Here is a 112,272-nt window from a genome sequence, read left to right on the forward strand (position 1 = left end):
GACGCCGGCGAAACCGCGATCGTTCGGGTAGTAGGCGTTCCAGTGCATGAAGGAGATGACCAGCGTCGCCACGAACGGGATCTGGGTGACGATGATCATGAAGACCAGGGCGGGCAGCAGGGGTGCCCGCCTCGCCCAGGCACCCGACTTGGCGAGGGCCTTGCTCGGCTTCTTCGGTTGCTGCGGCGTCGAGGTCACGGCGCCGCTGTCGACTGCGCTACTCACTTCCCGGCCCTCCTGCGGTAATCGGCCGCCACGTCCTGCGCCCGTTCCTGGCCCTTGTTCAGCGCGCTGTCGACCGACATCTTCCCGGCGATCGCGGAGCTGATGTCCTGACTCACCTCGGTGCCGAGGTTGGTGAACTCGGGTATGTCGACGAACTGGATGCCCGGGACCGGGCGTTGCTGGACGCCGGGGTTGTTCGGGTCCGCCGTCTTGATGGCGTTCAGCGTCGGGGTGGCGAACGACTTGGCGACCTTGAGGTACTGCGGGTCGGCATACAGCGAGGTACGGAAGCCCGACGGCACCTGTGACCACCCGAACGTGTCGGCGGCCTCCTTGGCGTAGCCCTTGCCACTCGCCCAGGAGATGAACTTCCACGCCGCGTCCTTCTTGGAGCTCGCCGACTCGATGGACCAGGCCCAGGAGTAGAGCCACCCGGAGTTCTTGGTCTTGACCACCGGCGCCGGTGCGTAACCGATCTTGCCCTTCACCGGACTGCCGTTGGCCTCCAGCGACCCGGCGGCCGAGGTCGCGTCGTACCACATGGCCACCGAGCCCTGCGTCAGGTCGTTCAGGCACTCGGTGAAGCCGGCCTGCGCGGCGCCCGGCTCACCGTGCTTGCGCACGAGATCGACGTAGAAGTTCGTCGCCTCCTTGAATGCCGGTGCGTTGACCTGCGCCTGCCAGTCCTTGGTGAACCAGGTGCCGCCGAAGGTGTTGACCACCGTCGTCAGCGGCGCGAAGACCTGCCCCCAGCCCGGTTGACCACGCAGGCAGATGCCGCGCATCCCCTTGCGGTTGTCGATCTGGGCGGCGATCTTGGCCACCTGCTGCCAGGTCGGCTTGGCCGGCATCGTGATGCCCTTCTTGGCCAGCACGTCCTTGCGGTACATGAGGAAGGACGACTCGCCGTAGAACGGCTCGGCATACACCTTCCCCTTGACACTCAGCGCCGCTCGCATCGAGGGCAGAATGTCCTGCTGATCGAAGCCCGGGTCCTTGGCGAGATAGGAGTCCATCGGTGCGATCCAGCCGCTCTTGGCGTAGATCGGCACCTCGAAGTTCGAGAGCGTCGCGACGTCGTACTGGCCCGCCTGCGAGGAGAACTCCTGGCTGGCCTTGTCACGCAGGTCGTCCTCGGGAAGCACGGTGTAGTTGACCTTGATGCCGGTCTGCTTCGTGAAGTACTTGTTGGTCAGCTTCTGCAGATCGATCATCTGCGGGTTGTTGACCATCAGCACGTTGATGGTGTTGCTGCCGCCACCACCTCCGCCGCCGCCCCACCCGGCGGCCGCGCCGCAGCCGGTCACCGTGGTCATCGCAACGGCTCCGGCAGCGACGGCGACGATCCGTCTCCTGCGAGCAGTCATGCGTCCTCCTGATTGCTCAAATGAGCGCCTTGGTGCGCAGATGAGTAGTAGTGTGGCACAGCCAACACGCCCGTGGGGTTGTTCCGAAGGACGAGTGAGAAATGACGACGCGACCTGACGGCACGGCGAGTCCGACGCCGCTCCAACGCACCGACGGCGACCGTGACCGCGAACTCCTCGCGGCCGTCGCCCGCCGCTTCTATCTGCAGGACGAGTCGAAGGTCGACATCGGCAAGGACCTGGGGCTGTCCCGCTTCAAGGTCGCGCGTCTCCTCGAGACGGCGCGCGCCAGGGGAATCGTCCGGATCGAGATCCTGGGCGAGCCGAGCGTGGACTACGCACTGTCCCAACAGCTTTCGGAAGGTCTCGGGATCGACGGAGCCCTCGTCGTACGCAGTCACGACGGTCAGTCGGCCGGTGAGACCCGGCGGGACCTGGGCGCGGTGGCAGCGGCCGAGCTGACCCGATTGCTGACCGCGAACGATGTGCTGGGCCTGCCCTGGTCCCGCAGTGTTGCGGCCACCGTCGGCGCGCTGCGCAGCCTGCCGCCCGTGCCGATCGTGCAGTTGTCCGGAGCACTGGCCATCCCCGACCTGCACTCACCGGTCGACCTGGTGCGTTCCGCGGCCAACCTCAGCGGCGGCACGGCACACCACTTCTACGCACCGCTCGTCGCGGCGGATCCGGACAGCGCACGCATGCTGCGGCGACAACCGGGCGTCAGCGAAGCGACATCGCACATTCCGGAGGTCACCTTCGCCGTGGTGGGCATCGGCGGCTGGGCCGCCGGCGAGTCCACCCTGTTCGACCTGGCGACCGGCCCCGAGCGCACGGCCATGCGCAAGGCCGGCGCGATCGGCGAGATCAGCGGGGTCTTCATCGATGCGGCCGGCAACTGCGTCGAGGGCGGCCTGGCCGATCGCATCATCACGCTGTCGGACGAGCAGCTGATCGGCATACCGACCGTCATCGGCCTGGTCACCGGTGTCGGCCGCGCACCGGTCGTGCGCGCCGCCATCGCGGGCCGGAAGATCAACCGGCTCGTGGTGGACGCACCGCTTGCGTTGGAGCTGCTGCGGTAGGGCTATCGTTACGAAGCGTGGCACAACACTTTGACGTCGTCGTCCTCGGTGCAGGCCCCGGTGGGTATGTCGCAGCGATCCGCGCGAGCCAACTCGGCCTCAAGACCGCCATCATCGAAAAGCAGTACTGGGGCGGTGTTTGCCTCAACGTCGGCTGCATCCCGTCCAAGGCGCTGCTGCGCAACGCGGAGATCGCGCACATCCTGACCAAGGAGGCCAAGACCTTCGGCATCTCCGGCGATGTCTCGATGGACTTCGGCACGGCCTGGAAGCGCAGCCGCGGCGTCGCGGACGCCAGCGCCAAGGGCGTGCACTACCTGATGAAGAAGAACTCGATCACCGAGATCGAGGGCACCGGCACGTTCACCGACGCACACACCATCCAGGTCGAGCTGACCGCGGGCGGCAGCGACACCGTGACGGCCGACAACGTCATCATCGGCACCGGCGCCCAGACCCGGCTGATCCCGGGCACGCAGCTGTCCGAGCGCGTCGTCACCTACGAGGAGCAGATCCTCACCGAGAACCTCCCGAAGTCGATCATCATCGCCGGCTCCGGTGCGATCGGCGTCGAGTTCGCCTACGTGCTCTCCAACTACGGCGTGGACGTGACGATCGTCGAATTCCTCGACCGGATGGTGCCGACCGAGGACGCCGACGTGTCCAAGGAACTGCTGCGGCACTACAAGAAGCTCGGCGTGAAGGTCATGCTGTCGACCAAGGTCGAGAAGATCGAGGACTCCGGCTCGGGTCCGGTCACGGTGACCGTCTCCCCCGCCGCCGGCGGCGACTCGACGGTGCTCGAGGCCGACAAGGTGCTGCAGGCCATCGGTTTCGCGCCTCGCGTCGAGGGCTACGGTCTGGACGCCACCGGTGTGCAGCTGACCGACCGCGGGGCCATCGCCGTCGACGAGCGCGGACGCACCAATGTCGACGGCGTCTACGCGATCGGTGACGTCACCGGCAAGCTCATGCTGGCGCACACGGCCGAGGCGATGGGAGTCGTCGCCGCCGAGACCATCGCCGGAGCCGAGACCGTCGAGATCGACTTCGACATGATCCCGCGGGCGACCTTCTGCCAGCCGCAGATCGCCTCCTTCGGCTACTCCGAGCAGCAGGCCAAGGACAAGGGGTATGACGTGAAGACCGCGTCGTTCCCGTTCTCCGCCAACGGCAAGGCCCGCGGTATGGCGGAGACCGCCGGCTTCGTGAAGATCGTCGCCGATGCCGCGCACAACGAGTTGCTGGGCGCCCACCTCATCGGCCCCGAGGTCACCGAGCTGCTGCCCGCGCTGACGCTGGCGCAGAAGTGGGACCTGACCGCCGACGAGGTCGCGCGCAACGTCTTCGCTCACCCGACGCTCTCCGAGGCGATGAAGGAAGCCGTCGAGGGCATCGTCGGCCACATGATCAACCTCTGATCGCTGCACCGCACGGCATCAGCCCCGAGAACTCCACCAGCCCGATGAGCACCGACGCACCCCGCAGGACCGCGTTCGTGCTCGGCGGCGGCGGGGTTCTCGGGGCTTCGCACATCGGTGCGCTGCGGGCGCTGGTCCGCCGCGACATCCGGCCGGATCTGGTGCTGGGCACCAGCATCGGGGCGATCAACGGTTCGTTCGTCGCGGCCGACCCGACGTCCGACGGTGTCGAGCGGCTCGTCGAGCTGTGGGGGTCACTCGGCAACGAGCGGCTCCTGCTCGGCACACCGGAGGACCGCGACGGCGGCCGACAGCGGCGGCGCGCGCCGTTCCGCCGGCTGCGGACGCACCTCTACTCCCCCGGTCCGATGCTGCGCATCCTGCGTCGTGAGCTTCCGGTGGGCACCTTCGAGGAACTGCCCGTGCCATTCCAGTGCGTTGCCGCGAGCGTCGAACGCGCTGTCTCCCAATGGTTCTCGACCGGACCACTGCCGGAGGCGATCGCCGCGTCGTGTGCGGTCCCCGGGCTGTTCCCGCCGATGCAGATCGGCGACGAGCATTATTTCGACGGCGGCCTGGTCCACTCGATCCCGGTCGGTCGCGCGGTCACACTCGGCGCGACCGAGATCTACGTGCTGCAGGTCGGTCGGGTCGAGCAGCCACTCAGGCCGCCGCGGTGGCCCTGGCAGGTCGGCCAGGTGACCTTCGAGATCGCCCGCCGGCACCGCTACCTCGAGGAGCTCGCGTCCGCGCCGGACGACGTCACCGTGCACGTGCTGCCCACCGGCGCCGACGACGCACCCGCCGTCTCACTGCTGCACATGAACCGGGCGTTCGTGGAGGCGCGCATCGACCGTTCGTATGACGCCGCCTCCCGCTACCTCGACAGCGCCAACCGGGGCGGCGTGTGAGCATCCCGGTGCCACCGCGGATCGTCCGCCGCACGATCTGTCATCCCATCCAGGTGGTGCTGGCTATCGCGACGCTCCTCGCTCTCGCGGCATGCACCGGCGTCGCCCTCATCCTCCAATCACTCGGGAAGAGAAGGCGTTTCGTACGCGTGCTGATCATGCTCGCGGCGGCTGTCGCAGCCGACCTGTCCGTGGTCGTCGGCGCCTGGCGACTCTGGCTGGTGCATCGCATCGGCCGCCGACCGGCCGACCGCTGGCAGGCGGATCACGTCGACCTCGTCGGGCGCGTCCTGCACCGCGTCGAGCAGACCGCGGAGCGGGTCGCGGGCCTCCGGCTGAACGTCACGGTCGACCCCGCGCTCGTCGACGAACCGGCTCCGCTGCTCGTGCTGGCACGGCATGCCGGCGTCGGCGACTCGCCGTTGATCGCCTACCTGCTCACCTACCGGCTGGGGCGGGTGCCGCGCGTACTGCTCAAGCGCTTCCTGTTGTGGGACGCGGCGATCGATCTGGTGCTCGGTCGGCTCGGCGCACATTTCCTGCCACCGCGCAGGGTCGGCGCGGACGAGCGGGATCGCGGTCTGCGGGACTTCGTCGCCGCCACCGAGCCCGGCGACGCGCTGTTGCTCTTCCCGGAGGGGCGCAACTGGACCCCGCCACGCTGGCGGGCGCAGGTGGCGAAAGCTACTGGGGATGAAGCGGATTGGATGCGGGCGCATCCTGCTGTCCTGCCGCCGCGTTCCGGTGGCGCAGCACGGCTGCTCGCCATACGCCCTGGCCTGCGGTGTGTGCTGGCGGCACAGCGCGGCCTGGAGGGTCTGCATTCGGTGCGCTCCATCTGGTCCAGCGTGCCGCTCCGTCAGCCGGTCGAGGTGACGCTCTCACTGATCCAGCCCCCGTCACCGTCCGCGCTCCAGCCGTGGCTGCTCGACCAGTGGGCGCAGGTCGACGAGTGGACGCGTGAACGTTGGACGCAGGTCACGACCGCTTCGGGGGACGCGACCGCCGCGCCTTCGTCGAGCTAGGGTTGCGCGCCTCGACGCCCGCGATCATCAGGTCGACGCCGTACATGAAGCGCTCGTCCCCGTCGCCGGATATCATCGGCGGCAGGTTGGCGGTCAGCGTCGGATAGCGGTCCTTCGGCAGTGCTTCGAAGAACTGGCGCACCTGGTCCAGCCACTCGCGGCCGGCGGCCTTGGCGGCGCCGGCATCCGCCGCGTTGAACCGCTGCTGCAGCAGGTAGCCCTCGAACGCATCCGCTCCCAGATAGAGAGCCAGCCGGTCCATCAGCCAGGCCGCGTCGTGCGGGGCGACCCCCTGACCGATCATCGCGGTGAGCAACACCTCGACGACGTTCAACGCCTGCGGCCCGGTCGGGATGTCGGCGAAGCTGAGCTTGGCCAGATCCCGATGCCGGCCCAGTAGCTCGTAGGTCCCGATCGCCCACTGTCGGACGACGTCCTGCCATGCCTGGTCGGGGTTCGGGACCTCCAACTCCTGCATCACCAATTCGTATGCCGCAGCGAGCAATTCGTCCTTGCCTGCGACATACGCGTAGAGGCTGGCGGGTCCGGTGCCCAGCTCGGTCGCGATGCGCCGCATGCTGACCGCGTCGACGCCCTCGGCGTCGATGATCTCCACCGCCTTCGCGACGATCGCGTCGCGGCTGAGCGCGGGACGATCGCGGCGTGCGGCCGCCTTGCGGGGCGCGCGCCAGGGTGCGGGTGGGAGGCCGTCCGTCGTCATACGAACACTGTACTTGACACGAACACTGTTCGCGCGTAGAACAGTGTTCGTCGCATCACGAACACTGTTCGTCCACCGCGGAACCGCCGCCGCCACCACATCGTCCGCACCATCCGTTCTCCGAAAGGACGTGCCTCATGACTGTCCAAGCTGCTCCCCCGAAGACCCCGGACCAGCGGCCACCCACCTATCGATGGCGCTGGATCGCGCTGCTGGTCGTGCTGTGCGCCGAGGTGATGGACCTGCTCGACTCGCTGGTCACCAGCATCGCCGGGCCGACCATCACCCACGACCTGGGCGGCGGGGCCACCACGATCCAGTGGCTCTCCGCCGGCTACACCCTCGCCATGGCCGCCGGCCTGCTCATCGGTGGCCGGCTCGGTGACATGTTCGGCCGCAAGCGCATGTTCCTCGTCGGGATGGCCGGTTTCACCCTCTTCTCACTGTTGTGCGCGGCCGCGCAGGACCCGACGATGCTGATCACCAGTCGCGTGCTGCAGGGATTGCTCGGGGCGACACTGCTGCCGCAGGGTCTGGGCATCATCAACGAGATGTTCCCGCCCGAGGAACGCGCGAAGGCATTCGGCGCCTTCGGACCGATCATGGGACTCGGTGCGGTCGGCGGTCCGATCCTCGCCGGCTGGCTGATCGACGCAGACCTGGTCGGGCTGGGCTGGCGCGCGATCTTCGCGATCAACATCCCGATCGGCATCCTCGGGATCGTGGGAGCCGTCCGCTACCTGCCGCGAAATCGTCCTGACCGCGGCCTGGGTCTCGACGTCCCCGGCGTCATACTCGCCGGTGCCGGGATGTTCCTGCTGGTTTACCCACTGGTGCAGGGACGCGAACACGGTTGGCCACTCTGGTGTTTCGCCATGATCGTGCTGGCCGTCATCGCGTTCGTCGCCTTCGGAATCGTCGAGCGCCGCCGGGACCGGTCCGGTCGTTCCACCCTCGTGGTGCCCAGCCTGTTCACCAAGCGCGCCTTCACCGGCGGGCTGATCACCGGACTGGCCTTCTTCAGTGCCCTGATGGGTTCGTCGCTGGTCCTGACGCTCTACCTGCAACTGGGCCTGGACTACACGCCCTTGCAGGCGGGACTGAGCGCGATTCCGCAAGCGCTGGCGATGATGGTCGGCTTCGGCGTCGCCCAACCGCTCGCCGCGAAGCTGGGCCGGACCTTGATGCACGTCGGGTATGTCGTGGTGATCGCCGGACTGATCACGATGATCGCCACGATCGGCTGGTCCGGCGCGTCCATCGACGCGCTGCGCCTGGCCCCGGCGCTGGTCCTCATCGGCCTCGGCATGGGTATGGCGATGACGCCCTTCTTCGACATCGTCCTGAGCGGCGTCGACGACCACGAGTCCGGATCCGCATCCGGCTCGATGACCGCGGTCCAGCAGATCGGTGGCGCGCTCGGCGTGGCGGTGCTGGGCACCATCTTCTTCGGCGACACCGACGGTCGGGCACACTCGCGCACTGATCTCTTCGGGCACGCCACGCAGGTGACCACGTGGGCCGCGATCGGCGCAGTGGTGCTCGCGTTCGGGCTCACCTTCCTGCTGCCTAAGCGCGCCCGGGCCGACCTGCCCACGACGCACTGAGTCGCCGCTCCGGGCGGCCCGCCGCGGTCAGGACCCCGCGGACACGATCGAGAAGGCCAGCCCGTCGATGCGAGCCCTGGTCTCGCCGTCGGTGGCGATGCGCTCACCGACCCGGCGGGCCAGGGCCTGCAGTTCCTGCTGGGTGAGGCCCGGCTGCACGACGAGCACGACGCGGAGCTCACCGGGCGCCTCGCCCGCTTCGCAACGCACATCCGCGACATCCGTCTCGCTGCGGACTGCCTGCGAAATCGCTTGGTGCACATGATCATCCAGGTGTGCCGGCTGCCACGACTGCCGCTGGGCCAGTGCCCAGACCATGCTCGGCCGCAGCACCAACGAGCGGGTGGCGACATCGAGCACCATCACGTCGCACTGCTCCGAGATCGCCGCCTGTGCGGCCAGGTCGGCGCGCACCGGAGAGGGCCGTGCCTCCGGGTCCCAGGCGGCGAGCGCAGCGAGATCGGTGAAGACGGGCAGGGCCCGCTCGCCGCTCGGCGACTCCAGCGTCACCACCGCCATATCGGTACTCTTCTCGACCGGCAGATCGCCGGACTCGTCGACCTCGGCGAGGGCGGCCACGATAGGCACCAGCAACCGGGACTCGGACAAGGCTGCCATCAGCGCGGCCTCGTCCGTCGGTGTCCGCAAAGCTGCGGCGAGAGCCTCGGGAACCGAGCCGTCGTCGTCATCGAAGCCGGTTCCGGCGAGGGACCGACCCGAGAAGGTCTGCCCGGCCGAGTCGGCGTGTGGGAGGTGGCCGTCACTCATGCGGCGCCCTCCGGGCGGCCCGCGAGGTCGAGTGCGTCCGTCAGCTCGAAAGCCCCCTTGTAGAGCGCGGATCCGACGATCGCGCCCTCGACACCGACCGGCACGAGCTCGCGCAGGGCACGGATGTCGTCCAGAGTGGAGACACCGCCCGAGGCAACCACGGGTCGGTCCGTGCGTCGGCACACGTCCTGCAGCAACGCGAGGTTCGGGCCTTGCAGCATGCCGTCCTTGGCGACGTCCGTCACGACATACCGCGCACATCCCTCACGGTCGAGCCGGTCGAGCGTCTCCCAGAGGTCGCCGCCCTCCTGCGTCCAACCACGAGCGGCGAGCGTGGTGCCGCGGACATCGAGGCCCACGGCGATGCGGTCCCCGTGCTCGGCGATCGCGTGCGCGGTCCACTCCGGGTCTTCCAGCGCGGCGGTGCCGAGGTTGACTCGGCGGCACCCCGTGGCCAGGGCGGCGGTCAGCGATGCTTCGTCACGTATGCCGCCCGAGAGCTCGACCTTCAGATCGAGCCGTCCGACGATGCCGCGCAGCAGATCCGCATTGCTGCCGCGCCCGAACGCGGCATCCAGATCGACGAGGTGCAACCATTCGGCGCCCGCGTCCTGCCACGCGAGCGCTGCCGCCAAGGGATCACCGAATTCGCCGCCGGTGCCCGCGACACCCTGCACGAGTTGCACCGCCTGTCCACCGGCCACGTCCACAGCCGGCAGCAACTCCAGGCGCGGAGATTGGTCAACCATCGAAAACTCCTCGTAATGCGTACTTCTCGGGCGGGTCAGATGCTCTGCAACCAGTTGCGCACCAGGTGCGCGCCGGCGTCACCGGACTTCTCCGGGTGGAACTGCGTGCCGGCCAGGACGCCGTCCTCGACGGCTGCGACGAAGGAACCACCGTGCTCGGCCGTGGTCACCTGCGGCGCACCGCCGACCCGGCTCGAAAGAAGCTGTCGGGCGGCATACGAGTGGACGAAGTAGAAGCGCTGGTCGCCCACGCCGTCGAGCAACACCGACCCGGGGGCCGGGGTGACGTGCGACCATCCCATGTGCGGCACGACCGGAGCGTCGAGGCGTTCGACGACGCCCGCGAAGTGACCCAGACCGGGCGGCGGGGGCTGAACGGAGGTCGGTTCGGTCGATCCGTCGAAGAGCACCTGGAATCCGACACACACACCGAGGACCGGGCGTTCCAGTCGCAGCCGTTCGGCGATGATCTCCGCCCCGCCGGCCGCGCGAAGTCCGGTCATGCACGCGTGGAATGCCCCGACCCCGGGCACGTAGAGTCCGTCCGCACGCAGCGCCGCCTGCCGGTCGGCGGTCAACGAGACTTCCGCGCCGACCCGCTCGAGCATCCGCACGACGGAGCGCACGTTGCCGCTCCCGTAGTCGAGCACCACGATCTGTCGGGTCACAGCTGCTCCAACTCGGTTCGGATCTCTTTGTCTTCCTTGGTGACTCGCGCGAAGCGTTCGACGGCTTTCGTCGTCGGCTCCACGAGTACGGCGCCCTCGGCGTCCTTCACCTGACCGCCCAGCAACCGTTCGCCGGGCAACGCCAGGGCGCCCATCAGATCCGCGAGCACGTCGTCGAGCAGCGCGGCCCGGTCGGTCAGGATGTCCCGCAGCGCACGCACCGACTCGGGGACGACTCCGGCAGCCATCGCCATGTCCCCCGGTCGCGCGGCCGGCAGTCCGGGCAGCCCGGACACACCGTCGCCACGCTCCCAGACCAGCCAGCGCGTCATCGCCCGCCAACCGCGCGGATGCACCACGACCACGGCGCGCTCGTCCAGCCGGAAGAACCCGATCGCCGCGCGCATCCGACTCGGGACGCGGCGCGCGAGCAGGAGGCGGACCGCGTCGTCATACGGCTTCCCGGCCTGCGACGGGCCGCCGGGCACGACTGCGGTCCAGCCGGCGAGCGGCACGACGTATGACGGCACGACCCCCTGTCGCAACCAAGCCGTTGCGCTCTTGACGTCCCCGTGCAGCAGCAGCACGCCGGAACGTCGTGCGGAGCCACGAGGCATGCGGTTTACAGCGCTCCCTTGGCGCTCGGGATGCCGTCGACGCGCGGATCCCGCGCGATCGCGGCACGCAGCGCCCGAGCGACGGCCTTGAACTGTGCCTCCACGATGTGGTGCGGGTCTCGGCCGGCGAGCACCCGCACGTGCAGTGCGATCGCCGCATGGTGACCGAAGCTCTCCAGCACGTGCTGGGTGAGCGACCCGGTGTAGGTGCCACCGATGATCGCGTAGACCTGGCCCTCGGGCTCACCGGTGTGGACGACGTAGGGGCGGCCGGCGACATCGACGACCGCGTGGACCAGCGCTTCGTCCAATGGCACTGTGGCGTCACCGAATCGGGAGATCCCGCTCTTGTCGCCGAGCGCCTCGCGCACGGCCTGGCCGAGCACGATCGCGGTGTCCTCCACGGTGTGGTGCGCGTCGACGTCGAGGTCGCCCGTCGCCTTCACCCGCAGGTCGATCAGGCTGTGTTTGGCGAAGCTCTCGAGCATGTGGTCGTAGAAGCGCACCCCGGTCGACACCTCGCTCGCGCCGGTGCCGTCCAGGTCGACCGACAGGTCGATCCGGCTCTCCTTGGTCGCCCGCTCGATGTGCGCGGTGCGGTTGTCAGTCATCGACTTCTCCTCGAATCTTCCAGAGTCTCGATACGCTCGCTCGTCCCTCGCGAGCTACTCGACCCGCGTGTTCGTCACTGCGTTCAATGCTCGCAGCACGGCGTGATTCTCCTCCGGGGTGCCCGCGGTGATGCGCAGGTGATGCGGAATGCCGACATCACGCACCAGCACACCGTGGTCCAGCAGTGCCTGCCAGGTGGCGGCCGCGTCCTCGAAACCGCCGACCAGCACGAAGTTGGCGTCGCTCGGCACCGGGTGCAACCCGAGTTCGGCGCAGCCGGCGACGAGTTCGTCGCGGGTGGTCTTGATGCGGTCGACCATGGCCAGCATCGTCTCGGTGTGCTCCAGTGCCGCGCACGCGACCGCCTGCGTCACCGAGGACAAGTGGTAGGGCAACCGCACCAACCGCAGCAGATCGGTGAATTCCGGTGTCGCCGCAAGGTATCCGAGACGGGCCCCGGCGAACGCGAATGCCTTCGACATCGTCCGGCTCACCACCAGGCGGTCGCGCCCGGGCAGCAGCGACACCGCGCTCGGTGTGCCGGGTCGGGAGAACTCGGTATAGGCCTCGTCGACGACGACGATCGCCCGGTCCGTGGCGTCATACACCCGCTGGACGGTGTCGAGCTCGAGCGCGGTCCCGGTCGGGTTGTTAGGGGAACACAGGAAGATCAGCTCGGGGTCGTGGCGCCGGGTCTGCTCCACGGCCAGGTCGCCGTCGATGTCGAAGGACGTCGGGTCGGCGTCACGCAGGCCGTCGACCCACGCCGTGCCGTTGCGCCCGCTGATCAGTGGGTGCATCGAGTAGGAAGGGGTGAAACCGAGCGCGGTGCGGCCGGCCCCGCCGAACGCCTGCACGATGTGCTGCAGCACTTCGTTCGAGCCGTTGGCCGCCCAGATCTGCTCCGCAGTCACCTGTTCACCGGTGGTGCGTTGCAGGTATGACGCCAAAAGCTCTCGCAACCGGACGAATTCGCGATCCGGGTAGCGGTTGAGCGAAGCGGCGACCGCCGTCACGTCGCGCGTGATCTGGTCGACGACCTCCTGCGGGACGCCGTATGACGACTCGTTGGTGTTGACCGCGACCGGCACGTCGAGCTGTGGAGCGCCATACGGGGTCTGGCCTTGCAGCTCGGGGCGGACCAGCTCCTGCAGCGACGTCATTTCGCTTCGAATCGTGCGGTGACGGCGGCACCGTGCGCCGGCAGGTCCTCGGCGGTCGACAGGGTCACCACCGTGTCGGCGATGTCCGCGAGCGCTTCACGGGAGTAGTCGATGACGTGGATCCCGCGCAGGAACGACTGCACCGACAGGCCGCCGCTGTGACAGGCGCAGCCACCCGTCGGCAGCACGTGGTTGGACCCGGCCGCGTAGTCGCCGAGGCTGACCGGGGCGTAGTCACCGACGAAGATGGCGCCGGCGTTGCGGATCCGGGCGGCCACACCCGCTGCGTCGCGGGTCTGGATCTCCAGGTGCTCGGCGGCGTACGCATCGACCACGCGCACACCCTCGTCGACACCGTCGACCAGGACGATGCCCGACTGGGGCCCGGCGAGGGCAGTGCGGACGCGCTCGACGTGCTTGGTGTTCGCGACCCGTTCCGCCAGCGCCTGCTCGACCGCCGTGGCCAGCTCCTCGCTGTCGGTGACCAGCACCGAAGCGGCGAGTTCGTCGTGCTCGGCCTGGCTGATCAGGTCTGCTGCGACGAGCTGCGCGTCGGCGGTCTCGTCCGCGAGGATCGCGATCTCGGTGGGGCCGGCCTCGGCGTCGATGCCGATGATGCCCAGCAGCAGTCGTTTCGCGGCGGCGACATAGACGTTTCCGGGGCCGGTGACGAGGTTGACCGGCTCGCAGACGGTCTCCCCCGCGCCGTCGAGCACGCCGTAGGCGAACATCGCGACCGCTTGCGCGCCGCCGACGGCGTAGACCTCGTCGACACCTAGCAGTGCGCACGCCGCCAGGATCGTCGGATCGGGGTAACCGACGAAGACCCCGGTGTTGGAGCGCTGCGGCGGGCTGGCGACGGCGAGCGATCCGACACCCGCGATCTGCGCCGGCACGACGTTCATGATCACGCTGCTGGGGTAGACGGCCTGCCCACCGGGCACGTAGAGGCCGACCCGTTCCACCGGCACGTGTCGTTCGGTGACCGTCCCCCCGGGGACCACCTCGGTCACGCTCTCGGTACGCCGCTGCGCCCCGTGCACGATGCGCGCGCGCCGGATCGACTCGTTCAGGGCGTCCCGCAGGGCCGGGTCGAGCTGGTCGAGCGCCGCGGTGATGACGTCGCCCGGCACGCGCAGCGACGCAGGCCGCACGCCGTCGAACTTCTCGTCCAGATCCAGCACGGCCTCGACGCCGCCGCTATGCACCTGCTCGCAGATGGGGCGCACGATGTCGAGTGCGGCTTCCACGTCGAGTTCGGCTCGGGGCAGCGTGTTGCGCAGGGTGCGGGCATCCAGATCGCGCAGCGCCGCACCACGCAGGTCAAGGCGGTTGATCACGGGCGTGATTCTAGTTGCGTCGGATCAGTGCCTCGGCAGCCGTCCGGTTCCCGGACCATCCGGCGATACTGCGGAGATGACTCTGGTGCAGATGCACGGCTGGCACGACGACCTGGTCGTACTGCTCTTCGTCGTCGTCGGCACGTTGCTGTCGGCCGGGATCGTGCGCTGGGGACGCCTCGGTGACGGCGCCGGGCAGCTGACCGCCGGTCTGCGCGCATGCGTCCAGCTGGCCGTGGTCGGGCTGCTGATCGGTGCGGTGCTCGAATCCTGGGCGCTCTCACTGCTGTTCTGCGCCCTGATGCTCGCGGTCGCGTCATACACGAGTGCCCATCGCATCCTCGGTCGCGCCACCTGGTGGACGCTCGTGCCGATCTGCGGCGGTGCGGTGCCCGGTGTGCTCGGGATGCTCGCCACCGGTCTGGTGCCGCTGAAGCCGATCGCCGTCATACCCGTGCTCGGCATCGTCGGTGGCAACTCGATGACGGCAACGTCGTTGTCGGGCAAGCGGATCCACGAAGCGCTGCGCACGCGATACGGCGAATTCGAGGCCGGGCTGTCGATCGGTCTCACCTCCGCCGAGGCTGCCGACGTGGTCGCGCGCGACGACGCGGCGTTGGCCCTGATCCCGGGCATGGACCAGACGCGAACCGTCGGGTTGGTCACCCTGCCCGGAGCGTTCGTCGGTGCGCTCCTCGGCGGCGCGAGTGCCTGGGAGGCAGCTGCCGTGCAGTTGCTGGTGCTCGTGACGCTGCTGGTCGCACAGGCCATCTCGGTGCTGATCACCACCGAGCTGACCATCCATGGCCGGCTCGGTGTGATCGATCGTCAGCAGCGCGTCGGGTCGAGGTCGCGGTCGGCGTCCGGTTCGGTGCCGTAGAAGACGCGTTCGACGACCTCCCGCGCCCGGCGCGCCACCCGCAGGTAGCGCTCGGACAGCTCGTGCCCGGAGCCGACCGGCGACCCGAGGATCCGGGCGATGCCGTCGGCGTCCGCGAGCGAGCCCGGCAACGAGTCGACGGGACGGCCGCGCCAGAGCACCGATGCGTTGCGCAGTCGGGTGGCGAGCGTCCACGACTCCCGCAACGCGGCGGCGTCGCGCACGTCGAGCAGCTGGTGCTGTGCCATCACCTGCAGGGGTGTGGTCGTGCCGGGGTGCCGGAGCTCCGGGATCTCGTGTGCGTGCTCCAACTGCGCCAGTTGCACGGTCCACTCGACGTCGGAGAGACCGCCGCGGCCGAGTTTGAAATGGGTGCGGCGGTCGCCGCCGCGCGGAATGCGCTCGGCCTCCATCCGGGCCTTCAGCATCCGGATGGCGCGCACCGCGGATACGTCGATGCCGCCCTCCGGATAACGCAACGGGTCGATGAGATCGGTGAACTCGCGGGCGAGGTCCTCGTCACCGGCGATCGGTTGCGCGCGAAGCAGCGCCTGCGCCTCCCAGCCCTCGGACCAGCGCTGGTAGTAGGCGGCGTACGACGCGAGCGTCCGGACGATCGGGCCGGCCTTGCCCTCCGGGCGCAGGTCGGCGTCCACCCCGAGCGCCGGGTCGGGGCCGGCGGCACTCAGGCCGTTCGAGAGGAACACCACCACTTCCTCGGCCTGACTCTGCGCGAGTCGGGCGTCGGTGTCGGGCAACGGGTCGTGCACGAACATCACGTCGGCGTCGGAGGAGTAGCCCATCTCCCGACCGCCGAGACGACCCATCCCGATGATCGTGATGCGAGTGGAAACTGTTGTGCCGCTGGTCTTTTCGACATGGCGTATGGCGAGCTCCAGGGTGCCCTGCAGTGTCGCGGCGGCAAGATCGGTCAGCGAGCGCTCGACGCTGTCCAGGTCGAGATTGCCGTTCATGTCGGCGACGGCGATGCGGATGAGTTCGTTCCGGCGCGCCGACCGGATCGCGAGCAGTGCCGCGTCGTCGTCGTCCGGCTGGCGGTCGACCGCACCCCGCATGACGGTGAGCAGCCGGTCCCGCGACAGCGGTTGCAGCGCGTGCTGGGAACCGAAGACCCGCACCGACGACGGGGCGTTCTCGAGCAACTGGCCGACATACCTGCTGCCGGCGAGCGAGCGAGCGAGCGTCTCGGCGGCGCGGCCCTCGTCGCGCAGCATCTTGAGGAACCAGTGCGTCGAGCCGAGCGCGTCGCTCAGCCTCCGGAAGGCGAGCAGTCCCAGATCCGGATCGACCTCCTCGGCGAACCACTGCAGCATGACCGGCAGCAGGGTTCGCTGGATCGCCGCGCGGCGGCTGACTCCGGCGGTGAGCGCTTCCAGGTGCCGCACCGCACCCTTGGCATCGCGGAATCCCAGTGCGGCGAAACGGTCTTCGGCGTTCTCCCGTGTCAGGCGGGCCTCGTCGGAGGGCAGGTTGGCGACCGCGGTCAGCAGCGGCCGGTAGAAAATCCGCTCGTGCAGCCGCCGCACCTTCGCCGCACGCTCGCGCCATTGCTTGACGACGTCGGTCTCCGGGTTCGCGCGCAGGCCGACCGACCGGCCGAGCGCACGCAGTTCGGCGGGGCTGTTCGGGATCAGATGGGTGCGTCGCATCCGCGACAACTGGATGCGGTGCTCCAGCACCCGCAACTGCCGGTAGGCCTGGTCGAGTCCGTGGGCGTCGACCCGCCCGATGTAGCCACCACGCGACAACGACTCCATGGCGGCCAGCGTCCCCCTGTTGCGCAACCGTTCGTCGGTCCGTCCGTGGACCAGTTGCAGCAGCTGCATGCTGAACTCGATGTCCCGCAGTCCCCCGGGCCCCAGCTTCAGCTGCCGGCCGGCCTCGGCCTGCGGCACGTGGTCCTCGACGCGACGCCGCATCGCCTGCACGTCCTCGACGAAGTTGTCGCGGTCGGCCGCCCGCCACACCATCGGCTGTATGGCGTCCAGGTATGCCGCGCCCACCGCCTCGTCGCCGGCGATCGGTCGGGCCTTGAGCAACGCCTGGAACTCCCAGGTCTTGGCCCACCGCTCGTAGTAGGCACGGTGCGACTCCACCGTGCGCACCAGCGGGCCCTGCTTGCCCTCCGGACGCAGCGCCGGATCGACCTCCCAGAGTGCACCCTCGCCGGTCGAGGTCGAGCACGCACGCATCACCTCGACGGCCAGCTTGCCGCCGACCTCCAGAGCGTCCGACTCCGCGACTCCGTCGGCCGGTTCGGCGACGAAGATCACGTCGACGTCGGAGATGTAGTTGAGCTCGCGGCCGCCGCACTTGCCCATGCCGATCACGGTGAGCCGGCAGGTGTCGGAACCCTCGACCGTGTTGCGCGCGATCCGCAGCGCTGCCGCGACCGCGGCTCCGGCGAGTTCGGCGAGCGCCTCGGAGATCTGCGGGAACTGTTCGACGGGGTCACCGGTCAGGTCCACCGCCGCGATCTGCACGAGTTGGCGGTAATAGGCGACGCGCAGCGCGTCATACGCCTCGGTGCCGGTGGTGTCGCCGACCGCGTCCGCCAGCGCACGGTAGAGCTCCGGTCGTTCACGGACCGTCGCATCGACGACGTCACGCCAGTACTCCGGGTGCCGCACCAGGTGATCGGTCAACGCACTGGATGCCCCCAGCAGCGTGACGAGCCGATCCCAGCCCGGCCGGTCATCGGTGAAAAGCGTTGCCAATCGGGCGTTCTCGCCCTCCGGGAGCACCTCACCCAGGCGCACGAGACCGAGCAGTGCCTGGTCCGGCGACGCGGTCTGGGACAGCGACCCGACCCGGTCGGCGACGGTCTCCGGCGACGTCGTGAGTTCGGCGAGCATGCCCTGCGCGCGTTCCGGTTCGGTGAAGCCGGCCCGCGCCAGGGCCGAGCGGGAGACGGATGGGTCCGACGCCCTCACAACCGGCCCAGGTACTGGTCCAGCTCGTACTGCGTCACCTGATCGCGATAGGCGGCCCACTCGGCCCGCTTGTTGCGCAGGAAGAAGTCGAAGACGTGCTCGCCCAGCGTCTCGGCGACCAGCTCGCTGTGCTCCATCAGGTGTATGGCGTGATCGAGCGACGCCGGCAACGGTTCGATCCCCATCGCCCGCAGTTCGCGGTCGGTGAGCGTCCAGACGTTGTCCTCCGCCTCGGGCGGCAGCTCATAGCCCTCGTCGACGCCCTTCATCCCGGCAGCGAGGACCAGCGCGTATGCCAGGTAGGGGTTGGCCGCCGAGTCCAGCGACCGCACCTCGATCCGCGAGCTCTGCCCCTTGGACGGTTTGTACATCGGCACCCGCACCATCGCGCTGCGGTTGTTGTGCCCCCAGCAGACGTACGGCGGCGCCTCGGCGCCACTCCAGATGCGCTTGTAGGAGTTGACCCATTGGTTGGTGACCGCGCTGATCTCGCCGGCGTGCCGGAGGATGCCGGCGATGAATCGCCTTGCGGTCGTGGAGAGTTGGTACGGCGCGCCCGCCTCGAAGAAGGCGTTGCGGTCGCCTTCGAAGAGCGACACGTGGGTGTGCATGCCGGAGCCGGGTGCATCGGCGAGCGGCTTGGGCATGAACGACGCGAAGACGCCCTGCTCGAGCGCGACCTCCTTGATGACCGTCCGGAACGTCATGATGTTGTCCGCGGTGGTCAGCGCATCGGCATATCGCAGGTCGATCTCGTTCTGGCCGGGTCCGCCCTCGTGGTGGGAGAACTCGACGGAGATGCCCATCTGCTCCAGCAGCGAGATCGCCGAGCGGCGGAAGTCGTGTCCGGTGCCATGCGGCACGTGATCGAAGAACCCGGCGTTGTCCACCGGAGTCGGCGGCTGCCCGGGCTTGATGTCCTTCTCGAAGAGATAGAACTCGATCTCCGGGTGCGTGTAGAAGGTCAGCCCCTTGTCGGCGGCCTTGGCCAGCGCCCGCTGCAGCACGTAACGGGGATCGGCCATGCTGGCCGAACCGTCGGGCAACCGGATGTCGCAGAACATGCGCGCGGTCCCGGGGTTCTCACCACGCCACGGGAGCACCTGGAAGGTGTCGGCGTCGGGCACCACGAGCATGTCGGACTCGTAGACACGGGCCAGCCCCTCGATGGCACTGCCGTCGAAGCCGATTCCTTCGGCAAACGCGCCGTCGAGTTCGGCCGGCGCCACGGCCACCGACTTGAGCGTCCCGAGCACGTCGGTGAACCACAGGCGGATGAACCGGATGTCGCGTTCCTCGATGGTGCGGAGCACGTACTCCTGTTGACGATCCATAGAACGAATCCTGCCCTATCGACGGCACTTCACGGCGGCCACCCGACGCAGCGGTCGGCCCGCTCGGGCCCGGAGGTCGGACACAGTACGGCGCCGACCGGGTCGTGCCCCCGGTCGGCGCCGTCGATCTGCGCGGTACGGTCCTACTTGGCGAACTTCACCCGGACCTTCAGCCCGTCGCCCTGCTTGCCCTGCACGATGATCTTCGTGCCGGTGCGGGCGACCTTGACCGATCCCGTCGGATTGTCTTCCGTCCAGTAGGCATCGGACCGGCTGTCGTCGAAGGTGGTCACGGCCACACGTGCCGGAAACTTCAGCTCGGTTCCCTTGCGGTGCAAGGTGAACTTGTCGGTCTTGTCGACGCCGAACGTCGAGTCGTAGGACTGGATCCGGTTGCTGGCGACTTCGCCGGTCTTCCAGGTCACCGCAGTCGGGTGAGCGTCCACCGGCAGCACCAGACCGTGGCCCGGATGTTGTGTGACGTTGTTGTTCTTGTACTCGTTGTCGACATACCAGACCAGCAGACCGTCCTGGTACGGGTAGTGCTCGACCCAGTCCGGCTTGTTCGTGAAGCCGAAGTTGTACGGCCCCTGCTTCAACGTGGTGTCGTAGCCGGCGTAGCGGCGCGACTCGGCCAGGTAGTAGTGAGTGACGGTGCGGGTGTCGGTGCCGGTCATCCGCGTGAATCCGTTCGGCGTCCACGCGGAGGTCGCCGATTCGACGTTGTCGGTCACGGTGGTGTCGTCCTTGGTCACCGTCAAGTCGTCCAGGAAGGCGCCTGCCTGACTCACGCCACCATCGCTCTGGTACAGGAACCGGAAGAAGATCCGCTTGCCGGCGTAGGCCGACAGGTCGAAGTTCAGCGTCGACCATGCCTTCTTCGTCCCTGTCGTCGTCCCGACCGTTGTCCAGTTCGCTCCGCCGTCTGTCGAGACCTGACCGTAGAGGAAGTCGTAGCCGTCCTCGATGTCGTACCAAGCAGCAGCCGACACGGACGCGGATTTGACCCCGTTCAGGTCGATCTCGCGCGTGAGGGAGTTGTTCAGGTTGTCAGCACTGCCGCTCCACCACTCGTACGAACCGGACTTCGGCTCGTTGTAGTTCGTGGTGATCTTCTTGTCCGGCAAGCTCACCGCAAGAGCCTGTGGTTTGGCCCTGTTGTCTTGGTCCGCCGGGCCAAGCCTGGCATCGGTCGGGGTGCCGTACTTCACTGTCTGGACGTCGCTCCAACCCAGTTGCAGCTTGGACCAAGCATCCATATAGCCCGGGGTCGTGCCGATGGCGTCGCCACCGTGGTTCAGCCACGAACCGCTGCTCATCAGGCTCCAGTAGCCGACGGTGTTGTCGCCGGTGTTGGTGGTGTCGTAGAGGTCGGGGAGGCCGAGGTCGTGGCCGAACTCATGGCTGAACACACCCAGCCCCCCGTTCTCCGGTTCGGTCGTGTAGTCGGAGACCCAGATCCCGGTGTCCCCGATCTGCACACCGCCGGCCTTGTTGCCCTGTGGGCCGGTCGTACCGACTCCGGATTGCACCGCCCAGCGGTGCGACCAGATCGCGTCGTCGCCCTGCGCGCCGCCGCCGGCCTCTTCGCCCTCACCGGAGTGCAGTGCTTCATAGTGGTCGATGTAGCCGTCGGGTTCGTTGAAGTCGCCGTCACCGTCGTAGTCGTAACGATCCCAGGTGTCGAACTGCTTCAGCCCGTCCTTGATCTGGGCCTTGGTCCTGCCTGCCTTGATCTGCTTGTTGTACCAAGCGGTCAACGAGTCCTGAATGAACGACCAGCTGCCCTCGGCCTCGGTGGTGCCATCACCCTCGACCGGGTTGTGGCCGTAGCGGGCCTCGTTGTAAGGCACCTTCACCCAGTCGCTCACGGTCGTCGAGACGTCGAAGCGGCCCTGCGACTGGTCCTTGTAGAAGTTCTTGAAGGACTCGCCGGTGCCGTTGAACAACGTGTCGTAGTGCGCCTGGTTGAAGTCGTTCACCCAGTACGTCGAGTTGTTCTTCGCGCGGTCCGGCTCGGGGATAGCGTTGTGCAGCGGCCCCTCAGTCCCTCCGGTCGCTGCCTTGGTCTTCGTGCCGAACTCGGCGAGCGTCGCGAAGATCTTGGTCGACTGATTGGGGTCGTACTGGACGTACTTGCCCTTCTTCGGCTTAGTGCCCTTGCCGCGGCCGTGGGCGCTCTTGGCGGACTCCGGCGCCTGCAGCTCGATGACTTTCTTGCCATCGACCGTCTTGACCTTCGCCTCGCCCTTGACGAGCTTGTCGACTGCTGCCTTGCGCTCCGCGGCCTGCTTCTCCGCGCGCGGGTTGGGCAGGTTGTCCGACCGGTGGGTGAGACCCGGGCCGGCCGAGGGGACTGCCTGCGCATCGGCGGACTGGGTGAGCCCGGCGATGGCGAAGGACGCCGTTGCGGCGAACGCCGTGGTCCCGGCGATCGTCTTGAAGACGCGTCTTGTCACTGTTCCTCCAACTATGAAAGGGACCGCCTCTGACGGGGGTGTGAGGCGAGCCGGGATCAGCCTGACGATTTCTGTGCGAACTCGCGGGCTTTAGCCAGGTTCCTTTAATGTTTCCGTGCATGTCCCTTACCGTCTCTTGAACATTCCGGCCGCCGATAGGGTCGACGTATGACGGATAAAACCTCAGAAGTCAGCGCCCCGTACGGCACCGGCGCACAAGCGGCCCCGCAGCGACGGGTCCGTGTGCCGCATCTGCAGGCCAAGAAGGCCAAGGGCGAGAAGTGGGCCATGCTCACGGCATACGACATGTATGCCGCGGAGATCTTCGACGAGGCGGGCATCCCGGTGCTGCTGGTCGGTGACTCGGCGGGCAACAACGTCTTCGGCTTCGAGACGACCGTGCCGGTGACCGTGGACCATCTGGTCCCCCTGGTCCGCGCGGTCAGCACCGCGACCTCGCACGCGATGGTCGTGGCCGATCTGCCGTTCGGGTCTTATCAGGCCAGCCCGCAGCAGGCGCTGGAGACCGCCACCCGGTTCATGAAGGAGGGTCTGGCGCACGCGGTGAAGCTCGAGGGCGGCAAGCCGATGGTCCCCGAGGTCGAGTTGCTGGTCCGGGCCGGCATACCGGTGATGGGCCACATCGGCTTCACCCCGCAGAGTGAGCACGTGCTCGGCGGCTACCGCGTGCAGGGCCGCGGCGACGGCGCGGAGCGACTGCTCGAGGACGCGCTCGCGCTGCAGGAGGCGGGCTGTTTCGCAGTCGTCATGGAGATGGTCCCGGCGCCGGCCGCGCAGAAGGTCACCGAGGCGCTTTCGATCCCGACCATCGGCATCGGCGCCGGCCCGCACTGCGATGCGCAGGTCCTCGTCTGGCAGGACATGGCCGGGTTGCGCGGCGGCAAGGCACCACGTTTCGTCAAGAAGTACGCCGACCTGCGTGGCGAGCTCGGGCGCGCCGCACAGGATTACGCCCGAGAGGTCGCTTCGGGCGAATTCCCTTCGGCAGCACAGAGTTTCGAGTCCTGACGTTCTCGGTGCCCGCCGCCCTTGGTGGGCACCGAGAACCACATCACCACCGCGGCGATCAGCCCGAACGCACCGGACACGACAATGCCGGCGCTGAGGGCGAGCGCCGCGGTGACCCAGGACAGGATCGCCGGTCCGACCGTCGACCCGGCGTCGGAGAGTTCGCGCCACATGCCGAGGAACTGCGCCCGCCCGACCGATGGCGAGTAGTCCGCGCCGAGCGTCATGACCATGCCGGAACCGATGCCGTTGCCGAAGCCGAGCAGGCACGCGACGACACACAGCATCACCGCCCCGTGAGTCAACGGGATCGCCATCATCGACACGCCCATGACCACCATCGACGGGACCGTCACCCAACGCCGGCCGAAGATGTCCATCACCTTCCCGGCCGGGTAGAAGACCAGCATGTCGATGCCGCCGGAGATGCCGTAGATGACGGACGTCGTCTGCGCGGAGATGCCGAGGTGCTCGGCCCACAACGGTATGACGGCCTGGCGAGTGGCGCGGATCATCGAGACGAGCAGGACGCCCATGCCCACCGTCAGGAACACCCGCTTGTAGTCGACCAGGACGCGGCGGACCGTGGCCGCATCGGGTGGCGTTCCCTCGTCGGGAGCGTGTCGCGGCAGGTCCTTGAGCGTCGCTCCGAGGACACCCGCGAGCGCGAGGGCGGCGACGCACACGGCATACGCGCCGCGCAGGTGCCAGAGTCCCATCGCTGCGGCACCGACGAACGGTCCGATGAACATGCCCACGCGCATCACGCCACCGAGCGTCGACAGCGCCCGCGCCCGGTATTGCGCCGGGATCGCCTCGGTCAGATAGCTCTGCCGGGCAAGCATGAACACCGAGCCGCTGACTCCCATCAGGAACGCGCCGGTTCCGAACAGCAGCAACGTGTTCGCCGCCATGCACAAGGCTGCCGAGATCACACCGACGACCGAGGCCCCGATGATCGCGTGCCGCTCGCCGTACTTGTCGGTGATCATCGAGCTGGGGACGTTGAAGAGCAGCGAGCCGATGTTCAGCAGCGTGACCATCAGCGCCGCGGTGGCGACCGATCCGCCGAGGTCGCGCGCGGAGAGCGGCACCACGGGAAGCATGGCTCCCTCAGCGAGGCCGAAGAGAAGCGACGGAGCGTATGCCGGAATCGCGAGTCGTTTCAGGTCGAAGTCCGGCGTCTCAGTCATTGTTAGCTAGTCTAACGATCTCCGCAGCGGGCCACACCGTCGGGTGCCGGCCCTGCCGTCGCACCTAGAGCGCCGGCAGCTCGAGCGCCCGCCCCTCGGCGAGCCGGGCGAGACCGGCGCGCAGCAGCGGCGACGGATCGGCGGTGAGCTCCGCCCGCAACGCGTGCACCTCCTCCAACGACCGAACCCGTGCCAGCGGCCCGATCCGGCCGCGCCCGCACGCGATCTCGAATTCGTCCTCGTCCTCCACGCCGAACGCCCCGCTGCGGTCGAGATAGGGATCGAGCTCGAGGTCGTCATACGCCCACACGTCGCCGAATCGCATGGGCGGCGTTGCAATGTCGACGTCGATCACATGGTCTGAGCCGGCGACCCAGTGCGCGACGAACCATCGGTCGGCCGGGAGGAGGACGACGCACGATCGGCCGACGCGATCTTGGCCCTGGGCGACCTCGCACGTCTCCTGGTGCCCGTCGGCGTGCACCCCGACAAACGTCGAATGCGCGGGCGTGAACACCCACGTGCCGTACCCGTCCCGCCCGAGGAGGTAACCGCGCCACCGCCCGGACCCTGCGGGCCGCTTCCACTTCTGGATCGTGACGACGGCAGGTGCCGCACGCTCGGAGGACGTGACCTCAGGCATCTGTCGCACTCCTCCTCGTCAGGCAGGGTTCTGCTCACTTCGATCATGGCCCTCTACGCCGTGACGGGTCTCGATACACCTCCCCCGCTACGCTCCTCCGGCACTCGACCAACGAACGGGCGGAACGAAACGGAGCGCCAGCGGAGTACGCGCCGGCGGCAACAGCACCGGGCACCCAAGGTGAGCAACCAAGGGGCCGAGGTGGTCGTCCGACCGAACCTGTGGAACGGAACGGAGCGCTAGCGGAGTGCAGTGGAGGGCGTTCGGACGGGCGGCTGCCTCGGCCCCGCAACCGAGGCGACCGAGGCGACCGAGACCACCGAGACCACCACAACGTCCTAGCCGTGCGTGCCGGAAGACCGTTCGATGAGTCCGTCGAGCGTCGGCAGCGCATCGCCGAGGCCGAACATCTGCATCGCCTTCTGCATGTCCATCGAGCCCATCACGCGCAGCACCGCCGGGTCGTCCTGGATCAATGCGGCTTCCTTCGCGGGCAGGCCGGCGGCCAATGTGTCGACGAGGACGGTGCCGCCGACGATCGGGTGGTCCAGCCATTCGTCGACGGACGACGTCCGCGACAACGGCCGGACCGGCTCGTTGCCGACAAGCGAAATCGTCTGTGCCGCAACGATGTCGTGCGCGTTGTCGCCGATCTCGATGCGGTAGTCACCCGCTGCGACGACCCAGTCGTGGTCATCGACGTCCCAGTAGGCGAATGCCCGGTCGCCCAGGTGGAGCGTCACCTCACGGGACTCCCCCGGGTCCAACACCACGGACTCGAAGGCACGCAACTCCCGCATCGGTCGATGCACGGGTCCGGCTTCGGTCCCGACATACACCTGGACGACGTCGCGGCCCGCTCGTGCTCCGGTGTTGGTTACCGTCAGCGTGGCGATGGCCGTGGCGTTCCCGGTGACGTCGACCGTCAGGTCCGAGACGGCGAAGGTCGTGTAGCTGAGTCCGTGCCCGAACGGATAGCGCACGTCGGTGCCGGTGCTCTCGTATCCGCGGTAACCGACGAAAACGCCCTCGCCGTAACGCACTTGCAGATGGTCGCCGGGGAAGTTCAGGTACGCGGTCGTATGGCGCAGCTCCTTGGGCACGGACTCCGCGAGGTGCCCCGATGGGTTCGCGAGCCCGTAGAGCAGGTCCACGGTGGCAGCCCCGCCGGCCTGCCCCAGCAGGAAGCAGTCGAGGATCGCCTCGACGTTCTCGTGCCACTCCTCGACGGTCACGATGCCACCGTGCGACAACACGACGACGGTGCGCCGCGCGACCGCGGCAACGGCGTTGATCAGTTCGATCTGGACGGGCGGCAACGACAGTCGATCCCGGTCGAAGCCCTCCGACTCCTCGTGATCCGGCAACCCGGCGAAGATGACCGCGACCTCGGCCGCGGATGCCAGGAGCACGGCCTCGTCCCGCAGCAGTCGGGCATCGCCGAACCCGTCGAAGGTGAATCCCGGCGCGAAATCGGCATTTTCGGCAACAGAGTCGATCTCCTCCCAGGCGGAGTCGACCTGCGTCGCGTTGATGTGCGAGCTGCCACCGCCCTGGATCCGCGGGCTGCGTGCGAACTCGCCGATGACCGCGATGCGCTGCGTCGGCCGCAGGGGCAGCACCGCGTCGTCGTTCTTCAGCAGAACCGCGCAGGACCGTGCGGTTTCGCGGGCCACCTGGTGGTGACCGGCGGCGGCGAACGGCTCCGCCTGCGCGGCGACCCAGCGGTGCAGCGCCAGCACCCTCCCGACCGCCCGGTCGAGGTCGGCTTCGGCGAGGCTGCCGTCCGCGACAGCAGCCTCGATCGCATCGAGAACGGTGTCGGACGGTCCGGGCATCTGCAGGTCGAGCCCTGCGGCCACCGACGCCACCGGATCGCAGGTGGCGCCCCAGTCGGAGATCGTCGCCCCGTCATACCCCCACTCATCACGCAGCAATGTCGTGAGCAGCCACGGGTTTTCGGTGGCGTGCAACCCGCCCAGCAGGTTGTATGACGCCATGACCGTCGCCGGCTCCGCACGCTGGACCACCGCTTCGAACGCGGGCAGGTAGATCTCGCGCAGCGTCCTGTCGTCGACGATCACGTCAACGCGCATCCGGTCCGTCTCCTGGTTGTTGGCCGCGAAGTGCTTGACCGAGGCACCGACACCGGCGCCCTGCTGACCCTCGACGTGCGCGACACCCAGCTCGCCGGCCAGCAACGGATCCTCCGAGTAGTACTCGAAGTTCCGACCGCACAACGGCGAACGTTTGATGTTGACCCCTGGACCGAGCACGACATCGACACCGAGCGAACGTGCTTCTCGCGCAATGCTTTCGCCGATCCGGCGGGCGACGTCAGTGGACCAACTGCAGCCCACCGCCACAGCCGGCGGGAAGCAGGTCGCAGGCGACGCCGCGTTGAGACCGAGTTCGTCGCCGATCGCGTGCCGCACACCGTGCGGCCCGTCGGCCACCTGGACACTGCCGATGCCGTGCTCCGGAGCGTCCATCGTGGTCCAGAAGTTCTTGCCGACCAGCAGGCTCGCCTTCACCCGGACCGGGACCGCACTCAGGTCGACGTCCGACGTCTCAGTCATGCGTCGCTCCCGTCAGCGCCCGGTGAGGTGTTCGACCGCGAGCTGGTTGAGCTTCACGAAGCCGTAGTCACGTTCGGCGGCCTGCTGCACGTCGAAGTCGTCCTCGGCAGCCAGGAAGTCGGTGAGCGACTCCCCCGCGGCCAACGTCGGCTCCTGCAGCGCCATGACGCCGGCGTACTCCATGGCCTCGGTGACCCGGGGGTCGGCGCGGAAGGCGCGCGCCTTCTCGGCCAGGTGCAAGTAGGTCGACATGCACGCGCGCGCCGAATCCCACACTCCTGCCATGTTTTCGGTGCGCGACGGCTTGTAGTCGAAATGCCGCGGCCCGGTGTAGCGCGGCGCGTCCGGCTGCCCGGGGAAGCCGTTCTCCAACAGGTCGACCGTGAAGAACGCCGACAGCAGGTCGCCGTGACCGAAGACCAGGTCCTGGTCGTACTTCAGGCCGCGCTGGCCGTTGAGGTCCAGGTGGAAGAGCTTGCCGCTCCACAGCGCCTGCCCGAGCTGGTGGCTGTAGTTGAGGTTGGCCATCTGCTCGTGGCCCGTCTCCGGGTTGAGACCGACGATGTCGCCGTTGTCGAGCTCGGCGATGAACGCCAACGCGTGCCCCACCGTCGGCAGGAAGATGTCGCCGCGTGGCTCGTTCGGCTTGGGCTCCAAGCCGATTCGCAGCGAGTAGTTCTTCTCCTTGATGTATGCCGCGACGGTGTCGATGCCCTCCTTGTAACGCTCGAGGGCGGCGTGGACGTTCTTGCTGCCGTCGTACTCCGCGCCCTCGCGGCCGCCCCACATGACGAACGTCTCGGCGCCGCACTCGGCAGCGATGTCGACGGCCTGCAGGATCTTGCGCAGTCCGAAGCGGCGGACGCCACGGTCGTTGCTGGTCAGTCCACCGTCCTTGAACACCGGGTGGGTGAACGTGTTGGTCGTGACCATCTCGATGGTGATGCCCGACTCGTCGCAGGCCTTCTTCAATTGGTCGATGCGCGACCGCTTGGTGGCCTCGTCCGCGTCGAACGGGAAAACGTCGTTGTCGTGGAAGGTGATGCCCCATACGCCGAGCTCGGCCAGGTGCTTGACGTACTCCCACGGCTCGAGCGGCGCACGCGATGCCGTGCCGAACGGGTCGACGCCGGTCCAGCCGACGGTCCACAAACCGAACGAGAACCTGTCTTCGGGGGTCGGTGTCTGTGCCATGGTACTGCCTGCTTCCTGGTAGTGATCAATCACGCTGTATGGCGTCACAACGCCTGCGGGACAATGGAACTGGGTGTTTCGAGCACACGTCCTTCACCGACTTCGCGGACCTCCCCGTCGATCCGGAAGGCGGCGGTCAGCGGCAGGGCATCGCTCGCCGTACCGACCTCGACACCGAACTCGCCGGGCTCGACGATCCGGGTGCCGGCGCGACCGGTGAAGGAGGTGCGATCCGCATGCACCTCGAACGTGACCCGAGCCGCAGCCGCAGGGGCCAGGTCGACCTTGGCATAACCGGCGAGCCAGTGCGTCGGACGGGTCACCTGTGCGACCGGGTCGGACAGATAGAGCTGGACGACCTCGGCGCCGGCCAGGCAGCCGGTGTTGCGCACGGTGGCACTCACTCGAACGACTCCGTCCGGCGCGATCGACACCGCGGACAGCTCCAGGTCGGTGACCTCGAACGTGGTGTAGCTCAGGCCGTGACCGAACCCGTATGCCGGTTGTGGGTCGAGGTTGGACACGCCGTCATTCGTGACGGCCAGCGGCGGCCCGAGATACGTCCCGGGCTGACCGCCGCGCAGCGCCGGCAGTCCGACCGGCAGCTTCCCACTGGGGTTCACCCGACCCGACAGCACGCCCGCGATCGCCGAGCCGCCCTCTTCGCCGGGCATGAATGCCTGCACGATCGCCGCCGTCCGGTCGACGAATTCGCCCACCGCATAAGGCCGTCCGGTGATCAGCAGCAGGATGACCGGCACCCCACGCTGCTGTGCGGCCGTGAGCACCTCGTCGACGAGCGTGGCCTGCGCGCCCGGCAGCGCCAGGTCGACGACGTCGCATCCCTCGCCCGACGTGCCTCGGCCGAAGAGGCCGGCCAGGTCACCGACGGTGAGGATCACGACATCGCTGTCGCGCACGACCTCGAGGGCTTCCAGGATGCCGGACAGATCGGTGTCGGTGAAGTCGACGCCCTTCGCGTGACGGACTGTCGCCGACGGCAGCTCGGCGGACAACGCGTCCACCAGGGTCTGCAGCTCGATCCCGGCACCGTGCTCCTCGAACCGGGACAGCACGTGATTCGGGAACGTGTAGCAACCCAGGTAGGTGCGCGCCTGCTGCGCCGACGGACCGATGAGTCCGATCCGGCGCGGCTCGTCGGCCAACGGCAGAGTGTCGTTCTCGTTACGTACCAACACGATCGAGCGCTCGGCCATCGTGCGCGCCAGCTCCCGGTTGGCGGGGCTGTCCAGGTCCACGCGCGCTGCATCCTCGGGGGCGGCGGACCATCCCGGGTCGAGCAGACCGAGCGCGACCTTGTGCCGCAGCACCCGGCGCACGGCGGTGTCCAGCACGTCCTCGTCGAGCCATCCGTTGGCGACTGCGTCGGCCAGGCCGAAATACGCACTCGTCTCGGGCAATTCGACGTCCAGGCCAGCCGACAGCGACAGGACCCCGGCTTCGTCCAGCGAGGCCGCGACCCGGTGCATCGACTCCAGGAACGTCACCGCCCAGTAGTCCGAGACCACAGTGCCCGCGAATCCCCAACGCTCACGCAGGATCCCGGTCAACATCCGGTATGACGCAGCCGGTGGCTCGCCGTCCAGGTCGGCATACGAGTTCATGACCGACTCGACACCACCCAGGCGCACCGCCATCTCGAACGGCACGAGGATGACGTCCTCCAGCTCACGCGGCCCGATCGAGACCGGCGCGTGGTTGCGTCCGGCGCGCGAGGCGGCATACGCGGCAAAGTGCTTCAGTGTCGCGACGATGCCCGCCTCCTGCAGCCCGCGGACGTACCCGACACCGAGCGAACCGATGAGATAGGGGTCCTCCCCCATCGTCTCCTCGACCCGGCCCCACCGGTAGTCACGCACGACATCGAGCACCGGAGACAGGCCCTGGTGCACGCCAACTGCCCTCATGTCGTTGCCGATTCGTCGTGCCATCGCCTCGACGAGCTCCGGTTCGAACGACGCGCCCCACGCGATTGCAGCCGGATAACAGGTCGCACCCAGAGTCGTGAACCCGGTCAGACACTCCTCGTGCGCGATCGCCGGTATGCCGAGCCGCTGGTGATCGACGACGAATTGTTGGAACTCGCGCAACTGCTGCGCGCCGGTCGCCGGGTCCACCGGACCGGAGCCGAAGACCCGGGTCAGATGGCCCAGCCCGTCGGCCGCAGTACCCGCGAGATCCCGCCGTCCGTTCTCGAACGCGGACTGCATGGGTGCGACGTCTCCGTCGGACGAGTTCTCCTCCGGCCGGGGCCAGTACGAGCCGAGTTGTGCCGCCTTCTCGGCAACAGTCAGCTCCGCCAGAAGCGCCTCCACCCGCTCGTCGATGTCTCGTGCCGGGTCGGTCCAGAGCGGCGCCGGAACCTGTTCTTCAGTTGTCATTGCTCACTTTCCGAATCCTGCGGTCAGACCGGCAACCAGCTGCCGACGCCCGACGATGTATGCCGCCAGGATCGGCAGGCAGGACAGCACGACGGCGGCCAGCACGGCCGGAATGTCGGATTGGAACTCACCCTGGTAGCTGAACAGTGACAGCGGCAGCGTCTGCACGTTCGTGCTCTGGGTGAGGATCAGCGGGAAGAGGAACCCGTTCCAGCAGTTGAGGGCGTCATAGATCGCCACCGTGGTGATCGCCGGCTTCGACAGCGGCAACACCAGGCTGACGAACGTCCGCCAGTCACTCGCGCCGTCCGCGTGCATCGAGTCGTAGAGCTCACCCGGTATGTCGCGCAGATAGTTGACCAGGATCAGCACGGTGATCGGGATCGCGAACGCGATTCCCGGCAGGATCAGCGCCGGCAGTGTGTCGTACAGATGCAACTGCACGATCAGGTAGTAGACCGGCACAATCGTCGCCTGGATCGGGATCGCGATGCCCAACAGGAAGACCCGCTGCGACAGTCGAGCGATCCGCGACGACCGCCGGACGATCACGTAACTGGCCATCAGCGAGATCGCGACGACCACGGCCACCGTGACGACGGCAACGATGAGGCTGTTGACGAAGTAGCGCAGGAAGTCGTTCTGCAGCACGGTTCGATAGGCGCGCAACGTCGGATTCTTCGGTATGCCAAGGGCGTTCGAACTGTAGTAGTCCGCTTGCGACTTGAGGCTGGTGATCACCACGTAGTAGATCGGACCGATGGTGAGGATCAGCCAGATGAATCCGAGCACGCCGGCCGGCACGTTCGGGCGGCGCAGCGTTGCTGTCCGCGCCATCACGCTCCCTCCATCTGGGACTCCATGCGGTCCGAACCGCTCAGTCGGTTGAGCACCAGCGAGAAGGACAGACCGAGCACGATCAGGATGACGGCGATGACACTCGCAACACCCATGTCATTGCTCTTGAACCCCTCGAGGTACATGTCCACCGGCAGGACCCGGGTCGCATCGCCGGGGCCACCGTTCGTCATCACGTAGATGAGGTCGAAGGCTGTGAGTGTCCCGACGATCATCAGCGTCGTACTCGTCACGATCGTGTACTTCAGCTGCGGCAGGGTGATGCTGAAGAAGCACCGCACCCGCCCCGCACCGTCGAGTTCGGCCGCTTCGTACAGCGTTCGCGGTATCTGTCGCGCGCCCGCCTGGTACAGCAGCGAGTGGAACGGAATGAAGCACCACGAGACGACAGCGATCACCACCCAGAACGCCAACGTCGGCGAGCCAAGCCAATCCTGTTGCAGCAGACCGAAGTGCAGCGCGTTCGACAGGCCGAAGTTCGGGTCCAGCAGACTCTTGAACGCGATACCGATCGCCGTTGCGGAGAAGAGCAACGGCACGAAGTAGAGCACCGCCAGCACACCGCGGTACCGCTGTCGGCCGGCCATGAACACACCGAGCAACAGGCTGATCGGGAACTGCACCACGAACGTCGCGATGCATATCAGGATCGTCAGCCACAGCGCGTGGTAGGTGTCGCTGTCCTGCAGCACCGAGGTCCAGTTGTCGAGTCCGGAGAAGCTCGGCGTACCGAGACCGTTCCAGTCGTAGAAGGACAACACCACGGTGCCGACGAGCGGCACCAGACCGAACAGCGCGAAGAATGCCAGCGCCGGCGCGAGCATCCAGAGGCTCGGACCCTTGCGACTTGCCTTCGGACGGTCCGCCGCCGTGACGACGGTCCCGTCCGAGCTCATTTGATCGTGCCGTTCATCGCCGAGATGAAGTCCTGCGCGGTGGCCTTGCCGAGGAAGAAGGACGACAACTTGGCCAGCACCGTCTGCGCCTGGGAGTCGGACAGCGCCTGGTCCCAGGACAATTGGAAGCTCTTCGCGTTCTTGGTCTGGTTGTAGGTGAAGAGCAGGAAGTCCTTGTCCTTGCTCGCGTCGAGCTTGCTCTCGATGTTCTGCACGGCCGGGATCAGGCCCATGTCGATGAGCTCCTGGCAGGCCTTGTCGTTCAGGTTGTACTTGTCCAGGAACTTCGCCGCCTGGTCCTGGTCCTCCTTCGACGCCTTCGCGGACACCGAGAAGTAGTTGGCGGGGTTGCCATAGACGTTGCTCGCGTCTCCGACACCGCCCTCGACCGACGGGAACGCGAACCAACCCAGGTTGCCCGCCTCCACCCACTTCTTCGCGTCGGTGGTGAACGTCGTGTAGACCCAGTTGCCCTGCAGCAGCATGGCGGCCTTGTCCGTGTAGACCAGGGCGGCATCGGCATTGTTGTCCGCGACGACCGAGCCGAACTTGTTGCCGAAGCCACCGGCGTCGATGAGTTCCTTCAGCTTGGCGAACGCCTTCGCGAACGCTGGGTCGGACCAGGCGCCCTTCTTCTGCTGGAACGCCTTGTTGAAGGGCTCCGGGCCGCCGATGCGGTCCACGAGGAACTCGATCCACATCAGCTCCGGCCACTGGCTCTGGCCGGCGAGCGCGATCGGCAGGATGCCCTTGGCCTTGAATTTCTTCACCGCGTCGAGCAGCTCGCTCCAGGTCTTCGGCACCTCGACACCGGCCTGCTTGAAGAGCTTCTTGTTGTAGTAGATGAGCTCGGGCTGGGAGTTGTTGATCGGCACGGCATACACCTTGCCGTCGACCTTGCCGACCTCGAGCACCGAAGGAATCGCGCGCTTGGTGAGGTTCGGGATCTTGTCCGTGATGTCGACGACGTCCTTGCTCGCGACATAGTCCTTCAAGGTGCCGCCGGCCCACGAGTAGATGAGCGTCGGGCCCTTGCCGGATCCGACCGAGGTACGGATCTTCTGCTTGTACGAGTCGTTCGCGAAGTACTGCACGTTGAACTTGTGATCCGGATTGTCCTTGTTCCAGGCCGCGAAGCTGTCCTTGAATACCTGCTCCGGGCCGCCGGTCAGCGCCCACGCGGAGAGTCCGCCGCCGCCACCGCCACCTCCGCCGGTCCGTCCTCCGCCGCTACCGCAGGCAGTCAGTGCGAACAGGGGCGCGGAGGCAACCGCACCCATCAGAAGCTGACGACGTGACACGGACATGGGATGCTCCTTCAGGGCAGTCCGAAACTTTCGGAAAGTTTTCGGTTCGGGTTAATCTATGTCCGGCCCGGCCACGGGTCAAGCATTTTCAACGAGATCGGGGGCGGCATGACTTCCACACTGCGGGCGGTGGCAGCCGACGCCGGCGTCTCCCTGTCGACCGCGTCGAAGGTCCTCAACGGGCGGCCCGACGTGAGTCCCACAACCCGCGAACGCGTGCTGCGTTCGGCGGCGAACCTCGGCTACAGCGCACCGCGCCGTGCCCGGCAGCGCGACAACTCGGTGCTGATCCTCTTCGACGACCTGATCAGCCCCTACTCGCTCTCGGTGCTCAGCGGCGCGACCGAAGCGGCCGCCCGACTCGGCCAATCACTGATCGTCGAGCGGATGCTCGGCGGCGGCCGCACCGACTGCCTGACCGAGCGGTGGTTCGACTCGGTCGCCGCTCGGGGCATCGGTGCACTCGTCACCGTGACCACTCCACTGACCGACCGCGAGCTGCAGTGGTGCGCCGACGCGGGCATCGCACTCGTCGTCGTGGACCCGATCGGTACGACGACCAAGTCGACCGTCTCGATCTCCGCGACGAACTGGGCCGGCGGGCGGGAGGCCACACGACACCTGCTCGACCTCGGTCATCGCCGCATCGGATTCCTCAACGGACCGCCGAACTCACAGCCCGCCCGGGACCGCCTGCACGGCTACACCAGTGCGCTGACGGACGCCGGGATCGAGTTCGACCCCGACCTCGTGCTCGGTGACGTGTATGCCGTGGAGCCCAGCCTCGCCGCGGCACATCAGTTGCTCGCACTGCCCGACCCGCCGACAGCGATCTTCGCCTCCAGCGATGCCAGTGCGCTCGGTGCGCTTCGTGCCGCCATGGAGCGCGGTATGACGGTCCCCCGCGACCTGTCCGTGGTGGGATTCGACGACACTCTGATGGCACGCTGGGCACCGATCCCGCTGACGACCGTCAACCAGCCACTGGTCGAGATGGGCAAGGTCGCCGTCGAACGGGTCCTCACCCTGGCCGACGATCCCAAGGCGTTCTCGCACCCGTTCCAACTCGAGACGCATCTCATCGTCCGCAAGACGACGGGTCCGCTGCCGCCTCAGACCGCGAGCTGATCTGCTGCCGTCGGCGTGCGCCGCAGGAGCCGAAATGCCAACGCGGCCAGGACGATTGCGCCGACCCCGGATCCGACAGGCACGAAGTAGCCGGCGTGTGCGCCCCAGCGCTCCACGACAGCACCACTGAGCGCCGAGCCGGCCGCGACGCCGATGAGCAGTCCGGTGAAGACGACACCCATCGACTCGTTCACCTGGCCGGGGCGGACCAGCGTCTGCGCGAGCTTCATCGAGGTGATCAACGTGGGCGCGGTGGCGCCTCCCGCGATCAGCAACACGACCGTCAGCGCAATCAGGTTATCCACCAACAGGATCGGCGCCTCCAGGACGCACATCGCGATGGTTCCGAGCAGGAGCGCACGCGACAACGACCCCTTCATCGCCTTGGCGCCATAGACGATCGCGGCGGCGCCGGACCCGATCGCGAAGACCGCGAGAATGAGGCCGGCGAGGTTCTTGTGGCCGTGCTCGGCCGAGAACGCAAGCGTGACAACGTCATTGGCGCCGAGAATGCCGCCGGTGAGGACCATGATCAGAGCGACGACCAGAACCGGAGCATTGCGCGCCACGCTCTGTGACCGAGCATGGTCGATCGGTGTCACGGGCGGCTCGGTGGATCGGGCACTGACGAAGAGGAACGACCCCACGGCATACAGCACGGACGCGGCGATGAAGCCGGCCTCGGGCGTGACCGTGGTCGCCAGCAGGACCGCCACAGCGGGCCCGATGACGAAGGAGAACTCGTCGAGCACCTGCTCCAAGGACATCGCCGTGTGCAGGCGATCCGGTTGCCCTTCCAACAGATACGCCCAGCGGGCCCGACTCATGGCATCCGGCGCCGCGACGATCGCGGCCATCGGATAGGCGACGAACAGGGTCCACGCGGGCGCCCCGGCCATGGACGCGAGCACCAGCACGGCGTCCCAGCAGACACCCCACAGAGCGAGCGGCAGGGTCACCCGGCGCTGGCCGAAGCGATCGACCAACCGACCGACTCCGGCTGCTGTGATCGCCAGCATGACAAGGCCGGCGGCCGAGACACCGCCGGCCAGGGAGTAGGAATCGCGTCGGCCCGCGATCATCGCGACGACGGCGACACCGAACATCGCACCGCCGAGACGTGCGACCAGCGACCCGAAGAGGAAGCGACCGGCCTCGGGCGTTGCCAGCAACGCCCGGTAGGGCTTCAACAACGGTCGACGACCGTTGTGCGCCATACGGTCACCGGCCGACACCGCACCCCGTCATGTGTCGCCGGTCCACTCGCTACTTGTCGCCGTTCCACTCCTTGTCCTCCTCGTCCCAGGCGGCCGTCCGCTCCGCCGCGTGCTGCAGTGCGTTGCGGGCCTCGTCCTCGGTGTCGAACGGCCCCAGCAGGTTGGCCTTCGGGTCGGTCTCGCCGTCCTGCTCGACCTTGCTGCTGTCGACGTTGTACCAGTAGGCCACGGTGCTGCTCCTTCGTCGTTCTCGGCTCTGGGGCCGGAGTGTGTTCTGCTCTCCGATCCAATCACAGGTCGTTCGGCCGACCGTGTCACATTTCGCTGCTCTGATCCGACAGTGCAGTGGGTCGGTGACGACTTCCGCCGCCGAACACACCGCCTGCGAAGGAGCAGACCATGACACTGACCGCCGAGACGGCCGACCAGGCACGTCGCCGCCGCGCGTCGCTGGAGGGCGGCGTCGACTTCACGATGATGTATGTCGCGCACGACGCGTTCAACCGCGACCTGTCACGGCTGCTCATCGCCATACACGACGACGGCCCGAGCCCCGCCGCCGAACACACCTGGCGGGTGTTCGCGCAGCAGCTCCACACGCACCACACCGCCGAGGACCGAGCGCTCTGGCCGCCGTTGCGCAATGCCCTGAAGCACACAGCCGAGCTCACCGTGCTCGACGCCATGGAGCAGGAGCACGCCGAACTCGATCCGCGGATCGTTGCGGTGCAGACCGCGTTCGCGGACGGCGAGATCCCTTCGCTGATCGGCGAATTGGCCGACCTGGCCGAGGGCCTGGCCGCACACATGCGGCACGAGGAGAACACCGCCCTGCCGCTGCTGGACCGGACGCTCGGGCAGGAGGGGTGGGCGGCGTTCGTCGCGCACATCCGACGGGAAAACGGTGGCCTGCGTGGCGGCGCCAGCTACCTCCCGTGGGTCCTGGACGGTGCCTCCGACGAACTCACCGCAGCAGTACTGACGACCTTGCCGCCGCCGGCACGTTGGCTCTATCGGCACCGTTGGGCACCGCGGTACCGGCAGGCTGGAGGCCTGAGGTGACCGCCCCGAAGGACCATCCGAGCGAGGAGATCATGAACGAGCTGTCCTGGCTGACCGACGAGTTCGAACGGCACCGCCCGCAGTTGCGCGCGGTCGCCTACCGGATGCTCGGCTCCGTCACGGATGCCGACGATGCGCTCCAGGACGCGTGGATCCGGCTGAATCGCACCGGTAGCAACGACATCGACAACATCGGCGGCTGGCTGACGACCATCGTCGGGCGGGTCTGCATCGACATGCTCCGCTCCCGCCGCGCGCGTCGCGAGAGCTTGATCGGGACCTGGTTGCCGGAGCCGGTCGTCACCATCGACGACGGACTCGGTCCGGAGCAGGCCGCCCTGCTCGCCGACTCGGTCGGTATGGCGATGCTCGTGGTGCTCGAGAGCCTCGAGCCCACCGAGCGCGTCGCCCTCGTGCTGCACGACACGTTCGCCGTGCCCTACGACCAGATCGCGCCGATCGTCGGGCGCTCCCCCGCCGCGACCCGTCAACTCGCCAGCCGGGCGCGTCGCCGGATCCGTGGCGCGTCCACGACGCCCGATCCGGATCTGGGCCGTCAGCGCGAAATGGTCGATGCGTTCCTCGCGGCGGCCCGTGCCGGAGACTTCGAGTCGTTGCTCGAACTGCTCGATCCGCAGGTGGTGTTCCGGGTCGACAGTGGGCCCGGGAAGCAGTTGGCGCCACCACTGCTCACCGGAGCGACGGACGTGGCCAGGCAGGCCGCGGCGACCGGGCCGCGGTTCGCGACCCTGTGCGAGCCCTGCCTCGTCAACGGAGCCGCGGGCATCATCGCCCGCACGTCCCACGGCGTCATCGCCGTCGTGGGCATGACCGTGATCGACGCACGGATCGTCGAGATCGACCTGATGCTCGATGCCGAACGGCTCGCGACGGTCGACATCCAGGAGCCCGACCGGGCCCCTGCCAAGGACCCAGCAGAAGGCCAGTCATGACAACCCTTGAAACGCGTACGAGCGTTGAATTCTCCTGCGCAGGAACGAAACTCGCAGCATGGCACTACGCCGGCACCAACGGTGCCTGCGTGGTGATGACCGGCGGTCTCGGCGTGACGAAGGAGCCTGGGACCGACCGGTTCGCCCAGGAGTTCCATGCCGCGGGGTTCAGTGTCCTCGCCTTCGATCACCGCGGCATCGGTGCCAGCGCCGGGACGCCACGGCAGGTCCAGACCATGCGCGGTCAGGCGGCCGACTGGGAGGCGGCGATCGCCTTCGCCGCGAAGTTGCCCGAGGTCGAACCGACCCGCATCGCTGCCTGGGGCTTCTCGACCTCGGCCGGGCACACCGTCCGGTTGGCGGCCCGGCACCCAGAGCTCGCGGCCGTGATCGCGCAGTCACCCAATGTCGACGGTCCCACCGCCACCCGCAACGCGGCGCGCTACCAACGACCGGGCGCGATGCTGCGGATGACCGGTCGTGCCGTGCTCGACGCGATCGGTGGCCTCGTCGGCCGACCGGCCCGGCTCGTGGCGTTGGGCGGAGCGCCCGGCGAGGTGGCCTTGCTGACGACACCGGACGGCGCACTCGGGGACGCCGCGCTCAACCCCGGCGGAATCCACCCCGACTGGCTGCAGGCGATCGCCGCCCGGTCGACGTTCGGCGTGATGACCTTCCGTCCCGGCCGAGAGGCCGGACGCATCACCTGTCCGGCGCTGTTCGTGGTGTGCGACGACGACTGCTCGGTGCTGCCCGGGCCCGGCATACGTGCAGCCGAGCAGGCACCGTACGGAGAACTCGTGCGAGTGCCGGGCGGGCACTATGCGCCGTTCCTCGACGAGTACGACGTCGCGGTCCGGGCCGAGATCGAGTTCCTGCGGCGCCACCTCTGCGCCGACTGACCGTGCCGGCTGATCGGCGTGCTCCATAGACTGCTCGCATGTCGATCAGCAGCACCCAGGTACGCCCCGGACGGGTCGGTCCGCAACGGACCGTGCCGGCGTCCATCGCCCGGCCGGAGTATGTCGGCAAGCCCGCGCCCGCACCGTTCACCGGATCCGAGGTGCACGACCCGGAGCTGATCGAGCGCATCCGCGTCTCGGCACGCATCGCGGCGCAGGCCATGCAGGTCGCCGGGGCCGCTGTACGACCGGGAGTCACGACCGACGAGATCGACCGGGTGGGGCACGAATTCATGCTCGACCACGGTGCGTACCCGTCCACCCTCGGCTACCGGGGATTTCCCAAGTCGCTGTGCACCAGCGTCAACGAGATCGTCTGCCACGGCATACCGGACGACCGGCCGCTCGAGGACGGCGACATCGTCAAGATCGACATCACGGCGTACAAGGACGGCGCGCACGGCGACAACTGCGCGACGTTCCTCGTCGGCGACGTCGACGAGGAGTCCCGGCTGCTCGTCGAGCGCACCGAGGAAGCCATGCTGCGCGGCATCAAGGCCGCGATGCCCGGGCGAGCCGTGAACATCATCGGCCGAGTGATCGAGAAGTACGCCAAGCGATTCGGGTATGGCGTGGTCCGTGACTACACCGGACACGGCGTCGGCCCGGTCTTCCACTCCGGACTGGTCATCCCGCACTACGACGCTGCCCCGGCATACGCCGACGTCATCGAGCCGGGTATGACGTTCACCGTCGAGCCGATGCTCAACCTCGGCACGCCGGAGTGGACGATGTGGGACGACGACTGGACCGTCGCAACGAAGGACCTGCGGCGATCCGCGCAGTTCGAGCACACCATCCTGATCACCGACAGCGGTCCGGAGATCCTGACCCTGCCCTAAAGTCTTCCTGCCACAGCATTTCGCGAAGGAGTCTGCACACTCATGACCACGACCTACCCACTGGGCATCGACGTCGGCGGCACGGGCATCAAGGGCGCGCCGGTCGATCTCGAGAAGGGTGCCTTCGCCACGGACCGCGAGCGCATCGACACCCCCAAGGAGTCGACGCCGGATGCCGTCGCGGACGTCATCGAGCAGATCGCCGACAAGTTCGCCGCGGAGACCGACGGACAGCCGATCGGCATCACCCTCCCGTGCGTGGTGACCCACGGAGTGGTGAGAACCGCTGCGAACATTGACAGTTCGTGGATCGGAACGAACGTCGAAGAGCTGCTCAGCAAGCGTCTCGGTCGCCCGGTGACCGTCGTCAACGACGCCGACGCCGCAGGTGTCGGCGAGCTGCACTTCGGCGCCGCGCGCAACACCGACGGCACCGTGCTGGTCTCGACCCTCGGCACCGGCATCGGTTCGGCACTGCTCATCGACGGTGAGTTGCTGCCCAACTCCGAGCTGGGTCATCTGGAGATCGACGGCCATGACGCCGAGACGAAGGCGGCCGAGAGCGCGCACGTCACCGAGGATCTCTCCTGGGAACAGTGGGCGAAGCGGCTGCAGCGCTACTACAGCCACATCGAGGATCTGCTGTGGCCGGACCTGATCGTGGTGGGCGGTGGCATCTCCAAGAAGGCCGACAAGTTCCTGCCGCTGCTCCACCTGCGCGCACCGATCGTGGCCGCGCAACTGCGCAATGCCGCCGGCATCGTCGGTGTCGCCTGGCTGGCCGACCGCGCAGCCCGGGCGAAGTAGGAACGCCGGGCTGTCGAGAGGAACCGTCCCTCCACGCATCGAGCGCAACAACACCCCCGTGGGCAGGCCCACGAGGGCATTGTTGCGTCCACCCAAGGGCGGACGGGTGGCCGATCAGCTGTGGATCGTCGCCTTCTTGCAGTCGAAGCCGACGTCGTACTTTCCGTCGACGCGGCACACTTCGAGCTTGTACGTGTGGTGCTCCGGCAGGTTGTAGTCGGCAAACGCTGCCTTACCGTGGAGACCGTTGCCGTTGTACAAATCGCGCACGATGCTGGTTCCCTTACTGTTCCAGATCCAGGCATGTACCCCGTGGTGGTCGGCCGCCCAATCGTTCACCCACAGCTTGTCGCCGTACGACTGGAACCACGCGCTGCCCTGACCATGGGTGGTCTTGACACCGCCGTCCGCGTGGGCCGCCGGAGCGCTGACTCCGGCGAGCGCCGCCCCCAATGCGCTGGCCGCCAGCACGCCGGCCGCAATCTTGTTGCGTTTCATCGTTCATCCCCCTGAATGTGTCCGTTCTGGATGTGTCGGTTGACGAGGCCGATACTGCCCACGGACCACTTTCCCGCCGCTTCATTCCCGCTATATCCGGTCGCGGAAACAAGATCCTGCTCGAGAGAATCTGCCTCGTGCACACCCAGCACGGTCGCCGCGGTGACATCGATGCTCCGGCTGGGCCGACCGTGCCGCCCGGGCGGAGTAGCCGACCCGGCGCGAAATCAGCTCTCGCTCGACCGGCCGGCCCGCAGGCCGGCGAGCGCGCCCTTCGGGTCACGCAGCGTGGCCTTGGCCGCGGGCAGCCCACGCTTGAGCGCGTGGCGCACCTTCGGCAGAGCGGTGGCGAACGCCGGGTAGAGCGGCGACAACGGCTTGTCCCAGGTGCCGATCAGCAGATTCTCGTGCTTGCTGAACTGCCGCTTGAAATCGGAGATCCCGTCGTTGAGCAGACCGTTGAAGTCATAGCGCGAAACACCTTGTGCCTTCACGTGTTTCATCGCGTGGAACTTCAGGCCGTAGTTGAGCCGGAGCTTCATGCCGCGGGGGGACACTCCGCCATACAGCTCGAATGCCGTGGTGTCGGAGACGACCAGCCAGACGAAGGCGACGACGTCGTCGCCCTCCCAGGCCGCGACGAGTTGGGAGCGCTCCCCCATCAGATCGCGGATGGCGCGGTGATAGCCGTCGTCGTGGACCGCGAAGCCGGCACGCCTGCCGGTCTCCTTGTTGATCGCGAGCACCTGCTCGAGGTCCGCGTCCGTGGTGACGAGGCCGAACCGGACGTTCTCGGCACGGAACGACTTGCGGACGTTCTGCCGGGTGCTGGAGTTGAAGGCCTTCAGGATGTCGTCCTCGTCCGGGGACAGATCGACGACGAGGGTGCGCGGGATGAGTCCGGTGTTGGCGCTGCGCCGGAACCCGGCGTGGGCGACCGGGACCAGCCATTCGGTCGGCGCGGCGTGTTCGATGCGGGCGATCTCGTCGTCGGACACACCCTTGGGCAACGGTGACGCCGGGTCCGCCCAGTCCGGCTCGATCGACAACGCGATGGAGCCGCGCTGCTCCTTCACGTGCGCGGCCAGCGCGGTGAGCACGTCGGCACGGACGGCTTCGGCGGCGACCGGACCCCGCGGGACATAGGCCAGCGACTTGAACGGCGGGGGCAGGCGGCGGTAGAGCACCTGCGCGGCGCCCACCTGCTCGCCTTGTGCGTCCTGCACGAGCAGGCGATCGGCGGTCCACGCGTAGCGGGACTTCAGCTCGCCCCAACCCCACAACTGCAAGGGGTGTCCCCCGGCCGCCAGCACTGCGCGGTCCCAGGTGTCACGGTCATGGCAGGTGGTCACTCGCAGGTTCACGGGCACCAAGTTACCGGCGGACGGCTCAGCGTCGGCGGGCGGCTTTGCGGATCTTGCCCGGCACGTCGGGGCTCACGTCATACCCGCGCTTGGACAGTCGCTTCGCATGACCCGCCTTGCGCAACCGCTCCAGGGTCACCGGACACTTCTTGCAGCGCGGCGAGTCCTTGCAGCACTTCTTCTTCGCGGTCACAACGGGCACGGCGCCGATCATAGGTGAGGCTTACCTATATCGACGAATCGAGCCGGCGAGCTGAGCCGTCAGAGGGTCAGCGTCCCCGAGCCGTGCAGGTCGTGCATCGGCACGCCGCCGTCCCGACCGAACCCGGCGATGTGCCGCAGGTAGATGTCGCGCCCCGGCTCGGTCAGCAGGGCGTCATGGATCGGCAGCACCGCCGTGGGTGCGAGCCGGCGAACGAACTCCACCGTCTCCTTCACGGCGCACCAGGGCGCGTTGACCGGCACACCGAGCAGGTCGATGTCGCCGGGCACCTCGGCGTCGAGGGCGTCGCCGGGATGGAAGAACGATGCCTCGCCGGGCGCGGTCAGGTAGAGGCCGACGTTGCTGATGCGCGGGACGAACTCGGTGATCACAGCATGCTGAGCCCCGACCGGCGTGACGGTCAGGTCACCAAAAGTGACGACCTCGCCGGGCTGGTTGCGGGTCACCGGAATCTCTTCGCGCGCAAGGATTTCCGCACTGTCGGGGTCGGTGTGCAGGCTCGCTCCCGGATTGCGCTGCAGCAGGGCGGGCAACCGCTCCATGTCCACGTGATCCGCATGCTGGTGCGTCACGAGAACGGCGTCCAGATCGGTCACGTCGTCGAAGGTGGAGAAGGTGCCCGGGTCGATCAGCACGCGCTGCCCGCCGGCCTCGATGAGAACGCAGGAATGTCCGAGAAGTGTGAGCTCCATGCCGACACCGTACGACCCGCTCTCGACGCTCCTGCGTATGACGTCACGGCATTTGCCACGTAGCATGGCCGAACGTGAAGTTCCTTGGTGATCGCCCGGCATACGACCTGACCTACAACGACGTCTTCATGGCACCCTCCCGTTCTTCGGTGAGCAGCCGCCTCGACGTGGATCTGACGACACCGGACGGCGTGGGCACGACCATCCCGCTCGTGGTCGCCAACATGACCGCGATCTCCGGTCGCCGGATGGCCGAGACGGTCGCCCGTCGCGGCGCGATCGCCGTCCTGCCGCAGGACATCCCGGAGCACGCGATGCGCGAGACCGTCGCCTATGTGAAGGCCCGGCACACGGTCTTCGAGACGCCGGTGACCGTGCACGCCGACGAGCCGGTGGGCAACGTGCTCGCACTGATCGGCAAGCGCGCGCACCGCACCGCGATCGTCGTCGACGACGCCCACGCACCCATCGGGCTGGTCACCGAGCGTCATTCCCGACAGGTCGACCGTTTCGCGACGGTCGGCGAGGTGATGACCAAGGAGCTCTTCACGGTCAAGGACGGCGACGATCTCGGCTCGGTCTTCGACGCACTCACCGACCACCACTTCGAGCTCGCGCCGGTGGTGCGCGACGGTGGCGAACTGGCCGGTGTGCTCACCCGACAGGGCATCCTGCGGTCGGCGATCTACCAGCCGTCCGTCGACGCCGAGGGACGGCTGCGCATCGGCGTCGCGATCGGCATCAACGGCGATGTGCGCGCCAAGGCCGCGGCTGCGCTGTCGGCCGGCGCGGACGTGCTGGTCGTCGACACCGCCCACGGCCACCAGGACAAGATGATCGACGCTCTCGCCGTGGTGCGCGCGGTCCGCGACGAGCACGCGGCGCAGACCGGCACGCGGATCCCGATCGCGGCCGGGAACGTCGTGACCGCCGACGGTGCGCGTGACTTGGGCACTGCGGGCGCGGACATCATCAAGGTCGGTGTCGGCCCGGGTGCGATGTGTACGACGCGGATGATGACCGGAGTCGGTCGTCCGCAGTTCTCCGCCGTACTCGAATGTGCCGCTGCTGCAACGGAAGTCGGCGCATCAGTGTGGGCGGACGGTGGCGTGAAATATCCGCGCGACGTGGCACTGGCGCTGGCCGCCGGCGCCGGTTCGGTGATGATCGGCTCGTGGTTCGCCGGCACCTGGGAGAGCCCCGGTGACCTCAACACCGCCGCCGACGGTCGACTCTTCAAGGAGTCCTTCGGTATGGCGAGCGCGCGGGCAGTCAGTGGACGCACGCAGGCGCGCAGTGCGTTCGACCGCGCGCGTTCCGCACTTTTCGAGGAGGGCATCTCCTCGTCCCGGATGTTCCTCGATCCCGCCAACCCCGGCGTCGAGGATCTGATCGACTCGATCATCGCCGGCGTCCGCTCCAGCTTCACCTACGCCGGAGCACGCTCCATCGAGGAGTTCCGTGAGCGTGCGTTGGTCGGCGTACAGAGCGCCAGCGGGTATGACGAGGGCCGGCCGCGCGAAACGTCCTGGTGACCCGAGCCGGGTTGGGGGCCCTGCAGAAAGTGCGGTGGAGCGCACCATCTGCCGTCCCGAATCCCGCTGCGCCGCCGACGCCGGCCGCCGCCCTGCAGAAAGTGCGGTGGAGCGCACTATCCGCCGGACCTACGTGCCAGTAGAAACGCGCGAGCACCGCTGAGGTCATCGGTGTTGAGATAGTCCACGCCCGCGTCCAGCAGCGTCGCCCACAGGTTGTCGCGGGCAGGGCCGGGCCGGTCCGGGGTGTCCCACAGGCGGGTCCGCTGTCCCGCCGCATGTGCATCGGCGACGAGATGCACCAACCGGTCCCGCTGCTCCGCCGGCATCGGGCCATCGCCGGCCCAGGAGAACAGCTCCGGCCAGCAGTCGCTGCGCAACGGCATCACGTCAGCGGACACTTCCTCACCCGCTCGGCGCAGCCGACCGTCCACGCCCGTCCAGCGCACGGGTGCGTCATACACCGCCCCGGACAACGTCCCACTGACGACGACGCTCACTGCTCCGCGAGTGAAGTGCCCCTCCCGCCAACAGCTCAGCAGACCGGCGTATTGCGCCAGTAGCGACTCGACGGCCGGCCTGGACCGTCTGGCATCAGTCTTGACGTCCAGCAACAACTGCAACGGTGCCCCGAAATCCTCGTAAACAGAACCGGTTTCGGCGATCATCGCCGCCAGTGGATCGAGGTAGATGCGTCGCAGACTGTGCGTTGGACGCGGCAGGCTGTGCCCAATGAGGACGCGGCCGCGCACCACCCAGACGTCCACTTCGAGGCTGGTGAATCCGGCACACAGTGCGTCCCACAGCGGTTTGCGATGTCGCGAGTCGGCATGCGCGTGCGCGTTGGGCAATGGTGTCGTCCCCGCGACCTGCCGCCAGAGGGAGGCGCGGGCGCGGTGCGTCATACGACCATCATGGCGGAGTGGCCGTCTCAGCAGGCTCCGGCGCCCTTGGCTCCATGGGTCGCCTGCGCGAGCGTGTACTTGTCGCCGTACGCCGATGACAGTTGATCGATGAGGCCGTTGCACGAGAAGCCTTGCAGCTGCAGGTATTGCTTGGCGGACCGTACGGCTTGGGCGTTCCAATCCTTCTGCAGGCTGTCGACGGCGACCGTCGCGTCATGGACGGAGTACTTGTCGCCGTACTCCGAGGACAACTGGTCGATCAGGCCTTGCCGGGAGAACCCGCTGAAGCTCAAGTAGTCCTGCGCCGAAGACACGGCGTTCTGCTGCTGAGCCGTCAGTGCCGCCCCACCGGCGGGCGCGGGCTTCGTCGCGCTCGTTCTGGGTGCGGCCGCCTTCGGTGGAGCAGCCTTGTGTGGAGCAGCCTGTTGGGTGACGACCTTGGTGACGGTCGCTGCCGGCTTGCTCGACGCGCGTGCCGTGACCGTTCGAGTGGCTGTCACGGTCGCGGTCGTCGTCGCGGTTGTCGTAGCCGTCGTTGTCGCGGTCACGGTGGCCCGCACCGCGGACGACTGTCCCGACGACGAGCAACCGGCCAGGCCGACTGTCACAACGGCGACTGCAAGAACGGTGGTGGATCTGAACATGGCGCACTCTCCCCTGGCTACTCCTCCGGATGCTCGACGGACTACGTGAGCACGTCTCAGACATACGCCGGTCGCGTCGGGTATCCCGGGAGAACCCGCACATATTTCATCGCTGCGCGCCGTCCCGACGACATCACGTTTCGCGAGGAGCTCAGCGCTCGTGGCGGCCGCGAGAGGAGCGACGGCCTTGTGGCGTGATGTCGGGATCGATCCGGCGCAACACCTGCCCGGGACTGCGCGGGCAGTCGCACTGCCGACAGCCCATAGTGGTGCTCACGTGCATACCTGCGATGTGACCGCACCGATCACAGACGTCGGGTGGGTGAGCGTGGCCCCGGAACAGCCCCATGGGGCGACGCTAGGAGGACCGCCTGACAGTTGTCTTGGAAGTTGCCGCGCGCGGACCCTGAATTTCGGGCATCGCTGGGAGGCCGGGACCGAGCGCTGCGCATCTCACGTTCGGGAGGTCGACACCGTCTACCGGGTATGGAACTCACCTCGACAGAGAAGACCACGACCACGTACCACGCTCTCGACCGGCAGGAATTGGCTCGGGTGCTGGAGAGCTGCCTCGATCACGCCGGGAACGCCGTACGCCCGTTCATTGATGACGAAGGCGGCTGGCCGTTGCGCTGCTGCCTGACCGACTCCGCTCCCGGCGATCAGCTCGCGATCATCGCGTACTCGCCGTTCGGGTGGAGCAGCCCGTATCGGGAGACCGGACCGGTCGTGGTGCACACCAGCGGTTGTCCCGGCCACGACGGTGGCTTCCCGGAGCAGTTCGAAAGCCGTGATCAGATCGTCCGTGCCTTCGGCGACGCCGACGGGCGGGTGAACACCCAGGTCTACGACCGGCACCGGTTCGTCCGCGCCGGCGACGGGCTCGCTCGGGCGATCGATGAGATCCTCACCGATCCGCGGGTCCGCGAAGTGCACGTGCACAACGTGATGGCACAGTGCTTCAGCTTCGCCGCGACGCGCAGCGAGCGGTAGGTCTGAACGCTGGAGGGATGAGTCGGCCTGTAAGCCGGATTTTGTATGGCGCCACCGCAACCGGTGACACGTGGCGATCATCCATCTACGACGACCGTTGCCGGCCGCCTCCAGCGATCTACCCGCGTGCTCGGGCGGGCCGCCCTCGGACACACGCTGTCTGATCTTGCTCCAGGTGGGGTTTACCTAGCCACGCCAGTCACCTGGCGCGCTGGTGGTCTCTTACACCACCGTTTCACCCTTACCGCCGGCGAACCGGTGGCGGTCTGATTTCTGTGGCACTGTCCCGCGGGTCACCCCGGGTGGCCGTTAGCCACCACCTTGCCCTTCGGAGTCCGGACTTTCCTCGCCCCGATCACTCGGGCCGCGACCGCCCGGCCGACTCATCCGTGGGAGATCGTACCGGGCGACAGCGTCCACCCATGCCAAGCGGGAGTCCTGGCTCCCGCTGGGCATCGGCAACGTCCGCGAATCAGCCCACCTCGATCAGATCCGGCAGCGCGAGTCGTTCCCAGAAATCAGCTGCCTCGTCGCCGGGGCCAACAACGCCGATGTGCTGCAACCACGTCGTCAGAACCATCCCGTGCGTGGCGATGACGACGACGTCACCATCCAGGTTGTCCAGCGCGGCGGCGAAGCGGCCCGCGGCATCCGCCGGTGTCTCCCATCCGTCATGTCGGCGATCCAGCGCACCGGCGACCCACGCCCGCCGCCGATCACGGAACTCGTCGTTGATCGGCTCGAGCGGTCGCCGCACCTCGCCGAACCGGGCATCCACGATGAACTCGGAATCCGTTGCTGCTGTGAGCGTTTCAACTGCCTTGGTTTCATCACTCGTCGCGAACCGAGCACCGACCGGCATACGAGATCGCAGCGCCTGCGCAGCCTCCCGCCCGGCAGCCGACAGCCCCCAATGTTTCGGTGCACGCGACGGATCCACGTGCGGCGCGGCATGTCGTAGCAGCACCACTTTCACGGCCGCGACTCAGACGAGTTCGAACCGCACCCGGCGCTCCTCGATGTTCGCCTCGGTGAGTTTGGCGTGCACCTCGGCGCCCGCTTCGGCGGTGCCGTCGGCCTTCGCCATGACCGCGACGTCCACGAGCTGCAGCGTGACGCCCTTCTCATCGGTGTCGACGACGTATGCCGCGAACGTCTCGCCCACGCGGTGCGCCAGCACCGCCGCCTCGACCGCGTCCGTGCACCCGTGCTCGGCCTGGCTGGCCTTCTGGTCGGTGGTGCGCATGATGTCCGGCAACGTCGGCAACGCCTCCCGCACCCAGTCCGGCACCTGCCCACCCTGGCTCACCGCTTCACACACCACCAGCCCGAACCGGTCCACCAGGCGTCGCAACGGCGCCGTCACGTGCGCGTAGGGCGCAGCCACCGCCGACTGGATCCTGTCCTGCGGCTGCTCACCGTCGAACGGCGTGTACCCGGCGCCACGGAACAGGCTCGTGGCGTCATGGATGAGCGCCAGGTGGGTGGGGTTCGAACGGTCGAGGCCGCGGATGAAGTCGCCATACTGCTGATCGGCCGGCCACTCGACCCCGAGGGCCGTGGCCTGCCGCCGGAACCGGTCGATCTCCTTCTGCTCCGGCTCGGGCATGGTGCGCAGGATCCCGATCTTGGCCCGCAGCATCAGCTCGGCGGCGGCCATCCCGGTCAACAACGAGATCTGCGCGTTCCACTCCTCCGCAGGCAACTGCGGCCGGAAGGTCAGCTCGTAGTTGCCGTCGTCGGTCTTGGTGACCTCCTGCTCGGGCATCGGCAGGTTGGCACCACCCCGCTTGGCCTCCAAGGCGATCCGCAGTTCTCCGATGGTCTTCAGGAGCGCGAGACCCTCCGGCGCCGTTCCGTCGTCGATCTGCTGCTGCACCGTGACGTAGTCCAACCGTGCGGTGCTCTTCACCCGCGCGCGGTAGACCTCGCTCGTGGTCGCCTCGCCGACCGAGGAGAGTCGGATGTCCCAGATGTATGCCGAACGCTCCTTGTCGGCGAGCAGACTGACCGCGTCCTCACTGAGCACCTGCGGGTGCAGCGGGACGCGAGCGTCCGGCAGGTAGATCGTCTGTCCGCGCTTGCGTGTCTCGGTGTCGAGCGCGCCACCCGGCTGCACGTAGGCCGGCACGTCCGCGATCGCGTACCGCACCCGGAAGCCGTCGCCGTCCCGCTCCAAACACATTGCCTGGTCCAGGTCCATCGAGCCGGCCGGGTCGATCGTGAAGAACGGCACCGCGGTCTCGTCGCGGTCCGGCAGCGCAACGGACTTCGCCGCCTGCTCCGCCTCGGCCTGCGCCTCCTGCGGATAGTCCAGCGTCAGGCCGAGTTGCTCACGCAGGGCGGCGAACGCCCGCTCCAGCGGGCCCGCGTCGGCTCCTGCTTTCGGGTCGGCCTTCGGTGCGATCAGGTGCCGTAGGTTCATACGTGCACCATAGGCAACGCCGGTACCACGCGTGGTCCGATCGACGCGCCGCGTCACGCAGGCCGTAGCCTTTCCGCGTGTTGATCCTGTTGCCGCCTTCGGAGACCAAGACCCCGCGGAACCGTGGGAAGGCACTCGATCTGGCGCGGTTGGACCTGCCCGAGCTCACCGCCGCCCGCGACAAGCTGCTCGATGTCCTCGCCGACGTCAGCGCCCGTCCGGACGCGCTGGACGCCCTCGGCGTCGGTGCGAGCCTGGCCGACGACGTCGCGCGCAACCTCGCGCTGCGCACCGCACCTGCGCAGCCGGTCTCCGCGCTCTACACCGGCGTGCTGTACGACGCACTCGATCTGCCGTCCCTCGAGTCGGCCGCGTTGCGTCGGGCACGCCGTTGGATCGTCGTGCAGTCCGCCCTCTTCGGTGCATTGCGACTGGCCGACAAGGTCCCGCCATACCGACTGTCGATGGGCACCAACCTGCCCGGCGTCGGACCGCTCGCCGCCTACTGGCGCGGCGAACTCGGGACGCCGATGACCGAGCTCGCCGGCAACGGCGTGGTCGTCGACTGCCGCTCGAGCAACTATGCCGCCGCGTGGACTCCCTCCGGAACGACGGCGAAGCGATGGGTACGCATCCACGTCCCCGGCGCGACGCACAACGCGAAGCACACCCGAGGACTCGTCACCCGCTGGCTTGCGGAGGCCGGAGCGTCCCCGCGCACCGCGGCCGCACTGCGGGACGTCGTCGGCGACCGTTTCGACGTCGAGTTGCACGAACCCCGCCGGGCCGGTGCACCGTGGGAGTTGTCCGTGACCGCCCCATGATGGATCTGGTCGACCGGGTCGGGCCGGTTCTGGCTTTCCTGGTCTGCATCACGGTCGTGGCCGAAATCGCCGATCATGCAGGGGTTTTCGACGTCGCCGGGCATTGGGCGGCGCGTATGGCGAAGGGCCGCACCCTCGTCCTGTGGCTCGTGGTCGTCGTCCTGTCCTGCGCCGCGACGACGGTCCTCAGCCTCGACACCACGGCGGTGCTGCTCACGCCGGTCGTCATCACGACCGCTCGTCAGGCGGGGCTGCCACCGCTGCCGTTCGCGTTCACCACGGTGTGGCTGGCGAACACCGCCTCATTGCTGTTGCCGGTCTCCAATCTGAGCAATCTGTTGGCATTGCACGAGTTTCACCGCTGGGGTGGCCTCTCGGCATACCTGCGGGTGGCGTGGCTGCCGGCGCTCGTCGCCATGGTCGCGACCGTGCTGGTCATCGCGGTTCTGCACCACCGGGAACTTCGCGGGCGGTACGCCATACCGTCGATGCCGCAGCCGCCCGACGTCGTTCTGTTGCGTATGGCGGCAGCGGTCTGCCTGCTGCTCGGCCCCTTCTTCGTCACCGGCATCACGCCCGCCATTCCCGCTGCCGTCGGTGCGTTGATTCTGTTGGTGACACTGGCGGTTCGTGAACGCGAGGCGCTGCGCTCCGTGGCCGTTCCCTGGCAGATGGTGCTCGGCGTCACCGTCCTGTTCGCGCTCGTCGACTTCCTGCGGGCGCACGGCCTGGAGGAGTTGATCGCCAGGGTGATGGGGACCGGTGAGTCCGCCGCGGACCTGTTGCGCGTCTCGGGTCTCGGAGCGCTGGGAGCCAACCTGATCAACAACCTGCCGGCATACCTGGCCGCCGAGTCGGCTGCCAGCGACTCCGCACATCGGCTGATGGCGCTGCTGATCGGGGTCAATGCCGGGCCGATCATCACCGTCTGGGGATCACTGGCGACGCTGCTCTGGTTGGGTCGGTGCCGTCGAGCCGATCTGGCAATTCCGTTGCGTCGGTTCACCGTCGAGAGTGTTGCCGTCGCCATCGTCACGGTCACCGCAGCGACGCTCGCACTCGCTCAGGTCTGACTGCTCCACGCACGCCAGAAGTGGTGCACCGGTCCGTGCCCGCTGCCGATCGACAGATCATCCGCCGCTCGGAGTGCACCCGTCAGATAGGTCTTCGCGTCACGCACGGCGTCGACCCACGAGTCCCGCTGCGGGCGCAGGGCCGCGATCGCCGACGAGAGGGTGCAGCCGGTGCCGTGCGTGTTGCGCGTCGCGATCCGCGGTTCGTCGAACTCGGTGAGCCGATCGTCCACGATCAGCAGGTCGGTGCTCTCCGGACCGTCGAGGTGACCACCCTTGAGCAACACCCCCGGGCACAGCTGCGCGAGCGCCCGCGCCTGACGCGCCATATCGCACATACCGGTCGCCTCCGGGACCCCCAGCAGGTCGGCCGCTTCGGGCAGGTTCGGCGTGATCAGGTCGGCCAACGGAATCAGCGCGTCCCGCAACGCTTCCACCGCCTCGGCCGGCAGCAGCCGGTGCCCGCTCGTCGCGACCATGACCGGGTCGAGCACGACCGGGCCGGTCGTGCGCTCACGCAGGACCCGGGCGACGGCGCGGGTCACCTCGGCGGTGCCGAGCATGCCGATCTTGACGGCGTCGACGTGCACGTCGTCCAGCAGGTTGGTGAGTTGTCCGGCGACCGTGGCGCCGTCCAGTTGATGGATGGCGGCCACGCCCTGCGTGTTCTGGGTGACCACGGCCGTCACGACAACGGTGCCGAACGCACCGAGCGCGGAGAAGGTCTTCAGATCCGCGCTGATGCCGGCACCGCCACTGGGGTCCGTGCCGGCGATGGTCAGCACCGTCGGTGTCCGCACGGTCATCGAATCTCCTCGGCTGCCAATAGCTTTCGGGCGGCGGCCGCCGGATCCTCCGCCGCGCAGATCGCCGACACCACCGCAACACCTGCCGCTCCGGCATCCCGCAATGGCGCGACATGGATGTCCTTGATGCCGCCGATGGCCACCGCAGGGAACGCACAGCAGGCGAGCACCTCACGCATTCCGTCGATCCCCAGCGGTGCTGCGGCCTTCGGCTTCGTCGGCGTCGCGAACACCGGCCCGATCCCCACATGGTCGATGGTCCCCGCCGGCCACTCCCCCGCCTCCTCGACCTCGTCGATGCACGACACCGAGTGGCCGATGACCAGGTCCGGCCCGGCGATGCGGCGGGCGTCGACCGGGTGCAGGTCCGATTGTCCGAGATGCACTCCGTCGGCGCCGATGGCGAGCGCGACGTCGAGCCGGTCGTCGACGATCAATGGGACGCCGGCGTCCATCGTGAGTGACTTCAACTGCCTTGCTGTGTCGAGCAATTCGCGCGTCGTTGCGGCGTGGTCGCGCAACTGCACCGCCGTCACCCCACCGGCGAGCGCCTGCCGCACGGTTTCGAAGACTCCGCGGGCGCCGCACAGGGCAGCATCGGTCACCAGGTAGAGCCGCAACGAGGCTGCGTCGAACGCGTTCATGCCCGCAACCTCGAGACGTCGTCCGGACCGAGGGCATGCAAGGCATCGAGGATCTCGACGGCGAACGTGCCGGGACCAACGGCTCGCTCCATCGCGATGTCCGCTGCGATGGTCCAGACCGCGGTCGCAGCGAACGCGGCGTCCGCGGGCGATGCGCACGCACAGAAGGCGGCGGTGATCGCACCGAGCGCGCACCCGACACCGGTCACCTTCGTCATCATCGGCGTTCCGTTGGCGACGGTGCGCACGTCGTCACCGGTGACGATGTGATCGACGGGACCACTGACCGCGACCGTCCCACCGGTTCGCCGGGACAGGTCACGAGCGGAATCGACAGCGGCCTCGGTGCCGACAGTGCTGTCGACGCCTCGACCGCCACCGTCGACGCCGGACAGGCTCATCACCTCCGAGGCATTACCGCGTATGACGGTCGGGCGCAGCGGCACCAATTGGGCACTGACTCGATCCCGCAACGGCAGCCCACCAACCGCGACGGGGTCCAGCACCCACGGTGTCTCGGCGCTGCCGGCCGCCTCGGCGGTGGCGACCATCGTCTCCCCGGATGCCGGGGAGATGGTTCCGAGATTGATCAGCACGGCGTCCGAGACACCCGCGAAAACCGTTGCCTCCTCGCGATTGTCGACCATCGCCGGAGCTGCACCGAGGGCCAGCAGCGTGTTCGCGGTGAATCCGGTGACCACGGAGTTCGTGATGCACTGCACCAGTGGCGCGCGCTCGCGCAGTGTCTCGAGCAGTGCGCCGACCTCTGTCGCATTCGGCTGATTCGTCACCACGGCCACCGTTCCCCGCGCACCGCGGCATCCCAGAACATCCACTCGTAGCGGGTCGCCGTCTCGACATGCTGCGCCATGTCGGCGAGCGCGCTGTCCGACACACCGGTGGCCACGGCGTCGACCACGTCGAGCACCTGCGCGACGCTCTCCGCGAAGCCGGGCGCGGCATACGCCTCGACCCAGCGGGCGTAGACCGGGTCGGCCGATCCGTCGCGCTCGAGGGCTCGACCCACCTGCTCGTAGATCCAGTAGCACGGGAGCACCGCCGCGAGACCTTCGTGGAACGGTCGCAGGGCGCACACCGACAGCAGATAGCTCGTGTATGCCGTGGTGGCCGGAGACTTCGGTGTGCTGCGCAGCAGAGCCGGGTCGAGACCGGCGTCCCGCAGCAGCGCCGGATGCAATTCCAGCTCGGTCGCGACCGCTGCGCTCGCGTGCGCGGCCAGGATCGGCGCGACCGGCGTCGGCGCCTTGGCAGCCAGCAAGGACAATGCTCGCGCGTACTCCGCGAGATACAGCGTGTCCTGAATGATGAAGTGTCCGAACGCTTCTCGCGGCAGGGACCCGTCGGACAGGCCGTGCAGGAAGTCGTGTGCGAGCACCCGCTTGAGGCCGTCCTCCATCGGTGCTCCGAGCACCGGCCACCAGGCGTATGACGTCGTCGACATGCCGTTCAAATCCCTTCCTCCGCCGGCATTGTCCGGCTCAGGTTGTGGCGGTCGGCGACGGCGGTCGCCCTCTCAGCCCGGTCCTTCCGAGCTCCCGCGGGTTGTCGGCACCACCGTATCGGGCGATGCCCTGCTCCACCGCGCCAGGTCAGCCCAGCGCGCTGGTCACGTCGCGCACGAGGTCGTCGGCGTCTTCGAGACCCACCGACAACCGCAGCACCCCGTCCGTGATCCCGACGGCCGCCCGAGCCTCGGCCCCCATCCGACGGTGCGTCGTCGTTGCCGGGTGCGTGATGAGCGACTTGGAGTCACCGAGATTGTTCGAGATATCAATGATCTCAAGGGAGTTCATCAGCTCGAAGGCCTCATCCTTGCCTCCGTCGAGCTCGAAGGTGACGACGGTCCCGCCGCCCGTCATCTGCCGCTTGGCCAGTTCGAACTGCGCGTGCGACTCCAGGAACGGGTACCACACCCGCCGGACGGACGAATGCTCCTGCAGGGCCGTTGCGAGTCGCATCGCGGACGCGGCCTGTGCCTCGACCCGCAGCCGCATGGTCTCCAGGCCCTTGACCAGCACCCACGCGTTGAACGCGGACATGGTCGGCCCGGTATGCCGCAAGAGGTTCTCCACCGGACCATGGATGTAGTCCTCCGGTCCGAGGATCGCGCCGCCGAGCACCCGTCCCTGGCCGTCGATGTGCTTGGTCGCCGAGTAGACGACGATGTCGGCCCCGTGCTGCAGCGGCCGGGAGAAGACCGGCGTGCCGAACACGTTGTCCACGACCACCTTCGCGCCGACCGCGTGGGCGTGCTGGGTCACGAACTCGAGGTCGACCAGCTCCTGCATGGGGTTGCTGGGAGTCTCGAAGAACACCGCGGCGGTGGGCTCGGACAGCGCCGCCCGCCACTGTTCGTTGTCGGCGCCGTCGACGAAGACGGTCTGCACACCCCACCGCGGCAGGATCTCGTCCAGGATCACGAAGCACGATCCGAACAGGCCGCGCGCCGCGACCACCCGGTCCCCCGCACCGAGCAGAGCGGCCAACGCGGTGAAGACCGCGCCCATGCCGGAGCCGGTGGCGTAACACGCCTCGGCGCCCTCCAGTTGCCGCAGTCGCTCCTCGAAGACGGCGACGGTGGGGTTGCCGTAGCGGCTGTAGACGAATCGATCGGCGTCACCGGAGAACGCGGCCTCTGCGTCCTGCGCCGTCTCGTAGACGAAACCGGAGGTCAGGTAGAGCGCTTCGGACGTCTCCTCGAATCCGCTGCGAGCCAGACCGCCTCGCACCGCAACCGTGTCCGGGGACCATTCGTTCGAGGATGACGTCATGGTCTGCAGCCTTGCACACGCCGACGGAGGCCCACGGGGGCGTCCGGCCTACGGCCGCAGGCCGGGTCCTACCTCAGGTGGTGGGTGTCGTTGGTGTAGGCGACGCTCGCACTGCCGTCGGCATACACATGGATCTCGGTGAGCGACGCCGGGTCGGCGTGGAGCAGCCACGCCTGCCCGAAACCGAGGCCGAGGAGCGAGCGCAGCACCACCAGAATCGGCATCCGGTGTGTGGCGACGACAACGGTGCCGCCGTGCGCAAGTGCGCGTTCACGCGCCGCGTCCACCCGGCCGCTCAGCTCGAGGTGGGTCTCCCCACCGTCGACACGGAAGTCGTCCTCGACCCGCATCCGAGCCGGATCGCCGGGGAAACGCTCACCGATCTCCGCATAGCTCAGGCCGTCCCAGACCCCGAAGGCCTGCTCGTCCCAGTCCTCGTCGCAGATCGGCTGGACACCGAGCACGCGAGCCGCGGCCGCACCGGTCTGGCGCGCGCGGGCCAGTGACGATGTCACGACCGTGACCGGCCCGGTCACCAGCTCGCCGAGTGCGGCCGCTGCCTTCTCCGCCTGCGCCGCACCCGTCGCGTTGAGTTGCGGATCCGATCCGCCGCGACCGTCCAGCCGTCCGCCGACGGTGAAGTCGGTGACCCCGTGGCGGAGCAGGATCAGCCGGGTCTGCACGGTGCGCTTCGGCAGCGACGGGCGCGACTCCGGCACCGGCGCCGCATCCGCGTCGGCGCCCGCTTCCATGCCCTCTTCCGTGCCCTCGTTCACGGCCCGCCACAGGTCACGCTCGACCGTCTTGCCGTCCATCCCGTCGTTCGAGAGCTTGTCGGCCGCCTTGTTCTGAGCGCGCGGAATCCAGGTCCACTCGACCGAGCCGCCCGCCGCACGCAGCCGCCGGACGACGTCCTGCGCCTCGCCGGCCAGCCGCCGCATGTCCTCGTGCTTGATCTTCCAGCGACCGGCCATCTGCTCGACGACCAGGCGGGAGTCCATCCGCACCTCGAGGTCGGCGCCGGCGTCGATCGCCTCGGCGGCTTGCAGTCCGGCGATCAGTCCGCGGTACTCGGCGACGTTGTTGCTCGCCTTGCCCAGCGGCGCAGCGCGTTCCGCGAGCAGTGAGCGGTCCTGTGCGTCACGGACCAACGCGCCATACCCGGCGACACCGGGATTGCCACGAGAGCCGCCATCGGCCTCGATGATGAGCGAGCGACCCATCCCGTTACAGGCCCGACTCGGCGGTGCGGACCAGGATCCGGCGGCACTCCTCGCACCGCACCACCTCGTCCTCGGCAGCGGCACGGATACGGCCGAGATCAGCCTGCCCGAGCTCCAAACCACAACCGCTGCAACGCTTCTGCTGCAGTGCGGCGGCTGCGACGCCACCCATCTGCGCGCGCAACTTGTCGTAGAGCGCCAGCAGTTCGGCACCCACGCCGGGCGCGACGTTGGCGCGCTCGCGCTCCACGCTCTCACGCTCGGTGACGATCTCCCGCAGGGCCGTCTGCTGCTCGACCTGCAGGCGCTCGACCCGGTCGGCCGCCTCCTGCTGGGCGGTCTCCTTCGCGGTGAGGTCGGACTGCAGGCTCTCGGCGCGTTCCATGACCTCGAGCTCGGCGTCCTCCAGTTCGGCCTGCCGCCGCCCGAGGGTGTCCAACTCGTGCTGGAGGTTCTGCAGCTCCTTGGCGGTGCCTGCACCGCTCTCCAGGCGCTTGCGGTCGCGGTCGGCCCGGTCCCGCACCAGCTGCACGTCGGCGTCGGCCTTGCTCACGGCGCGGTCGTTGTCCTGCAACGCGGTCCGGGCGATGACGACGTCCTCGGCGAGCCGCTGTGCGGTGGCCTGTGCCTCGGTGAGCTCTGCCTGGACCGGCAGCGTGCGCTCCCGGTGACTGAGCTGGTCCAGACGGGTGTCGAGCTTCTGCAGGTCGAGCAGTCGCCACTGGCGGGTGAGATCAGCCTTCACGGGCGTCAGTGCTCCTTCGGTTCGGTCGGCTCGCCGTGCCCGGTCGGCACCACGAAATCCCAGGGATCAGTGCGCAATTGCGACACCGTGGTCTGTACGTCATACCCCTGCTCGGCAAGTGCCGTGCGCAGTCGGTCGGCGCTGTCGGACAGCCAGAGCGACTCGGTCGCCCAGTGCCCCGCATCGATCAGGTATGGCGCTGCGCCGCGCGCTTCCTCACGCGCTTCCAGCGCCGGGTGATGGCGGAGGTCGGCGGTGACGTAGACGTCGGCGCCACTGCGGCGGACCGCGTCGAAGCGGTCGTCACCGGCGCCACCCATGACGGCGACCCGACGCACGGGAGCGTCGGGGTCCCCGCTGACCCGGAGCCCGGCGGGTGCTGCCGGCAGCGCATCGGCAAGGGCCCGCGCGAAACCGGCCAGCGTGGTCTGTTGTGGCAGGTCACCGACCCGCCCGATCGCCTGGCCGTCCTCCTCGTCCAGCGCCTCGGTGTCGGCCGGCAACCCGCAGGCCGCGGCGAGCGCATCGTTGACGCCCGGTGACGCGACATCGGCGTTGGTGTGCGCGCAGTAGAGAGCCAGGTCGGCGACGACGAGCGTGGTGATCGCCGCGCCCTTGGCGGTCGAGGTGGCCACCGAGTGCACTCCGCGCAGCAGCAGCGGGTGATGTGTGACCAGCAGGTCGGCGCCCGCGTCACGGGCTTCCTCGATGACGGCAAGAGTGGGGTCGACGGCGAAATGGATCCGGTCGATCCGCTGCGCGGCATCGCCAGTGACCAGGCCCACTCGATCCCAGTCCGCAGCGGTCTGCGGCGGGTAGAACCCGTCGAGCACCCGGATGGTCTCCGCGAGGGTCGGACTGGTCACGTAGTGCCTCTCTGCTCGATGCCGGTGTGTAGTTGAAAGCGTGGCTGAAGGTCACCAGTGGACCCTGCCGAAGGCAGCCGTCCCTCAGCACCACCAGTGGACCCGGCCGGCCTCGAACCGACGACAACCGCGGTGTAAACGCGGTGCTCTACCAACTGAGCTACAGGTCCTGAACACCGCACGGTCGCGCAGCGCCCCGTCATTCTGCCAGTCGCACCCGAAGCCACAAACTTCGCGGGCGCCACTGCCGACGCACGGGCCGGCGCGCCGGCGGTCAGAGCGTCGTCAACGCCTCGCGGTAACCGGCGAAGTCGCGCGCCTCACCGGGACCGTTGACCTGGGCCCAGCGGATTGTGCCAGTGGTGTCGACCAGGTAAGTGCCGCGGATCGCCATACCCGCATCGGCGTTGAAGACGCCATACGCCTGGGCGACCGCGCCGTGCGGCCAGAAGTCGGACAGGAGGTCGAAGTCGTAGTGCTCGGAGTCCGCCCACGCACGCAGCGTGAACATCGGATCGCAGGAGATCGCCATGACGTCGACGGCACCGTCACCGGTGAAACCGCCGAAATCGTCACGGATCCCGCACAATTCGCCGGTGCAGATGCCCGACCAGGCGAACGGGTAGAAGACCAGCAGCACCGGCCGGTCGGCAACGCGCTCGTGCAGCGACACCGACTCGCCGTGCTGGTTCTGCAGGGCGAAGTCGGGCGCGGTGTCGCCGACGGACAGTGGACCGGAGGTCATCGTTGCTTCGCCACTCCGCCTTGTACGAGTTTGGTGGCGATCCATTCGCCGCCCGCGCGGGTCGAGGTGCCGGCGTTGAGCCCGGCGGTCTGCGCCGCTTCGGCGATGTCGCTCGCGTCGACGTGGTCGGGGTGGCCTGCCCCCGGGACGAACAGGACGACGAAGCCCTTGTCCGCCAGGTTGGTCAGCGCGTCGACACAGTCGTCGATGAGATCGCCGTCCCCTTCCCGCCACCACAGGACGACGGCGTCCACCACACCGTCGTACTCCTCGTCCTCCAGACCGGATCCGGTGAGTTCCTCGATTTGCTCACGGACGGCGTCGTCGACGTCGTCATCCCAGCCGAGTTCTTGCACCACCTGGTCTTTTTCGAAGCCGAGTTTCTCGGCCAATGCGGTTTTCTGGGCCCCTATTGCCATGGCCGTAGTTCACTAGGAACTGCGCCGGTTTGCAACCGGACGCCCTCATCACCGACGAAAAGGCGCCCGGTCGCACCGAGCAGAACCGACCTACCAGGCCTGGCCGGGGTCGTATGCCGAGGACTTGTCCACGTCCTCGCTGCGCTTGATGGTCGCCTCGATCAGGCCGTACGGCCGGTCGGCGGCGTAGTGGACCTCGCAGTTGTTCTCCACGCCGAACGGGCTCAGGTCGACCACGAAGTGATGCTTGTTCGGGCAACTGAAGCGCACCTCGGCAACGCTCGGGACGGCGTCGAGCACCGCGGTGCCCATCTCCCACAACGTGTGCTGGAGCGCGAAACTGTATGCCGCGGCGAACGCCCCGGTGATCGCGTCCTTCACCTCGTCGAAGGCCTTGCCCCAGTCGACCTCGGTGCCGTCGTGCGCCCACTGCGCCGTGACCGCGGTGGCCATGATGCGGTCGTTCGTGGGCTGCAGCGTCGTGTACTTGTCCTGGTAGAAGCCGTGGAACTCCGAGTCGGTCGTCTTCAGGACGGTGAGCTCCTTCAGCCCACTCACGACGCTGGTGCTGTCGGCGGTGCGAGTGACCGTCACGGTGCGCACGTAGTCGCCGTTCTTGACGAACGCGTGCGCGTTGTCGTGCGAACGGGTCCACGGGACGGCTTCGACACTGATGCGCGCCCGCTCGACCTGGGGTACTTGGACGAAATGGTCGGCGAGCGCGATCGCGAACGACTCCGGCTCGCGGACCGCATCACCGGCCTCCTTGGCGAACGAGTTGACGGTGTTCTTGCACGCGTCCGTGGTGAGCACCTTGCTCTGGTCACCGCTGATGTGTGCGTCCTCGAAGTCACCGGACAGGGCGACCGAGACGTTGTAGTCGACGAGGTCGTGTGGTGCCTTCGGGTCGTCGCGGAAGACGCGGACGACGTGGACCTCGGCCTTGCCGTACTGGTTGTGCCCGAGCACATAGGACATGTGGATCAGCTCCCTCTATAGGTGGAGTACGCGAACGGACTCAGTAGCAACGGCACGTGGTAGTGCCGCTCTTCGTCGACGACGAAGGTGATCGCCACCTCGGGATAGAAGGCCCGGACCCCGGCACGCTGGAAGTAGCTGCCGGTGGCGAAGACGATGCGGTAGGTGCCGTGCGGCAGCCCGTCGGGCACCAGCCCGGCGACCCGGCCGTCATCGTCGGTGGTGCCGGATCCGAGGGGTCTGCCCTCGGATCCGGCACCGGTCTGTGCGAACACCGTGACCTCGACGCCGGCTGCCGGCGATCCGTTGACGGCGTCCAGAACATGGGTGGACAGCGTGGCTGTCAGGGTGGATGTCATCGAGTTACGTCCCTCCGGTCGGGGGTCACCGAAACGCGCCCTCCAGGCGCAGGCGGGTGATCTGCCGCAGTTGCTCGCGCACCTCGGCGCGCTCGGTCACGTCGTCATTGCCGAGACGACGCTGTAGCTCTTCCAGGATCTCCCGCGGCGCGCGTCCGGCGGCACGGATCAGGAAGACCCGGTCGAACCGTTGCTCGTAGTCCTCGTTGCCCTGCAGGATCTGCGCGGCGACCTGCTCGTCGGCGGAGCGCATCGCGGACTGCTCGGAGCGCGACAGTTGCGCCGCGGTGCCTTCGCCGCGCATCCGCTCACCGATCCGCGGGTGCCCGGACAGCGCAGCGTCCAGCTCGGAGTCGGCCAGTTCGGCGAACACCTCATCGGACGCATCGGCCAGGGCGGCCGCATCGGCATACGGACGACGCGCGACGAGCGCGCGAGCCCAGCCGTCGCTGGCACACAGGGGCAGCAACGCGCTGACGGCATCGTCGGCCGGTGCCGTGACGAACCACTTCAGGTCGTTCCGTGAAGTGGAATCTATATTCCGCATAAAGGAAGCATGGAACCGATTCAACAAACTGTCAAGGGTGGCTCATGGTGCACCTTCGGCGCATCGACGATCAACCCGCCAACTGCGTGGCCAACTCCTCGGCGACCTCGCGCAGCACGGGTATGGCGCGCCCCTGCAGCTCATCGGTCATGCGCGATGCCGGGCCGGAGATCGACAGTGCCAGGCGGGTGACCCCGCCCGGGACCGGTGTCGCCAGGCAGATGACACCCTCCTCCATCTCACCCACCTCGTGGGCGACACCCTCGTCGCGCACCTGGGCGAGCTGCGCGATGAACTGCTCCGGGTCGGTGATCGTCAACGGCGTCACCGCCGGCATGCCGACCCTGCTCAGGATCCCGCGGACCTCATCGTCCGCCAGTTGGGCGAGCAACGCCTTGCCGGCCGCCCGGCAGTGCGGATGCACGTGCTGCCCCAACTGGGTGAACATTCGCATGGCCCGGGGTGACGGCGCCTGTCCGACATACACGAGCATGTCGCCGTCCAGCGCCGCGAGATTGGCACTCTCCCCCAGTCGTCGCACCACGTCCGCGAGGACGGAGCTGCTGCGCGAGCCGAACGCCTCCAGTGCCGCGTTACCGAGCGGGATCAGTCGGGACCCGAGTGCGTAGCGCCGGTCGGGCAACTGCCGCAGATAGTTGCGGTCGACGAGAGTGCGGACGATGCGGTGAATCGTCGGCATCGGCAGCCCGGACGCCGCGCTCATCTCGACCAGCGCCATCTCACCACCGGATTGGTCGATGAGCTCGAGTATGTCGAGCGCACGCCCGACGGACTGCACCCCACCGGGCCGAGCCTGCTGTGTCATGACGACTCCTCCGCTTGATGCAGGTGCGTGCTCCGTTACTGGGTCATCGCACTGGCTGACATTCGACAACATGGAATTTACACTCCATGATACGAAATAATGGAACTCGGAACGAGAGGAGCCAGCGTGCCCGACTTCCGCACCGTACTCACCGACCGCCTCGACGAGGCATTGGTCGACGCCGACGCGGCGCTGCACACGAACTATCCGGGAGCGCCGTCCGGCCGCCACCCGGTGCACACCGTCTATCTTCCGGCAGATCGCTGCACCGCCGACGACGTGCGCACCTTCGCGGCGACGGCCCGCGACCTGCTCGCCACCTACGCGCCGTCCGCAGACGAACTCGCCCGCGCCACAGGCGAATCCGCGGACGAGGTGGCCGCCGTCTACGACCGCATCGTCGACAAGCTCGAGCGCGACCCGATCGAGGACCTGCGCGCCGACTTCGAGGACGGCTACGGCGTACGCGCCGACGACGCCGAGGACGGCCACCTGGCCGGGGTGCTCGGCGCCTTCGGCGAACTGGCCGGCGAACACCGGTTGCCGACCTGGCACGGCATCAGGTTCAAGTCGTTCGAGGCACCGACCAGGTCACGCGCGGTGCGAACCCTGGTCGACTACCTCGCCGGTATGACGCACGCCGGTCTTCTCGAGGGCAACGTCCTCACCCTGCCGAAGGTCACCAGCGTCGACCAGGTCGCAGCGATGAACACCGCGTGCGCGACCCTCGAGCATGAGCTCGAATTGCCTTCCGGCAGTGTGCGATTCGAAGTACAGATCGAGACGCCGCAGGCGATTCTGGCCGCCGACGGTGGCGCGGCCGTGGCACGAATGGTGCATGCGGCACCCGGGCGGGTCAGCTCGCTGGTCTACGGCACCTTCGACTACAGCGCGGGCCTCGGCATCGCCGCGGCATACCAAGCGCTCGACCACCCGGCCGCCGATCACGCCAAGGCCGTCATGCAGGTCGCGGCCGCTCAAACGGGAACGCGGATCTGCGACGGCTCCACCAATGTCGTTGCCTTCGGCGACGAGGCGGCCGCTCACGCCACCTGGCGACTGCACTCCGGCCTCGTCACCCGCTCGCTGATCCGCGGCATCTACCAGGGCTGGGACATGCACCCCGGGCACCTCGTGTCCCGCTACCTGGCCAACTACCTCTTCTTCCGGCGGGCCCTGCCCAGCGCCGCGTCACGCCTGGCGGCATACGTGCACCAGACCTCCGGCGGTGACGTGATGGACGAACCCGCCACCGCGAAGATGCTCGCCGACGCATTGTTGCGCGGCGTCCACTGCGGCGCCGTCGGCGCCGATGAAGTCGAATCCGCGTGCGGTCTCACAGTTTCCGAGCTGACCGCGCTCACCCACTGAGTGCCGAGGAGTCAACGAATGGCCACGTACTACACCCCCCGCGGCGGGCTGCCCGCGCAGACCGAGCTGACCACCGATCGCTCGATCTTCACCGAGGCGTATGCCGTGCTGCCCCGGCGCACCATGAGCGACATCACGACCAGCCGGCTCCCGTTCTGGGACGAGACCCGGCTGTGGGTGCTCGCCCGTCCGCTGACCGGGTTCGCGGAGACCTTCTCGCAGTACATCGTCGAGGTCGGTCCCGGCGGTGGCAGCGACAAGCCGGAGAACAACCCGGAGGCAGAAAGCGTGCTCTTCGTCGTGGACGGAGAGCTGCGGCTCACCCTCGCCGGCGCCGAACACGCCCTGCGCGCAGGCAGTTACGCGTTCCTCACCCCTGGTGAGCAATGGACCTTGCACAACGACTCGGCGGCGACCGCGACGTTCCACTGGATCCGCAAGCGCTATGCCGTCGTGGACGGCATCGACGCACCGGAGTCGTTCGTCACCCACGAGTCCGATGTCGAGATGGGCGCGATGCCCGACACCGACGGACGCTGGTGCACGCAGCGATTCACCGACCCGGACGACGTACGCCATGACATGCACGTCAACATCGTGACGTTCGAGCCGGGCGGTGCCATCCCCTTCCCCGAGACGCACGTCATGGAACACGGGCTCTACGTGCTGGAGGGCAAGGCCGTCTACCTGCTGAACAAGGACTGGGTCGAGGTGCAGGAGGGCGACTTCATGTGGCTCCGTGCGTTCTGCCCGCAGGCCTGCTACGCCGGCGGACCGGGCCGCTTCCGGTACCTGCTCTACAAGGACGTGCACCGCCACGCTCCGTTGAACCTTCCCTGATCGGACACGGTTCGCCGCCAAAACCCTACTGACCAGTACGCGAACCCTCCATCTCCCGGCCGAGTCGCCGGGTAGAAGATGGATCCAGACTTCAACCCCGACAACGACGTCGCGGTCGCCACGATGCGACCGGTTCATGAGAGGAGCCACTCATGGCGCGCGAGGACGCAGGACCCATCCTCAACGGCATACCCAGCCAGCTGCCTGACATCGACCCCGAGGAGACCCAGGAGTGGTTGGACTCGCTGGACGGCATCATCGCCGAGGGAGGCCAGACCCGCGCGCGTTACATCATGCTGAAGCTGCTGGAACGCTCCCGCGAGAAGCAGATCGGCGTGCCGTCACTGACCGCCACGGACTACATCAACACCATCAGCCCGGAGGCCGAGCCCTGGTTCCCCGGTGATGAAGAGGTCGAGCGCCGCTACCGCGCCTGGATGCGCTGGAACGCCGCGATGATGGTGCACCGGGCGCAGCGTCCGGGCGTCGGCGTCGGCGGGCACATCTCGACCTACGCCTCCGCCGCGACCCTGTACGAAGTCGGTTTCAACCACTTCTTCCGCGGCAAGGACCACCCCGGCGGTGGCGACCAGGTGTTCATCCAGGGCCACGCCTCCCCCGGCATCTACTCCCGCGCCTTCCTCGAGGGGCGCCTGTCCGAGGACCAGCTCGACGGGTTCCGCCAAGAGCACTCGCACGTCGTGCAGGGCCAGCGCATGGGTCTGCCGTCATACCCGCACCCGCGGAACATGCCCGACTTCTGGGAGTTCCCGACGGTGTCGATGGGCATCGGCCCGATGAACGCGATCCACCAGGCGTCGTTCAACAAGTACCTGCACGGTCGCGGCATGAAGGACACCAGCCAGCAGCACGTGTGGGCGTTCCTCGGCGACGGCGAGATGGACGAGCCGGAGTCGCGCGGTCTGCTGCAACTGGCCGCCAACGAGGAACTGGACAACCTCACCTTCGTCATCAACTGCAATCTGCAGCGACTCGACGGTCCGGTGCGTGGCAACGGCAAGATCATCCAGGAGCTGGAGAGCTTCTTCCGCGGCGCCGGCTGGAACGTCATCAAGTGCATCTGGGGTCGTGGCTGGGACCCGCTGCTGGCCGCGGACCGCGACGGTGCACTGGTCAACGTCATGAACAGCACCCCCGACGGTGACTACCAGACCTTCCGCGCCAACGACGGCGCCTACGTCCGTGAGCACTTCTTCGGGCGTGACGCGCGCACGCGGGCGCTGGTCAAGGACTGGTCCGACGATGACATCTGGTGGAAGCTCAAGCGCGGCGGACACGACTACCGCAAGGTGTATGCCGCCTACCGTGCCGCGGTCGAGCACAACGGTCAGCCGACGGTGATCCTGGCCAAGACCATCAAGGGGTACAGCCTCGGCACGCACTTCGCGGGCCGCAACGCGACCCACCAGATGAAGAAGATGACGCTGGAGGACCTCAAGGGCTTCCGTGACTCGCTGCAGATCCCGATCAGCGATGCGCAACTCGAGGACAACCCTTACCTGCCGCCGTACTACCACCCCGGTGAGGACGACCCGGCCATCCAGTACCTGCGCGAGCGTCGCAGCAAGCTCGGTGGTGCCGTTCCCGACCGTCGACACGCGTCCAGCGCGCTGAAACTGCCTGAGGAGAAGGCCTATTCGGCCGCCAAGAAGGGTTCGGGCAAGCAGGAGATCGCCACGACGATGGCCTTCGTGCGGATCCTGAAGGACCTGATGCGCGACAAGGAGTTCGGCAAGCACGTCGTGCCGATCATCCCGGACGAGGCACGCACCTTCGGCATGGACTCGTTCTTCCCGACGTCCAAGATCTACAACCCGCACGGGCAGCACTACACCTCGGTCGACGCCGAGCTGATGCTCGCCTACAAGGAAGCCACCAACGGCCAGATCCTGCACCTGGGCATCAACGAGTCGGGTTCGGTCGCGGCCTTCACCGCGGCGGGCACGTCATACGCCACCCACGGCGTGCCGATGGTGCCGATCTACATCTTCTACTCGATGTTCGGTTTCCAGCGGACCGCAGACTTCATCTGGGCGGCCGCCGACCAGATGACGCGCGGCTTCCTGGTCGGCGCAACCGCGGGACGCACGACGCTGACCGGTGAGGGCCTGCAGCACGCAGACGGCCACTCACATCTGCTCGCCGCGACCAATCCCGCTGTCGTTGCTTACGATCCGGCATACGGCTACGAGGTCGCACACATCGTGCAGGACGGTCTGCGGAGGATGTTCGGCGACAACGCCGAGGACATCTTCTACTACCTGACGGTCTACAACGAGCCGATGCAGCAGCCGATGGAGCCGGAGAACGTCGACGTCGACGGCATCCTGCGCGGTATGCACCTGGTCGCCGAGGGCAGCGCGGACGGCGTCGCCGCGGACGCTCCCCGCGCGCAACTGCTGGCCTCCGGGGTCGGTGTGCCGTGGGCGCTCGAGGCACAGCAGTTGCTGCGCGACGACTGGGGCGTGGTCACCGACGTCTGGTCGGTCACGTCCTGGAACGAACTGCGCCGCGACGGCGAGGAGGCCGACAAGCTGCGCTTCCTGCACCCGGAAGAGGAACAGCGCACGCCCTTCGTCACCCAGAAGCTGCAGGGTCGGCCGGGGCCGGTCCTGGCGGTCTCGGACTGGATGCGTTCGGTCCAGGAGCAGATCCGTCCGTGGGTGCCCGGGGACTACGTTGCACTCGGCGCCGACGGCTTCGGGTTCAGCGACACTCGTGCGGCCGCCCGCCGCGTCTTCCACATCGACGGGCCGTCGCTGGTCGTGCGCACCCTGCAGGAGCTGGCCTCCCGCGGCGAGATCGACCCGCAGGCCGCCATCGATGCGGCGGCGAAGTACGACCTGCTCAACCCGCAGGCCGGCACGAGCGGCAATGCCGGCGGCGACGCCTGACCGAGGCGATCAGGCGGATCACCAGGAAGGCCTCGGAGTGCGCTCCGAGGCCTTCCTGGTGTCGGATCCGATCTGCCACACCGCGCCCCGCTGCATACTGACGGGTATGACGACCTCCCCTGCCCTGCGGACCCTTCGCGCCGAGATCGACATCGCCGCGGCGCCCGACGAGGTGTGGGCGACGCTGACGAACCTCGCCCGGATGCCGGACTGGAGCCCCGAGCTGCTCAGGATGGTCCCGCTGAAGCCCGGTGGGCTGCGCGTAGGGCAGTGGTATCTCGGCGTGAACAAGCGCGGTCCCGTCGTGTGGCCCACCCGTAATGTCGTGACCGATCTGCGGCCGAAGTCGCTTCTTGCGTGGAACACCCCGACGAGCGGTGCCCGGTGGATCTGGTCGCTGGAGCCGATGACGCCGAGCGCGGATCCGGCCGCCGGGATGACGCGAGTCACCGTCGAACGGCCGATGCACTCGATCCCACCGCTCGCACGGCTGACCACGAAGACGCTGCTCGGAGGGGTCGAGGGCCACGCCGATGAGCTCGACGACGGCATACGGATCACTCTCCGGCGGTTCAAGGCGGCCGTCGAACAGAGCAGCTGAGCAACTGGGACCGATCCGGGCGGCGACTCGCGACCAGCTGCCCACTGCCGCACAGCAGCATCGGGCACACTGTGACGTCATACAAATAGACTGGTGGGATGGCAACCACCACGGCGCACCGGCTCGAAGGCAGCGCCGATCTGCTGTCGACCGCAGCGATCGCGCGCCTGGAGAGCAGTTATGAGTGGTACGGCCGTCTTACCGCCGACGAGCGCTCCTGGGTCGGCCTCGTCGCGCAGGCCGGCATACACGCGTTCATCGCCTGGTACCGCGACCCGCAGTCCACACCACCGATGCCGCTCGACGTCTTCGCGACCGCACCTCGCGAACTCACGCGCACCATCGCCCTCGCGCAGACGCTGCAGATGGTGCGCACCGCGATCGACGTCGTGGAGGAGCACGTGCCCCAGCTCGCCGCCACCGGCGACGAGCATGAGCTGCGCGAAGCGGTCCTGACCTATTCGCGGGAGATCGCCTTCGCAGCGGCTCACGTCTATGCCCAGGCGGCCGAGTCACGCGGCGCGTGGGATGCGCGTCTGGAGGCGCTCGTGGTCGACGCCGTGCTGCGTGCCGAGGCCGACGACGTCCTCAGTTCTCGCGTGGCGGCACTCGGCTGGGACGAGGTCCGTGGGGTGGTCGTCATCGCCGGCGCCGCCCCTGCCGGACCCGGCACCGAGGCGCTGGATGCGCTGCGCCGCAACGCAACTCACGAAGGCCTGGTCGCCCTCGGCTCCGTGCAGCGCAACCTGTTGATCGCGATCCTCGGCGGCGTGGACGATGCACTCACCGTTGCTGCCCGCTTCCAGCACCTGTGGGGTGACGGTGCGGTGGTCGTCGGCCCGCTGGTTCCCCACCTGTATGCCGCCGGCCGCAGCGCCCGTGCGGCGTTGTCCGGCCACGCTTCCGCGGCCGCCTGGCCGCAGGCGCCGCGACCGTGCCCGGCGAGCGAGTTGCTGCCCGAGCGTGCCTTGACCGGTGACACCCGCGCGCGGCGGGCCCTCGTCGACAAGGTGACGCGGCCACTGCGCGACCGTCCGGGGCTGCGCGACACCGTCCCGGTCTACCTCGATCAGGGCAGCCTGGAGGCGACCGCCCGGGAGCTCTTCGTGCACCCCAACACGGTCCGCTACCGGCTCGGCCGGATCGCCGAACTGACCGGTTTCGACCTGACCGACACCCGTGACGCGTTCACGGTGCGGCTCGCGCTGGCACTCTCGCGGGTATGACGTCGGACCGGGTGGCATTTTGTAGATTTCCTCCAAAGTCCGTCGTGAAGCTTCGTCGGATTCGGTGACGACATTCGGCGGCCGGATCCGCCAGAGTGGATCCGTGCTAGCGATCGTCTGCCCTGGACAGGGTTCTCAGACCCCCGGCTTCCTCGAATCCTGGATGGAGGCGCCCGGCTTCGCGGACCACCTGCAGCAGCTGTCCGAGGTCGCCGACACCGACCTGGTCGCACACGGCACCACGTCGGACGCCGAGACGATCAAGGACACGGCCGTCGCCCAGCCGCTGATCGTCGCCGCCGGTCTCGCCACCCTGCGGGTCCTGCTCGACGGCGCTGCCGTCAGCGAGGCCGCGGGTGTGCTGGCCGGTCACTCCGTGGGTGAGATCACCGCCGCAGCCGCGGCCGGAACCCTGAGCGAGGCCGACGCACTGGCCTTCGTCCGCGAGCGCGGACGCGGTATGGCGCGCGCCGCCGCCGTCACCCCCACCGGCATGGCCGCGGTCCTCGGCGGCGTCGAGGACGAGGTGCTGGCGACGCTCGAGTCGCACGGCCTGACTCCGGCCAACCGCAACGGCGCCGGCCAGATCGTCGCCGCCGGAACGCTGGACCAGTTGGCGGCGCTGCAGGACAACCCGCCGGCGAAGGCCCGCGTCATACCTCTGGAGGTGGCGGGTGCCTTCCACACCGAGCACATGGCACCCGCCGTCGACACACTGCGTGCGCACGCCGCGGGCCTGACACCGCAGGACCCGCAGGTGACGCTGCTGTCCAACAAGGACGGCGGCCCGGTCGCCGACGGCACGGAGGTGCTCGACCGTTTGGTCGCACAGGTCGCGGGCCCGGTGCGCTGGGACACCACCATGCAGACGATGCTCGACCTCGGCGTCACCGGCCTCATCGAACTCTGCCCGGCCGGCACGCTGGTCGGCCTGGCCAAGCGCGGCATGCGCGGCGTCCCGAGCGTGGCGGTCAAGACACCCGACGACCTCGATGCGGCACGCGGGCTGATCCGCGAACACGCGGGCACCCCCGACAGCGACACCACCGGCACGAGCACAGGGAGCTGATCCATGACCGTCCAGCCGAAGAAGACCGGCACCATCACCGCCACCGACGGCGGGCGCTACTCGCGCATCCTCGGTGTCGGCGGTTACCGCCCGGAGCGCGTGGTGACCAACGAGGAGGTCTGTACCTGGATCGACTCCTCGGACCAGTGGATCCAGGAGCGGTCCGGCATCAAGACCCGCCGGTTCGCCCGCGAGGACGAGTCGGTCGTCGACATGTCCGAGCAGGCCGCCCTGCCCGCGCTGGAGATGGCCGGCATCACGCCGGATCAGGTCGACGCGATCGTCATGGCGACGATCAGTCACCCCTACCAAACCCCTGCGGCGGCACCGTTGCTCGCGACCCGGCTGGGCACCGGCAACGTGCCGGCGTTCGACATCTCGGCGGCGTGTGCGGGCTACTGCTACGCGATCTCGGTCGCCAGCGACATGGTGCGTGCCGGTAGCGCCGACAACGTCCTGGTCATCGGCGTCGAGAAACTCTCCCAATGGACCTACCGCCACGACCGCGGGACGTCGTTCATCCTCGCCGACGGTGCGGGCGCGGCCGTCGTCGGACCGTCCGACGTGCCTCGCATCGGCCCGACCGTGTGGGGCTCGGAGGGCGACAAGTGGTCGACCATCCAGCAGCGGGTCGGCTGGGACGAGATCCGGCGGATCTGGGAGCACGTCGAAGCGACCGGCGAGGAGCCCGACTACAGCAAGTTCGAGGTCGCGAACATCGCCGAGGCCTCGACCATGCAGATGGCCGGCCAGTCGGTCTTCCGCTGGGCCGTCTGGGGTATGGCGCCCATCGCGCAACAGGCTCTCGACCGTGCCGGCATCACCGCCAACGACCTCGACGCGTTCATCCCGCACCAGGCCAACATGCGGATCATCGACGCGATGATCAAGCAGCTCAAGCTGCCCGAGGACATCCCGGTCGCGCGGGACATCGCCGAGACCGGCAACACCTCCGCCGCGTCGATCCCGCTGGCGACCGAGCGCATGCTGCGCGAGGGCGAGGTGCCCCACGGCGGGCTGGCCCTGGAGATCGGCTTCGGCGCCGGACTCGTCTACGCAGCACAGGTCGTCGAACTGCCATAGTCTCGACTTCGGAGTTCCCGTGACCCGGCGGGCAATCCGGGTCAGCCCGAAGGTGAAAACCCACCATCAGCAACGTAATAAGGAGAACTGACATGGCGCAGAGCGAGCAGGAGATCCTGCAGGGCCTTGCCGACATCGTGAACGAGGAGACCGGTGTCGACGCCGCCGACGTGCAGCTCGACAAGTCCTTCACCGAGGACCTCGACATCGACTCGCTGTCCATGATGACGATCGTCGTCAACGCCGAGGAGAAGTTCGGCGTGCGCATCCCGGACGACGACGTCAAGAACCTCTCCACCGTCGGCGACGCCGTCAAGTACATCGAGAAGGCACAGGCCTGAGCTGAGGTCTCGTCCCTCGTCTCGGCTCGGCCTGACCGAGGACCACCGGCAGCGGCTGCACCCCGGTGCGGCCGCTGCCCGCCATACCCGACCGAAATCCGACTGATTTCGTCACTCCGCCTCGTCAAGGAGCCTGAAGTTCATGAGCGCAGACAAGCGCGTCGTCATCACCGGCCTCGGCGCCACCACGCCGGTCGGTGGCACGGCCCCCACGACCTGGGAAGCCCTGCTCGCCGGTGAGTCCGGTGCCAAACCGTTGCCGCAGGAGTGGTTGGACCGCTACGAGCTACCGGTCCACTTCGCGGCGAGCCTGAAGCAGGACCCGAGCGAGGTGCTGCCCCGCGTCGAGATCCGCCGGGCCGATCCCTTCGCCCAATACGCCATGATCGCCGCGCGCGAGGCGTGGCAGGACGCCGGCGCACCCGAGGTCGAGCCGGAGCGGCTGCTCGCGGCGATCGGCACCGGCATCGGTGGCGTGCACACCCTCCTCGCGCAGTACGACGTCCTCAACGAGAAGGGCCCGCGCCGGGTCTACCCGTTGACGGTGCCGATGCTGATGCCGAACGCCGCCTCCGGCAACATCTCGCTGGAGTTCAAGGCCCGGGCCGGCGCGCACACGGCCGTCTCGGCCTGCGCCTCGGGCGCCGAGTCGATGGGTATGGCGGCCACCATGATTCGCGAGGGTCGAGCCGACGTGGCCATCGCAGGCGGTACCGAAGCCGCGATCCATCCGCTGCCGATCGCCGGATTCGCCGCGTCGCAGGCGCTGTCCAAGCGCAACGACGACCCGCAGGGTGCCTCCCGGCCGTGGGCGGCGGACCGCGACGGCTTCCTGCTCGGCGAGGGTGCCGGCGTCGTCATCCTGGAGTCCTACGAGCACGCCACCGCGCGCGGTGCGAAGATCTACGCCGAGTTCGCCGGTCTCGGTATGTCGGCCGACGCCTACCACATCACCGCGGGTGACCCGGAGGGTGCGGGCCAGGCGCGGGCGATGAACGAAGCGATCGACAACGCCGGCCTGCAGCCGTCCGACATCATCCACGTCAACGCGCACGCCACGTCGACACCGGTCGGCGACAGCGCCGAGATCGTGTCGATGAAGCGGGCGTTCGGCGACGCGATCGACGGTGTCTGCCTCACCGGCACCAAGTCGATGACCGGACACCTGCTGGGCGCCGCCGGCGCGATCGAGGCGGTCATCCTGGCGCAGACCCTCCACCACCGGACGGTCCCTCGCACGATCAACGTCACCGACGTCGACCCGGAGATCGACCTCGATCTGGTCATCGACGAGAACCGCAAGCTGCCGGACGGCGACATCGCCGCCCTGAGCAACGCGTTCGGCTTCGGCGGGCACAACATCGCGATCGCGATGAAGTCCGTCTGACGATCAACGCAGCGAAAACAGCGGCGCCGCAAGCCCGAAAAGGTCTGCGGCGCCGCTGCTTTCGTGCTGACTAGGACACGCGGTGCAACCAGCGCACCGACGCACCGTCCCCGGCATAGCGGAACGGTTCGAGCTCCTGGTCCCACGCCGTGCCGAGCAGTTCGGCCATCTCCGCGCGGAACAGCTCCGGGTCACCCTTGCTCGCGGCGAGCGAGGCCCGCAGCCTGTCCTCACCGACGACCGCGTCCCCCGACGCAGCGGTCCAGGTGTGGTGTATGCCGAGCGACGGCGTGTGCGACCAGCGCGAACCGTCGCAGCCGGGGCTGGGTTCCTCGGTGACCTCGTAGCGCACGTCCACCCAGCCGCGCAGGGTGCTCGCCAGCTTGGCGCCCGTGCCGGGCTCGCCCATCCAGGACAGCTCGGTACGCACGGTGCCGGATTCGACGGGTTGCTTGATCCACTCGATGGGCGCGGCCGCACCGAGGACGCTCTCGAGCGCCCAACCGATGTGTGGGCACAGCGCGGCTGGGGTGGAATGAACGAACACCACCCCACGGGTCACGGCACGCGCGTTCGCGGCAGACATCCGGGCCTCCTGACAATGTGCGAGGGACGTCTTCCCCAACGACCTCGCGTGCGTGCCGGTCCGGCCTGTGCGCCGTACGTGCCATGTGTGGTTGTGAGCCACATTGTGCCTCATTCGTCACAGCAGCACCAGTCATACCCCTCGGTCGTGCTCCGAGGAGCGTCAGTTCGCCGAGTTCGGCACCGACGGGCTCGCGTCATACGCCTGGGTCGGCGTCATGGCTCGTCCGCCCACCGTCACGGTGTCGGCGGTGCTGACCTGTGCACAGCCGGTGGCGGCGGCGACCGTCGTCGCGTGCTCGTCGCCGTTCGCGGTCGCTTCCGGAGTCGTCGCAGCCGAACCGGCGGCGCTGGTCGGGCCCGCCGTGGCCGACGGTGCCTGTGTCGCGCCGCCGTGCGAGCCCGTTGCTCCGGTCAGGCTCGTGTCGTCGGCGATCTTGGCGAACAGCGCCTTCGCGTTCGCGGCCGGTATGACGGTGTTCAGGTTCGCCGGATCCGCGACCGTCGGCATCGTCACGAAACTTGTCCGGGAACCCGGCACCTTGCCCAGCTGGTAGGCCAGCGACGTCAACGAACTGACGCTGCCGAGCCCAGTGTCGACGGTGACCGCCGAGGTGGCGGCGTCGGCGAGCTTGACCACCTTCACCGGATTCGCGAGGGTCGACGCACTCTTCATCTCGCGCAGCATGGACGACAGGAAGATGTGTTGGGCGACGGTCCGCCCGATGTCGCCCCCGTCGCCGAAGCCGTGTCGCGTCCGGAGGAATTCCAGGGCGGCTTTGCCCTGCAGCGTGTGTCTTCCCTTCGCCAGCTTCAGGTGCGAATACGGGTCGTACACATCGTTGTTCACGCAGACCGGCACGCCGCCGACGGCATCGGACATCGTGACCACGCCCGCGAAATCGATCACCAGGAAGTGGTCGATCGGCACGCCCGTCAACCGGTGCACCGCAGCACTGGTGCAGTCCGCGCCATACTGCAGGGTGCTGTTGATCCGGTCGGTGTGCGGCGTCTCCGTCGCGCCGGTCGCTGCGTCCCGGCAGGACGGGACGTCCACCATCGTGTCGCGCGGGATGCTCATCACCGTGGCGTTGCTGCGATCCGCGGAGATGTGCACGACCATCAGGACATCGCCGTTCGCGGTGGCGGAGGTGGCCTTGGTGGACGTGGCCGACGCTGTCGAGCATCCGCCACCGATGGCGCAGTCGGCGCTGCTGGCCCGGGTGTCCGAGCCGATCACCAGCAGATTGATCGGCGTGCGTCCCGAGGAGTCCGCCTTCTCGTGACCACCGGACGTCAGTGCCGCCGTCCGCAGGTTGCCGTTCAGGTGCAGGTAGAAGGCGATCCCGCTGCCCACGATCACCAACAGCAGCGCCAGGACCCCAGCGCCGATCCGACGACGCAACACCCTGCGCCCTGTCCCGTCCACCACGTTCACGACGGCGACGCTACGGAGCGAATCCGCGCGTTCGCGGTGGGTCGACTGTGTGTATGCCGAGCCTCGTCTGCACCGCGTCAGGTCACAGCTGGATCACGATCGGATTCGGACCACTCGGATTCCGCAATTTGTGGTCCGGATCACGTTCGCATCGGATATGTTGCCGCTCACAACATATTCAGTCTCTCCAGCGGCTCGAGTCCGATCAATCGGCTCAGCGTTGATCGGAAAGGTGGAACACCATGCGCAAAGGTGCGCTCAGCACGGTGTGTGCAGTGGCGGGCATCGTGGCTCTGGCCGGCTGCGGAAGCAGCAGCAGCGGCGGCGGCTCCAGCGCCACTGCCGGCGGTGGCGGTGGATCGTCGTCGGCCGCAGCGACGGGCGGAAGCAGTGGCGGCAGCTCGAGCGCCGCGTCCGGGGCCAAGGTCGACGGCAAGGGCGCCAAGGTCGGCATCATCCTGCCGGACCGTCAGTCCTCGAACCGCTGGATCTCCTCGGACCCCGAGGCATTGAAGGCGCGTTGCGCGACCGACAACCTCAAGTGCGACATCCAGAACGCCAACGGTCAGGCGCAGCAGATGACCACCATCGCCACCAAGATGATGAACGACGGCGTCAAGGTCCTCGCGCTGGTCAACCTCGACTCGGCATCGGCCGCCCAGATCGAGAAGACCGCCAAGTCCAAGGGCATCTACACCATCGACTACGACCGCCTGACCCTCGGCGGCTCCGCGAGCCTCTACGTGTCCTACGACAACGTGAAGGTCGGAGAGCTGCAGGGCAAGACCCTCGAGCAGTGCTCGCAGGTCAAGGGCAAGTCCGGTGTCCAGTACGTCGACCTCAACGGCGCACCGACCGACAACAACGCGACCCTGTTCAAGCAGGGTTACGACTCGGTCCTGAAGAAGTCGAGCTGGAAGAAGGTCGGTGACCAGTCGGTCGCCGACTGGGACAACCAGAAGGCCGGCATCATCTTCACCTCGATGCTGCAGAAGAACCCGAAGATGAACGCCGTGATGGTCGCCAACGACGGTATGGCGGGCTCGGTCGTCACCGCGCTGAAGAAGCAGGGACTGGCCGGCAAGGTCGCGGTCTCCGGTCAGGACGCGACGGTCGAGGGCCTGCAGCGGATCATGGACGGCACCCAGTGCTTCACGATCTACAAGCCGTCCAAGGACGAGGCCTACCCGGTGGTCGACGCCGCGGCCAACCTCGCCAACGGCACGCCGCCGAAGACCACGCAGACGATCAAGGACACCCAGACCGGCCGCATGGTGCCGGCCATCCTGGCGCCGCCGATCGCGATCACCAAGGCGAACGTCGCGCAGCCGATCAACGACGGCTACACGCCCAAGTCGACGACCTGCAAGGGCGCCTACGCGGCCAAGTGCACGGCCGCCGGCGTCAAGTAACCACTTCGATCCACCCGCACGCTGGGGACCGGACGGATTCGTCCGCCCGGTCCCCCGTTGCTGTGCAAGGAGATTCATGTCAGACCAGCCGATCCTGCAGTTGCGCGGGGTCAACAAGAGCTTCGGTGCCGTGCACGTGCTGCACGACGTCGACTTCGCGGCATACACCGGCCAGGTGACCGCGCTCGTCGGCGACAACGGCGCCGGCAAGTCCACCCTCGTCAAGTGCATCGGTGGCACCTACTCGATCGACTCGGGCACCTATGAGTTCGACGGCGTGCCGCAGCACCTGTCGGGGCCGCGCGACGCCGCCGCCCTGGGCGTCGAGATCGTCTACCAGGACCTCGCCCTGTGCGAGAACCTGGACGTCGTCCAGAACATGTTCCTGGGCCGCGAGCGGATGCGCGGGATCGTCCTCGACGAGGAGTCGATGGAGATCGCCGCCGGCGAGACGCTGACCTCGTTGTCGGTGCGCACCCTGAAGTCGGTGCGCCAGCGGGTCTCCAGTCTGTCCGGTGGCCAGCGCCAGACGGTCGCCATCGCCAAGGCAGCCCTCTGGAAGTCCAAGGTCGTCATCCTCGACGAGCCCACCGCCGCGCTGGGTGTCGCCCAGACCGAGCAGGTCCTCAACCTGGTCCGCCGCCTCGCCGACCAGGGTGTCGCCGTCATCCTCATCTCACACAACATGCTCGACGTGCTGCAGGTGGCGGACAAGATCTCGGCGCTCTACCTGGGTCAACTGGCGGCCACGGTCGACCGGAAGGACGTCAACCAGACCCAGATCGTCGAGCTCATCACGACCGGCCGCAGCGGCGACCTCGGCATCCAACCGACCGCCACGACGGGAGCCCGCGCATGAGCCCGCACCTGAGCAAGACAGCCACCGCCGCCGATGTCGACGCCGCCGTGGAGGACAACGCCGCGGCGGCCATCACGATGCCCAGCGGCAACCACGTCGGTGCCTATCTGCGCACCTACTGGCAACGCATCCGCGGCGGCGACATGGGTTCCCTCCCTGCTGTCGCCGCGCTGATCGTGCTCTTCCTCGTCTTCTCGGTGATCGAGGACGGCTTCCTGTCCAAGAACAACTTCGCCAGCCTGATCACGCAGGCCGCCCCCGGCATCCTGCTGGCCATGGGTCTGGTCTTCGTGCTGCTGCTCGGCGAGATCGACCTGTCGGCCGGCACCACCTCCGGTGTCGCCGGCGCCGTCGTCGCCGTACTCCTCATCCACAACTGGCTGTGGCCGTTCGCGGTGCTGGTCGCACTGGTCGTCGGCGCCGTCATCGGTCTGCTGATCGGCTGGATGCGTACCTTCCTACGGGTTCCGTCGTTCGTCTCGACGCTGGCGCTCTTCCTGGGCCTGCAGGGCGTCGTACAGATCGTCGTCAACAGCGCCAACACGCAGGGCAACCTGGCGCTGCAGAGTGATGCGCTGGTTGCCCTGGAGAACAGCAACATGCCGCAGTGGGCAGGCTGGGTGATGGCGATCCTGGTCATCGTCGGGTATGCCGCCCAGCGGCTGCTCGCCGTCGCCGCGCGTCGCCGCAGGGGCCTGCCGACCGAGCCGGTCCTGGTGACGGCGGCCAAGGTGGGCGGCATCGCCGTACTGGCCATCGTCTTCACCGTGGTGCTGAACCTGAACCGCTCCCCCAATGCGGCGGGCGGCTACAAGATCGTCCAGAAGGACGGTGTGTTGACGAGGGTCAAGGTTCCCGGCGAGTACCTCGGCGGTGTGCCGTGGGTCGTGCCGGTGATCCTGGTGCTGGTCGTCGTCCTCGGCTTCGTGCTCAACCGCACCCGCTACGGGCGGCACGTCTACGCGGTCGGCGGCAGCGACGAAGCAGCCCGCCGGGCCGGCATCCGGGTCAACTCGGTCCGCATCTCGGTGTTCGTGATCTGCTCGGTGATGGCCGGCGTCTCCGGTGTCGTTCTCGCTTCCCAGACCGCCGTCAACGCCGCACAGGGTGGCGGCAACACGCTGCTCCTCGCGGTCGGTGCCGCCGTCGTCGGTGGCACCAGCCTGTTCGGCGGCAAGGGCAAGATCACCGATGCCGTCGTCGGTGGCGCCGTGGTCGCAGTGATCACCAACGGTATGGCGGACCTGCTGCAGGGCAAGAACAACTCGGCCTGGCAGTGGATCGTCACCGGCCTGGTGCTGCTGCTCGCTGCGACCGTCGATGCCGTGTCCCGTCGCCGGGCCGGCGCAGCTGGGTTGGGCTAGATGCCACCGGGCGCTCGGTCCGCCGCGCGCCCCGAGCAGATCCGCCGGCACAACCTGTCGGTCGTCCTACGCCACGTGCACCTCCATGGGGCGGTGTCCCGACCGGAGCTGGCTCGGAGCACCGGCCTGAACCGCAGCACGATCGGCGCGCTCGTGGGTGATCTCGTCGAGCTCGGCATGGTCACTCAATCCACGCCGAGGCGCAGCCGCGACGGAGCCGGGCGGCCGCCATACCTGGTGGTTCCCCGGCTCGGCGCGGTGCACGTGCTCGCGGTCGACATCGACGTCGCACGGGTCCAGGTCGCCGCCGTCGGCCTGTCCGGCGCGGTGCTGCAACAGGTCGAATGGCGACTGGTGGGCCGTGAACGATCGGCCGTCAACGTCGCCGACCGGGTCGCGGCCGCGGCCCACCAGCTGACCACTGCGGTCGGCAGCACCCGTGTCGGCATCGGGGTGAGCCTGCCGGCGATGATCGACAACCCGCGGGGCATCGCGGTCTATGCGCCCAACCTGCAGTGGAACAACGAGCCGATCGGCGATCTGCTCCGGGACCGGCTGAGCGAACACGTGGTGGTCAGCAACGACGCGGACCTGGCCGCGCTCGCTGAGCACCGCCGGGGCGTCGCGGTCGGCTGCGCGGACCTGGTCTACGTACTGGGACGGGTCGGCGTCGGTGGCGGCATCATCATCGGCGGCGACCTGCTGCGCGGCAGCCGCGGGTATGCCGGGGAGATCGGCCACATGTCGGTGCAGGCCAACGGACCGGTCTGTCACTGCGGGAACCGCGGTTGCCTCGAGGAGTATGTCGGGGAGGCCGCGATCCTGCGCGCCGCCGGAGCCGCCGGCATACCCTCCCCCGAGCTGGACACGCTCTTCGACCGGGCCGGCGCAGGCGACGCGGTGGCCGCCGAGGTGGTCGCGTCCATCGGCCAGTGGCTCGGCCGAGGCCTCTCCAACATCTCGCACGTCCTCAATCCGCAGGCGATCGTGGCGGGCGGCCATCTCGCCGACGTGATGCGGCTCGCCGAACCATCGGTCCGGATCGGCCTGCAGCGCGGCATGGTGACCATCGGCCGAGCGCCGATCACGTTGCTGCAAGGGCGGATTCGCCAGGCATCCCTGGTGGGTGCCGCCGAGCTCGCCTACGAGCGGCTGCTCGCCGCACCGGACCTCATGCCGTCACTCGTCCACAACGCTCCTGCCGATTCGGCGCCGGGCGGTTAGTCTGGTAGCACGGCCGTGGGACGGGGACGATGATGGCTTGGATCCTGCACCTCTTCGCAGTGGGTGCGTTCATCACGATGTTGACCAGCGCCTTCCGGCGCGGCACCGAGGCGCGGTTGCGCACGATCGCGTCCTCCCTGGTGATGGTCGCTCTTGCGTTCACCCCGGCCGGTTGGGTCGTTCACGTCGGCATGGCGATCCTGCTGCTCTCCAGCGTGGAGTTCCTCTTCCGGCCCTATTACAAGGTGCGCAACGACGTGCACACGGCGTTCGGGTGCCTGGCCGCGGTGACCTTCGCAGGGCTGGTCGCCGGTCATTTCCCGTGGGTGATCTTCCCGCTCGCCTGTTTCGTCGGACTCTGGGCGCTCACCGGCGGGCCGGAGCGCAACCGCCGCCGGCATGCACGACACGTGCAACGGAAGGCCTTCCACGAGGCCGCCGCCAGGGAGTCGACGATGCGGTCGTCGAAGTTCGAACTGGACCGGTTGTTCAACGACCCGCGACTGCCGCAGCCCGCTCGAGCGAACCTGCACGAGTTGCTGCGTCGGTCCGACGCGCTGTATGCCGAGCTGCGATCGCATCGCGCCAGTGACCGGTTGCTGTTCGAGGTCGAGCAGATCCACGAGGACTTCGCACCGACGGCTGTCCGGGGCTACCTGGCACTGCCGCCGTCGGTCGCCGACACCGAACCCTTGCAGGACGGCAAGACCGGCGCCGTGCTGTTCGACGAGCAGGTCACCATCATGCACGGCGCGCTGGACGACATCGCCGCCGAAGCACGCACCCATGGAGCCGAAGGACTGCTGTCCAGTTACCGGTTCCTGCAGGACAAGTTCGGCCAGACCGACGAGAGCCTCAAGCTGTAGACCGACCCGGTCGTTGCAAGGGCCGGTCCGCCGAACTCTCCCGCCGGGGCGCCGGTTCAGGTCAGCGTCGGACCGGCACCGGGCATGTTGTCGAGCAGTTCGTGCGCCTTCATCGCGAACTTGTGCTCCACCAGCACCTCGTACTTCGTGGCGATCACCTGGGTGACCGACTGGAAGTCACGCTTGCCGCCGGTGAGGCTGTAGCCGATCGCGGCCCACACGGCGCCGAAGACGGCACCGAAGATGACGGTCGAGATGACGACCCCGAGCACGTTCACGCCGGATTCGAACATCGACAGGATCAGACCGATGAAGGCACCGAACCACGCTCCGGACAAGGCTCCACCGGCGAGCACCCGGCCCCAGGTCAAGCGGCCGACGACACGCTCGATCTGTTTCAGCTCGGTGCCGACGATCATGCAGTTCTCGACCGGGAACTCCTTGTCGGACAGGTAGTCCACCGCGCGCTGCGCGTCGGCGTAATCGGTGAATACGCCGAGGGACATGGGGTATTCGAGGGTCAGGCCGCGTTGGAAAGCAGCACCTTGGCGACCGAAGCCGCCGCTCATCGGACTGGACATGCATCCAGCCTATCGACGTGCCGTTGCGCGCGCAGTGCGCACCGACAACCCGATCACCAGGTCACGGACCACGTCGGGATCGGCCAGCCGGTCGCCATACGCCTCGCGAATCTGCGCCATCCGATAGCGGACCGTCTGCGGGTGCACATGCAACTCCGCGGCAACCGCGTCGCGGCGGCCCTGATGAAGCAGCCAGGCGCGCAGCGTCTCGGCCAGCCGCTCCGCCGTCGCAGGCGACAACTCGGCGAGCGGTGCGAGGGCGGCCGCGCGCAGGTCGGCGTGCGCCGCGGGGTCGGCGCCGATGACCAGTCGGGCGAGGTGATCATCGGTGTCCACGGGCTCGCGGCCGGCGAAGCCGAGGTCGAAGGCGCGCAGCGCCCGGCGGTATGACGCCCCGGCCTCCAGCCAGGGCCGCACCGGACCGACATACGCAGGCCGACCCGCGAGCACACGGAGCAGGTGCACCCGGCCCGGGCCGTCGGCGTCCGGCACGAGCAGCACCGCGACCGGTGGCTCACGGTCGGACTCGTCCTCCGCACGCAGGCAGTTCGAGCCGAGCTGCGCGGTGACGGCGCTGACCCGTTCGGCAGGCAACACCACCGCAGTGAGGGTCACGGGCGGATCCCACTCGGCACGCTCGGCGAGCTTCAGCACGGTGTCCTCGTCGTGACCCCTCAGCAGTGCACCCGCTACTCGCTCACGACGTCGCTCACGGACGCGGCCCTCGACCGCGAGCTCCTCCGCGTGGCCGGCGACGCTCGCCGCCGAGAGGCTGTCGATATAGGCGAAGACGAGCTCGGCGAATCGCGCGAGCGTGATCGCGTCCAGTCCCGCGGCGACGGCTGCCGCGGACCAGTCCTGCCAGGCGACTCGCGCACCGACCCGGTAGGCCGCGAGCAGCGCGTCCATCGAACGCCCGCTGCGCGCCTCACCCCGGCCGAGCGCGTAGGCACCGTGCACCGAGGTCTGCAGCGGTGTGCTCGGATCGCCACCCGGCCCGGCCGCTGCCAATCGCAGGAATCCGGCGAGCGCCAACTGCACCGCCTGCTCGATCGTCTCCCGCATCTGGTCGGCGAGCGCTCCGGCATAGCTCGGGACGCCGTCGACCACCGCGCCGACGACGCGCTCACTCACCGTCGGCAGCAGATCGGTGAGCGTCGTGATGACCGATTGCGGGATCTCGAGACTGGCCGCGTTGGGCATCGATTGTTCGCTGCGCACAATTCCAGTATGCCGCGTCACCTGCGCAGGGCAAGAATTTGAGCTTCATCGTGGACCAACCTGATATCCATGACAGCTGCACCACCCGTTCGCACACCCGCCGACCGGCCCCGACCGGACCGCGGCGGCTGGCGCACGCACGCGTTCCGTCTGGTGAAGGCGGCCACCACGCCGCTGCTGCCGGAGGACTACGTCGATCTCTTCGACCCACTGCGCTCGGCGACCCTGCTGCGCGGCCGGGTCGAATCGATCACCCACGAGACCGCCGACGCCGTGACCGTGGTCATCCGGCCGGGCCGCGGCTGGCGCGGCCACCGTCCGGGCCAGTACACCCGGATCGGTGTCGACGTCGACGGCGTCCGGCTGTGGCGGGCGTACTCGATCACGTCCGGCCCGCGGCAGGACGGCTGCATCGCGATCACCGTGAAGGCGATCAGCGGCGGCGCGGTCAGCACACAGCTCGTCGGCTCGCTGCACGTCGGGCAGGTGCTGCAGATGGAGCAGGCCGACGGTGAGTTCGTGCTGCCCGAGGTGCTCCCCGCGAAGATCCTGCTGCTGACCGGCGGCAGCGGCATCACCCCGGTGATGGGCATGCTGCGCCATACGCTGGACCGCCTGGACGACGTCGTGCTGTTGCACTCGGCGCCGCGCCCGGAGGACGTCATCTTCGCCGCCGAGTTGCGCGCCCTGGCCGGCGATGGCCGAATCTCCTTGCAGGAGAGGCACACCGACGTGGACGGCATGCTGGACACTGCCGCGCTGGACGACCTGGTGCCCGACTGGCGCGACCGTGAAACGTTCGCCTGTGGGCCGGCTGGGATGCTCGAAGCCCTCGAAACCCATTGGGAGGCAGCCGGGCTCACGGACAGGCTGCATACCGAGCAGTTCCGACCGACCCTCGCCGAGCCCGGCGACGGCGGCACGGTCCACCTCACCGGACTCGACCGGGACGTCGAGTGCGACGGCGCACAGCCGATCCTCGACGCCGCCGAGGAGGCCGGAGTGCTCATGCCGTCCGGCTGCCGGATGGGGATCTGCTTCGGCTGCGTCCTGCCGCTGCGCGAAGGCTCGGTCCGCGACCTGCGCACCGGCGAGACGACCACCGCCTCCCCCGGCGACGGTGTCCTCGTCCAGACCTGCATCTCCGCAGCGGCCGGCCGCTGCGACATCGACCTCTGACCACTCCCTCCACACTCCCTCCTGACGAAGGAATCTCATGACTGCCCTGCAGAAGAAGGAACACAACCCCGTCGCGCACCTCAGCCGCGAGGACATCGAGTCCCTCGGCCGTGAATTGGACGCCGTGCGCGCCGGCGTCATCGAGACGCGTGGTGCGAAGGACGCGGCATACATCCGCAAGGTCATCAAGACCCAGCGCAGCCTCGAGATGGGATCGCGCGCACTGCTGCTCGCGTCACGTTGGAAGCCGGCGTTCGTGGTCGGCACGATCGGCCTGACGGTCTCGAAGGTGTTGGAGAACATGGAGATCGGGCACAACGTCATGCACGGCCAGTGGGACTGGATGCGCGACCCGAAGATCCACTCCACCACCTGGGAGTGGGACAACGCGTCGCCGGCCGACCTGTGGAAGCACAGCCACAACGAGCTGCACCACACCTACACGAACGTGCTGGGTCGCGACAACGACCTGGGCTACGGGATCATGCGCGTCGACGAGGACCAACCCTGGACGCCGTTCTACCTCGGCCAGCCGGTCTGGAACTTCGTCAACGCCTGCTTCTTCGAGTACGGCATCGCGGCATACGACCTGGAGCTCGGCAAGTACTTCATCGGCCGCAAGGACAAGGACGTCTTCAAACGCGACGCGAAGAAGGTCGTGAACAAGATCCGCGCTCAGGTCACCAAGGACTACGTGGTGCACCCGGCACTCGCACTGCTGACCGGTTCGGCACGCCGCACGTTGATCGCCAACTACACGGCCAACCTCGCCCGCAACCTGTGGACCCACTCCGTCATCATGTGCGGCCACTTCCCCGAGGGCGTCGAGACGTTCACCAAGACGTCCATCGACGGTGAGACGCGCGGTGACTGGTACCTGCGCCAGATGATCGGCTCGGCCAACATCCACGGTTCGACGGCGATGCACATCGCGACGGGCAACCTGTCGTTCCAGATCGAGCATCACCTCTTCCCCGACCTGCCGAGCAACCGGTATGCCGAGATCGCACCGCAGGTGCGCGACATCTGCGAGCGCTACGGCCTGCAGTACCTCTCCGGATCGCTGCCGCGACAGGTGGGATCGGCGTGGATGAAGGTGATTCGGTTGTCGCTTCCCAATCACCTCGCGGCACGCCTGAAGCGCCGCAGCCGTCGTGCGCCGATCGAGCCGACTGCGTTGCCGTCCCGTCGACAGACTGCGACGGGCGCCGGTGACGAGTCGACGGCAGCTGCCTGACCTCTACGGTGTCGATATGACGATCTGTGTTTTCGGCGCCGGGAGCATCGGTTGCTATGTGGGCGGCCGTCTTGCGGCGGCGACCGCGGCCGAGGTGACCTTCGTCGGTCGCGGATCGATGCAGGAAACGGTCGCCGACGGCATGCGGCTGGTCGCATTGGACGGCGAATCACTCACGGTGACACCGGATTTCACGACTGACGCAGACGCCGTGCGGAATGCCGACCTGGTGATGGTGACGGTGAAGTCCGGCGCCAACAGTGCTGTGGCCGAGCAGTTGCGCCCACTGCTCGCCGAGGATGCGGTTGTGCTCAACCTGCAGAACGGGCTGCACGGGGGTGCGGATCTGCGCGCCGGGTTGCCCGGTCATCGGGTGATCACCGGCATGGTCGGTTTCAACGTGGTGCGCGACGGGGCGAGCTTCCAGCAGACGACGGCCGGCGGGATCATGGCCGCCGCCGACCCGGTCTGGAACCGGTATGCCGAAGCGTTCGCCGGGGCGGGCGTGCCCGTCGAGCAGCGCTCCGACATGGACGCCGTGTTGCGCGCGAAACTCCTTCTGAACCTGAACAATTCGATCAATGCGTTGTCCGGCCTGCCGTTGCGGGCCGAGCTCGGCATCCGCGATTTCCGGCGCTGCCTGTCGCTGGCGCAACTGGAGGCGTTGCGGGTGATGAAGCGCTCCGGTCCGGCGCCGGCGAAACTGACCGGCCTCTCCCCCGCGCTGATGGCACGTGCGTTGCAGGTGCCCGATCCGTTGTTCCGGCGCCTCGGTGCCAAGGTGCTGGCGATCGGTCCGACCGCCCGGTCGTCGATGGCGGACGATCTCGCCGCTGGCCGGCCGACCGAGGTCGACTGGATCAACGGTGCCGTGGTCGATCTCGCCGCCGCGACCGGCACTGAGGCACCGGTGAACGCCCGCCTGGTCTCGCTCGTGCACGACGCGGAGCGCGCCATACATCCGGTGTGGGGTGGGCGCGAACTGCTCACCGAGTTGCGATCCGTGGTGGGTTGACCGGGCGACGGGACCGGTCATCCCGTCAGACGGGCACTCCCTCACCAACCGTCCACTGCCGAGCGCACGTCGCAAGCCCACCTCGAGTGCATCGCCGCGTCGGAATCAGTCTGTGCCACGACCGACCCGCGGAAGCTGTACCTGCCGCTCGTGCCCACCCCCGCCTCCCGCGAGAATTTCGTGGTCGCCGACGCGTCCAACTGGTCCCGGATCCACTGGTGGCACGCTGACCTCGCGTCGTGCCGACGCACCTGCTCACTCGTCCTCGCAGACCGGTCAACCGCCCACTGCGTCACGCCGAGAGCAAGGAACACCACGACAATGGCAAGCACCGTGCAGCGGACGCACTTCTTGCTCGGGCCATCCCCCTGGATCCCCATCACCGGATCGTAAGGCCGTTCGTGACGCCGCACGCTGGAACGCGTGGATCCGGCCGGCCGACAGGACGTGCCGTAGACCTGCAGGAAATAGGTGGGGCGACTGGGGCTTGAACCCAGGACCGACGGATTATGAGTCCGCTGCTCTAACCGGCTGAGCTATCGCCCCCTTGGTGCAGCGACATTCTGGCATCAACACGGCGAGCTCGTGCGTCCAGGTCGTGCTCACAGGTCGTGCTCGGCTCCGCCCGGCGTGGCCGGTTTCGCAACGGGCCGGCAACGAAATCGCGCCCTACTCCACAAAGTTTAAAAAATCCTGAGATCGCCTTGTAGGGTTCTTACCCATGACGGAGCAGGCGCCCACGGCGGGTGAAACGAACGTCGCGTCGGGCGAACCCCTCGTCCGCATGGCGGGCGTCAACAAGCATTTCGGTGACCTTCACGTGTTGCGCGACATCGATCTCGAGGTCGCAAAGGGCGAGGTCGTCGTCGTGCTCGGTCCGTCCGGATCGGGCAAATCGACGCTGTGCCGGACGATCAACCGGCTGGAGACCTACGAGACCGGCAGCATCACCATCGACGGCGCCGCACTCCCCGAGGAAGGCGCCGAACTGGCCCGACTGCGCGCCGACGTCGGCATGGTCTTCCAGTCCTTCAACCTCTTCGCACACAAGACGATCCTGCAGAACGTCACGCTCGGCCCGATCAAGGTGCGCAAGATGAGCAAGGCCGATGCAGAGGCACGCGCCATGGACCTGCTCAAGCGGGTCGGCGTGGAGGCGCAGGCGGAGAAGTACCCCGCTCAATTGTCCGGTGGGCAGCAGCAGCGGGTGGCCATCGCGAGGTCGTTGGCCATGCAGCCGAAGGTGATGCTGTTCGACGAGCCGACCTCCGCGCTCGACCCCGAGATGATCAACGAGGTCCTCGACGTCATGGCCGGCCTGGCCAAGGACGGTATGACGATGATCGTCGTGACCCACGAGATGGGCTTCGCCCGCCGCGCGGCCGACCGGGTCGTCTTCATGGCCGACGGTCAGATCCTCGAGCAGCAGGCGCCCGAGGAGTTTTTCGCCAACCCCAAGTCGACACGCGCCAAGGACTTCCTGTCGAAGATCCTCACCCACTGAGTCACTCGTTCGCCGACTGCTGTGTCGGCCAATCTCCTTGTCACCCCACACAACTCGTCAGTCAAACCGGAGGAGAAATCTCATGAAGTTCCGCGCGATGTATGCCGCGACGGCAGCCGTTGCTCTCGGCCTGGGCCTCACCGCCTGCGGCGGAAGCTCGGGTGGCTCCGGCGCCAGCGACGCCGTCTGCAAGCTGCCTGACTCCGGCCCGTCCGTGAAGATCGGCATCAAGTTCGACCAGCCCGGCCTCGGCCTCAAGGACGGCGACAAGTACACCGGGTTCGACGTCGACATCGCCCGTTGCGTTGCCGCCGAGATGGGCTACAGCAAGATCACCTTCGTCGAGTCGCCGTCCCCGCAGCGCGAGAAGATGCTCGCGGCCGGCACCGTCAAGATGATCGCCGCCACCTACTCGATCACCGACGAGCGGCTGAAGGAGGTCGGCTTCGCCGGCCCGTACTTCGTCGCCGGACAGTCGCTGCTGGTCGGCAAGGACTCCAAGATCTCCGACGTGAAGGGCCTGTCCGGCAAGAAGGTCTGCTCGGTCACCGGCTCGACCTCGGTCGACAACCTGAAGAAGGAGCAGCCGAAGCTGGTGCCGCAGAAGTACGACACCTACTCCGCGTGTGCGGAGGCGCTCGCGTCCGGCTCGATCGACGCGATGACGACCGATGACGCGATCCTGGCGGGCTACTCGAACCAGGCGGCATACAAGGACAAGTTCAAGCTCGTCGGTGGCACCTTCAGCGAGGAGAACTACGGCATCGGCCTGAAGAAGGGCTCCGCCGACTGCAACAAGGTCGCCGCCGCCATCAAGAAGACGCTCGACAACGGCAACTGGAAGAAGGCGCTGGAGAACAACCTCGGCTCCGACTACAAGTACAACCAGAAGCTCAACCCGCCGAAGTCACCGACCTGCCAGGCGTGAGTTCTCGCCAGTAGCAACACCTTTCGACCCGCCCGGCGGTGACCAACCGTCACGTGGCCTCCTCCGGGCGGGCCGACCACTACCCCGATACAGATAGGAAGGGCACCGGTGGCTTCGCTCTTCTCCGACTATCAGATCTGGACCGCGCTCTGGACGACCGTGAAACTCGCGGTGCTCAGCGCGATCGGGAGTCTGATCCTCGGAACGATCATCGCGACGCTGCGGTTGTCGCCGGTCGGCATCCTGCGGTTCGTCGGCACGTCATACGTCAATATCTTCCGGAACACCCCGTTGACGTTGATCATCCTGTCGTGCAGCTTCGTGCTCTACATCCAGCTCGGCATCGCGCTGGCCGACTCGGGCGACCCGAAGTTCGCAGATACCAACGCTTTTCGACTCGCGGTCGTCGGTATGACGGTCTACCACGCGACCTATGTGTGTGAGGCGCTGCGCTCGGGCGTCAACACGATCCCGCTCGGCCAGGCCGAGGCGGCTCGGTCGATCGGTCTCACCTTCGGCCACACCATGCGCGAGGTGATCCTGCCGCAGGCGTTCCGCGGTGCGGTGGTCCCGTTGGGCAACACGCTGATCGCGCTCACCAAGAACACGACCGTGGCCGTGACCATCGGCGTCTACGAACTGTCCGGTGTGCTCAAAACGGTCACCGAGAGGGATCCGGGAATGCTGAATCTGTCGTTCATGGTCGTGGGCGTCTTCTTCATCCTGCTGACCCTGCCGGTGGGTGTCGGCCTGGGTTGGCTCGGCAAGCGTGTGGCGGTGAAGCGATGAGAGCGAGCGCAGCGAGGGAACCAAGGGCTCAGACGAATCGCGGGTCCCGACGTAGGAGGGAGACGCGATGAGTGCCTCAGTCCTGTTCGACGCACCGGGCCCGAAGGCGAAGCGGCGTTACGCGATCCTCGGTGTCGTCGGCGGCGTCGTCTGCGCGGCGATCCTGGCGCTGGTCGCATGGAAACTGGCCGACAAGGATCAGTTCGCCAGTTACAAGTGGAAACCGTTCGTCCAGTGGGGCACCTGGAAGAGCTACATCCTCCCCGGCCTGCGCGGCACCCTGATCGCAGCGGCGCTCGCCATCGTGATCAGCCTGGTGCTCGGCGCCGTCCTGGCGATGCTGCGGATGATCGAGGTACCCCGGACCAACGGACCGGCCGCGATCGCCGTCCGTGCCCTGCGCTGGGTGGTGACCGCGTGGGTCGAACTCACCCGCGCGCTCCCGGTGCTGCTGATGATGCTCTTCATCTTCGGCTGGCTCAGCGCTCACGGCCAGGGCAGCGGCAACGGACCGCTCATCGCCACGGTCGCCGGTCTGGCGTTCTACAACTCGTCGGTCATCTGTGAGGTCATCCGTTCGGGCGTCGACCAGTTGCCGGCCGGCCAACGTGAAGCAGGGAGCTCCATCGGCCTCAGCGCCGGTCAGACGGTGCGGATCATCCTGCTCCCGCAGGCGATCACCGCCATGCTGCCGTCGCTGATCAGTCAGGTCATCGTGGTGCTCAAGGACACCGCTCTCGGCTACAACGTGCTGTATGGCGAGATGCTCTACAAGAGCAAGCCGGCCACCTCACTGAACGGCAACATCTTCGCCATGCTGGTCGTCATCGCGGCGATCTACATCCTGATCAACTACGCGATCAGCAAGCTCGCGACCTGGGTCGAGCGACGCCTGCAGGCACGCGGCCGCAAGGTCGGCCCGGCAGCACCCGCCGGTGACCCGGCCGGGCCGACCAACGCTCCGGGTGTTGCCACCGGTGGCGGAGTCTGACCGCCACAAACCGACGCAAGGGCGCCCTCCGATGCGCAGTCCCTGCCGTCATTCCCCGCTAGCGTGCTCGGCATGGATCGTTTTCAGGGCCACCCATGACGTGGTGGGTGGCACTCGCATCGTTCGTGGGCGCAATCGTCGGTGCAACCGTTCCGGCCCTGGTCAACCTGCGCGGCCAACACCAACAGGCACGCACCGAGTGGAGTCAACGCCTTGACCGTGCCATCAGCGCGCTGACCTCCTCGTCCCCGCTCTCGCGCGACATCGGCCAGGAATTGCTGGCCGATCTGATTCGTTCGGATCTGGGTAGCGTCGCGGACCGCGATCTTGCGCGGCGTTTGTCCCGTGTGGCCGTCACCGGCGGCACAGTGGACGCAGCCGAACGCCTGCGCGACAATGGACCTGACGAACAGGAGCAGCCATGAGCCAGACCGAGCAAGCACACCACGTGTCCCCCTCGTCGATCCGGCTCGCCCGTGCCCTGGTCGAGGACGCAGCCAAACGTGGTGAGAAGGAGAGCGCACAGATCGAGGCGATCGCCCGATTGAAGACGCCCGAGGAACGCAAGGCTTCCTGATCCATCCTCGACTCCCGGCGGTGTCACGACATACAAAAACGGCCCGGTTTCCCGGGCCGTTCTGCTTGCTCCCCCACTTGGACTCGAACCAAGAACCCTCCGGTTAACAGCCGAATGCTCTGCCAATTGAGCTACAGGGGAACGCGTGTTGTTCGCGTGCAGAACCATAGCAAATTCCCTGCCCCAACACCGAATCGGGAGAGCCGTCAGAGGCCGACCGCGTCCCGGACGTATGCCGTCGTGCGCTCGACCGCGTCACGCACCTGCGGATCGTCGGCGCGGGCGCCCCGGCCGAGCACCGTTTGGGTCAGCAGAGTGCCTGCCTGCAGGTCGCGTCGGACGACGACCCGGCCCTTCGCACGACCTTCCAGTGCGAGCTCCTCGGCCAGCACGATGCTGGCGCGGACCCGCTCGTGGAACGTCTCGGGCAGGCGCGTGTCCTGCGGCCCGAAGGTCCACTGCCCCGGGCGCTTTCCGTCGACCCAGGTGACCGTCAGGGTCCACGTCTGCGGCTCCCACTGACCTGCGTCCACTTCATGCCACGGGCGGGCCGTGATGTGGCCCTCCGCGGACGCGACGGTCAGGTGCCAGTTCGTCGCGACGACATGCGCCCCCGTCAGCTGGTCGACCGCCGACGCCAGCAGTCGTTCGCCCTTCGGGAGGTCGAGTTGCTCGAGCACCTCGGGCGAAAGCTGTGGCTTGGAGCGCTTGAGGAAGGACATGGTCCCCATTGTCCACTGAATGGTTTCGATACGGACTCCCCCGCTCCGCTCCTCCGCCCTACTCAACCAGCTTCAGTGTGCGGTTTCGATACGGACTCCCCCGCTCCGCTCCTCCGCCCTACTCAACCAGCTTCAGTGTGCGGTTTCGATACGGACTCCCCCGCTCCGCTCCTCCGCCCTACTCAACCAGCTTCAGTGTGCGGTTTCGATACGGACTCCCCCCGCTCCGCTCCTCCGCACTGCTCGACCAACGTCAGTGCGCGGTTTCGATACGCTCCCGCGCTGCGCTCCTCCGCTACTCAACCCGCTTTAACGGTCACTCCAGGTTGGCGAGCAGGTCGTTCAGCGAGCGCTGCAGGGTCGTCAGTTGCGCCGAGATCGTGCGCGTCCGCTCCGCGTCGTCGCTGCGGCGCAGCGCGCTCATCACCTGCGAGATCTTCCGGCGCAGAGCCACTTCGCGCACGCGCACCACCAGCGAGCGCACGTAGTGCCAGTCCGGCCGGCCCTGGCTGTCCAGCTTGGTCGGCAGCGGCTCGACGGCCAGCTGCGCGACCAGCGGCCGCACCACCTCGGGCACGGACTCGTTGATCGCCGAGACCCACGCACCCTGGCTGCGGGCGGGGTCGATGCCGACCGCTCGCACCGCCTCGAACACCGCACGGTGCGCCGGCGCCGTGAGATCGGCGGGGTCGACCGGGTCCAGTTGCTGGGTCGGGACCGCCGAGGGGAACTGCACCACGCACTGCAACAGCATGTGCTCGGCGCGCACGATCGGGTCACGCAGGTCCGGGGGCTCGTATGCCGGAGCAGCCGCGACCGGTTCAGCCGACGTGTCGACCGGCTTCTCCCGCGTCTTCTTGGCGGCCTCCGCGATGCCGCCACGTGGAGCTCGTCGCACCGCCTGCTGGAAGTCACCGACATCGACACCGAGGTGCCGGGAGACCTCACGAACCAGCTCTTCGCGCGCGAGCGGGTCTCGTATGTCGGCGACGATCGGCGCCAGCGCCCGAGTGGCGGCGACCCGGCCACCGACCGAGTCCAGGTCGAAGCGCGCCAGCGTGGTGCGGACGACGAACTCGAACATCGGCGTCGCACCGTCGACGAGTTCCTTGACCGCGTCGGGTCCGGCCGAGATCCGCAGCTCGCACGGGTCTTGCCCGTCGGGCGCGATCGCCACGAAGGACTGGGACGCCCAGCGCTGGTCCTCGTCATACGCCTTGAGGGCGGCCTTCTGTCCGGCGGAGTCGCCGTCGAAGGTGAAGATGACCTTCGCCGGGCTGCCGCCGGCCTCGTCGCGCAGCAACCGGCGCAGCAGTTTGATGTGGTCGACGCCGAAGGCGGTGCCACATGTCGCCACGGCCTGCGTGACGCCCGACAGGTGGGCGGCCATCACGTCGGTGTAGCCCTCGACGATCACCGCGCGGCGGTCGTCGGCGATCGACTTCTTGGCCAGGTCGAGCCCGTAGAGCACGCGCTGCTTCTTGTAGATCGCCGTCTCGCCGGTGTTGAGATATTTGGCCGGCCGCGGGTCACCGTCGAAGATCCGACGGGCGCCGAAGCCGACCGTGTCTCCGGTGATGTCGCGGATCGGCCAGAGCAGACGGCCCTGGAAGACGTCATATCCGCCGCGGTTGATCAGGCCCGCAGCGAGCATCTCGTCACGGTTGAAACCCTTGTCCCGCAACACTTTCGACAATGCATGGCCGTCGGTGGGCGCATAGCCCAGGCCGAACTGCTCGGCAATGGAGCCGTCGAACTCCCGGCCGCGCAGGTAATCGCGGGCAGTCCGCGCCTCGGGCATCTCCGGCAGCAGCGAGGAGTAGAACTCCGCCGCGACGCGGTGCGCTTCGAGCAGACGGGTGCGCCGGCCGATGCTCTCCTCACGAGGTCGGACACCGTCCTCGTAGTGCAGTTCGACGCCGACCTTGCCGGCCAGCCGCTCGACCGACTCGGCGAAGCTGAGGTGGTCGACGTCCTGGACGAACGAGATGACGTCGCCGCCCTTGCCACAGCCGAAGCAGTGGTAGAAGCCCTGCGTGGGATTGACCGAGAAGCTCGGTGTCTTCTCGTCGTGGAAGGGGCACAGCCCGACGAGGTTGCTGCCGGACCGGCGCAGCGTGACGTGCTCGCTGACGACGTCCTCGATGGAACTGCGCTCCTTGACGAGCTCCACGTCTTCGGACTTGATGCGACCCGCCATAACAACGGCAGTCTAGGTGGCGGCCGTTCGACGAGGGGCAGCCGTCCACAACCTCATGCCCGGTCGAGGGTCGCGAGATCGCGGACCGCGAAGTTGTGGTGCTCGAACTCTTCGTTCAGGACCGTGCGCAGGCACTGCACCACTGTCCTCCCCCGCGCGTATGGCGGCCACACGTCGTCGTCGGGCACCGGTGCCGGACGACCCAACTCCTCGGCCGTGCACCTGGCGAGCCAATCGGTCAGCAGCGTCGTCTGCCGAGCCCGGACGGCCAGCACCTCCTCGAGCGTGGGATCGGCCGCACGGTCGACACCGGGCGCGGCGTCCTCCGGCATACCGTCGGTCGTCAGGGCCAATGCCGTGAAGGGTTCGGTCCGGCCCAGGCAGCACCTGCTGAACCACGAGTCGTGCACAAACACGAGGTGGCGCAGCGTCTGGAGGGTCGACCACTCCCCGCCCACGGAGGTCCGCTCGATGCCGGGCGATCGGCGTATGCGATCGATGGTCGCCGCCCAATCGTCCTGCAACTGCTGCCAGCCTGTCCGCAGATCGCTCACGTCGTCGGAGCGGATCAGCACCCGCACCGGATGTCGGCGATCGAGCTCGGCCTCGACGAAGGGCATCACCGCGACGCCGTTGACGGTCAGGTCGCCCAGCAGGCCGTCGATCTCCGCACCGCGCATGACGACACCGACGAAGCGGGAGTTGTCGAGCATGCACTCACGGAACTCGGCACCGGTGAAGTCACGGTCGACGAAACGCTCCATGTGTCGAACCTATGGCGGCGGTGTGACATTGGGCCAGGTGCGGCGTCAGACAACCTTGGCAGCGAGTGCAGCGACCACGTCCGCCGCGCGACCCGGGCGAGCCTGTCGCCAGCCGGTGCCCGCCCAGAGACTGATCAGCTCGCGATTGCCGGACGCGGCGCCGGCGGCCCGCAGCGGCTTGGTCAGCTGGTTCACGATCGGATAGACGGGCGGAGCCACCGGATCGAAGCTCGCCACGAACTCATTGCGTATGGCGCGCGCCGGCCGACCGCTGAAGACGCGTGTCACGACGGTCTCGGTCAGGTCGGCAGCGGTGAACCCGGCGCGATAGGCGTCGTTGATCCCGGCCTCGTCGGTCAGCAGGAACGCCGAACCGCATTGCACGGCAACGGCGCCGGCGGCCAGCGCAGCCGCAACGTCCTGCGCGCTCATCACACCACCAGCGACCACGACCGGCAGCTCCGTCACTGCCAGCACCTGCGGTAGCAACTCCCGCCAGCCCGAGGTGTTGGGTTCGGCATCGACACGGTGCGTGCCGCGGTGGCCGCCCGCATCCGTGCCCTGCAGGCAGAGCAGGTCGGCGCCCGCAGCCGAAGCTGCCTCCGCCTCCTGCGCGTCCGTGACGGTGGCGAGCACCCGCGTGCCGACGGCGTGCAGACGTCGCACCGCGTCGACCGGCGGCGGCCCGAAGATGAACGACACGACCGCGACCGGATCCCGCTCCAGGACCTCGAGCTTCGCCGCGAAATGATCGGCACCGTCCCAGCGCGGTTCCGGCAGCAGCTCACCCGCCGATGCGGCGACCGGCGCCAACTGCTCGGCATACGAACGCAATTGATCGCCGTCGCGCTCCTCGTCAACGGGCGTCGGCAGGAAGAGGTTGACGCCGAACGGTCGATCGGTGAGTTCGCGGATGCGCGCCACTCCCTCGGCCAGCACATCACCGGTCAGGTAGCCGCCGGGGAACAGCCCGAGACCACCGGCGTCGCTGATCGCGGCCGTCAACTGCGGCGTGCCGACGCCCGCCATCGGCGCGCCGACGATCGGGAGCGGTGAAAGGTCCCACATGGTCGTTCTAGCTCCATTCCTCGGCGAGTGCTCGGGCGCGGTGATCGGTGAGCGAGGCGATCTGGTCGACGACGACACGCAGTGCGGCTGCGTCGTTCGCGGCCGCCGCGTGATCCTCGGCGAAGAGCGGGTCGAGCCGGTCCGGATGTTCCTGGAAGAGCGTGAACAGCGTCTCGATGATCCGGCGCTGCTCGGCCTGCAGGGTGCGGCGCTCGTCGGTCATCATCACCCAGCGCGCGGCGACGGCCTTGAGCATCACGCACTCGGCCAGCACATCGGAGGGTATGACGACATGCGCGGCGTAGCGGGTCAACGGCCCGTCGCCGAACTTGTCGCGCGTCGCTTGTTCGGCAGCACCGACGAACCGGCCGATCAATCGGCTGGTCATGTCCTTCAGCGCTGCCACCCCTTGCCGACCCGGCCGCTGCTGCTCAGGTATGACGCCCGAGGCGAGCAGACGCTCGAACGACCCTGCCAACTCAGCTGTTTCGAGTTGTGGGGCGTAGATGCGCCGGGCAAGGTCGGCAAGCGCATCCAGCTCTTCACGAGACCGCAGTGCGCGCACGTCGATCAGTGCGGCGGTGATGCCGTCCTCGACATCATGCACGGAGTAGGCGACGTCGTCCGCCCAGTCCATCACCTGCGCCTCGACACACCGCTGCTGGCGGTGACCGGTCGGAACGGTCGCCCGCGCCCAGTCGAAGATCTGCTCATCCGCCTGAAAGCAGCCGAACTTGCCGGGATGAGAACGGTTTTCGCCACGGAACCACGGATATTTGCTGGCAGCGTCCAGCGAGGCACGAGTCAGGTTGAGCCCCACGGACTCGCCGTCCCGCCGCGACCGCTTGGCCTCCAGCCGGGTGAGGATTCGGAAGGTCTGTGCGTTGCCCTCGAAACCGCCTATGTGACCGCACAATTCGTTCAGAGCACCCTCGCCGTTGTGTCCGAACGGCGGGTGCCCGAGATCGTGCGCCAGACATGCGGTGTCGACGACGTCGGCGTTGCAGCCGATGGCCTCGCCGAACTCCCGGCCGATCTGAGCCACCTCGAGCGAGTGCGTCAGTCGATTGCGGATGAAGTCGTTATGTGGTTGCAGCACTTGGGTTTTCGAGGCAAGTCGGCGCCATGCGGCCGAGTGCAGCACTCGGGCCCGGTCGCGGGCGAAGTCGTCACGATCCGCCCTCTTCTGGGCAGGGTCCTCCCGCACGAACCGTTGCCGGTCGTATGCCGTATAGCTCATCCGGCGACACCAGGACGGATACTGCGCAACGCTGCGCCGAGGGTCCGGACCGATCGCTCGTGGTAGCCGCCCATCGCGAGCCCGGCATTGCGCTCGAAGACGTTGCGTGAGGCGAAGTCGCCCGTCCGCAGCCAGGACCAGGCGAGCGCCCCGAGATACAGCGGGACGAACGGGAGCCCGCCGCACACGACGTACTGCCAGCTATGTTGCTCCTCGTGCGTCAGCAACAGCGGGTGCCGCTGTTGCAGGTCGGTCCAATCGCCTTTGGAGACAATGACATTGCCCACGGTGAAGGCTCCTGCGACCGGAAATCCGAAGCGATAGCCGCTCGCGAGGTAGAGCCCGCGGGGGCCTTTCGCCATACGCGCGCGGCCGAGGCGGGCGACCGCGAATCCGAGTGCCGTCGATCCGTTCGCCCAGTTGGCGCACCACTTCACCCGCGTCGACGTGCTCATCGCCATGCTCATCGTCGTGGACATCACTCGGCCGGGTCCTCGATGTTGCGCATCAGCTCCCGGGTGAACAACGGCAGCCAGCCGCGCTGTCGTTGCGACCACGCCTGCGCGACCGGGTCGATCGGGTAGAGCACCCCGAGGTCGTCGGCCGATGCCAGTGCCAGGTCGGCGCCCTGGCTGTCCCCGGCCACGCGCCACTGGAGGCTCGAATTGCGTTGGAGGTACTCGCCCATCGCCATGGCGATCATCGTCAGCGTCGGGGTCGGATCGACGCGCTCCGCAGCAGGGGTCAGCAGCACTTCGTGCACGTAGCTGTCATAGGCCGCCCCGATGGATTCGACGTCGTCGACGTCGACCCCTGCGGCCTGCGCGTCACCGAGCCACCCGGCGAGCGCTCGTTGCGCCTTGCGGTCCAGTGGCTGGACGGTGATCTCAGCGGTCACGAGGCGTAGCGGGCGGCCGAGCGGGCACGCGCCTTGGCGGCCTCTTCCTCGCGGTCCTTCGGCGGCGCCGTCGTGACCAGCGAATCGATCAGCTCGCGGCTGGCCCGGGTGATGGCGGCGACCGCCTTGTCGTAGGCGGCCTCGTTGGCCTTCGACGACTTGGTGCTCCCGGCGATCTTGCGGACGAACTGCAGCGCGGCGGCGCTGACCTCGTCGTCGGTCGCAGGGGGCTCGAAGTTGTTCAGCGGACGGATGTTGCGGCACATGTCTTCATTGAACCCGATATCGAGTGGATGGACGAGCAACGCACGCCGGCGCACCACCTGTAGTGGTGCGCCGGCGTGCGTGCTGTTCGCGTGATCAGGCGAGCTGGGCCCGTGCCTGACGCGCGGCCTTCGACGCACGCTTGGCGGCCCGACGTCCGGCCTTCCCGCCGCGCTCGCGCACCGCATCGGCAACGACCGGTGCCTGCTCCTTGGCAACACTCGCCCAGTGCGCGCCGTGCTCCTTGGCCGCCTCGGCGACGACCGGCGCCTGCTCCTTCGCAACGCTCGCCCAGTGCGCACTGTGTTCCTTGGCCGCCTCGGCGACGTGGCCGACGGTCTCCTTGAGCGAACTCACGGTGTCCGAGCTGTCGCTGCCGGAGGGCAGGGCCGACGCGACCGCGTCCCCGGCGTGCTGGGCTGCCGCGCGCGTCCGCCATGCAGCGCTCGGCTTGCCCTCGGTGTCGACGGCCGCGATGAGCAGACCGCCCATCAGGCTGACGTTCTTGAAGAACTGGATCTGCTGCTGGGCGCGCTTGGTCGGGTCGTCCTCCTGCCAGAACGCGTGGCCGGCCAGGGTGGTCGGCACCAGACTGCCGGCGAGTGCCAGGGATGCGACGCGCGGAACGCGACCGGTCGCCAGCAGCAGGCCGCCGACAATCTGGACGCCGCCGTTGACCCGAACCGCGGTGGCCGCGTCGGCCGGGATCAGGGCCGCCGCCTGGGCGGGCAGCACGCTACGCAGCTTGTCGAGGAACGGCGCGGCGATGGGCGCCTTCGGGTCGGGGTTGCGTATGGCGCTGAAGCCGGAAGTGACGAAGATCGACGACAACATCGGGCGGGCGAGGCGACGAACGAGCACGGGTTGACCTCCAGTGAGTCGGTCTAGTGGCGTGAGCGCTCCGGGGAGCGCCTGAACGTCTTGAGCCTACCCACGCCGCGTGGCCGCATGCGCCGACCTGCCGTTGCGGCCGGTCGCCGCTGCCAGCAGACTTCAGGTATGACGCGCCCCACGCATCCGCTGATCGTCCCCGCCGCTCTGGCGAGCGTCCTGGATTCGGTGACGGTGCTCGACACCCGCTGGCAGATGGGCCAACCGACCCGCCGCCCGGCCTTTGACGCCGGCCACCTGCCCGGAGCCTCGTGGGTCGAGTTCGAAGGCGTCATGGCCGATGCTCCCGGAGACGGCGGACGCCACCCGATGCCACAACGTGAGGTGTTCGCGGCCGCGATGCGGGCGGCCGGAGTGGACAACGACCGCCCGGTCGTGGTCTACGACGACGGCAATTCGCTTGCGGCGAGCCGGTGTTGGTGGCTGCTGAGGTATTTCGGCAAGGAGGACGTGCAGGTCCTCGACGGCGGCTTCGCCGGATGGGCGGCGGCGGGGCTGCCGGTGTCGACCGACCAGCCGGCACCACACACGGGCGACTTCTATCCGACCGATCCCGGCGCCGCACTGCTGGATGCGGATGGCGCCGCGGACTTCGCCGCGGAGAAGCTGTTGCTGGACGCCCGCCCCGCCGACCGGTTCGCCGGCCACAACGAGACGATCGATCCCGTCCCCGGACACATCCCCGGCGCCGTCTCCGCTCCGGCACTGGCCAACGTCGTCGCATCGGGGGCGTTCCTCTCCCCCGACGATCTGGCAATGCGATTCACCGCGCTCGGCATACGACCGGACAGCGAAGTGGGTGTCTACTGCGGATCCGGGGTGCAGGCCACCCATCTCGCGCTGGCGCTCGAGGCGTCCGGAATCCATCCGCAGACCAGCGTCTACATCGGGTCCTGGTCGCACTGGATCACCGACGACGAGCGCCCTGTCGAAACCTAGGGGCTACTGCCCGCGAAGCACCGCTCCGATCCGGTCGACCGCGTCCGGGATCCGGGACTCGTCGATGTGCCGGAAGCCGAGGGCCAGGCCGTGCACGGCCGGCTGTTCGACATACCTCGGAGCGAGCGGCTCGACTCCGACGCCGACCTCCGCAAGTGACCTGACCACCTTGCTGTCCGAACGCCGCTGATCGCGCAGGCGGGTGCACACGTGCAGGCCCGCCGCGGACGGATAGGCGACGAGCACGTCGTCGAGCCGGGCCAGCTCCCGCAGCAGGACCGAACGTCGCGCGGCGTAGACCCGAGTCGCCCGGCGCACATGCGCCGCGAGCAGACCTTCGGCCAGGAACCGCGCCATCGCTCCCTGGGTGACGGTGTCCCCCTGCCAGTCGGTCAGCAACTTGGCGTCCCGCAACGCGGGTTGCAGCGACCGCGGTGCGACCACGTAGCCGATCCGGAGCATCGGCATCAGCACCTTCGAGAACGACCCGACGTAGGCGACCCGGCCGCACGTGTCGAGACTCTGCAACGGTGCGAGCGCCCTTGCGTCATACCGGAATTCGCTGTCGTAGTCGTCCTCGATGATGAGCGCACGGTGGGTCGCCGCCCAGTCCAGCAGCGCGGTACGACGGCGCAGCGACATCACCGCACCGGTCGGGAACTGATGGGACGGCGTGACATAGACCAGACGCGCGTCGTCCGGCAGCGCGTCGACCACCAGGCCCTCTTCGTCCACCGGCACGCCGCGAACCCGGGCGCCCTGCGAGGCGTAGAGGCGAACCGCGGCGGTGTAGCCGGGATCCTCGACAGCAACGGTGTCCCCCGGGCCGAGCAGCACTCGGCCGAGCAGATCGAGCGCCTGCTGCGCACCCGCGGTGAGCAGCACGTCGCCGCCGTCGGCGACCACCGACCGGGACACGCGCAGGTGGCGGGCGATCTCGGCCTGCAGCAGCGCATGGCCGGAACCGTCATAGACCGGCTGCTCCTGCAGCGCCGGCCGCAGGGTCGCCGACACCAGCCGCCGCCATACGGCGAAGGGGAAGAGGCGGGTGTCCGGGCCGGCGACCGACAGGTCGTGCTCGAGCGGCGGTGCGTCCGGCACCGCCGGCGGCAGCGACTCCCACACGGCTCGCGGCCGGACATCACCGGCAGGAGCCGCGACCGGCCGGGGTGCGCCGACGTCCGCACTGACGAAGGTGCCGGCGCCGACGCGGGTCTCGAGATAGCCCTCCGCCACGAGCCGGTCGTATGCCGTGGCGACCGTCCCTCGCGCGATCCCGAGCTCCTGCGCGAAGGCCCGCGTCGGGGGCAGTCGTTCGCCGGGTGGCAGCCGGCCGGAGGCGATGCCGTCGAGCAGGTGTCGGTAGATCCGGAAGGCCCGGTCACCGGGTCCCGTGAGATCCACGAGCAGGTCCATGCGGTCAGTCTAGGATTGGCCCAATCAATTTGCATCGGAATGGATCTTTCACCGAGCCACTGGTGGCGACAGGCTGGACCCATGAAGAGTTCGTTGTCGGTCCCGCAGGGCGCCGCACTGTCGATCGGAGCCGTGCTCGGCACCGGGGTCATCACCCTGCCGTCGCTCGGCGTGCAGGTCGCCGGTCCGGCATCGCTCGTGGCGTGGATCGCGTTGGTGGTGCTGAGCATTCCGCTCGCCGCAACGTTCGCGGCCATGGGCGCACGGCATCCCGACCGCCGAGGCGTGTCGGCATACGTCGACACCGCGTTCGGTGCGCGAGCGGCCGGGGCCATCGGCTGGTGCTTCTTCTTCGCGGTGCCCGTCGGTGCCCCACCTGCCAGCCTGATGGCGGGCGCGTATGTCGCGGAGGCGGTCGGCGGCGGACACCGGACGAGTGTCGTGACGGCGGTCCTGCTGATCGGCGGCGTCGGCCTGCTGAACGCGGCCGGGCTGCGGCTGTCCGGACGGGTGCAACTGGTCCTGACCGCGGTGCTCGCCGTGCTCATCGCAGCCGCGGTCCTCGTCGCATCCCCGCATGCGACGACGACACACCTCACCCCGTTCGCGCCGCACGGTGTGGGTGCCATCGGCACGGCGGCGGCGTTGTTGGTCTGGGGTTTCGCCGGCTGGGAGGCGATCGCACCGTTGGCCGGGGATTACCGGAACCCCCGGCGTGATCTGCCGCGGGCGACCGGCATCGCCATCGTGGTCGTCGGCGTGCTCTACCTCGCGCTCGCGGCGGCGACCGTCCTCGTGCTCGGGCCGGCGGCGTCCCACACGGCGGCCCCGTTGTCTGCGTTGCTCGTGGAGGGGCTCGGTGGGCCGGCCCGGGTCGTGACCGCCGTCGTCGCGGTGCTGCTCACCGTCGGGGCGATGAATGCGTACTTCGCGGGCGGCTCCCGACTCGGAGCCGCGCTGGCCAGGGAGGGCGCCCTGCCGACCTGGCTCGCGAAGGGCGGTGCGCCGGGTGAGGTGCCGCGTCGCAGCCTGGCCGTGATGGTCGTCCTCGCACTCGGATCTCTCACCGCGACAGAGGTTTTCGGGATCGGCCTGGCCGGACTGATGCTGCTCGCAACCGGCTGCTTCACCACTGTGTACGTGATCGGCACGGCCGCCGCGGTGCGACTCCTGCCACGCCACAGCACCGCCTGGTTGACGGCGGTGATGGCGTTCATCAGTGTCAGCGTGCTGCTCGTGATGAACGGAAGGCACGTGTTCTGGGCGCTCGGTGTCGCGGCGGCATCGCTGGTCTATCGCGGGGCACGCCGCGGAAGAGCCACGGCTCCGGTGCAGGCGGTCGACGACCCGGCATGCACCGAGGAGGTGGCTCCGGCAGGATGAGGCAATGCCCACGCTCGACGACCGATTCACTGCCGCCCTGCCGACCGCACGCCGGATGCTCGGCCACGACTTCCGCACGCCGAGCGAGGCACTTGCTGCCGTCGCGCAGTGTGTCGACGCCGACACCGCGTGGGACTGGTATGGCGCCGGCGGGCTCGTCGGCAAGCTGGAGTCCCGCGTAGCCGGTCTGCTCGGCAAACCCGCCGTCGCCTTCTTCCCGAGCGGGGTCATGGCCCAGCAGGCGGCGCTGCGGTGTTGGACCGACCGGTCAGGGTCACGACGCGTGGCGATCCCGGACCTGTCACATCTGTTGCGCCACGAACTCGATGGCCCGGCACTGCTGCACGATCTGCACTACGAACGACTCGGCTCCGGTCGCGAGTTGCCGACCGTCGCGCATCTCGACGCCATCCCCGGAACCCTCGGTGCCGTCCTGCTCGAACTCCCGCTGCGCGAAGCAGGATTCGTCCTGCCGACACCGGCCGACCTGACCGAGTTCAGCGCCCGGTGCCGGGACCGCGGGGTGCCGCTGCATCTGGACGGAGCACGCCTGTGGGACTCGACGCCGCACCTCGGTGTGTCCCTGGCGGACGTGGCCGCGCCGGCCGACAGCGTCTACGTCTCCTTCTACAAGGGACTCGGCGCGTTCGCGGGAGCGGCGCTGGCCGGCCCGGAGGACCTGGTGGCCGAGGCACGCCAGTGGCGTCGCCGGCTCGGCGGCACGCTCTACGGCATGACGGCGTATGCCGCCTCGGCCCTCGCCGGACTGGACGAGCACCTGCCGCGCATGGCCGAATATCACGATCGCGCGGTCGAGATCGCGACCCTGCTGAACGAGCGGGGCGTGCGCGTCATACCGCATCCGCCGCACACGCGCGAGTTCGTCGTCTACGCACCCGGCGATCCGGAACCGTTGCGCGAGAAGGTGATTCAGCGACTCGAAAGCGACGGCCTGCTCGGCGTTCGGGACTGGATGCGCGCGGACGTGCCGGGCTGGTCGTGGACTGAGATCGCCGTCGGTTCCGCGACGATGCGCTGGACGGCTCAGGAGGTCGCGGACGTCATCGCCTCGGTGGCGCTGGACTGACAGCCGTCAGCCGCCGCTGCTCCACGCCTCGGCGGCCGCGACGTCGCGACGGGTGTCCTCGTCGACAGTGCGCGAGTCGAGCCAGCCCTCGGGCAGCACGACGTGGCGCTCCGAACCGGCCCGGCCGCGGGGTCCCTCCGATGCCTCGCCCGGCCACGGCTGATCGAGGTCGAGGCTGCCGATCAGGTCGTCCAGCGAGGCCAGCGACTTGACCAGCCCCAAACCGGCGCGCAGCTCGGAGCCGACCCGGAATCCCTTGAAGTACCAGGCGATGTGCTTACGGATGTCGCGGCATGCCTTGTCCTCGGACTCGAAGAACTCGGCGAGATAGACCGTGTGCAGGCGCAGTGTCTCGGCGACCTCACGCATCGTCGGCTGCACCCTGGTCGACGCCCCGGCGAAAGCGGCCGCCAGGTCGGTGAACAGCCACGGACGGCCGAGGCAGCCGCGCCCGACGACGACGCCGTCGCACCCGGTCTCGCGGACCATCCGCAGCGCATCCTCGGCGGACCAGATGTCGCCGTTGCCGAGCACCGGGATGCTGGTGACAGTCTGCTTGAGCTGGGCGATGGCGTCCCATTGCGCGTGACCGGAGTAGGCCTGCGCCGCGGTGCGCGCGTGCAGCGCCACCGCTGCCGCTCCCTCACCCTCGGCGATCCGGCCGGCTTCGAGGTAGGTCAGGTGGTCGTCGTCGATGCCCTTGCGCATCTTGACCGTCACCGGGATGCCGTATGGCGCAGCGGCCTTGACGGCCGCCGAGACGACGCCCCTGAACAGATCGGTCTTCCACGGCAGCGCCGATCCGCCGCCCTTGCGGGTGACCTTCGGCACGGGGCATCCGAAGTTGAGATCGATGTGGTCGCAACGGTTTTCGCTGGCCAGCAGGTGTGCCGCGCGGCCGGTCGTCTCGGGATCGACACTGTAGAGCTGGATCGAGCGGGGGTTCTCGTCCGCGTCGTGCTCGATGAGCCGCATGGTCATGGCGTTGCGCTCGACCAGCGCACGCGAGGTGATCATCTCGCTCACGTAGAGGCTGGTCGCTCCCGATGCGCCACCGGCAGCGGAACCCTCGTCGCCATACCTGCGACACAGCCGGCGGAACGCCCGGTTGGTGATGCCCGCCATCGGCGCCAGCACCACGGGTGAGGCGATCGTGTGCTTGCCGATCTGCAGCGGCGGGAGCACGGGTGTCGGGGCGAGGGTGTCGGTCATGGCGTCATCCATGGTCCCAGGCGGGCGCCTCCAGGCCAAAACCACGCACGGCACCGCACACCGGATGACGCGGCGTCGACCGGGCGGGATACTGATCACGATGACGACCGAGGCGACTGACTGGAGCGCGCAACTGCGCCGACCCGACGGATACGCATCGGGTCCGTACGTCCTCAGCGAGTTGCGCCGGGTGATCGTCGCCGGCCAGATCCGGCCCGGTGCGAACCTGCCCGTGGACCAGATCGCGGCCGTGTTCCAGGTCAGTCCCATCCCGGTGCGCGAGGCGCTCAAGACGCTGATCGGTGAAGGACTGGTGCGGCATCAACCGCGCGGCGGCTACACCGTCACCGTGCTGAGCGGCCCGGAGCTGCACGAGCTCTACCTGGTGCGCGGGGCTCTCGAAGCGGCCGCGATCGAGGCAGCCACCGCGGCTGCCACCGACGAAGACGACCGGCGGGCCGAGGAGACGCACCGCGAACTCATGGCGGCGATCGAGGCCGACGACGTGCACCGCTACCAGACCCTCAGCCGGGCGTTCCACGAAACCCTGCTCGCCCCGTGCGGTATGCCGCGGCTGCTGCACATGCTGGGCCTGGTCGCCGACCTCACCGAGCCGTCCCAGGCGATGAGCCTGCTGAGTGCCGAGCAACGGGCACACCTGCAGACCGACCACACCCGGATGCTGGAGGCGTTCCGCGCGCGCGACGGCGCACGGCTCAGCACGTCGGCCCGCGCGCACCACGGCAAGCTCACGGCATACATCGACGATTCGCGCAATGCCCGCGGAGATATATCTGCGCCCTGACGGATATATCTTCCGGCGCCCCCACGAGACGGTTCGACGCTCCTAGATTGCCTGGCAACCACGACAACCCATTGCCTGGCTCGCTTCACCCGGAGGCCCGATGTCGAACACTGAACGGATAGCTGCGCCGATCGAATTCGGCCAGGACGACGCAGTCGGCACGGACATCACCACGCCCGCCTGCGACACGCGGCTGTACAACTACGACATCGCACCCTCCAAGAAGGAGGGCCGCACCTGGAGCTCGTACAACATCTTCACGTTGTGGGCGAACGACGTGCACAGCCTCGGCAACTACACGTTCGCCATCGGCATGTTCGCGCTCGGCCTCGGCGCCTGGCAGATCCTGCTCGCAATGGGCTTCGGCTCGCTCTTCCTGCTCGTGCTGCTGACCATCTCCGGGTTCGTCGGGTACACCGTCGGCGTGCCGTTCCCGGTGATGAGCCGGATCAGTTTCGGCGTCCGCGGCGCACACATCCCGGCGCTGTTCCGCGGCGGTGTCGCCATCGCCTGGTTCGGGATCCAGACCTACCTGGCCTCCCTGGTCTGCAACATCCTGGTGCTGAAACTCTTCCCCGGTGCGCACGGACTCGCCGAGCACAAACTGCTCGGCCTCAGTCACCTCGGCTGGATCACCTTCGCCGCCCTGTGGGTGATCCAGGTGTTCATCGCCTGCTACGGCATCGAGATGGTGCGCAAGTTCGAGGCGTACTCCGGGCCGGTGATCCTGGTGACGTTCCTGTGTATGGCGATCGCTGTCGTCATACAGGCGAAGGGACACATCACCTGGGAGCCGGAGGCGTTCCGGGGTGGCAAGCCGTGGGCGTTGCACGGCTGGGACATGTGGCACGAGATCCTCGCCGGCGCCTCCGGCTGGGTCGCGATCTACGGCACGTTCGTGCTCAACTTCTGCGACTTCACCCGGGGCGCGACCTCGAAGCGATCCATCGTGCTGGGCAACATCGCCGGCATCCCGGTCAACACGATCTTCTTCGGTTGCATCGTGCTGCTGCTGGCGGGTGGTCGATTCACCGTCGACGGTCAGGTCATCGCCGGCCCGGAGGACGTGGTGCACACGTTCAGCACACCGTTCCTGGTGCTGGCCTGCCTCGCCCTGGTCGTGCTGACCGTCGGGGTGAACCTGATGGCCAACTTCGTCGCCCCGGCATACGCGCTGACCAACATCGCCCCCAACCGACTCGACTTCCGCAAGTCGGCGATCATCTCCGGCGTCATCGGTTTCGCGATCCTGCCGTGGAACCTCTACAACTCCCCCACGGTCATCACCTACTTCCTGGGTGGGCTCGGCGCCGTGCTGGGGCCGTTGTTCGGCATCGTGATGGCCGACTACTGGGCGCTGCGCAAGCAGCAGGTCAACGTCCCGGACCTCTACACGCTCGACCCCGAGGGCGACTACCACTACACGAACGGCATCAACCACCGCGCGGTGGCCGCCCTCGTCCCGTCGGCACTGATCTCGATCGCCTTCGCCTTCTCCGGGCAGATCGACGCGCTCCACCCGTTGAGCACGTTCGGACCGTTCTCCTGGTTCATCGCCGCCGGGATCGCCTTCGTCCTCTACCTCCTGGTGGCCGACCGATCGCGCACCTTCCGTCAGGTCGACGGCGACGCGATCGCCGTCCAGGCACACCACTGACCGTCCACCACCGACTCCCGAAGGAGAGCCGTCATGACCACGATCGTCGCCTACCAGCCCGGTGTGGCCGGACTCGAGGCGCTGCAGTTGGGCGCCTTCATCGCGCGCTCGACCCGCTCGAAGCTGCTCGTCACGATGGTGCTGGACAAGCCGTCGGCCCCGTCGGTCGCACGGGTCGATTTCCAGTACACGAGCCTGTTGCGACAGCGCCTGGTCAAGGAGCTCGAGGAGGCGGAGCGGGACACTCCGGCCGATGTCGAAGCGGAGTTCCGGATCCACGACGCCCGGTCGATCCCGAGCGGACTCGTCGACCTGGCCGAGCAGGAGGGCGCCGACCTCATCGTCGTCGGCAACTCCTCGCGCGGTGTCCTCGGCCGGGTCGGTCTCGGCAGTGTCACCAATCACCTCGTGCACTCCAGCCCCGTCCCGATCGCGTTGGCACCGCGTGGTTTTCGCGCCGACACGCACGATCGGGTGACACGCCTGAACGCGGCATACGGCGGTGTCGCGGGCAAGTCGGGGCTGGTCCTGGCCGCCGCCGGGCTCTGCACCGAGATGAACGCCCGCCTGCGACTGACCGCGTTCTCGGTGCGCTCACGCAGCGTGACCACCGATCTGATCGCGGAGGACGAACTGCGCGCGGCGGTGACCGCTGACGTCCGTGAGAGTGCCGCGAGCGCACTCTCCGATGTTCGCGCGCTCCCCCACACTCCGACCATCGAGCAGACCGCCGTCGGCTTCGGGGAGGACTGGGCCGATGCCATCGAGCACGTCACATGGGCGGACGGCGACGTCCTCGTCGTCGGTTCGAGCGACATGGGTCCGGGCCACCGGGTCTTCCTCGGCTCGACCGGGATGCGGATCGTGCACGAGTCACCGATCCCGGTCATCGTCGTGCCGGGCGGTGCCGTCCGGTCACTGGTCGAACTGGCCGAGGACGTGCAGCCGGGAGGCCGGCAATGAGGATTCTCGTGGTCAACGTCAACACCACCGAGACCATGACCAAGTCCATCGGTGAGGCCGCGCGCGCCGCAGCATCACCGGGCACCGAGATCGTCGCGCTCACACCGCATTTCGGAGCCGAGTCCTGCGAGGGCAACGTCGAGAGTTATCTCGCCGCGGTCGCCGTGATGGACCGCGTCCTCTCGTATGACGGAGAGTACGACGCCGTCATACAGGCCGGGTACGGCGAGCACGGACGCGAAGGGCTGCAGGAGCTGCTCGACGTCCCGGTGATCGACATCACCGAGGCGGCCGCGTCCACGGCGCAGTTCCTCGGGCATCGCTACAGCGTGGTGACCACTCTCGATCGCACCGTCCCGCTGATCGAGGACCGGTTGCTGCTGGCCGGGTTGGATCGGCGGCTGGCGTCCGTCCGCTCGTCGGGTATGGCGGTGCTGGACCTGGAGTCGGACCCCGACCGTGCCGTCGAGGCCATCGTGCGCGAGTGCGAGCTCGCGGTGGCCGAGGACCGGGCGGAGGTCATCTGCCTCGGCTGCGGAGGTATGGCGGACCTGGAGGCACAGGTCCGCGAACGCACCGGCGTGCCGGTCGTCGATGGGGTGACCGCCGCGGTGACCATCGCCGAGGGCCTGCATCGGCTCGGTCTGCGCACGTCCAAGGTGCGCACCTACGCACCGCCGCGGCCCAAGCAGATCACCGGCTGGCCGGTCACCCGCAGCTGAAACAGGCGACAGCCGCGACGACCCAGCCGAGCAACAACCCGACCGGCGCGGAGGCGACGACCGGCTCAGCCGAAGGGTACGGCGAACGTGTGAGCCTTACCCTTCGGCTGAGCCGCGAGGAGCCGGAGCAAGAGCTACAGCCAACCGTTGGTCTCGGCGATCTGCGCCGCCTCGGCGCGAGTGCGTGCACCGGTCTTGCCGATCACCGCGGACAGGTGGTTGCGGACAGTGCCCTCGGACAGGAAGAGTTCGCCCGCGATGTCAGCGACGGTGCCGCCGGCTCGCGCGGTCCGCAGCACGTCCGTCTCGCGGGCCGTGAGCGGCGACTCCCCCGCGATCAGGCTGTCGGTCGCGAGCGCCGGATCGACGACGCGCAGTCCCTGATGCACGCGGCGTACCGCATCGGCGAGCTCCCTCGCCGGCGTGTCCTTGACCACGAATCCCGCTGCGCCGGCTTGGAGTCCGCGCCGCAGGTAACCGGGGCGACCGAACGTCGTCACGATCAGCACGCGGGTCGACGGCACGGCCTTGCGGAGCTCGGCGGTCGCGGTGATGCCGTCCATGCCGGGCATTTCGACGTCCATCAGCACCACGTCCGGGGTGGTCTCACGGGCCGCCGCGACCACCTCGGTGCCATCACCGACCTCGCGCACGACCGTCAGGTCGTTCTCCAGCTCCAACAGTGCTGCGAGCGCACCACGCACCAGCGCCTGGTCGTCCGCGAGCATCACTGTGATCGTCACGCCATTGCCTCCCCCGACGGTCGACCGAGGGTATGCCGCACGGTGTCGGCCTCGACATCCGCCCCCGACTTCACCGACGAGCCGTCCGAACTCGCCGCAACCGTGACCGAGAAGCCGTGCGGTTCAACAGATCTGGTGATGAGCACGGCACCGGCGGCGAGCGCGCGCTCACGCAGTCCGGCCAGTCCGTTGCCGTCGGACCGGCGACCGGTTGCGCCCACCCCGTCGTCGGCGACCGTGATCGAGCTGGGTGTGACGGTGATCGTGCACGTCGACGCCTTGCTGTGTCGCAGCACATTGGTGACGCATTCGCGGACCGTCCAGGCGAAGGGTTCGACCAGATCGGCCGGGACCTGGTCGAGAGCTGTCGGAATCTGACCGGTGATGCCGGCCGCCGCGAGGGCCTCCTTGGCCCGGGCGAGCTCACCGGACAGCGAGATCTCCCGATACCCCTCGACCGCACGTCGTACATCGGCGAGGGCAGTACGCGACAACCGCTCGAGGTCGGCGACCTCCTGACGGGCCCGCTCGTCGGCACCCGCATCCATCAACCGGCCGGCCAACTCCGCCTTGACGGTGATGACGGTGAGCGAGTGTCCGAGGATGTCGTGCAGGTCGCGGGCCATCCGGTTGCGCTCCTGCTGCACCATCAGGTCGGCATTCACCCGTTTGGACTCGCGCAACTGATGCTGACGACGCCCGGCGACCATGCCGACCGTGACCGCGAGGGATCCGAAACCGAGCCCCACGAAGCTGCTCGGGTCCGCGTGCCAGTCGGGCAGGCTCCACAGCAGGGCGTAGAGGACACCGGCGCAGATCACGACGAGCCAGCCGACGACCAGCGGCAACGTCCACAAACTGGAGAGCGCGAAGAAGATCACCCCGGCGTAGCCGTCCTGGCCGACCGCGAAGACACAGATGAAGGCGAGCGCTCCGAGGAACAAGTAGCGCAGCACGTCACGCGGTCCCGGCGTCACACCGTGCGGGTAGGACAGCCGGAAGAAGATCGCCCGGCAGGCGTAGAAGTGCCACAGGTAGACGACGCAGAAGACGGGCACGGCGACGACCCCCAGCACGCCACGCACCGTGTCGATGTGCCGGACGGCGTCGACGAACGGCTGGACCATCCAGAACAGCCAGATGCCGGCCCAGAAGACCATGATCATCCGATTGCCCAGCGAGTCCTCGTGGTCGCGAGCGCGCACGGCCGACCCCGCCATACGTCGCGGGGTCGGCCGTGCGGTGTCGTTGTTCATCACTGCTCAGTCTGTCAGGAGTGCGGCTCAGACCCGGCTGGTGTCCTGCCGGAATCGCCATACGGCGCCGGCGAAGAAGAGTCCGATCCAGACGACCGCGCTGACCAGCCACATCGGGTCGAAGGACCCGCCCAGCAGCGGGTAACGCGCGATCTGGGACAGACCCCACAGCGGTGTGAACGACGCCAGCGTCTGCATGGTGTGGTTCATCAGCTCGAAGGGAAGGAACAGGCCGCCGGCGAAGGCCAGCAGCGAGATGCCGGGTCCGAGGACCTGCATGGCGTTCTCGGACGGCACGAGGTACCCGACGAACAGGCCGAGCGAGGACAGCAGGCTGC

At 68.1% G+C, this 112,272-nt stretch carries 110 protein-coding genes, 3 tRNA genes, 1 other RNA gene and 1 riboswitch (2 of these 115 running past the window's edge); of the genes, 47 read left to right on the top strand and 67 right to left on the bottom strand.

Going from position 1 to position 112,272, the window contains the following annotated elements:
• Window positions 1-198, bottom strand: partial view of a carbohydrate ABC transporter permease gene (locus ACZ50J_RS13985; protein WP_464301353.1) — the 5' portion only. 726 nt of this gene lie to the left of the window's left edge; the window shows 198 of its 924 coding nt (coding positions 1-198); it begins with the start codon at window positions 196-198; the stop codon falls past the left edge of the window.
• A gap of 23 nt (window positions 199-221) precedes the next feature.
• The gene (locus tag ACZ50J_RS13990) at window positions 222-1,592 is read right to left on the bottom strand and encodes an ABC transporter substrate-binding protein (protein ID WP_464297761.1); all 1,371 of its coding nucleotides are present in this window, start codon (window positions 1,590-1,592) and stop codon (window positions 222-224) included.
• Window positions 1,593-1,693: 101 nt separating this feature from the next.
• Between ACZ50J_RS13990 and ACZ50J_RS13995 the strand changes: the two genes are divergently transcribed.
• The 4 genes from ACZ50J_RS13995 to ACZ50J_RS14010 are packed head-to-tail and all read left to right on the top strand — an operon-like array spanning window position 1,694 to window position 6,031.
• A complete protein-coding gene (locus tag ACZ50J_RS13995) occupies window positions 1,694-2,674 on the top strand; it encodes a sugar-binding transcriptional regulator (RefSeq protein WP_464297762.1) in 981 nt (326 codons plus the stop codon).
• Between the two features lie 17 nt (window positions 2,675-2,691).
• Window positions 2,692-4,095, top strand: coding sequence for a dihydrolipoyl dehydrogenase (lpdA, locus tag ACZ50J_RS14000; protein ID WP_464297763.1), 1,404 nt, complete (start codon window positions 2,692-2,694; stop codon window positions 4,093-4,095).
• Between the two features lie 44 nt (window positions 4,096-4,139).
• Window positions 4,140-5,006 (top strand): patatin-like phospholipase family protein, encoded by an 867-nt coding sequence (locus ACZ50J_RS14005; RefSeq protein ID WP_464297764.1) that lies wholly within the window; start codon window positions 4,140-4,142, stop codon window positions 5,004-5,006.
• Window positions 5,003-6,031 carry a lysophospholipid acyltransferase family protein gene (locus ACZ50J_RS14010; protein WP_464297765.1) on the top strand — a complete coding sequence of 343 codons (1,029 nt, stop codon included), beginning with the start codon at window positions 5,003-5,005 and terminating at the stop codon, window positions 6,029-6,031. Before ACZ50J_RS14005 ends, ACZ50J_RS14010 begins: the two co-directional genes overlap by 4 nt.
• Here ACZ50J_RS14010 and ACZ50J_RS14015 read toward each other — a convergent pair.
• Window positions 5,985-6,752, bottom strand: coding sequence for a TetR/AcrR family transcriptional regulator C-terminal domain-containing protein (locus tag ACZ50J_RS14015; protein WP_464297766.1), 768 nt, complete (start codon window positions 6,750-6,752; stop codon window positions 5,985-5,987). The two genes, ACZ50J_RS14010 and ACZ50J_RS14015, sit on opposite strands and share 47 nt — an antisense overlap.
• 137 nt (window positions 6,753-6,889) lie before the next feature.
• Here ACZ50J_RS14015 and ACZ50J_RS14020 point away from each other — a divergent pair, with 137 nt between their 5' ends.
• Window positions 6,890-8,359 (top strand): MFS transporter, encoded by a 1,470-nt coding sequence (locus tag ACZ50J_RS14020; RefSeq protein WP_464297767.1) that lies wholly within the window; start codon window positions 6,890-6,892, stop codon window positions 8,357-8,359.
• Between the two features lie 27 nt (window positions 8,360-8,386).
• On the opposite strand, the gene ACZ50J_RS14025 is transcribed toward ACZ50J_RS14020, so the two are convergent.
• Genes ACZ50J_RS14025 through hisD form a run of 7 tightly spaced genes read right to left on the bottom strand, consistent with a single transcriptional unit; the run spans window position 8,387 to window position 14,276 of the window.
• Window positions 8,387-9,127, bottom strand: coding sequence for an SseB family protein (locus tag ACZ50J_RS14025; protein ID WP_464297768.1), 741 nt, complete (start codon window positions 9,125-9,127; stop codon window positions 8,387-8,389).
• The gene (priA, locus tag ACZ50J_RS14030; protein ID WP_464297769.1) at window positions 9,124-9,876 is read right to left on the bottom strand and encodes a bifunctional 1-(5-phosphoribosyl)-5-((5-phosphoribosylamino)methylideneamino)imidazole-4-carboxamide isomerase/phosphoribosylanthranilate isomerase PriA; all 753 of its coding nucleotides are present in this window, start codon (window positions 9,874-9,876) and stop codon (window positions 9,124-9,126) included. Before priA ends, ACZ50J_RS14025 begins: the two co-directional genes overlap by 4 nt.
• Before the next feature lie 35 nt (window positions 9,877-9,911).
• The gene (hisH, locus tag ACZ50J_RS14035; RefSeq protein WP_464297770.1) at window positions 9,912-10,544 is read right to left on the bottom strand and encodes an imidazole glycerol phosphate synthase subunit HisH; all 633 of its coding nucleotides are present in this window, start codon (window positions 10,542-10,544) and stop codon (window positions 9,912-9,914) included.
• Entirely contained in the window at window positions 10,541-11,161 is a 621-nt protein-coding gene (locus ACZ50J_RS14040; RefSeq protein ID WP_464297771.1) for a hypothetical protein, read from the bottom strand. Before ACZ50J_RS14040 ends, hisH begins: the two co-directional genes overlap by 4 nt.
• A gap of 5 nt (window positions 11,162-11,166) precedes the next feature.
• Window positions 11,167-11,772: an imidazoleglycerol-phosphate dehydratase HisB gene (gene hisB, locus ACZ50J_RS14045; protein ID WP_464297772.1), complete on the bottom strand. Its 606-nt coding sequence runs from the start codon at window positions 11,770-11,772 to the stop codon at window positions 11,167-11,169.
• A gap of 54 nt (window positions 11,773-11,826) precedes the next feature.
• Window positions 11,827-12,936, bottom strand: a complete 1,110-nt coding sequence (locus ACZ50J_RS14050) for a histidinol-phosphate transaminase (protein ID WP_464297773.1) — start codon at window positions 12,934-12,936, stop codon at window positions 11,827-11,829.
• Window positions 12,933-14,276 carry a histidinol dehydrogenase gene (gene hisD / locus ACZ50J_RS14055; protein ID WP_464297774.1) on the bottom strand — a complete coding sequence of 448 codons (1,344 nt, stop codon included), beginning with the start codon at window positions 14,274-14,276 and terminating at the stop codon, window positions 12,933-12,935. Before hisD ends, ACZ50J_RS14050 begins: the two co-directional genes overlap by 4 nt.
• Window positions 14,277-14,352: 76 nt before the next feature.
• On the opposite strand from hisD, the gene ACZ50J_RS14060 reads away from it, so the two are divergent.
• On the top strand, window positions 14,353-15,156 hold the full coding sequence (locus ACZ50J_RS14060; RefSeq protein WP_464297775.1) for an ABC transporter permease: 804 nt from the start codon (window positions 14,353-14,355) through the stop codon (window positions 15,154-15,156).
• Here ACZ50J_RS14060 and ACZ50J_RS14065 read toward each other — a convergent pair.
• The 3 genes from ACZ50J_RS14065 to ACZ50J_RS14075 form a co-directional block, all read right to left on the bottom strand.
• Window positions 15,105-18,110 (bottom strand): bifunctional [glutamine synthetase] adenylyltransferase/[glutamine synthetase]-adenylyl-L-tyrosine phosphorylase, encoded by a 3,006-nt coding sequence (locus ACZ50J_RS14065; protein WP_464297776.1) that lies wholly within the window; start codon window positions 18,108-18,110, stop codon window positions 15,105-15,107. The two genes, ACZ50J_RS14060 and ACZ50J_RS14065, sit on opposite strands and share 52 nt — an antisense overlap.
• Window positions 18,107-19,444, bottom strand: a complete 1,338-nt coding sequence (locus ACZ50J_RS14070) for a glutamine synthetase family protein (RefSeq protein WP_464297777.1) — start codon at window positions 19,442-19,444, stop codon at window positions 18,107-18,109. The genes ACZ50J_RS14065 and ACZ50J_RS14070 overlap by 4 nt, the downstream gene beginning before the upstream one ends.
• Window positions 19,445-19,587: 143 nt before the next feature.
• On the bottom strand, window positions 19,588-21,903 hold the full coding sequence (locus ACZ50J_RS14075) for an immune inhibitor A domain-containing protein (RefSeq protein ID WP_464297778.1): 2,316 nt from the start codon (window positions 21,901-21,903) through the stop codon (window positions 19,588-19,590).
• A gap of 168 nt (window positions 21,904-22,071) precedes the next feature.
• On the opposite strand from ACZ50J_RS14075, the gene panB reads away from it, so the two are divergent.
• Window positions 22,072-22,932 (top strand): 3-methyl-2-oxobutanoate hydroxymethyltransferase, encoded by an 861-nt coding sequence (panB, locus tag ACZ50J_RS14080; RefSeq protein ID WP_464297779.1) that lies wholly within the window; start codon window positions 22,072-22,074, stop codon window positions 22,930-22,932.
• Here panB and ACZ50J_RS14085 read toward each other — a convergent pair.
• From ACZ50J_RS14085 to ACZ50J_RS14120, 8 genes are all read right to left on the bottom strand, one after another.
• Window positions 22,872-24,125 carry an MFS transporter gene (locus tag ACZ50J_RS14085; protein WP_464297780.1) on the bottom strand — a complete coding sequence of 418 codons (1,254 nt, stop codon included), beginning with the start codon at window positions 24,123-24,125 and terminating at the stop codon, window positions 22,872-22,874. The two genes, panB and ACZ50J_RS14085, sit on opposite strands and share 61 nt — an antisense overlap.
• A gap of 64 nt (window positions 24,126-24,189) precedes the next feature.
• A complete protein-coding gene (locus ACZ50J_RS14090; RefSeq protein ID WP_464297781.1) occupies window positions 24,190-24,768 on the bottom strand; it encodes a DUF402 domain-containing protein in 579 nt (192 codons plus the stop codon).
• A 338-nt stretch (window positions 24,769-25,106) separates the two neighbouring features.
• Window positions 25,107-27,347, bottom strand: coding sequence for a beta-glucosidase (locus ACZ50J_RS14095; protein ID WP_464297782.1), 2,241 nt, complete (start codon window positions 27,345-27,347; stop codon window positions 25,107-25,109).
• A 12-nt stretch (window positions 27,348-27,359) separates the two neighbouring features.
• A complete protein-coding gene (gene xylA / locus ACZ50J_RS14100; RefSeq protein ID WP_464297783.1) occupies window positions 27,360-28,541 on the bottom strand; it encodes a xylose isomerase in 1,182 nt (393 codons plus the stop codon).
• A gap of 44 nt (window positions 28,542-28,585) precedes the next feature.
• A complete protein-coding gene (locus ACZ50J_RS14105; RefSeq protein ID WP_464297784.1) occupies window positions 28,586-30,943 on the bottom strand; it encodes a beta-glucosidase in 2,358 nt (785 codons plus the stop codon).
• Window positions 30,944-30,946: 3 nt separating this feature from the next.
• Complete coding sequence (locus ACZ50J_RS14110; protein WP_464297785.1) at window positions 30,947-31,780, bottom strand: carbohydrate ABC transporter permease; 834 nt, start codon at window positions 31,778-31,780, stop codon at window positions 30,947-30,949.
• Window positions 31,780-32,697, bottom strand: a complete 918-nt coding sequence (locus ACZ50J_RS14115; RefSeq protein ID WP_464297786.1) for a carbohydrate ABC transporter permease — start codon at window positions 32,695-32,697, stop codon at window positions 31,780-31,782. The genes ACZ50J_RS14110 and ACZ50J_RS14115 overlap by 1 nt, the downstream gene beginning before the upstream one ends.
• Window positions 32,694-34,004 (bottom strand): extracellular solute-binding protein, encoded by a 1,311-nt coding sequence (locus ACZ50J_RS14120; protein ID WP_464297787.1) that lies wholly within the window; start codon window positions 34,002-34,004, stop codon window positions 32,694-32,696. Before ACZ50J_RS14120 ends, ACZ50J_RS14115 begins: the two co-directional genes overlap by 4 nt.
• Before the next feature lie 108 nt (window positions 34,005-34,112).
• Between ACZ50J_RS14120 and ACZ50J_RS14125 the strand changes: the two genes are divergently transcribed.
• Window positions 34,113-35,132: a LacI family DNA-binding transcriptional regulator gene (locus ACZ50J_RS14125; protein WP_464297788.1), complete on the top strand. Its 1,020-nt coding sequence runs from the start codon at window positions 34,113-34,115 to the stop codon at window positions 35,130-35,132.
• Here ACZ50J_RS14125 and ACZ50J_RS14130 read toward each other — a convergent pair.
• Both ACZ50J_RS14130 and ACZ50J_RS14135 read right to left on the bottom strand, forming a co-directional pair.
• Window positions 35,117-36,349, bottom strand: coding sequence for an MFS transporter (locus tag ACZ50J_RS14130; protein WP_464297789.1), 1,233 nt, complete (start codon window positions 36,347-36,349; stop codon window positions 35,117-35,119). The genes ACZ50J_RS14125 and ACZ50J_RS14130 overlap by 16 nt on opposite strands.
• Window positions 36,350-36,398: 49 nt before the next feature.
• Window positions 36,399-36,578 carry a methionine aminopeptidase gene (locus ACZ50J_RS14135; protein ID WP_464297790.1) on the bottom strand — a complete coding sequence of 60 codons (180 nt, stop codon included), beginning with the start codon at window positions 36,576-36,578 and terminating at the stop codon, window positions 36,399-36,401.
• A 170-nt stretch (window positions 36,579-36,748) separates the two neighbouring features.
• Between ACZ50J_RS14135 and ACZ50J_RS14140 the strand changes: the two genes are divergently transcribed.
• The 5 genes from ACZ50J_RS14140 to ppgK are packed head-to-tail and all read left to right on the top strand — an operon-like array spanning window position 36,749 to window position 40,975.
• The gene (locus ACZ50J_RS14140; protein WP_464297791.1) at window positions 36,749-37,411 is read left to right on the top strand and encodes a hemerythrin domain-containing protein; all 663 of its coding nucleotides are present in this window, start codon (window positions 36,749-36,751) and stop codon (window positions 37,409-37,411) included.
• Entirely contained in the window at window positions 37,408-38,364 is a 957-nt protein-coding gene (gene sigJ / locus ACZ50J_RS14145; protein WP_464297792.1) for an RNA polymerase sigma factor SigJ, read from the top strand. Before ACZ50J_RS14140 ends, sigJ begins: the two co-directional genes overlap by 4 nt.
• Window positions 38,361-39,266: an alpha/beta hydrolase gene (locus ACZ50J_RS14150; RefSeq protein ID WP_464297793.1), complete on the top strand. Its 906-nt coding sequence runs from the start codon at window positions 38,361-38,363 to the stop codon at window positions 39,264-39,266. Before sigJ ends, ACZ50J_RS14150 begins: the two co-directional genes overlap by 4 nt.
• 38 nt (window positions 39,267-39,304) lie before the next feature.
• Window positions 39,305-40,168 (top strand): type I methionyl aminopeptidase, encoded by an 864-nt coding sequence (map, locus tag ACZ50J_RS14155; protein WP_464297794.1) that lies wholly within the window; start codon window positions 39,305-39,307, stop codon window positions 40,166-40,168.
• A gap of 42 nt (window positions 40,169-40,210) precedes the next feature.
• On the top strand, window positions 40,211-40,975 hold the full coding sequence (gene ppgK / locus ACZ50J_RS14160) for a polyphosphate--glucose phosphotransferase (RefSeq protein ID WP_464297795.1): 765 nt from the start codon (window positions 40,211-40,213) through the stop codon (window positions 40,973-40,975).
• Window positions 40,976-41,089: 114 nt separating this feature from the next.
• Here ppgK and ACZ50J_RS14165 read toward each other — a convergent pair whose 3' ends face one another.
• The 4 genes from ACZ50J_RS14165 to ACZ50J_RS14180 form a co-directional block, all read right to left on the bottom strand.
• A complete protein-coding gene (locus tag ACZ50J_RS14165) occupies window positions 41,090-41,473 on the bottom strand; it encodes a hypothetical protein (RefSeq protein WP_464297796.1) in 384 nt (127 codons plus the stop codon).
• A 227-nt stretch (window positions 41,474-41,700) separates the two neighbouring features.
• Window positions 41,701-42,837, bottom strand: coding sequence for a lipid II:glycine glycyltransferase FemX (locus ACZ50J_RS14170; RefSeq protein WP_464297797.1), 1,137 nt, complete (start codon window positions 42,835-42,837; stop codon window positions 41,701-41,703).
• A gap of 25 nt (window positions 42,838-42,862) precedes the next feature.
• Complete coding sequence (locus ACZ50J_RS14175) at window positions 42,863-43,039, bottom strand: hypothetical protein (RefSeq protein ID WP_464297798.1); 177 nt, start codon at window positions 43,037-43,039, stop codon at window positions 42,863-42,865.
• 59 nt (window positions 43,040-43,098) lie between these two features.
• Window positions 43,099-43,752 carry an MBL fold metallo-hydrolase gene (locus tag ACZ50J_RS14180; RefSeq protein ID WP_464297799.1) on the bottom strand — a complete coding sequence of 218 codons (654 nt, stop codon included), beginning with the start codon at window positions 43,750-43,752 and terminating at the stop codon, window positions 43,099-43,101.
• A gap of 74 nt (window positions 43,753-43,826) precedes the next feature.
• Here ACZ50J_RS14180 and ACZ50J_RS14185 point away from each other — a divergent pair, with 74 nt between their 5' ends.
• Window positions 43,827-45,287 carry a GuaB1 family IMP dehydrogenase-related protein gene (locus tag ACZ50J_RS14185; RefSeq protein ID WP_464297800.1) on the top strand — a complete coding sequence of 487 codons (1,461 nt, stop codon included), beginning with the start codon at window positions 43,827-43,829 and terminating at the stop codon, window positions 45,285-45,287.
• A gap of 116 nt (window positions 45,288-45,403) precedes the next feature.
• Here ACZ50J_RS14185 and ACZ50J_RS14190 read toward each other — a convergent pair whose 3' ends face one another.
• Both ACZ50J_RS14190 and ACZ50J_RS14195 read right to left on the bottom strand, forming a co-directional pair.
• Window positions 45,404-46,192, bottom strand: a complete 789-nt coding sequence (locus tag ACZ50J_RS14190) for a PI-PLC domain-containing protein (protein ID WP_464297801.1) — start codon at window positions 46,190-46,192, stop codon at window positions 45,404-45,406.
• A 26-nt stretch (window positions 46,193-46,218) separates the two neighbouring features.
• Window positions 46,219-46,836, bottom strand: coding sequence for an Ltp family lipoprotein (locus ACZ50J_RS14195; RefSeq protein ID WP_464297802.1), 618 nt, complete (start codon window positions 46,834-46,836; stop codon window positions 46,219-46,221).
• Window positions 46,837-47,322: 486 nt separating this feature from the next.
• Here ACZ50J_RS14195 and ACZ50J_RS14200 point away from each other — a divergent pair, with 486 nt between their 5' ends.
• Complete coding sequence (locus tag ACZ50J_RS14200) at window positions 47,323-47,829, top strand: DUF1203 domain-containing protein (protein ID WP_464297803.1); 507 nt, start codon at window positions 47,323-47,325, stop codon at window positions 47,827-47,829.
• Between the two features lie 14 nt (window positions 47,830-47,843).
• On the opposite strand, the gene rnpB is transcribed toward ACZ50J_RS14200, so the two are convergent.
• The 3 genes from rnpB to ACZ50J_RS14215 form a co-directional block, all read right to left on the bottom strand.
• Window positions 47,844-48,215, bottom strand: an RNA gene (gene rnpB, locus ACZ50J_RS14205) — RNase P RNA component class A.
• A gap of 86 nt (window positions 48,216-48,301) precedes the next feature.
• Window positions 48,302-48,805 (bottom strand): histidine phosphatase family protein, encoded by a 504-nt coding sequence (locus ACZ50J_RS14210; protein WP_464297804.1) that lies wholly within the window; start codon window positions 48,803-48,805, stop codon window positions 48,302-48,304.
• A gap of 9 nt (window positions 48,806-48,814) precedes the next feature.
• Window positions 48,815-50,254, bottom strand: coding sequence for an RNB domain-containing ribonuclease (locus ACZ50J_RS14215; RefSeq protein WP_464297805.1), 1,440 nt, complete (start codon window positions 50,252-50,254; stop codon window positions 48,815-48,817).
• Window positions 50,255-50,331: 77 nt separating this feature from the next.
• Between ACZ50J_RS14215 and ACZ50J_RS14220 the strand changes: the two genes are divergently transcribed.
• Window positions 50,332-51,078: a YaaA family protein gene (locus ACZ50J_RS14220; protein ID WP_464297806.1), complete on the top strand. Its 747-nt coding sequence runs from the start codon at window positions 50,332-50,334 to the stop codon at window positions 51,076-51,078.
• Complete coding sequence (locus ACZ50J_RS14225) at window positions 51,075-52,151, top strand: SLC13 family permease (RefSeq protein ID WP_464297807.1); 1,077 nt, start codon at window positions 51,075-51,077, stop codon at window positions 52,149-52,151. Before ACZ50J_RS14220 ends, ACZ50J_RS14225 begins: the two co-directional genes overlap by 4 nt.
• On the opposite strand, the gene thiD is transcribed toward ACZ50J_RS14225, so the two are convergent.
• The 15 genes from thiD to ACZ50J_RS14300 all read right to left on the bottom strand — a co-directional run bounded on the left by thiD (window position 52,142) and on the right by ACZ50J_RS14300 (window position 63,101).
• Window positions 52,142-52,957: a bifunctional hydroxymethylpyrimidine kinase/phosphomethylpyrimidine kinase gene (gene thiD / locus ACZ50J_RS14230; RefSeq protein WP_464297808.1), complete on the bottom strand. Its 816-nt coding sequence runs from the start codon at window positions 52,955-52,957 to the stop codon at window positions 52,142-52,144. The genes ACZ50J_RS14225 and thiD overlap by 10 nt on opposite strands.
• Complete coding sequence (thiE, locus tag ACZ50J_RS14235) at window positions 52,954-53,601, bottom strand: thiamine phosphate synthase (protein ID WP_464297809.1); 648 nt, start codon at window positions 53,599-53,601, stop codon at window positions 52,954-52,956. Before thiE ends, thiD begins: the two co-directional genes overlap by 4 nt.
• On the bottom strand, window positions 53,598-54,392 hold the full coding sequence (gene thiM / locus ACZ50J_RS14240; protein ID WP_464297810.1) for a hydroxyethylthiazole kinase: 795 nt from the start codon (window positions 54,390-54,392) through the stop codon (window positions 53,598-53,600). The genes thiE and thiM overlap by 4 nt, the downstream gene beginning before the upstream one ends.
• The gene (locus ACZ50J_RS14245; protein ID WP_464297811.1) at window positions 54,389-55,063 is read right to left on the bottom strand and encodes a TenA family protein; all 675 of its coding nucleotides are present in this window, start codon (window positions 55,061-55,063) and stop codon (window positions 54,389-54,391) included. Before ACZ50J_RS14245 ends, thiM begins: the two co-directional genes overlap by 4 nt.
• A riboswitch (TPP riboswitch) is annotated at window positions 55,061-55,171 on the bottom strand. It overlaps the preceding gene by 3 nt.
• Before the next feature lie 40 nt (window positions 55,172-55,211).
• On the bottom strand, window positions 55,212-56,393 hold the full coding sequence (locus tag ACZ50J_RS14250) for an O-succinylhomoserine sulfhydrylase (protein WP_464297812.1): 1,182 nt from the start codon (window positions 56,391-56,393) through the stop codon (window positions 55,212-55,214).
• 68 nt (window positions 56,394-56,461) lie between these two features.
• Window positions 56,462-57,616, bottom strand: a complete 1,155-nt coding sequence (locus ACZ50J_RS14255) for a bifunctional RNase H/acid phosphatase (RefSeq protein ID WP_464297813.1) — start codon at window positions 57,614-57,616, stop codon at window positions 56,462-56,464.
• Window positions 57,617-57,620: 4 nt separating this feature from the next.
• Complete coding sequence (locus ACZ50J_RS14260) at window positions 57,621-58,361, bottom strand: zinc ribbon domain-containing protein (RefSeq protein ID WP_464297814.1); 741 nt, start codon at window positions 58,359-58,361, stop codon at window positions 57,621-57,623.
• 5 nt (window positions 58,362-58,366) lie between these two features.
• Window positions 58,367-59,227, bottom strand: coding sequence for a Nif3-like dinuclear metal center hexameric protein (locus ACZ50J_RS14265; protein WP_464297815.1), 861 nt, complete (start codon window positions 59,225-59,227; stop codon window positions 58,367-58,369).
• A gap of 97 nt (window positions 59,228-59,324) precedes the next feature.
• Window positions 59,325-59,397: transfer RNA gene (locus tag ACZ50J_RS14270), tRNA-Val, on the bottom strand.
• Window positions 59,398-59,501: 104 nt separating this feature from the next.
• Window positions 59,502-59,972 (bottom strand): peroxiredoxin, encoded by a 471-nt coding sequence (locus ACZ50J_RS14275; RefSeq protein ID WP_464297816.1) that lies wholly within the window; start codon window positions 59,970-59,972, stop codon window positions 59,502-59,504.
• Window positions 59,969-60,391: a DUF3052 domain-containing protein gene (locus ACZ50J_RS14280; protein ID WP_464297817.1), complete on the bottom strand. Its 423-nt coding sequence runs from the start codon at window positions 60,389-60,391 to the stop codon at window positions 59,969-59,971. The genes ACZ50J_RS14275 and ACZ50J_RS14280 overlap by 4 nt, the downstream gene beginning before the upstream one ends.
• A gap of 90 nt (window positions 60,392-60,481) precedes the next feature.
• Window positions 60,482-61,369: a factor-independent urate hydroxylase gene (gene pucL / locus ACZ50J_RS14285; RefSeq protein WP_464297818.1), complete on the bottom strand. Its 888-nt coding sequence runs from the start codon at window positions 61,367-61,369 to the stop codon at window positions 60,482-60,484.
• A gap of 5 nt (window positions 61,370-61,374) precedes the next feature.
• A complete protein-coding gene (gene uraH, locus ACZ50J_RS14290; protein ID WP_464297819.1) occupies window positions 61,375-61,728 on the bottom strand; it encodes a hydroxyisourate hydrolase in 354 nt (117 codons plus the stop codon).
• A 25-nt stretch (window positions 61,729-61,753) separates the two neighbouring features.
• A complete protein-coding gene (gene uraD, locus ACZ50J_RS14295) occupies window positions 61,754-62,275 on the bottom strand; it encodes a 2-oxo-4-hydroxy-4-carboxy-5-ureidoimidazoline decarboxylase (protein WP_464297820.1) in 522 nt (173 codons plus the stop codon).
• Between the two features lie 70 nt (window positions 62,276-62,345).
• Window positions 62,346-63,101, bottom strand: coding sequence for an IclR family transcriptional regulator (locus ACZ50J_RS14300; protein ID WP_464297821.1), 756 nt, complete (start codon window positions 63,099-63,101; stop codon window positions 62,346-62,348).
• Window positions 63,102-63,227: 126 nt separating this feature from the next.
• Here ACZ50J_RS14300 and ACZ50J_RS14305 point away from each other — a divergent pair, with 126 nt between their 5' ends.
• The 9 genes from ACZ50J_RS14305 to fabF all read left to right on the top strand — a co-directional run bounded on the left by ACZ50J_RS14305 (window position 63,228) and on the right by fabF (window position 73,934).
• The gene (locus ACZ50J_RS14305) at window positions 63,228-64,472 is read left to right on the top strand and encodes a DUF6986 family protein (protein WP_464297822.1); all 1,245 of its coding nucleotides are present in this window, start codon (window positions 63,228-63,230) and stop codon (window positions 64,470-64,472) included.
• Window positions 64,473-64,490: 18 nt separating this feature from the next.
• On the top strand, window positions 64,491-65,312 hold the full coding sequence (locus ACZ50J_RS14310; protein WP_464297823.1) for a bifunctional allantoicase/(S)-ureidoglycine aminohydrolase: 822 nt from the start codon (window positions 64,491-64,493) through the stop codon (window positions 65,310-65,312).
• Between the two features lie 152 nt (window positions 65,313-65,464).
• On the top strand, window positions 65,465-68,227 hold the full coding sequence (gene aceE, locus ACZ50J_RS14315; protein ID WP_464297824.1) for a pyruvate dehydrogenase (acetyl-transferring), homodimeric type: 2,763 nt from the start codon (window positions 65,465-65,467) through the stop codon (window positions 68,225-68,227).
• Window positions 68,228-68,333: 106 nt separating this feature from the next.
• A complete protein-coding gene (locus ACZ50J_RS14320) occupies window positions 68,334-68,828 on the top strand; it encodes an SRPBCC family protein (RefSeq protein ID WP_464297825.1) in 495 nt (164 codons plus the stop codon).
• Window positions 68,829-68,926: 98 nt separating this feature from the next.
• On the top strand, window positions 68,927-70,054 hold the full coding sequence (locus ACZ50J_RS14325; protein WP_464297826.1) for a PucR family transcriptional regulator: 1,128 nt from the start codon (window positions 68,927-68,929) through the stop codon (window positions 70,052-70,054).
• Window positions 70,055-70,157: 103 nt separating this feature from the next.
• A complete protein-coding gene (locus tag ACZ50J_RS14330) occupies window positions 70,158-71,123 on the top strand; it encodes an ACP S-malonyltransferase (RefSeq protein WP_464297827.1) in 966 nt (321 codons plus the stop codon).
• 3 nt (window positions 71,124-71,126) lie between these two features.
• Window positions 71,127-72,206: a beta-ketoacyl-ACP synthase III gene (locus ACZ50J_RS14335; RefSeq protein ID WP_464297828.1), complete on the top strand. Its 1,080-nt coding sequence runs from the start codon at window positions 71,127-71,129 to the stop codon at window positions 72,204-72,206.
• 92 nt (window positions 72,207-72,298) lie between these two features.
• Window positions 72,299-72,547: an acyl carrier protein gene (locus ACZ50J_RS14340; RefSeq protein WP_464297829.1), complete on the top strand. Its 249-nt coding sequence runs from the start codon at window positions 72,299-72,301 to the stop codon at window positions 72,545-72,547.
• 142 nt (window positions 72,548-72,689) lie between these two features.
• Window positions 72,690-73,934: a beta-ketoacyl-ACP synthase II gene (gene fabF, locus ACZ50J_RS14345; RefSeq protein WP_464297830.1), complete on the top strand. Its 1,245-nt coding sequence runs from the start codon at window positions 72,690-72,692 to the stop codon at window positions 73,932-73,934.
• Window positions 73,935-74,004: 70 nt separating this feature from the next.
• On the opposite strand, the gene ACZ50J_RS14350 is transcribed toward fabF, so the two are convergent.
• Window positions 74,005-74,520 carry a DUF3145 domain-containing protein gene (locus tag ACZ50J_RS14350; protein WP_464297831.1) on the bottom strand — a complete coding sequence of 172 codons (516 nt, stop codon included), beginning with the start codon at window positions 74,518-74,520 and terminating at the stop codon, window positions 74,005-74,007.
• A gap of 162 nt (window positions 74,521-74,682) precedes the next feature.
• Window positions 74,683-75,957 (bottom strand): LCP family protein, encoded by a 1,275-nt coding sequence (locus ACZ50J_RS14355; protein ID WP_464297832.1) that lies wholly within the window; start codon window positions 75,955-75,957, stop codon window positions 74,683-74,685.
• Between the two features lie 242 nt (window positions 75,958-76,199).
• Here ACZ50J_RS14355 and ACZ50J_RS14360 point away from each other — a divergent pair, with 242 nt between their 5' ends.
• From ACZ50J_RS14360 to ACZ50J_RS14380, 5 genes are all read left to right on the top strand, one after another.
• The gene (locus ACZ50J_RS14360) at window positions 76,200-77,369 is read left to right on the top strand and encodes a sugar ABC transporter substrate-binding protein (RefSeq protein WP_464297833.1); all 1,170 of its coding nucleotides are present in this window, start codon (window positions 76,200-76,202) and stop codon (window positions 77,367-77,369) included.
• Between the two features lie 76 nt (window positions 77,370-77,445).
• Entirely contained in the window at window positions 77,446-78,228 is a 783-nt protein-coding gene (locus ACZ50J_RS14365) for an ATP-binding cassette domain-containing protein (RefSeq protein ID WP_464297834.1), read from the top strand.
• Complete coding sequence (locus tag ACZ50J_RS14370) at window positions 78,225-79,592, top strand: sugar ABC transporter permease (protein WP_464297835.1); 1,368 nt, start codon at window positions 78,225-78,227, stop codon at window positions 79,590-79,592. Before ACZ50J_RS14365 ends, ACZ50J_RS14370 begins: the two co-directional genes overlap by 4 nt.
• The gene (locus ACZ50J_RS14375; RefSeq protein WP_464297836.1) at window positions 79,593-80,816 is read left to right on the top strand and encodes an ROK family protein; all 1,224 of its coding nucleotides are present in this window, start codon (window positions 79,593-79,595) and stop codon (window positions 80,814-80,816) included.
• A 29-nt stretch (window positions 80,817-80,845) separates the two neighbouring features.
• Window positions 80,846-81,682, top strand: coding sequence for a hypothetical protein (locus ACZ50J_RS14380; protein WP_464297837.1), 837 nt, complete (start codon window positions 80,846-80,848; stop codon window positions 81,680-81,682).
• Between the two features lie 56 nt (window positions 81,683-81,738).
• Here ACZ50J_RS14380 and ACZ50J_RS14385 read toward each other — a convergent pair whose 3' ends face one another.
• Together ACZ50J_RS14385 and ACZ50J_RS14390 are read right to left on the bottom strand one after the other, a co-directional pair.
• Window positions 81,739-82,263, bottom strand: a complete 525-nt coding sequence (locus tag ACZ50J_RS14385) for a YflT domain-containing protein (RefSeq protein ID WP_464297838.1) — start codon at window positions 82,261-82,263, stop codon at window positions 81,739-81,741.
• 9 nt (window positions 82,264-82,272) lie between these two features.
• On the bottom strand, window positions 82,273-83,484 hold the full coding sequence (locus ACZ50J_RS14390; RefSeq protein WP_464297839.1) for a PucR family transcriptional regulator: 1,212 nt from the start codon (window positions 83,482-83,484) through the stop codon (window positions 82,273-82,275).
• Between the two features lie 69 nt (window positions 83,485-83,553).
• Here ACZ50J_RS14390 and ACZ50J_RS14395 point away from each other — a divergent pair, with 69 nt between their 5' ends.
• From ACZ50J_RS14395 to ACZ50J_RS14405, 3 genes are read left to right on the top strand one after another with little or no spacing between them, the layout of a single operon-like run.
• Window positions 83,554-84,663 carry a ferredoxin reductase gene (locus ACZ50J_RS14395; RefSeq protein WP_464297840.1) on the top strand — a complete coding sequence of 370 codons (1,110 nt, stop codon included), beginning with the start codon at window positions 83,554-83,556 and terminating at the stop codon, window positions 84,661-84,663.
• 37 nt (window positions 84,664-84,700) lie between these two features.
• Window positions 84,701-85,900 carry a fatty acid desaturase family protein gene (locus tag ACZ50J_RS14400; RefSeq protein ID WP_464297841.1) on the top strand — a complete coding sequence of 400 codons (1,200 nt, stop codon included), beginning with the start codon at window positions 84,701-84,703 and terminating at the stop codon, window positions 85,898-85,900.
• A 16-nt stretch (window positions 85,901-85,916) separates the two neighbouring features.
• A complete protein-coding gene (locus ACZ50J_RS14405) occupies window positions 85,917-86,915 on the top strand; it encodes a 2-dehydropantoate 2-reductase (protein WP_464297842.1) in 999 nt (332 codons plus the stop codon).
• Between the two features lie 472 nt (window positions 86,916-87,387).
• Here the strand turns inward: ACZ50J_RS14405 and ACZ50J_RS14410 are convergent.
• Window positions 87,388-87,461: transfer RNA gene (locus ACZ50J_RS14410), tRNA-Ile, on the bottom strand.
• 175 nt (window positions 87,462-87,636) lie between these two features.
• Here ACZ50J_RS14410 and ACZ50J_RS14415 point away from each other — a divergent pair.
• From ACZ50J_RS14415 to ACZ50J_RS14440, 6 genes are all read left to right on the top strand, one after another.
• A complete protein-coding gene (locus tag ACZ50J_RS14415) occupies window positions 87,637-88,419 on the top strand; it encodes an amino acid ABC transporter ATP-binding protein (RefSeq protein WP_464297843.1) in 783 nt (260 codons plus the stop codon).
• Between the two features lie 82 nt (window positions 88,420-88,501).
• Window positions 88,502-89,347 (top strand): glutamate ABC transporter substrate-binding protein, encoded by an 846-nt coding sequence (locus tag ACZ50J_RS14420; RefSeq protein WP_464297844.1) that lies wholly within the window; start codon window positions 88,502-88,504, stop codon window positions 89,345-89,347.
• A gap of 108 nt (window positions 89,348-89,455) precedes the next feature.
• On the top strand, window positions 89,456-90,136 hold the full coding sequence (locus ACZ50J_RS14425; protein WP_464297845.1) for an amino acid ABC transporter permease: 681 nt from the start codon (window positions 89,456-89,458) through the stop codon (window positions 90,134-90,136).
• A gap of 67 nt (window positions 90,137-90,203) precedes the next feature.
• Entirely contained in the window at window positions 90,204-91,127 is a 924-nt protein-coding gene (locus ACZ50J_RS14430; protein WP_464297846.1) for an amino acid ABC transporter permease, read from the top strand.
• Between the two features lie 107 nt (window positions 91,128-91,234).
• Window positions 91,235-91,552: a hypothetical protein gene (locus ACZ50J_RS14435; RefSeq protein ID WP_464297847.1), complete on the top strand. Its 318-nt coding sequence runs from the start codon at window positions 91,235-91,237 to the stop codon at window positions 91,550-91,552.
• Window positions 91,549-91,704, top strand: a complete 156-nt coding sequence (locus tag ACZ50J_RS14440) for a hypothetical protein (protein ID WP_464297848.1) — start codon at window positions 91,549-91,551, stop codon at window positions 91,702-91,704. Before ACZ50J_RS14435 ends, ACZ50J_RS14440 begins: the two co-directional genes overlap by 4 nt.
• A 68-nt stretch (window positions 91,705-91,772) precedes the next feature.
• Here the strand turns inward: ACZ50J_RS14440 and ACZ50J_RS14445 are convergent.
• The 10 genes from ACZ50J_RS14445 to ACZ50J_RS14490 all read right to left on the bottom strand — a co-directional run bounded on the left by ACZ50J_RS14445 (window position 91,773) and on the right by ACZ50J_RS14490 (window position 99,721).
• Window positions 91,773-91,845, bottom strand: a tRNA-Asn gene (locus ACZ50J_RS14445).
• A gap of 65 nt (window positions 91,846-91,910) precedes the next feature.
• Complete coding sequence (locus ACZ50J_RS14450) at window positions 91,911-92,426, bottom strand: hypothetical protein (RefSeq protein ID WP_464297849.1); 516 nt, start codon at window positions 92,424-92,426, stop codon at window positions 91,911-91,913.
• A gap of 316 nt (window positions 92,427-92,742) precedes the next feature.
• A complete protein-coding gene (gene dnaG / locus ACZ50J_RS14455; protein ID WP_464297850.1) occupies window positions 92,743-94,626 on the bottom strand; it encodes a DNA primase in 1,884 nt (627 codons plus the stop codon).
• Between the two features lie 53 nt (window positions 94,627-94,679).
• Window positions 94,680-95,390, bottom strand: coding sequence for a DinB family protein (locus tag ACZ50J_RS14460; protein ID WP_464297851.1), 711 nt, complete (start codon window positions 95,388-95,390; stop codon window positions 94,680-94,682).
• A 45-nt stretch (window positions 95,391-95,435) separates the two neighbouring features.
• A complete protein-coding gene (locus ACZ50J_RS14465; RefSeq protein WP_464297852.1) occupies window positions 95,436-96,458 on the bottom strand; it encodes a nitronate monooxygenase in 1,023 nt (340 codons plus the stop codon).
• Between the two features lie 7 nt (window positions 96,459-96,465).
• On the bottom strand, window positions 96,466-97,698 hold the full coding sequence (locus tag ACZ50J_RS14470; RefSeq protein WP_464297853.1) for a deoxyguanosinetriphosphate triphosphohydrolase: 1,233 nt from the start codon (window positions 97,696-97,698) through the stop codon (window positions 96,466-96,468).
• Complete coding sequence (locus ACZ50J_RS14475; protein WP_464297854.1) at window positions 97,695-98,153, bottom strand: hypothetical protein; 459 nt, start codon at window positions 98,151-98,153, stop codon at window positions 97,695-97,697. The genes ACZ50J_RS14470 and ACZ50J_RS14475 overlap by 4 nt, the downstream gene beginning before the upstream one ends.
• 23 nt (window positions 98,154-98,176) lie before the next feature.
• A complete protein-coding gene (locus ACZ50J_RS14480; protein ID WP_464297855.1) occupies window positions 98,177-98,596 on the bottom strand; it encodes a DUF3806 domain-containing protein in 420 nt (139 codons plus the stop codon).
• Window positions 98,593-98,862, bottom strand: a complete 270-nt coding sequence (locus ACZ50J_RS14485; RefSeq protein WP_464297856.1) for a DUF2277 domain-containing protein — start codon at window positions 98,860-98,862, stop codon at window positions 98,593-98,595. Before ACZ50J_RS14485 ends, ACZ50J_RS14480 begins: the two co-directional genes overlap by 4 nt.
• Before the next feature lie 94 nt (window positions 98,863-98,956).
• The gene (locus ACZ50J_RS14490) at window positions 98,957-99,721 is read right to left on the bottom strand and encodes a DoxX family protein (RefSeq protein WP_464297857.1); all 765 of its coding nucleotides are present in this window, start codon (window positions 99,719-99,721) and stop codon (window positions 98,957-98,959) included.
• A 138-nt stretch (window positions 99,722-99,859) separates the two neighbouring features.
• Between ACZ50J_RS14490 and ACZ50J_RS14495 the strand changes: the two genes are divergently transcribed.
• Window positions 99,860-100,690 carry a sulfurtransferase gene (locus tag ACZ50J_RS14495; RefSeq protein WP_464297858.1) on the top strand — a complete coding sequence of 277 codons (831 nt, stop codon included), beginning with the start codon at window positions 99,860-99,862 and terminating at the stop codon, window positions 100,688-100,690.
• Window positions 100,691-100,693: 3 nt separating this feature from the next.
• Here the strand turns inward: ACZ50J_RS14495 and pdxR are convergent, their stop codons facing one another.
• Window positions 100,694-102,106, bottom strand: coding sequence for a MocR-like pyridoxine biosynthesis transcription factor PdxR (gene pdxR / locus ACZ50J_RS14500; RefSeq protein ID WP_464297859.1), 1,413 nt, complete (start codon window positions 102,104-102,106; stop codon window positions 100,694-100,696).
• Between the two features lie 81 nt (window positions 102,107-102,187).
• On the opposite strand from pdxR, the gene ACZ50J_RS14505 reads away from it, so the two are divergent.
• Together ACZ50J_RS14505 and ACZ50J_RS14510 are read left to right on the top strand one after the other, a co-directional pair.
• On the top strand, window positions 102,188-103,489 hold the full coding sequence (locus ACZ50J_RS14505; RefSeq protein ID WP_464297860.1) for an amino acid permease: 1,302 nt from the start codon (window positions 102,188-102,190) through the stop codon (window positions 103,487-103,489).
• A gap of 4 nt (window positions 103,490-103,493) precedes the next feature.
• Window positions 103,494-104,576 (top strand): threonine aldolase family protein, encoded by a 1,083-nt coding sequence (locus tag ACZ50J_RS14510; protein WP_464297861.1) that lies wholly within the window; start codon window positions 103,494-103,496, stop codon window positions 104,574-104,576.
• Window positions 104,577-104,582: 6 nt separating this feature from the next.
• On the opposite strand, the gene dusB is transcribed toward ACZ50J_RS14510, so the two are convergent.
• Window positions 104,583-105,788: a tRNA dihydrouridine synthase DusB gene (gene dusB, locus ACZ50J_RS14515; protein ID WP_464297862.1), complete on the bottom strand. Its 1,206-nt coding sequence runs from the start codon at window positions 105,786-105,788 to the stop codon at window positions 104,583-104,585.
• 100 nt (window positions 105,789-105,888) lie between these two features.
• Here dusB and ACZ50J_RS14520 point away from each other — a divergent pair, with 100 nt between their 5' ends.
• From ACZ50J_RS14520 to ACZ50J_RS14535, 4 genes are all read left to right on the top strand, one after another.
• Window positions 105,889-106,593 (top strand): GntR family transcriptional regulator, encoded by a 705-nt coding sequence (locus ACZ50J_RS14520; RefSeq protein WP_464297863.1) that lies wholly within the window; start codon window positions 105,889-105,891, stop codon window positions 106,591-106,593.
• A gap of 100 nt (window positions 106,594-106,693) precedes the next feature.
• Window positions 106,694-108,250 (top strand): NCS1 family nucleobase:cation symporter-1, encoded by a 1,557-nt coding sequence (locus ACZ50J_RS14525; protein ID WP_464297864.1) that lies wholly within the window; start codon window positions 106,694-106,696, stop codon window positions 108,248-108,250.
• A 33-nt stretch (window positions 108,251-108,283) separates the two neighbouring features.
• Window positions 108,284-109,213, top strand: a complete 930-nt coding sequence (locus tag ACZ50J_RS14530; protein WP_464297865.1) for a universal stress protein — start codon at window positions 108,284-108,286, stop codon at window positions 109,211-109,213.
• A complete protein-coding gene (locus tag ACZ50J_RS14535; protein WP_464297866.1) occupies window positions 109,210-109,935 on the top strand; it encodes an aspartate/glutamate racemase family protein in 726 nt (241 codons plus the stop codon). Before ACZ50J_RS14530 ends, ACZ50J_RS14535 begins: the two co-directional genes overlap by 4 nt.
• Before the next feature lie 134 nt (window positions 109,936-110,069).
• Here the strand turns inward: ACZ50J_RS14535 and ACZ50J_RS14540 are convergent, their stop codons facing one another.
• The 3 genes in view from ACZ50J_RS14540 to ACZ50J_RS14550 are tightly spaced (at most 27 nt apart) and all read right to left on the bottom strand, a layout consistent with a single transcriptional unit that may run on beyond the window.
• Entirely contained in the window at window positions 110,070-110,663 is a 594-nt protein-coding gene (locus ACZ50J_RS14540; RefSeq protein WP_464301354.1) for a response regulator, read from the bottom strand.
• Between the two features lie 11 nt (window positions 110,664-110,674).
• Window positions 110,675-111,934 carry a sensor histidine kinase gene (locus ACZ50J_RS14545; RefSeq protein WP_464297867.1) on the bottom strand — a complete coding sequence of 420 codons (1,260 nt, stop codon included), beginning with the start codon at window positions 111,932-111,934 and terminating at the stop codon, window positions 110,675-110,677.
• Window positions 111,935-111,961: 27 nt separating this feature from the next.
• Window positions 111,962-112,272 carry the 3' portion of an ABC transporter permease gene (locus ACZ50J_RS14550; RefSeq protein WP_464297868.1) on the bottom strand. It continues 505 nt past the right edge of the window, so 311 of the gene's 816 nt are visible here — the last part of the coding sequence; its start codon lies off the right edge, out of view; it ends in the stop codon at window positions 111,962-111,964.

This window comes from Flexivirga sp. G2 (genome assembly GCF_055397625.1).

Bases quoted from the DNA above. Each gene is read 5' to 3' on its own strand.
- ACZ50J_RS13990 (WP_464297761.1), bottom strand. From the start codon at position 1,592: ATGACTGCTCGCAGGAGACGGATCGTCGCCGTCGCTGCCGGAGCCGTT.
- ACZ50J_RS13995 (WP_464297762.1), top strand. From the start codon at position 1,694: ATGACGACGCGACCTGACGGCACGGCGAGTCCGACGCCGCTCCAACGC.
- ACZ50J_RS14005 (WP_464297764.1), top strand. From the start codon at position 4,140: ATGAGCACCGACGCACCCCGCAGGACCGCGTTCGTGCTCGGCGGCGGC.
- ACZ50J_RS14015 (WP_464297766.1), bottom strand. From the start codon at position 6,752: ATGACGACGGACGGCCTCCCACCCGCACCCTGGCGCGCGCCCCGCAAG.
- ACZ50J_RS14020 (WP_464297767.1), top strand. From the start codon at position 6,890: ATGACTGTCCAAGCTGCTCCCCCGAAGACCCCGGACCAGCGGCCACCC.
- ACZ50J_RS14025 (WP_464297768.1), bottom strand. From the start codon at position 9,127: ATGAGTGACGGCCACCTCCCACACGCCGACTCGGCCGGGCAGACCTTC.
- priA (WP_464297769.1), bottom strand. From the start codon at position 9,876: ATGGTTGACCAATCTCCGCGCCTGGAGTTGCTGCCGGCTGTGGACGTG.
- ACZ50J_RS14040 (WP_464297771.1), bottom strand. From the start codon at position 11,161: ATGCCTCGTGGCTCCGCACGACGTTCCGGCGTGCTGCTGCTGCACGGG.
- hisB (WP_464297772.1), bottom strand. From the start codon at position 11,772: ATGACTGACAACCGCACCGCGCACATCGAGCGGGCGACCAAGGAGAGC.
- ACZ50J_RS14050 (WP_464297773.1), bottom strand. From the start codon at position 12,936: ATGACGTCGCTGCAGGAGCTGGTCCGCCCCGAGCTGCAAGGCCAGACC.
- ACZ50J_RS14060 (WP_464297775.1), top strand. From the start codon at position 14,353: ATGACTCTGGTGCAGATGCACGGCTGGCACGACGACCTGGTCGTACTG.
- ACZ50J_RS14070 (WP_464297777.1), bottom strand. From the start codon at position 19,444: ATGGATCGTCAACAGGAGTACGTGCTCCGCACCATCGAGGAACGCGAC.
- panB (WP_464297779.1), top strand. From the start codon at position 22,072: ATGACGGATAAAACCTCAGAAGTCAGCGCCCCGTACGGCACCGGCGCA.
- ACZ50J_RS14085 (WP_464297780.1), bottom strand. From the start codon at position 24,125: ATGACTGAGACGCCGGACTTCGACCTGAAACGACTCGCGATTCCGGCA.
- ACZ50J_RS14090 (WP_464297781.1), bottom strand. From the start codon at position 24,768: ATGCCTGAGGTCACGTCCTCCGAGCGTGCGGCACCTGCCGTCGTCACG.
- ACZ50J_RS14095 (WP_464297782.1), bottom strand. From the start codon at position 27,347: ATGACTGAGACGTCGGACGTCGACCTGAGTGCGGTCCCGGTCCGGGTG.
- xylA (WP_464297783.1), bottom strand. From the start codon at position 28,541: ATGGCACAGACACCGACCCCCGAAGACAGGTTCTCGTTCGGTTTGTGG.
- ACZ50J_RS14105 (WP_464297784.1), bottom strand. From the start codon at position 30,943: ATGACAACTGAAGAACAGGTTCCGGCGCCGCTCTGGACCGACCCGGCA.
- ACZ50J_RS14110 (WP_464297785.1), bottom strand. From the start codon at position 31,780: ATGGCGCGGACAGCAACGCTGCGCCGCCCGAACGTGCCGGCCGGCGTG.
- ACZ50J_RS14115 (WP_464297786.1), bottom strand. From the start codon at position 32,697: ATGAGCTCGGACGGGACCGTCGTCACGGCGGCGGACCGTCCGAAGGCA.
- ACZ50J_RS14120 (WP_464297787.1), bottom strand. From the start codon at position 34,004: ATGTCCGTGTCACGTCGTCAGCTTCTGATGGGTGCGGTTGCCTCCGCG.
- ACZ50J_RS14125 (WP_464297788.1), top strand. From the start codon at position 34,113: ATGACTTCCACACTGCGGGCGGTGGCAGCCGACGCCGGCGTCTCCCTG.
- ACZ50J_RS14130 (WP_464297789.1), bottom strand. From the start codon at position 36,349: ATGGCGCACAACGGTCGTCGACCGTTGTTGAAGCCCTACCGGGCGTTG.
- ACZ50J_RS14140 (WP_464297791.1), top strand. From the start codon at position 36,749: ATGACACTGACCGCCGAGACGGCCGACCAGGCACGTCGCCGCCGCGCG.
- ACZ50J_RS14150 (WP_464297793.1), top strand. From the start codon at position 38,361: ATGACAACCCTTGAAACGCGTACGAGCGTTGAATTCTCCTGCGCAGGA.
- map (WP_464297794.1), top strand. From the start codon at position 39,305: ATGTCGATCAGCAGCACCCAGGTACGCCCCGGACGGGTCGGTCCGCAA.
- ppgK (WP_464297795.1), top strand. From the start codon at position 40,211: ATGACCACGACCTACCCACTGGGCATCGACGTCGGCGGCACGGGCATC.
- ACZ50J_RS14165 (WP_464297796.1), bottom strand. From the start codon at position 41,473: ATGAAACGCAACAAGATTGCGGCCGGCGTGCTGGCGGCCAGCGCATTG.
- ACZ50J_RS14180 (WP_464297799.1), bottom strand. From the start codon at position 43,752: ATGGAGCTCACACTTCTCGGACATTCCTGCGTTCTCATCGAGGCCGGC.
- ACZ50J_RS14190 (WP_464297801.1), bottom strand. From the start codon at position 46,192: ATGACGCACCGCGCCCGCGCCTCCCTCTGGCGGCAGGTCGCGGGGACG.
- ACZ50J_RS14195 (WP_464297802.1), bottom strand. From the start codon at position 46,836: ATGTTCAGATCCACCACCGTTCTTGCAGTCGCCGTTGTGACAGTCGGC.
- ACZ50J_RS14200 (WP_464297803.1), top strand. From the start codon at position 47,323: ATGGAACTCACCTCGACAGAGAAGACCACGACCACGTACCACGCTCTC.
- ACZ50J_RS14215 (WP_464297805.1), bottom strand. From the start codon at position 50,254: ATGAACCTACGGCACCTGATCGCACCGAAGGCCGACCCGAAAGCAGGA.
- ACZ50J_RS14225 (WP_464297807.1), top strand. From the start codon at position 51,075: ATGATGGATCTGGTCGACCGGGTCGGGCCGGTTCTGGCTTTCCTGGTC.
- thiD (WP_464297808.1), bottom strand. From the start codon at position 52,957: ATGACCGTGCGGACACCGACGGTGCTGACCATCGCCGGCACGGACCCC.
- thiE (WP_464297809.1), bottom strand. From the start codon at position 53,601: ATGAACGCGTTCGACGCAGCCTCGTTGCGGCTCTACCTGGTGACCGAT.
- ACZ50J_RS14245 (WP_464297811.1), bottom strand. From the start codon at position 55,063: ATGTCGACGACGTCATACGCCTGGTGGCCGGTGCTCGGAGCACCGATG.
- ACZ50J_RS14250 (WP_464297812.1), bottom strand. From the start codon at position 56,393: ATGACGTCATCCTCGAACGAATGGTCCCCGGACACGGTTGCGGTGCGA.
- ACZ50J_RS14255 (WP_464297813.1), bottom strand. From the start codon at position 57,616: ATGGGTCGCTCGCTCATCATCGAGGCCGATGGCGGCTCTCGTGGCAAT.
- ACZ50J_RS14275 (WP_464297816.1), bottom strand. From the start codon at position 59,972: ATGACCTCCGGTCCACTGTCCGTCGGCGACACCGCGCCCGACTTCGCC.
- ACZ50J_RS14280 (WP_464297817.1), bottom strand. From the start codon at position 60,391: ATGGCAATAGGGGCCCAGAAAACCGCATTGGCCGAGAAACTCGGCTTC.
- pucL (WP_464297818.1), bottom strand. From the start codon at position 61,369: ATGTCCTATGTGCTCGGGCACAACCAGTACGGCAAGGCCGAGGTCCAC.
- uraH (WP_464297819.1), bottom strand. From the start codon at position 61,728: ATGACATCCACCCTGACAGCCACGCTGTCCACCCATGTTCTGGACGCC.
- uraD (WP_464297820.1), bottom strand. From the start codon at position 62,275: ATGCGGAATATAGATTCCACTTCACGGAACGACCTGAAGTGGTTCGTC.
- ACZ50J_RS14300 (WP_464297821.1), bottom strand. From the start codon at position 63,101: ATGACACAGCAGGCTCGGCCCGGTGGGGTGCAGTCCGTCGGGCGTGCG.
- ACZ50J_RS14310 (WP_464297823.1), top strand. From the start codon at position 64,491: ATGGCCACGTACTACACCCCCCGCGGCGGGCTGCCCGCGCAGACCGAG.
- aceE (WP_464297824.1), top strand. From the start codon at position 65,465: ATGGCGCGCGAGGACGCAGGACCCATCCTCAACGGCATACCCAGCCAG.
- ACZ50J_RS14320 (WP_464297825.1), top strand. From the start codon at position 68,334: ATGACGACCTCCCCTGCCCTGCGGACCCTTCGCGCCGAGATCGACATC.
- ACZ50J_RS14325 (WP_464297826.1), top strand. From the start codon at position 68,927: ATGGCAACCACCACGGCGCACCGGCTCGAAGGCAGCGCCGATCTGCTG.
- ACZ50J_RS14335 (WP_464297828.1), top strand. From the start codon at position 71,127: ATGACCGTCCAGCCGAAGAAGACCGGCACCATCACCGCCACCGACGGC.
- ACZ50J_RS14340 (WP_464297829.1), top strand. From the start codon at position 72,299: ATGGCGCAGAGCGAGCAGGAGATCCTGCAGGGCCTTGCCGACATCGTG.
- fabF (WP_464297830.1), top strand. From the start codon at position 72,690: ATGAGCGCAGACAAGCGCGTCGTCATCACCGGCCTCGGCGCCACCACG.
- ACZ50J_RS14350 (WP_464297831.1), bottom strand. From the start codon at position 74,520: ATGTCTGCCGCGAACGCGCGTGCCGTGACCCGTGGGGTGGTGTTCGTT.
- ACZ50J_RS14360 (WP_464297833.1), top strand. From the start codon at position 76,200: ATGCGCAAAGGTGCGCTCAGCACGGTGTGTGCAGTGGCGGGCATCGTG.
- ACZ50J_RS14365 (WP_464297834.1), top strand. From the start codon at position 77,446: ATGTCAGACCAGCCGATCCTGCAGTTGCGCGGGGTCAACAAGAGCTTC.
- ACZ50J_RS14370 (WP_464297835.1), top strand. From the start codon at position 78,225: ATGAGCCCGCACCTGAGCAAGACAGCCACCGCCGCCGATGTCGACGCC.
- ACZ50J_RS14375 (WP_464297836.1), top strand. From the start codon at position 79,593: ATGCCACCGGGCGCTCGGTCCGCCGCGCGCCCCGAGCAGATCCGCCGG.
- ACZ50J_RS14380 (WP_464297837.1), top strand. From the start codon at position 80,846: ATGATGGCTTGGATCCTGCACCTCTTCGCAGTGGGTGCGTTCATCACG.
- ACZ50J_RS14385 (WP_464297838.1), bottom strand. From the start codon at position 82,263: ATGTCCAGTCCGATGAGCGGCGGCTTCGGTCGCCAAGGTGCTGCTTTC.
- ACZ50J_RS14395 (WP_464297840.1), top strand. From the start codon at position 83,554: ATGACAGCTGCACCACCCGTTCGCACACCCGCCGACCGGCCCCGACCG.
- ACZ50J_RS14400 (WP_464297841.1), top strand. From the start codon at position 84,701: ATGACTGCCCTGCAGAAGAAGGAACACAACCCCGTCGCGCACCTCAGC.
- ACZ50J_RS14405 (WP_464297842.1), top strand. From the start codon at position 85,917: ATGACGATCTGTGTTTTCGGCGCCGGGAGCATCGGTTGCTATGTGGGC.
- ACZ50J_RS14415 (WP_464297843.1), top strand. From the start codon at position 87,637: ATGACGGAGCAGGCGCCCACGGCGGGTGAAACGAACGTCGCGTCGGGC.
- ACZ50J_RS14420 (WP_464297844.1), top strand. From the start codon at position 88,502: ATGAAGTTCCGCGCGATGTATGCCGCGACGGCAGCCGTTGCTCTCGGC.
- ACZ50J_RS14430 (WP_464297846.1), top strand. From the start codon at position 90,204: ATGAGTGCCTCAGTCCTGTTCGACGCACCGGGCCCGAAGGCGAAGCGG.
- ACZ50J_RS14440 (WP_464297848.1), top strand. From the start codon at position 91,549: ATGAGCCAGACCGAGCAAGCACACCACGTGTCCCCCTCGTCGATCCGG.
- ACZ50J_RS14450 (WP_464297849.1), bottom strand. From the start codon at position 92,426: ATGTCCTTCCTCAAGCGCTCCAAGCCACAGCTTTCGCCCGAGGTGCTC.
- dnaG (WP_464297850.1), bottom strand. From the start codon at position 94,626: ATGGCGGGTCGCATCAAGTCCGAAGACGTGGAGCTCGTCAAGGAGCGC.
- ACZ50J_RS14460 (WP_464297851.1), bottom strand. From the start codon at position 95,390: ATGGAGCGTTTCGTCGACCGTGACTTCACCGGTGCCGAGTTCCGTGAG.
- ACZ50J_RS14465 (WP_464297852.1), bottom strand. From the start codon at position 96,458: ATGTGGGACCTTTCACCGCTCCCGATCGTCGGCGCGCCGATGGCGGGC.
- ACZ50J_RS14470 (WP_464297853.1), bottom strand. From the start codon at position 97,698: ATGAGCTATACGGCATACGACCGGCAACGGTTCGTGCGGGAGGACCCT.
- ACZ50J_RS14475 (WP_464297854.1), bottom strand. From the start codon at position 98,153: ATGAGCACGTCGACGCGGGTGAAGTGGTGCGCCAACTGGGCGAACGGA.
- ACZ50J_RS14485 (WP_464297856.1), bottom strand. From the start codon at position 98,862: ATGTGCCGCAACATCCGTCCGCTGAACAACTTCGAGCCCCCTGCGACC.
- ACZ50J_RS14495 (WP_464297858.1), top strand. From the start codon at position 99,860: ATGACGCGCCCCACGCATCCGCTGATCGTCCCCGCCGCTCTGGCGAGC.
- pdxR (WP_464297859.1), bottom strand. From the start codon at position 102,106: ATGGACCTGCTCGTGGATCTCACGGGACCCGGTGACCGGGCCTTCCGG.
- ACZ50J_RS14505 (WP_464297860.1), top strand. From the start codon at position 102,188: ATGAAGAGTTCGTTGTCGGTCCCGCAGGGCGCCGCACTGTCGATCGGA.
- ACZ50J_RS14510 (WP_464297861.1), top strand. From the start codon at position 103,494: ATGCCCACGCTCGACGACCGATTCACTGCCGCCCTGCCGACCGCACGC.
- dusB (WP_464297862.1), bottom strand. From the start codon at position 105,788: ATGACCGACACCCTCGCCCCGACACCCGTGCTCCCGCCGCTGCAGATC.
- ACZ50J_RS14520 (WP_464297863.1), top strand. From the start codon at position 105,889: ATGACGACCGAGGCGACTGACTGGAGCGCGCAACTGCGCCGACCCGAC.
- ACZ50J_RS14525 (WP_464297864.1), top strand. From the start codon at position 106,694: ATGTCGAACACTGAACGGATAGCTGCGCCGATCGAATTCGGCCAGGAC.
- ACZ50J_RS14530 (WP_464297865.1), top strand. From the start codon at position 108,284: ATGACCACGATCGTCGCCTACCAGCCCGGTGTGGCCGGACTCGAGGCG.
- ACZ50J_RS14535 (WP_464297866.1), top strand. From the start codon at position 109,210: ATGAGGATTCTCGTGGTCAACGTCAACACCACCGAGACCATGACCAAG.
- ACZ50J_RS14540 (WP_464301354.1), bottom strand. From the start codon at position 110,663: ATGCTCGCGGACGACCAGGCGCTGGTGCGTGGTGCGCTCGCAGCACTG.
- ACZ50J_RS14545 (WP_464297867.1), bottom strand. From the start codon at position 111,934: ATGAACAACGACACCGCACGGCCGACCCCGCGACGTATGGCGGGGTCG.